We start from the raw sequence: 113,181 nt of genomic DNA, 5'->3' as shown, positions 1-113,181 counted from the left end.
CTTTTGTCAATCATAACTCTCAAGCGAAGTAAAAAGAGTAAGGCTGTTTAATAAGAAACAAGCTACTTACCCTTTTCACAATATAATAACTAAGCCTTATCTTTTGGCAAAATCAAATTTAACAAAATACCTGTCAAGGCACAGAGAGCTGTTCCAGATAAGGTCACAGGGCCTACTGACAAGACGGCACCACCAAGACCAAGAACGAGCATTGAACTCGCAATAATCAAGTTACGCACCTTTTTGAAATCAACTTTTTCTTCAATCAAGACTTTCAAACCATTACTTGCGATAACCCCATACAAGAGGATAGACATCCCACCAATAACAGCACTTGGAATCGTTGAGATAAGTGCTGTGAATTTACCAAAGAAGCTAAAGGCAATCGCAATGAAAGCAGCATTGCGGATAACAGAGACAGAAGCAATGCGCGTCATACCAATAACGCCAGTGTTTTCACCATAAGTTGTATTGGCAGGACCACCAATCAAGGCAGATACAGCAGTTGCCACACCATCACCAATCAAGGTACGGTGCAAGCCAGGTTGCTTCAAGAACTGACGCCCACAAATCTCTCCCAAAACAGTGTGGTCACCGATATGTTCTGCAATCGTTACAACTGCAATCGGAAGAATGGCCAACATCTCTGGTCCAAAGTATAATTGATAATCAGCAAAGACCCCTGTCTTAAACGGCAGATAAAAATGTGGTAATTCAAACCATGCTGCATCCACAACCGGTTTAAAATCAACCAATCCCAAAACCACTGCGACGATATAGCCACCAACAATAGCCACTAAGAATGGAATGATTTTCATAAAACCTTTAGCCTTAGTATTGACAAAAGCAGCAATCAAAAAGGTAATTGCAGCAGCCAGCATGTTTTTCCAATCACCATCAGCAACAAAACCAGCATTGTTAACAGCTACATTAGCAAGACCAAGACCGATAACAATAATCATCGGACCAATAACAATCGGAGGTAGGAGGTAATCAATCCATTTTGTACCGGCCATCTTGACTAAAGCTGATACGAAGACATAAATCAAACCAACAAAGAAAATCCCTGTCTGTCCTGCTGAAATATCACCACCCATGGCTTCTTTTGCCATCGCCATCGCAGAGATGTAAGCAAAAGACGACCCTAGATAAACCGGCACCTTAAAGCTAGTCGCTACTTGATAAATCAGTGTCCCAATCCCAGACGCAAATAAAGCTACTGATACAGGCATCCCTAAAATCAAAGGAACCAAGATTGTCGCACCAAACATGGCAAAAACGTGTTGGAAACTTAACAAGATACCCTTAGCTAGCGGTGGAGCTTGGTCAACATCCAAAATCAAATCAACCTTAGATACCTCTAAGTCCAACAAACCATGGTCATCGGAAACTTGTAACTCTAAATCCATATTACCTCACTTTTGGGCACACAAAAAGGCCCGAAATATAGTCATAGGCCTCACATTTTCCTTGATGTCTTTCCCACCTCACAGGATGGGTTTAAAGACCTACGCTTCTAGTATTCTATCATATCTCTTAACAAAATACCAGTCCTTTTTAAACTTTTTCTCTCAAGAAACAACCTTTTCTTCCTATCGGCGTTTCTCGGTCAAAATAACATTAAGCAATAACGCTGCTAGTGTACCTGTCGAAATCCCTGATGACAATACCATTTTGATAGGAAGAGGTAGATTAGACAGCAATTCCGGACGAACCGTCACCCCTATACCGAGGGCAAAGGCAACCGAAATAATCAGCAACTCCCTATCACCCAAATGAATTTGAGACAAGGTTTTCAATCCTTGTGCAGCAACAAGACCAAACATAATCACACCAACACCACCCAAAACAGGTTGAGGCATGATTGAAATCAAGGCACTGAGTTTCGGAAAAACACCGAGAACAGTCAAAATCAAACCTGCTACAATCATAACATGACGGCTAGCTACCTTCGTCAAGGTAATCAGACCAACGTTTTGCGAAAAGGCTGTATTAGGACCCGCACCAAACAAACCAGCGATGAAAGACCCTACACCATCTGCCAAAACACCATTAGCCGCTCGCTCACTTGACACCTTAGTTTGAGATGCTTCGCCAATCGCCATCATAATACCCACCGTTCCAATCAAGGAAACCACATAAGCAGGGATAAAAGATAAGATAGATGCCACATCAAAGCGAACACCATAGCGTAACAGAGATGGTAAGGCAAACCATGCCGCATCAGAGACAACCGATAAATCGACCTTGCCTAAGAAAATACATAAAACATAGCCGAAAATCATACCAATAAACACTGAAGCTGTCTTCCACATCCCTTTTCCATAATGGCTAAGAGCAAGCGTAAAAACCATAATTGCAAAGGCAATCGTAATGTTCTCAATAGAACCATAATCTGGAGAGCCAAAGCCACCAGCAGCCCAATCCATACTCACAGGTAATAATGTAATCCCAATCAAGGAAACCACAGTCCCAGTAATCAAGGGTGGAAAGAAAGCCATCAAGGGTTTCACAAAACGACTCAGTAAAATCTCAACCAAAGAACCAACCAAAGTCGCACCGACAATACCAGCAATGCCAAATTGCGCACCAACACTAATAGCAGGATTAGCAAAAGTAAAGTCTGTCCCCATCATCCCAGAAACACGTGACCCAACAGGACCGACACCCTTAGATTGAATAATAGTAGCCACACCTGCCACAAAAATCGTTGCACTAACCATCACCGTTGTATCTTCAACACTTAAACCGATAGCAGACGATACCACTAATGGTACAGCAATAATACCCGCAAATGCTGCTAAAATATGCTGAAGGGCTAAAACAATAGTAACAGCCATCGGCGGCTGATCCTCAATACCATATAGCATCTCATCTTTAATCATCTCTGTTTCTCTTGACATGATAACCCCTTTTATTTCGTTAATGATTTAAAATTAGAACTATATTCTATCAGTTTCACGATTGTTTTTCAAGTTAAATTCGATTATTTTTATCAAATAATATCTATTTGTCCGTTTTTTAATAAAAAATCTCTCAATAATATAATATTTTAGTTTCATTGAATAACTAAAAACAAACAAACGTATTTCATAGCCAGATAACTTTCCCTCGAACCTCATACTGATAACTGAGGAAAACACGACTCAAATCTTTATTTCAAATCTATTTTATGGTATAGTTAGTAGCATAAGAAAACATCATAATGAACAAATACCTAGCAGATTTTCTGCTCTTAGAAAAGGAGACACTATGTCTATCCAAGACCGTTTAATCAAGCCTAGTCATTTAATTGATATGAACGATATTATCCGAGAAGGTAACCCAACCTTACGTCAAAAAGCCGAGGCAGTTCCAACGCCACTCACCGACCAAGATATTCTACTAGGCGAGAAAATGATGCAGTTCCTCAAAAATTCTCAAGATCCAGTGATGGCTGAAAAATTAGGACTACGAGGCGGAGTTGGTCTAGCTGCCCCACAACTAGATATCTCAAAACGTATTATTGCCGTTTTGGTTCCTAACAGCGAAGATGCCGAGGGTAACCCACCCAAAGAAGCCTATAGCTTACAAGAAATCATGTATAACCCCAAAATTGTCTCTCATTCTGTTCAAAATGCCGCACTAGCAGATGGTGAAGGGTGCTTATCCGTTGACCGACCTGTAGAAGGCTACGTCATCAGACATGCTCGTATTACCGTTGATTACACTGATAAAAATGGACAAAATCAGCGTATCAAACTGAAAGGCTTTAACGCCATTGTCGTCCAGCACGAAATAGACCATATCAACGGCATCATGTTTTATGACCGTATCAACGAAAAAGAACCATTCAAAGCCGATGAAGACCTTTTACTTCTTGATTAGGAAACATATGACAAAAAGACTGAGCAAAATTGCCCAGTCTTTTTTCGATTAACGTGTTGGTTGGTAAACCAGCTGATCCCCATGACTTGCTAAGAAGTCTGTCAACTCTGCATCTGGAATTTGACGGAGGTAAAGGTTGGCACGAATCGTGTCATCATCTTCACGGCAAGTCGATAATACCAAATACTTGTCTTTTGCTGTAATCTTAACCTTAGTATTTTGTGTATGAGCCAGTTCACGTACCTCTGTCAATTGTTTCTCAAAATCTTGCTCACTCTCAAACTCTGTACGGTAGAAAGCAGTGTCTTCTGGCACAATGATCAGGAAGGCAGCTTCATAGTAATACTTACGTTCAGGTGTTTCAATAACCACATAAGGATGTGCATCAAAGAACGCTTGATCGTCATAGTAGTTGACATCGTTAAACATACGATGGTCAGGTACTTTACTACCACGAGCATGTCCAAACAACCACGTCAAACTATCTGAAAAACCTTTATCATTGTCCATATCCATAAAGACTGTTCCCATTTGAGGCTCAAAGCCACCATCAAATGTTTTATCAAGATAAGTTGCGTTATCAGTCGTTTGCACAACAGGTTCATCTAAGTTTGTCCCTGGGGCATAGACATAAGCTACCGTTTCAGCATTAGTCGCTGTTAAGCCTGAAAAACGATTAGCAAGATAAGCTTTTTCTTCCTCGCTGACCTGATAGGCTACTTCTTCAGTCTTAGTGACTTGCTCAGTTTTAGGCGCCTTATTTGTTTCCTTAGGACTAGCCTTTTGCCCACAGGCAATCAGCGTGAAGATAGTTACCATACTCAAAAGAGCCAATAACCATTTTTTGATACCTTTATTAGTCACAAAAATCTCCTTTTACAATATCGTAAGAAAAAAGTTGCCAATACAGGCAACCTTTTTATCAGATTAGCTCAGATTATTTAACTGCGCTTGTTTTTGGAAGAGCTTTAGCAGCTGTTTTAGTTGCTACTGCTGCTACTGTTTTAGAAGCTGGTTTAGCAGATTCTTTTTTCATTTCAGCTGGTTTAGCTGAATCTGCTGGTTTATCAGCTGCTTTGATTGTTGCTGCTGCACTAGCATCAAGTTTTGCTACTTCTGAAACTGTTGCTTCATATTCACCTTGTAACTTGCTAACTTCTGCTGCTGCATCTGCTTGAGCTTTTTTAGCTTCTACAACGTTCTTTTCTTCTGTAGCAACTGCTGCTTTAGCTGCTTCTACTGCACCAGTATTAGCTCTAGCTGCTTCTACTTTTACTTCAAGATCATTTAAAACGACATCATAGTCAGCATTGATTTTTGCAATTTTTGCTGTAACTTCTGCGTTACCAGCTTCTTCTGAAGTCACATGGTCACCAACTGCAACTGTTCCTGACTCAGCTTCCGCAAGTGCTGTAAGTTTTGCTGCCAAAGTGTCATCATACGCTTTTTGTGCTGCAGCAAGTGCTGTATTATAATTCATTTCAGCTGTTGCAAGATTTTGTTTTGCAACTTCAAGAGCACTCTCAAAGTAGATAACATCGTTGCTTGCTTTTACGTGACGCTCGTTAGCGAGGTTACGAAGAGCTTGTAATTCTGAAGCTTTTTTACCAAGTTGAGCAATTTTTGCTGTAACTTTAGTATCAACTGCTTTAAGTGCTGTATTATTATTAGCAAATACTGTAGCTGTTGGCACTGCTGCACCAAGAGCTGCAACTGCTAAAAGTGTAACTACTGATTTTTTCATGAAAAAATCTCCTTTTAATAAGATAGTATTTAAATACGTCCATTTCTATGAACATTATTATTATAGTAAATTAAATGACTCTTGTCAACTTTTTTTATCATTTTTATCTTTTTTTACTCTTAGGGGAGAGCGATATAACGACGATTGCCTGCAAAGCTCAAGTAACTTAGCCAGTTTTTGCCTTCTGATTGAACGATACGATCATAGTTAACTGTATCACCAATATTGTAATAAGCGAGATTGGCACTGCTCATCTTAGGCTCTGCCTTGATATCAGACCTCTGCGTGAAGCGGTAAGTACCTTTCGGAGGGAGATTATGCTGTGGGGCTGTCTTGATAGGTAGTGGAACTTTTTTGTCATTTGTTCCGACATGAACTTTCTGACTGGCTACCTTGATTTTCTGTCTGTCTTGAGTGACATATTGTAAATCCATCTGGTATTCACCTCGATAGTCATCGTGTTGAGCAATGTCTACAGTCACCTTATACTGACCATTACTTTGTTTTCGTGCTGTGTGCCAGACTATATCATCTTTACCATCTAAAGTACTCCAAACACCTAATTTCACCGTACGAATATTGGCATCTTGAGGTACCTGACTAATAATGACTTCCATTGTCCCCTCTTGATTATTCTTATTTTTAACAGTTAGTTTTCCAGATGGTTTAGGCGTTTCTGCTTTGAGAGGAGTGATTGGGATATAGCGACGATTCCCAGCATAACTCAAATAGCTAATCCACTGATAACCATCCGCCTCTAACACCTGATCATAGTTAACAGATTGTCCTGAAGCATAATGAGCCAAATCAGCACTAGACATTTTAGGTTCTGCTTTAATTCCCGACTGTTTCGTAAATGTATAACTACCACTAGGTGCTAATTGAGAAGATATTTTAGGGTTGCTAGCAGCCGGTTGGCTTGACGACATTGCCACGTCACCGACTAAGTCTTTGAAATGAATATAGCCTGAGACCTGATTTTTATGAATCACACGACGGTGATAAATATGGGTAGGAACTCCAAAGTTATACTCCTCAAGTTCCACTTGATCACCCATAATATTGGACACCCAAGCTACGTGCCCATAGCCAAACGCCCCATGCTGATTCGAATCAAACCATGCAACAGAACCAAGACCCGGTGTCATATCCACTCGATAACCTTCTTGTTGTGCACGATGTCCCCAGAGATTTGCATTTCCATAAGCTGGAGGCATCTCAAAACCATTAACAGTACTCAACCTAAAAGCCACAAAGGAAACACATTCTTTCACATATAAACGCCACTTATCAGCAGAAACACCGACTATACCATTTTTCCAAATCTGAGGATAATTATCTCCAATAGCAGTCGAATGATTCGCCGTCCTAAAAGCAAAACCAGTTTTCAGCATCTTAGCTGACTCTGGCTCTGACTTTAATAAGTCATTACTATCCTTAGTAGCAGCATCAGTTGATAAAGCCAGCGGCTTTAGATCGCTAGGCTTATCTAATACATCCTGATGACTAGGACTATCGCTATAAGGATTTTTATCCCCAGCAGTAGACATATCCATTACAACCACATCAGTATAAGAAACAGGAACAGGTAGGGAATCAGTTGTAGACAATACGTCTTCATCAATGATAGCCTCTATATTAGATTTTGTTCTTTTGACAGCCGGTTCTAACGAAGCCGACTTCGTATCCAACACTTCTCTCATAACTGCACTGTCATCAGAACTATCAGCAACATCCATAGCATCACTCAAAAAACTCTCGCTATTACTGATAGACATAGAATTTTCATCAACCATCACGGATGATAGCTCTATATCCACCTCATTTACCTCATCAGCAGAAACTGCCGAAGGATGTAAACAAGCTAACGTGCCTAACAAAACTGATGCTGCACCAAAAGAAAACTTACGAATTGAAAAACGTTGCGAATGACGCTGTTGATAAAACATCTTCATATAAACTCCTTAAATAATGACTTATTAAAGCAAGTATCACTTCGCTTCATTTAATTATTCGTAAAATTCTTATAAATTCAGGTATCATCCATCCAAGTCTGACAAAAACGCCTGCTTACGAAGTGTTTCTAATCTTAGAGACATTTCGTAAACAAGCGTTGCGTTTTTCAATATGATGAGTGTTACCACTGGGAAAAACCCAGTGGTAGACCAGAGCTAGACTAAAAATACCTATAAGATATTTCATCATCATAACACTCAACAAAATTGATGATTTTATACTAATTCAATGATTGCCATTGGAGCAGCATCACCACGACGTGGTTCTGTTTTCAAGATACGAGTGTATCCACCGTTACGTTCTGCATAACGAGGTGCAAGTTCTGAGAACAATTTTTGAAGTGCTGTAGTTGAAGTGTACTTATCAGTAGCTTCATCATAGTTTTCAGAAGCAATTTCGTTACGTACAAATGCTGCAGCTTGACGACGGGCATGAAGATCACCACGTTTACCAAGAGTAATCATTTTTTCAACTGTTTTGCGGATTTCTTTTGCACGAGCTTCAGTTGTAACGATTGATTCATTAATCAAAAGATCTGTAGTCAAATCGCGAAGCATAGCTTTACGTTGTGAGCTAGTGCGTCCTAGTTTACGGTAAGCCATTTTATCCTCCTATATTATTTATCGTTTTTTAATCCAAGACCAAGGTCTGCCAGTTTTACTTTTACTTCTTCAAGACTCTTACGGCCAAGGTTTCTAACTTTCATCATTTCAGGCTCAGACTTTTCTGTTAAATCAAATACAGTATTAATTCCTGCACGTTTTAAACAGTTATATGAGCGAACAGATAGATCTAGTTCTTCGATAGTACGATCAAGAACTTTATCATCAGAAACTTTCTCAGTTTCTTTCATCACATCAGTTACCATAGCTACTTCTGTCAAATTAGTAAAGAGGTTCAAATGTTCCATCAATACTTTTGCAGACAAGCCCAAAGCATCTTCTGGGATGATTGTTCCGTTTGTCATGATTTCAATAGTCAATTTATCAAAGCCATCATTACTTCCCACGCGGGCAGGTTCAACTTGATAATTAACTTTTTTAACTGGTGTATAGATTGAATCTATTGCCAGTGTACCTACTGGTGCATCATCTTTTTTATTTTCTTCTGCTGGAACATAACCACGGTTTGTGTTTACTGTTAACGTTGCTCTCATACGAGCTCCCTCAGCAATAGTAAAGAGATAATGATCAGGGTTTACAATCTCAATATCACTATCCGTTAGAAGATCTCCTGCAGTTACTTCTGCTGGTCCTTCAACATCAAGTTCAATCATTTTTTCGTTTTCGACATAAGATTTTACTGCAAGTCCTTTAAGGTTAAGGATGATTTGCATAACATCTTCGCGTACACCTGGGATTGTATCAAATTCGTGTAGTACCCCATCAATCTTAATTGATGTTACTGCTGCACCTGGTAGTGAAGACAAGAGTACACGACGAAGAGAATTACCTAGAGTTGTTCCGTATCCACGCTCAAGTGGTTCGATAACAAATCGTCCGTAATCTTTATTTTCATCAATTTTTGTTATTATTGGTTTTTCAAACTCAATCATCATGTTCCCCCTCGAAACGAATCTTGTGTACTATATGCAAGTATGATTATACACGACGACGTTTTGGAGGACGAGCACCATTATGTGGTACAGGAGTCACATCACGAATTGCTGTTACTTCAAGACCAGCTGCTGCAAGGGCACGAATAGCAGATTCACGACCTGAACCAGGACCTTTAACTGAAACTTCAACTGTTTTAAGACCATGTTCTTGAGCTGCTTTTGCTGCTGCTTCTGCTACCATTTGAGCTGCAAACGGTGTAGATTTACGAGGACCTCTAAATCCAAGTTGTCCACCTGATGACCATGCAATCGCATTACCTTGCACATCAGTAATCATAACAATAGTGTTATTGAATGTAGCGTGAATATGAGCGACACCTGATTCGATGCTCTTTTTCACACGACGTTTACGTGTTGGTTTAGCCACTTTTTTTACCTCCTATATTATTTATTATTTTTTCTTACCAGCAATCGCAACAGCTTTACCTTTACGAGTGCGAGCGTTGTTTTTTGTGTTTTGTCCACGGACAGGAAGTCCACGACGATGACGGATACCACGGTATGAACCGATCTCCATCAAACGTTTAATGTTCAAGTTCACTTCACGACGAAGGTCACCTTCAACTTTGATGGCATCAACTTCACGACGGATAGCATCTTCTTGATCTGATGTCAAATCTTTAACACGGATATCTTCTGATACACCAGCTGCTGCCAAGATTTTTTTAGATGTTTGAAGACCAATACCGTAAACGTAAGTCAATGAAATTACTACGCGTTTATCATTTGGAATATCAACTCCAGCAATACGTGCCATATTTTCTCCTTTCTATATTATCCTTGACGTTGTTTGTGTTTTGGATTTGTTGGACAAATTACCATAACACGGCCGTTACGACGAATAACTTTACAGTATTCGCAAATTGGTTTAACCGATGGTCTTACCTTCATGTTTTAATCCCTCCAATTATTTCGATTATTTAAAGCGGTATGTGATACGTCCACGTGTCAAATCATATGGACTCATTTCAACTGTAACACGATCTCCAACTAAAATACGGATATAATTCTTACGAATTTTTCCTGAAACCGTTGCTAAAATCTGGTGTCCATTTTCCAATTCAACAGTAAACATGGCATTTGGCATCGTTTCAACAACTTTACCTTCAATTTCAATCACATCTTCTTTTGCCACGCAAAAGTACCCCCTCTAAAATTCGATTTGATGTCCTCTGTATACAGAGGTAACAATTATAAGTCAGACTAAGCTATTATAGCATGTCCAAAGCATTTACGCAAGTATCTTATATTAAGAATTTAAAGATTTAATCGCTTCTGCTACGTCTTCAAAAACCTTATCAATGTCTTGATTTCCATGTATATCTTTCACAAGACCTTTAGCACGATAATGGGCGATAATTGGCTCACCTTGTGCAATATTGACATCTAAACGACGTTTAACGGTTTCTGGCTTATCATCTTCGCGTTGATAAAACTCTGAACCACCACAGGTATCACATTTGCCTTCCACAGATGTTGGATTAAAGACTTTGTGATAAGTTGCACCACAAGTCCGACAAATATAGCGACCACTCAAGCGCTCGATTAAACTAGCAGGATCAACATCAATATTGATAACTCCGTCAAGGGTAATACCTAATTCCTGTAAATTAGTATCTAGCGCTTCAGCTTGTTCAATCGTTCTTGGGTATCCATCTAATAGGAAACCTTTTTCTGCAATATCACTCTGCATCAAGCGTTCTTTCACAATACCATTTGTAACATCATCTGGTACTAACTCACCTTTATCGATGTAACTCTTAGCAAGAACTCCCATCTCTGTTTGGTTCGCCATTGCAGCACGGAACATATCACCTGTTGAAATATGAGCAACTCCAAAAGCTTCAACAATTTTCGCCGCCTGTGTTCCCTTACCTGCACCTGGTAGTCCCATAATTAAAAGATTCATGACAACCTCCTTATTTTATTTTTAACTAAACCAACCTAACAAGATTAGCTTAATTGAAAACAAAATAGAAGGAGTGGACATTACTTGATAAACAAGCAATATTTGCCCACCCCTATCATTGAGTATTAACCCTAAGGATATACCCAATATCTACTCTGTTGTATTCATAAATCCAACATACTTTCTCTTCAAGAGATAGCCTTCAAGTTGCTTCATACCTTCAATACCTGTTGATATCAAGATCAAAAGACTTGTTCCTCCTAATGCCAAGCGTGTTGATAAGCCAAAAATTTGTTGGGTTGCAATCGGACTAAGAGCAACAAAAGCTAAGAAAATGGCACCAACCGCAGCTAAGCGTTTCAAAAGTGAGGTCATAAATTCTTCCGTTTCACGACCTGGACGAACACCTACGATATAAGCTGAACTCTTTTGTAAATTTTCAGCCGTTTTTTCAGGATTAACCTGAACAAACGTATAGAAGAACGAAAATAAAATGATCAAGATTGAATAGATTCCTAAACCAATCGGCGATTGGAAACTAAAGGCATCTCTGACTGTTTCCAACCATGGAATACTTCTTCCACTATTTAAAATCAATGGAATAATTGAACCAGGTAATGTCAGGATAGAACTAGCAAAGATAACTGGAATAACCCCCGCAGGATTGACCTTTAAGGGAAGATATGAATTTGCTGGGGCACCTTGAGCACGTTTAGTATATTGAATAGGAATCTTGTACTCTGCCTGTTGAACATATGTTGTAAAGAAAATAATAAGCAAAATAGCCAATGTTAAAATACCTACAACAATGAACGAACGACTTAATTCACTCTGACGAATATTCACAAAATAATCTTCGTAGATTGAACTAATAGTATTTGGAATTGATGAGATGATACCTGAGAAGATAATCATGGAAACACCATTTCCAAAACCTCTATCCGTAATTTGTTCGCCTAACCAAGTGACAATAACACTTCCAGCAGTTAATATGCTACCTATAAGAATATAAGTTTGGATGTTTGGCGTTTTAATCAGAGAGACTGATGATAAAGCGTTGAAACCTGCCGTAATACCCACAGATTGGAAAAAGGCAATCACCAACGAAATGTAACGTGTCGCTTGATTAAGTTTACGACGCCCCACTTCACCTTGTTTGCCCCACTCTACAAATCTTGGAACAATATCCATTTGAAGAAGTTGGACAATGATAGACGCTGTAATATACGGACTAACCCCCATTGAAAAAACAGAGAAATTAGTCAGTGCATTACCACTTACAAGGTTAAGCATATTTAAAAACGGTAGATCACCTAATTGTTCAAGACTTTTAGCGTTGATTCCCGGAACTGTAATGTAAGTTCCCAAACGGAATACAAAGATGATAAAAATGGTGAAGAAAATTTTACTTCGGACATTTTTAAGCTTTAGGGCATCTTTTAAAAGTCTAAGGAACATTAGATCACCTCGATTGAACCACCTTTAGCAGTAATAGCTGCTTCAGCAGATTTTGAGAATTTAGCTGCTTTAACAGTCAATTTCTTAGTTAATTCGCCTTTACCAAGAATTTTAACACCTGATTTTTCAGCTTTAACGATACCAGCTTCAACAAGAACAACTGGTGTTACTTCTGTACCATCTTCGAACACGTTCAAAGCATCAAGGTTTACAAGTGCGTATTCTTTAGCATTGATGTTTGTAAAGCCACGTTTTGGAAGACGACGGAACAATGGTGTTTGTCCACCTTCAAAACCTGGGCGAACTCCGCCACCGCTACGTGCTTTTTGACCTTTTTGACCACGGCCAGATGTTTTACCGTTACCAGATGATGTACCACGACCAACACGGTTGCGGACTTTACGAGAACCTTCAGCAGGTTTTAATTCATGAAGTTTCATTTATTTTCTCCTTATTTTGTAAAATGCTAGCGCCTCTAACATGGGTAAGGACTCATGCTAGAAACTCGCCTATACGATGATTGCAAGATAGAGTTTGGAACAGTAACGTCCCAAACTCTGTTTCTTGTATTTGATTATTTAACGTCTTCGACAGTTACTAAATGAGAAACTGCGTTGACCATTCCAAGAATAGCTGGAGTTGCTTCTTTAACAACTGAGCTATGTAATTTACCAAGTCCAAGAGCAACAACTGTTTTACGTTGTGCTGGGATGCGTCCGATTGGAGACTTAGTCAAAGTAATTTTAATTTGAGCCATTATAATCTCCTTTCTTAAGCTAAGTCAGAAACTGAGATACCACGAAGGGCAGCTACTTCTTCTGCACGTTTTAATTGTTTCAAACCTTCAACAGTTGCACGAACGATGTTGATTGGTGTGTTTGAACCAAGTGATTTTGATGTAATATCAGCGATACCTGCCAATTCAATGACAGCACGAACTGAACCACCTGCAGCAACCCCAGAACCTTCTACGGCTGGTTTAAGCAATACGCGGGCACCACCAAATTCAGAATAAACTTCATGAGGAATAGTAGTTCCTACCATAGGTACTTCAATCAAGTTTTTCTTAGCATCATCAATCGCTTTACGGATTGCATCTGGAACTTCTTGAGCTTTACCAGTACCAAATCCTACACGACCATTACGATCACCAACAACTACAAGAGCAGCAAAGCGAAGACGACGTCCACCTTTTACAACTTTGGTAACGCGGTTAATCGCAACAACGCGTTCTTCAAGTTCTACTGCATTATCTTTAAATGCCATTATTAAGTGTCCTCCCTATTAGAATTTCAATCCGTTTTCACGAGCTGCTTCAGCCAAAGCTTTAACACGTCCGTGATAGAGATATCCACCGCGGTCAAACACCACTTCAGAAATACCTTTAGCTACTGCGCGTTCAGCAACGAGTTTACCGACAGCAACGGCTTGTTCAGTTTTAGTTCCTTTTGAAACTTCTTTGTCAAGTGTAGAAGCGCTTGCGAGCGTTACACCCGCTACGTCATCAATTACTTGAGCGTAGATGCCTGTATTAGAACGGAAAACGTTCAAACGTGGGCGATCAGCAGTTCCAGAGAGTTTTCCGCGAACGCGACGGTGGCGTTTTTGGCGGGTTTTGTTTTTATCTGGTTTCGAAATCACAATTTTCACCTCTTAATTTATAACAATTTGTCCATTGACAAGTGGACTAATTAGTATAGCTTTTAGTTGAACTAATAGGCTATATAATCGATTATTTACCTGTTTTACCTTCTTTACGGCGAACAAATTCACCAACGTAACGGATACCTTTACCTTTATATGGCTCTGGAGCACGAAGGCTACGGATGTAAGCTGCTGTTTGACCAACAACTTCTTTATTGATACCTGATACTGAGATTGAAGTTGGGTTAGCAAGCTCAAAAGTAATACCTGCAGGTGCTTCAACTTCATCTTGGTGTGATTTACCTAATGAAAGAACAAGTTTTGTACCTTGAAGTTGTGCACGGTAACCGACACCCTTCAACTCAAGGTCTTTTTTGAACCCTTCAGAAACACCAACAACCATGTTGTTCAAGTTCGCACGAGTTGTACCATGAATTGTTTTCATTTCTTTTGAGTCATTTGGACGGTGAAGAGTTACTTCTGTACCTTCAACACGAATTTCAATGTTCTTGTTGAATTCACGAGTTAATTCACCTTTAGGTCCTTTTACTGTAACTACGCCATCGTTGTTGAGGATTTCAACACCTGCTGGCAAGTTGATAACTTTATTACCAATACGTGACATTCTATTTTTCTCCTGTTAGATTATCAAGCCGATTCCGACTAGTTTTCACGGGGAACAGTATTTAAATGCTTTTGCAATTAAAACTGAGCTTATTACCAAACGTAAGCAAGTACTTCTCCACCAACGTTCTTTTGACGAGCTTCTTTATCTGTCAAAAGACCTTCTGATGTTGAAATGATTGCAATTCCAAGTCCGTTAAGAACTTTAGGAATATCATCACGTTTTGAATAAACACGAAGACCTGGTTTTGAAATACGTTTCAAGTTAGTGATAACACGCTCACCGTTTTGTCCGTATTTAAGGAACACACGGATGATACCCTGTTTGTCATCTTCGATAACTTCAACATTCTTCACGAAACCTTCGCGTTTAAGGATTTCAGCAATCCCTTTTTTGATGTTTGATGCAGGTACTTCAAGTACTTCGTGTTTTGCTTGGTTAGCGTTACGAATACGTGTTAAAAAGTCTGCAATTGGATCAGTCATTACCATTTTTATTTTCTCCTCTTACTAGTAGTTTGAATATTCACTTGCTAGTTAATGTCGTGGATTACCAAGAAGCCTTAGTAATACCAGGGATTTGACCTTTGTAAGCTAAATCACGGAAGCAAACACGGCAAAGTTTAAACTTACGGTAAACTGAGTGTGGACGTCCACAACGTTCACAACGAGTGTATGCTTGTGTAGAGAACTTCGCAGGACGTTTGTTCTTAGCGATCATTGATTTTTTAGCCATTAATAGTTACCTCCATATTATTTTGCAAAAGGCATACCAAGGCCTGTAAGCAATGCACGTGATTCTTCATCAGTGTTAGCAGTTGTAACGATAACGATATCAAGACCGCGAACTTTATCAACATCGTCGAAATTGATTTCAGGGAAGATTAATTGTTCTTTTACACCAAGTGTGTAGTTACCACGACCATCAAATGACTTTGTTGGTACTCCGTGGAAGTCACGTACACGTGGAAGTGATACTGAAACCAATTTGTCTAAGAATTCGTACATGCGTTCACCACGAAGGGTTACTTTCGCACCGATCGCTACACCTTCACGAAGACGGAAGCCGGCGATTGATTTCTTAGCTTTAGTAATAAGTGGTTTTTGTCCTGAAATAAGTGCTAATTCAGCAGCTGCTTTTTCAAGGTTTTTAGCATTTGATACTGCATCACCAACACCCATGTTAAGAACGATTTTCTCAACTTTAGGCACAGCCATAACAGATGAATAGTTGAATTGTTCTGTCAATGCAGGAACTACTTCTTTAAGATATTTTTCTTTTAAGCGATTTGCCATTATACTTCTCCTTTCCTTCGTGATTAATCAAGGATTTCGCCTGATTTTTTGTTGTAACGAACTTTCTTGCCGTCAACAAACTTATAACCAACACGACCAGCTACACCATTTTTGTCCAATACTTGAACGTTTGAAACGTGGATAGCTGCTTCTTTTTCAACGATAGCTCCTTGAGGGTTATCGCTGTTTGGACGTTGATGTTTTTTAACAAGGGCAACACCCTCAACAACAACTTTATTTACTTTTGGTAATGCTGTCAAAACAACTGCTTCTACGCCTTTGTCTTTACCAGCAATAACACGAACTTTATCGCCTTTTTTTACAAACATTTGAGTTTACTCCTATTTTTTCTTACGCCCTAAGGGCACCCTAGGAAAATCCTAGGGGACTGGTTTGTTTTTTTATTATAGTACTTCTGGGGCAAGTGAAACAATCTTCATGTAGCCACCCTCACGCAATTCGCGAGCAACTGGACCGAAGATACGAGTTCCACGAGGTGTTTTATCATCACGGATGATAACTGCCGCATTCTCGTCGAATTTGATGTATGAACCATCTGGACGACGAGCACCTGTTTTGGTACGAACGATAACAGCTTTAACAACGTCACCTTTCTTAACAGTACCACCAGGAGTAGCTTGTTTTACAGAAGCAACGATAACATCACCGATGTTAGCGAATTTACGTCCTGAACCACCAAGTACTTTGATAGTCAAGATTTCACGTGCACCACTGTTATCTGCAACTTTCAAACGAGACTCTTGTTGAATCATTTCAATTTTCTCCTTTCAGGTTTCTTAGATAATAACAGCTTCTTCAACCACTTCTACAAGACGGAAGCGTTTTGTAGCTGACAGTGGGCGAGTTTCCATGATACGAACGATGTCGCCTTCTTTAGCAACGTTGTTTTCGTCATGTGCCTTGTATTTTTTAGAATAGTTGATACGTTTACCATAGACTGGGTGGTTACGTTTTGTTTCAACTACAACAGTGATTGTTTTATCCATTTTGTCAGACACAACGCGTCCAACTAGAACTTTACGATTATTGCGTTCCATTGAAATTTCTCCTTTCCCAATCTATTATTTCAATTCAGATTGCACAGTTTTAACACGTGCAATTTGTTTTTTAACTTCGTTTAAACGAGCAGTTTGATCAAGTTGACCTGTTGCTGCTTGGAAACGAAGATCAAACAATTCTTTTTTGAGTTCGTTTTCTTTTTTAGCAAGCTCTTCTTGAGACAAGCCACGAAGCTCTTTAACAAAATCTTTAATTTCTTGTAGTTTCATGCCTTCTCCTTATTCTGCTTCACGTTTTACGAATTTGCATTTAACTGGTAATTTGTGACTTGCAAGACGAAGTGCTTCACGTGCGATTTCTTCTGAAACCCCAGCAACTTCAAACATCACTTTGCCACGTTTTACTGGTGCAACCCAACCTTCTGGAGCACCTTTACCAGATCCCATACGTACCCCGATAGCTTTAGCGGTGTATGATTTGTGTGGGAAAATCTTAATCCAAACTTTACCACCACGTTTCATGTAACGCGTCATAGCGATACGGGCAGCTTCGATTTGGCGGTTAGTGATCCATGAGCTAGTTGTAGCTTGAAGACCAAATTCTCCGAAGTCTACTTGTTTTCCACCTTTTGCTTCACCACGCATTTTTCCACGGAACTCACGGCGGTGTTTAACACGTTTAGGTACTAACATTTGTTATTTGCCTCCTTTAGTGTTTTTACGAGCTGGTAGAACTTCACCACGGTAGATCCAAACTTTAACACCTAGTTTACCGTAAGTTGTATCAGCTTCTTCCCAAGCATAGTCAATATCTGCACGCAAGGTATGAAGCGGAACAGTTCCTTCAGAGTAACCTTCAGCACGGGCAATATCTGCACCGTTCAAACGGCCTGAAACCTGAGTTTTGATTCCTTTAGCTCCTGCACGCATTGTACGTTGGATAGCTTGTTTTTGTGCACGACGGAAAGCAACACGTTGCTCAAGTTGGCGAGCAATTGTTTCACCCACAAGGTGAGCATCAAGATCTGGTTGTTTGATTTCAACGATGTTGATGTGTACTTGTTTTCCTGTCAACTTGTTAAGTTTAGCACGAAGAGTATCAACGTTTGCACCACCTTTACCGATAACCATACCAGGTTTTGCAGTGTGAAGTGAAACGATTACTTTATTTACTGCGCGCTCAATTTCAATTGTTGAAACTGAAGCATCAGCCAATTCTTTTTGAATAAATTTGCGGATAGCAAGATCTTCATGAAGGTAATCCGCGTATTCTTTTTCAGCATACCATTTTGAATCCCAGTCACGGATGATCCCGACACGCATACCAATTGGATGTACTTTTTGACCCACGTTTTTACCTCCTTATTTTTCTGAAACGACTACTGTGATATGAGTCGTACGTTTGTTAATTGGTGAAGCTGAACCTTTCGCACGTGGACGGAAACGTTTCATTGTTGGTCCTTCGTTAGCGAATGTTTCAGATACTACCAAGTTTGCTTTTTCCAAACCAAAGTTGTTTTCAGCGTTTGCGATTGCTGAGTTAAGAACTTTTTCAATCACTGTTGCAGCTTTGTTTGGTGTGAACTTTAAGATTGCGATAGCGTCAGCAACCTTTTTTCCACGGATAAGATCAAGTACAAGACGTGTTTTACGAGGTGAAACACGGACTGTACGAGCCATTGCTTTAGCTGAAGTAATTTCTGCCATAGTGTCCTCCTCTTATTATTTACGACGTGTTTTCTTATCGTCAGCTGCGTGACCTTTGTAAGTACGAGTTGGTGCAAATTCACCAAGTTTGTGACCTACCATGTCTTCTTGAATGTAAACAGGTACGTGTTTACGTCCATCATAAACTGCGATTGTATAACCGATGAAACTTGGGAAAATCGTTGAACGACGTGACCAAGTTTTGATAACTTTTTTCTTTTCGTCATTAGCTTGAGCTTCAACTTTTTTCATTAAATGCTCATCGACGAAAGGCCCTTTTTTAAGACTGCGTCCCATTTTTTAATTTCTCCTTTAAAATATGTACCACAACGGCTTGCGACGTTAAACGACGCTACCGAGCTGGCGGATATCTAACAATACTTATTATTTTTGGTTACGACGACGTACAATAAGTTTGTTTGATTTAGCTTTCTTATCACGAGTTTTAAGACCAAGTGCTGGTTTACCCCATGGTGTAGATGGTGCTTTACGACCAACTGGTGCTTTACCTTCACCACCACCGTGTGGGTGATCGTTAGGGTTCATTACAGAACCACGAACTGTTGGACGAATACCTCTCCAACGGCTGCGACCAGCTTTACCATAGTTAACAAGTGAATGTTCACCGTTACCAACTGTACCAACAGTTGCACGGCAAGTGCCAAGAATCATACGAACTTCGCCTGATTGAAGACGAACAAGTACGTACTTACCTTCTGAACCCAATACTTGAGCAGAAGTTCCAGCAGCACGAACAAGTTCTCCACCACGACCTGGTTTTAACTCAATGTTGTGGATAACTGTACCGACTGGGATGTTTGCTAGTGGCAATGCGTTACCAACTTTGATATCTGCTTCTGGACCTGAAACGATACGTTGACCAACTTCAAGACCTTTAGGAGCGATGATATATGCTTTAACACCATCTGTGTAGTGTACAAGAGCGATGTTAGCTGAACGGTTTGGATCGTATTCGATTGTCTTAACGATTGCTTCAACGTTGTCTTTGTTACGTTTGAAGTCAACTAAACGGTAATGACGTTTATGTCCACCACCTTGGTGACGAACAGTGATACGACCGTTGTTGTTACGACCAGCTTTGCTTTTAAGCGAAACAAGCAATGATTTCTCAGGTTTGCTTGTAGTGATTTCAGCAAAATCCAAAGAAGTCATATTACGACGGCCATTTGTCGTTGGTTTATAAACTTTAATACCCACGTTATTTCCTCCTTAGATTATTCAGCTTCAGCAGCAAACAACTCGATTGCTTTTGAATCAGCTGTCAATGTTACGATAGCTTTTTTAACTTTGCTTGTGTAACCAACGTAACGACCAACACGTTTTTGTTTTGGTTTTACTGTTACAGTGCTAACACTTGCAACTTTAACACCGTCAAATGCAGCTTCAACGGCTTGTTTAATCAATAATTTGTGTGCACGAGTATCAACTTCGAAAGTGTACTTGCCAGCTTCAAGGGCAACCATTGACTTTTCAGTGATAATTGGCTTTTTAATCACGTCATACAAATTCATTATGCAAGAACCTCCTCGATTTTAGAGATTGCTTCTTTTGTAACAAGAAGTTTGTCTGCGTTAACGATATCAAGAACACTTGCAGTTGTTGCTGTAGCAACTGTTACGTTTGGAAGGTTACGTGCTGACAATTCAGCGAATGTGTTTCCTTCTTCAACAAGGACAAGTACTTTTGTATCGATGCTAAGTGCCGCAAGAACTTTTGCAAATTCAGCAGTTTTTGGTGCTGCAAATGAAAGAGCATCTACAGCTACAAATTTTTCTTCAGCTACTTTTGCTGAGTAAACTGATTTCAACGCTAGGCGACGAACTTTTTGTGGAAGTTTGTAGCCGTATGAACGTGGAGTTGGTCCGAAGACAATTCCACCACCACGCCATTGAGGTGAACGGATAGAACCTTGACGAGCACGTCCAGTTCCTTTTTGACGCCATGGTTTGCGTCCGCCACCACTTACTGCAGAACGGTTTTTGACCGCATGCGTACCTTGGCGAAGGCTAGCGCGTTGACTAATTACAACATCAAATACTACTGATTCGTTTGGTTCGATACCGAAGATAGCGTCGTTAAGAACAACTTCGCTAAGTTCTTTACCAGTTTGGTCAAATAGTTTTACGTTTGCCATGTTAACTGATTTCCCCTTTCCTTATTATTTAGCAGCTTTAACTGCTGATTTGATAGTGATAAGAGACTTCTTAGCACCTGGTACGTTACCTTTGATAAGAATAACGTTTTTCTCTGGGATAACTTGTACAACTTCAAGGTTTTGAATTGTTACACGGTTACCGCCCATACGTCCTGCCAAGTTTTTACCTTTGAATACACGGTTTGGCGCAACAGGTCCCATTGAACCTGGACGACGGTGGTAACGTGAACCGTGAGCCATAGGACCACGTGATTGACCATGGCGTTTGATAACACCTTGGAAACCTTTACCTTTAGAAGTACCTGTGACGTCAACAACATCACCAGCTGCGAAAGTATCAACTGTAATTTCTTGTCCAACTTCCAAGCCTTCAATGTTTTTGAATTCACGAATGAAGCGCTTAGGAGCTGTGTTAGCTTTAGCTACATGGCCTTTGGCAGGTTTGTTGCTCAATACTTCACGTTTGTCATCAAAACCAACTTGAACTGCTGCATATCCATCAGTCTCAACAGTTTTAACTTGAAGAACAACGTTTGGAGTTGCTTCAATAACTGTCACAGGGATGAATTCACCAGATTCAGTGAAGATTTGAGTCATTCCCACTTTTTTCCCTAAGATTCCTTTTGTCATGAGAAAATATTTCCTTTACTTATTTTATTCAAAAAGTTTTTAATGAGCGTTTTTTATGCTCAAAAAAGTTTTTTACGAGCGTTTTTTATGCTCTTGAAATCAATTAAAGTTTGATTTCAACATTTACACCACTTGGTAAGTCAAGTTTCATCAAAGCGTCAACTGTTTTTTGAGTTGGGTTGATGATGTCGATCAAACGTTTGTGTGTACGCATTTCGAATTGCTCACGAGAGTCTTTATACTTGTGAGTCGCACGAATGATTGTGTAGAGGCTACGTTCAGTTGGAAGTGGAACTGGTCCAGCAACTGTCGCACCTGTGCGAGTAGCAGTTTCTACGATTTTTTCTGCCGCTGTGTCAAGTGTACGGTGCTCGTACGCTTTTAAACGGATACGGATTTTTTTGTTTGCCATCTTTTCTCCTTTTCGTCTATTTAACATAATAGGCTAGCTCCACAAGAAAACCAACACCTGTTGCGTGGCAATGCAACCGAGCGTGTCGCAACCTCTTGCATCAAAGCTAAGGCCGTTTTAAACGGCACTAGAATAGTTTAACAAATCTAGTGAAGTTATGCAAGGATTTTAACGCAATTTATTTAACTTTTTTTAAACCTTAATAAATTTGTGACAGTATCTAATCAAACCGATTATAATATTCGTTAGTGAATACTACTCCGATAAAACAGTTTGTGGCTTTATTTTTAACATCCAAAACGTATAAAGGGCATTACGGCGACTCAGCAATTTAGAAATTTACAATACTTACACTAGATTTTTTCGAAGTGCATTCAAAATGCTAGCTAGGATTCTTTTGAAGTTCTAGACAGCACTACACACATAAACAAACTTCTGAACAAATTATCCAATAGTGTGCTCAAATAAAGGGCAAAAATCCCCAATTGAAAACCGATAGCTAAAACAAAGCCTACACCTAGCCTGACCAACCACATCCCTATACTAGTTGCAAAAAAAGGTGTCTTTGTATCTCCTAGTCCTTGTGAATAAGCCGTCAGTGTTAAGGTGCCTGCTGTCATCGGAATGCCAAACAAAGACATTAACATGAGGAGCGATGATATATCATGAACCTCAACATCTTTAGTAAAAAGCCCTATCCATATACTCCTAGTGACAACAATGAAGAGTCCTACCACAAACATACAGAGTAACATTAGCGCATAAGATTCTTGTAACAATTTTTTCCGCTGCCCAAGATCCGTTTTCACTTGTGCTGTCAGTATCACAATCGCTGTTGAAACAGAGAAACCAAACATATAGTTAAACTGCATTATCGTCTCACCAATAGCATTACCAGCTAAAGCCTTCGTGCCAAATGTCGCTAATAACATGACCATAATCAAATCACCTACACGCATGGTTAAGCGTTCAAATGTTGCCGGCAAAGCTAAACGAACAAGACTAGGTGACCATTTGATCCCTAATGAATAATTGATACCATCCATTCCCAAACGTTTCAATAAAAAACACACTGCAATCAATCGAGACACAACCGTGGATACAGCAACACCCACTAAACCAAATTGCCAAACATAGATGGATAGTCCAGATAATAGAATGTTTAGCCCATTAGCGATTAAACTAACTTTTACTGGATAATTATAGTCCCCCTGTACACGTAAATAAGTTCCCAATGAAGTCATTAAGCCTAAAAATACGATAGAACCACCAACCAACTGCAAATAGCGACTACCTATACTAGCCACCGTTTGATCAACTCCTGTCACCAACATCAATGGCTTTGCACCTATCACCGAAAACACGCCAAAAACCAGACCTATGACAATAGTTAAACTCATAACTTCTGACAAAACTGAATTTTCACTAGCTTTGGCCTGTTTTGAGGAGATATGACTCACAATCGCTGAACTAAAGGCTAAAAAAATTGATTGATAAATCGTAATAACATGATTAGCAACCGAAACACCGGATAAATAACTCAACCCCAAATAAGCCAAAAAGTAATGATCAACACTTCCCATCAACATTTGTAAGAGTTGCTCTCCTAAAAGAGGCACAACCACCTGTTTTATCTTATTATAATACACCAATACTCCTTTTCAGTATTCTTTTTAAAGCATGAGACAAGTATAGCTCTGTCTCATCTCTTTTGTACTTGTTCTATCATATCATAATTTAGAGGTAAAACTTCGGTTTCTTTTGTGATATCAAAAAAGACCGAGACATTGTCTCGATCTGCAATGGAAGGCTTATTTCAAACGCCCTGGACGTTCTTTATAGCCATAGTAAGCATCTTCAATAATTTCTTTCATATGACTAACAAGAGCTAGACGTGGGTTCGCTGGTGTACATTGATCTTCATAAGCAAGATATGCCATTTCTTCAGCACGAGCCATGTATTCTGCCTCGTCCACACCTTGTGCACCGATGCTCATCTTAATACCGATACGTTCACCAAGTTCATACACTGCTTGTGCATATGATGCTACACCTTCTTCAGGTGTTGACGCTGGTAATCCAAGCATTTTAGCGATATCTTGATATTTCTCATCAGCTCTGTAATAGTTGTACTTAGGCCATGTTGCTGTCTTAGCTGGGCGTGTACCGTTATAACGGATAACATATGGCAAGAGAATGGCATTTGTACGACCGTGAACAGTGTGGAAAATACCACCAATCTTATGTGCCATTGAGTGAGAAATTCCCAAGAAGGCATTCGCAAAAGCCATACCAGCAATTGTTGACGCGTTATGCATTTTCTCACGTGAGTGGAAATCTGCATTCTTAACAGAGCTTTCAAGGTTTTCAAAGACAAGCTTGATAGCTTGAAGGGCTAAACCATCTGTAAAGTCGTTAGCAACTGTTGAAACATAAGCTTCTGTCGCATGTGTCAACACGTCCATACCTGTATCAGCTGTAACATGTGCTGGGACAGTCATAACAAGAGCTGGGTCAACGATAGCCACAGTTGGTGTTAATGAGTAGTCAGCGATAGGGTATTTACGGTTATTAGCTTTATCAGAAATAACCGCAAACGGTGTCACTTCTGAACCTGTACCTGATGTTGTTGGGATAGCAATAAACTTCGTTTTCTTACCTAGTTCTGGGAACTTGAAGGCACGTTTACGGATATCCATGAACTTCTGAACAAGATCTTTAAAGTCTGCTTCTGGTTGTTCATAGAAGAGCCACATTACTTTAGCAGCATCCATTGGAGAACCACCACCAAGTGCAATGATGGTATCTGGTTGGAACGTACGCATCATCTCAGTTCCTTTGTAAACTGTTGTGATATCTGGATCTGGTTCAACATCTGCAAAGATTTGGTAAACCACATTGTTACGACGAAGGTGGAGTTGCTCAAGGATACGATCCAAGAATCCTAATTCGACCATTGATGGGTCTGTAACAATCATAACACGTTCAACGTCACGACATTTTTGAAGGTATTGAATTGAATCACGTTCAAAGTATGTTTTTGAAGGAACTTTAAACCATTGCATATTATTTCTACGTCTTCCTACTTTTTTGATGTTCAAGAGATTTAGGGCGCTAACGTTATCTCCGATAGAGTTACGTCCATAAGAGCCACAACCAAGTGTCAACGATGGCAAGAATGAGTTGTAAACATCACCGATACCACCAAACGTAGAAGGAGAGTTCCAAATAACACGGATCGCACGAACTAATTTACCAAAGTCTTTAGCTAATTCAGTATCTTCTGTGTGGATGGCAGCAGAGTGTCCCAAGCCATCAAACTCAACCATTTGACGTGCTTTTTCTAAACCGTCTTCACGTGATTCTGATTTCAAAACTGCAATGATTGGAGATAATTTCTCACGTGTGAGAGGTTCACTGATACCAACTTCTGATACTTCAGCCGCAAGAATATTTGTTCCTTCTGGAACTGTAAAGCCTGCTTGCTCTGCAATCCAAGCCGCTGGGCGACCTACAATATCTGCATTTAACTTAGCATCTGCACAGTTCTTACTGTTTGCCTTAACACCGAAACAAAACTCTTCAAGCAAAGCTTTTTCTTTTTTGTTTAAGAAGTATGTATGATATGTCTTAAATTCTGTTACAAACTCATCATAGATTTCCTTATCGATGATAACAGCTTGCTCAGACGCACACACCATACCGTTGTCAAATGATTTAGACATAACAATATCATGAACTGCTTGACGGACGTTAGCTGATTTTTCAACATAAGCTGGTACGTTACCTGCACCTACACCTAGAGCTGGTTTACCACATGAATATGCGGCACGAACCATGGCATTACCACCTGTCGCCAAGATAGTCGCGATACCTTCGTGTTTCATAAGAGCTGAAGTTGCTTCCATTGACGGCTTAGTAATCCATTGGATACAGTCTTTTGGTGCCCCCGCTGCTACAGCTGCATCATAAACGATTTTCGCAGCATGGGCTGAACTTTCTTGAGCAGAAGGGTGGAAAGCAAAGACGATTGGGTTACGTGTTTTCAACGAAATCAACGCTTTGAAAATAGCTGTTGATGTTGGGTTCGTTGTCGGTGTGATACCACAGATAACACCAACAGGTTCAGCAATAAGCGTCAAACCAGTCACATCGTCTTCTTCAATAATACCTACTGTCTTTGTATGACGCATGTTATTCACAACATGCTCACAGGCAAAGAGGTTTTTAGTTGCCTTATCTTCAAAGACACCACGACCTGTTTCTTCGTAGGCATGCTTAGCCAATTCTCCATGCTGGTCCAAAGCAGCTACTGAAGCTTTTGCAACGATATAGTCAACTTGTTCTTGATTTAATTTACGGAACTCTTCAAGAGCTACCAATCCTTTTTGAACAAGACCATTAACATGAAGCTGAGCTTCTAGCACTTTATCTTCTACGCTTACTTTCTTTTCAGCCATATTTTCCTCCATTGCAACCTTTTTGTTAAAGGTTTCACAAATTTTTTACTCTTTTATTATAACCTACTTTTTTTCATTTGTAAATGATTTCACAATGTTTTTTTGAGAAAATTTTTCATTTCTCTGAAAAAGCCTATATATCAAGCGATAAGGTCGATTTTCATTTTTGATTTTTATGTCAATAATGTACATTTTACAGATTATTTCAAAGTTTAAAACGAATATTCACTTTTATTTGTAAGCGTTTTCTTTTTGTTTCTGATAAAATCAAACAAAGATATAGGGGACAGGAGCGTCTTTCAAAGACGCTCACAATCATAACACCCCCTATTTTTTGCTTGATTTTTCACCTTTTGCAGGCTGCTTAGAAGCCTTTTTGATGGCTTTTTGAATTGTCTCTGCATACAATCGCGCACCATCAGGTGTTGCTTCCGAGAAATGAACACCATCAGTCCCAGCCCAAATTTTTGGATTAGCTAAAGACGTTTTATACCAATCAGCAACCGTAATATAACTATATTTTTTTGCTAACTCAACTTCATAGTTTCGTAATTCTGGCACTCTCCCATCACCAGAATTATATGGCGTTACAATGACTAACCTAGCACCTTTCGGCAGGTCAGATATAAAATTCTCCAAATCTTTTTCGTAATTATAGACAGAATTAACACCAACTGCCAAAACTACTGTTTTTGATAAACTATCATTTTTTATGTCATTGTGAAAAATTTCGTAGGCTTTTATGAAATCACGGCTAACCTCAGCATCCAGTCGCGCTTCAGGTAACATTTCTTCAATAGCCGCAGAAGCTCTCAAGGTTACCGAATCACCAATAATCTGGACATCACTGACCGCTTTTGCATCGCCAGCCAAAAGAGTATGGGTCCTATCTAAACGATTGTCAGCTTGATTCAGCGAACTAACCAACAAATCCGTTTCAAACGCCCCCACTTTTGGGGCAGTCACTGTGATCCCTAAGGTAATCACCAACAACAAACCGAGACCACCTAAAGCCCACTTGTAATAATCCTTAAAATCAACCGTTACACCTAATAGATTCGGTGTCTTACCAGCAACAATTGGTTCAACGATATAGTAAGACAAGCCAGAAAAGACAATTGAAAAAATCAACGTCAAAACAACTGCCAAACTATTCGATGCTATCTGACCAAAAATAATATACAAAGGCCAATGGAATAGGTAAATACCATAACTCAAATCAGCAAGAACCGTTAATATAAATGGTTCTTCAATCTCTTGTGTCTGATCACTAAGTAGTCTAACAGCATATAGCAATACAGATGTGACAAGACTTGCTAGTAAAAAACCAAGTAAATACGTAAATAAATGTGTGAAATCAAGGAACTTTCCTAAAATCACCAAGAAAAGAGATGCCAGGGATATGCCTGCAAGTACTTTTTTAATATCAAATAGGACAACATGACGTCGAAAACGACCTGTCGTATCTTTTATACCTGATACTGTAGCCACAACACTTCCTAAAAAGAAAGCAAAGCTTCTGGTAAACGGAGAGAAATAAATCAAAGAAACATTGTCGACAAGAAAGGCTTGAACGAACATTGTCAAAAAACTCATCGTGAATAAAGCAGCCGAAACAACAAAAACAAAGCCTCTGAACTCATTAGATGTCGCTTTCTTCTTGGAAATAAGCCAGACCACCAAGCCCCAAACAATATAAAATTGCATTTCAACCGCTAAGCTCCATGTATGTAAAAACAAATGTGGCACAAATTGGCTCTCATAATTGCCACCTGTCATCATTTCATAGAAATTAGTTGTAAATCCAAGAGCTGATGTGATTTGTAGACCAATACCTGCAACAAAATCTCGCTTCACTAAAAAGGTGAATGGCATCACTATTAATATCATCAGAACCAAAGGCGGCAAAATACGATATAGTCGTTTTTGTCCAAAGCGAATCAAGTCTATACTTTCCTTTGTCGCATATTCGTCTAACCAATTAGCTGTGATTAAAAAACCTGATAAGGTAAATAAAATATCAACACCTATAAAACCACCTGTAAAGTGATTTTTGAAGAAATGGTAAGCCAATACCCAAAATAACCCCATCAAACGCACAATAGATAACCACTTAATTCTCATTTTTGATAAATCCCCTGCTTAAACTTACCTTCAAAAACTTTTTTATCCTTCGCAATCAATTTGCCTTGTCCATCTGGTTTGCCGTTTTTAAAGTCTCCCTCATAAGACCAACCTGTTGAGGCAATAAACAACCCCTTCCCGTTAAATGTACCGTTTTTAAAGTCTCCCTCATAGGTATCACCATTTGCAAAAACTAGTTTTCCTTTTCCGTTCATACGATGATTAACAACGTCACCGGTATAAACGATTTGTCCGTTATCATAAGTCAATGTGGCTTGCTGTTTTACAGAAACAAGAAAGACCATAGCCCCCAAAATGATGACTACAGCTACTGTAATAGCTTCAATCATAGAGCGTGACCACTTGATTTGATGTAATTTAATCATCTATCCACCCCTTCAATACGCGCTATCCAATCCTGACAAAACTTGGTCACTAAGGAATAGGTCTCTTCAAAATCGCCTGTATACCAAGGATCTGGCACACTTTTTTCACCAAATAAAAAAATCTTTTCTGTTTGTTCATCATTAGCTATCTGACGTAAATCATCTAAATTATGATTGTCCATAGCCAAAATATAATCAAAATCATCTAAATCTGCTTGACTAATCTGCTGAGAGGTCTTATCAGTACGATAAGGAATCTGATACTTTCTCAATATCGCTTGCGTCCCCTGGTGAATGGGATTCCCATGCTCCCAACGCGATGTTGCCCTACTCTCCACAATCCAATCTCTATCTTCTAGTAAGGATGACATGACAAATTCAGCCATAGGGCTACGGCAAATATTTCCCAAGCAGACAAAACAAATTTTTTTCATCGGCTAAAACCTCTCAAAAATTCTCTTATTAGTATTATACCAAATTTAAAGTTGTTGTGATATAATTGATGGCAAAATGATGGGAGACAAAGAGTATCATGGCACTAAGACTGGTTCATCCAACTGACTGTTCACAGTCGGATATCTTACAGTTTAAAAAAGCTTTCAAAGGAGAGTCAATCTATGGTGGCGCAAGACTTGATACTTACTCTCAATTATCTGATTGGCTCGAACATATCAAAACAATATCCTCTAGACAAACCGTTCCAGAAGGACGGTCACCGTCATCAACGTTTTTCACCCTATCAGAAACAAATGACCTCATCGGCATCGTGAATATTAGGCATGATATCAACCAAGATTTTTTGTATCAATTTTCAGGTCATATTGGATACTCGATTCACCCACAGTATCGAAAAAAAGGTTACGGTAAAGAACAACTTGCACTCGCCTTAAGCTATTGTAAACTATTAGGTATATCCAAAGTACTAATCACTTGTGATGACGACAATATAGCATCTGAACATACAATATTAGCTTTAGGAGGAAAACTTGAAGATATGCGATTTGAACCTAATCGCAACGTCTGGATTAAACGGTTTTGGATACGACTTATTTCGATACCATAGACTAAACAGAACCACTAAAAACGAAAAATGTTAACTATCTAAAATCATAACTGTAAGTTAGAATTTTTTAGAATAGCTTTTATACTATCTTAAGATGGTTGTATCCTTTTCAGTGACAAAAAAGATGGTTACCGTCAATAAAACTATCTCAATCTTACCAATATGGTTTGTCTTCAAATTTATTTATTGTCCATGAGACAATCTTTCTAACAAGATTTCAGATTATATATTAGCTCCTCAGAAAAAGCAACGGCATAAGAACTGTTGCTTTTTCTGAGGAGCTAATAAGGATTTATTCCATATATTTCAAGAAAAAGTCTTTTTTTAAATAGGTCAAGGTCTTATGCTTAAACTCCAAAACCCCTTCTTTTTTCAAATCTTTTAAAACATGGCTTACCGTTTCTCTTGTAGTACCACTCATTTTGGCAATATCAACACTGGTAATAGCAAAAGGGAGGACATCATCTTCACAAATATCAAATAAGAGAATGGCTAAGGCTTGTACCACACGTTCTGAAGCGCTAGATGTCACCATGTTACGCAACCTAATCTCGTGGATACGTAATAAACAAGATAGTTTTTCTGTTAAGTGTTTCAATTGACGATTATTATGAGTGAGATAAGTCTCATATAATTCCGTAGGGAAATAAAAGTACTCCACATCAGTCATTGCAATAGCTGAAAAATGGTACTTTTCATCAATAAACATCCCGCCATAAGGAAAAATAGTTTGATGTTTGACATAATCAGTGTATAGAAAAGATCCTGAAGCATCAAACTCCTCAATCTTGACATATCCCGATTTAATCAAAAATAACTTATCTCTTTTATCTCCTTCAAAAAAGATGATGTGGTCTTTGGGCACCTTTCTTAAATGAGTTGAGGCCATAAGACGATCAAAGCTATCTATGGGGAGATAACTAAAGTCAGCCATCTGGCGAATCATTAAATAATCTTCTCTACTAATCATGCTTACCTCAATCACCTTTCTGAAATAAGAAGTCCAATCACACCGTAAGCGACAGTTTAGGATTATCCTTACTGAGAATGGTTTTAAATGTTTTGGCCGAGAGATAATACTCAGACTTAGCCACAATCATATCAAGCGCATTTTCTAAATCAGTTTCACGACTGCTATCTAATAATTCAATGACCAAAAAAGCATTTCGGGTGGTATCTGTAATCATCGTCCGTTCACCATCTCGCCAATTCAAACAACGGCACACCGCTCCTTTATCATCCTTGTAGCAAACCTCTCCCGCCAAAGTCGGCTGGTTGCGATCATCTCCAATCAGATAAAAGTCATCACCACCATCTGTTACAGTTAGGTAAAGATCACCTTCAAAAGTGTCTCTGTCTTCTGCACCGACAGGTAGAGCATAACGCAAACTAACACCATTATAAATGTCAACCAAGGGATTGATGCTACCTACAGGCTTATCAGTGCTAACCCGTTTTAATAGTGCCTCTATGCTTGAACGAGCTCCCTTTTTGGTTTTGAATTGCTGATAAGCTTGTCTGTATGTTTTGACAACATCGTTATCACTAAATTGTTCTGCCACAAGATGTTTTTTAGCTAGCTCATTACTTTCAACTAAAAAGGCGTTGAGTTCATTCTGTAAGGTCATATCAACATGATAATCTTCCAAAAGAACAACACCAATCTTAGCATCCGGAAATAAGGTCCAAAAAGATTGGTCAACAATAAAATCTGACATTTTGATTTCCCCCTTATTACCATTATATCAATAATCCAAGGATATCTCCACTAATACCAAAAACGGATGAGCAAAGAGCATATATAATCTGGCTATAGACCTCTCTATCAGTGAAAATATGCTATAATGAAACTGCATTGATTATCAGTACAACTTAAATCACCAACTCTTAAGAAAGGTCACTGTGTATGAACAAAAAGGAAGCCCGACATCAGCTTATCCTCTCTTTAATCTCAGAAGCCAAGATAAGAACCCAGCAAGAACTTCAAGAATTGCTATCTAAAAATGGCGTTACAGTAACACAAGCTACACTATCTCGCGATATTAAGGACTTACATCTCATTAAAGTCTCTGGAGAAGATGCCTACTACGAAATTCATAGTATCACTCCCAGCCGTTGGGAACATCGCCTTCGATTTTATATGGATGATGCCTTAGTGATGCTTAGACCTGTACAACATCAAGTTATTCTAAAAACCTTACCTGGTCTCGCGCAATCATTCGGCTCAATCCTTGATTCGATGCACATCCCAGAAATTACAGCAACTGTCTGCGGTGACGACACCTGTCTCATCATTTGCGAAGATGCCACTAGCGCTCAACGATGCTTTGAACGACTTAGTCAATATGCGCCCCCCTTCTTTTTTAGTGATAAATAATACATTTTTAATAAAAATATGAATATTATATCATTTTTTTAAGGAACCCGTACCATATTTACTTGATTTATGTTAGAATAAGATGATTAAATACTTTTAAGGAGACCTCTATGAATCATAAAGCATTGATAGCTGACAGTATTGTCAAAGCAGCGCCTGAACTTGAACATGACACTGTGCTTCAGTTACTTGAAACACCAAAAAATTCTGATATGGGAGATATTGCTTTCCCAGTCTTTACTCTTGCCAAAACACTTCGCAAAGCACCGCAAGCTATTGCTACTGATATTGTTACAAAAATAGACCAATCAGGATTTGAAAAGGTCGTAGCTGTTGGTCCTTACATCAACTTTTTCTTGGATAAGGGAAGCATCTCTCAATCAATTTTAAATCAAGTTATCTCTGAAGGAGCTAACTATGCCAATCAAAACATCGGTGAAGGGCGTAATATCGTCATAGACATGTCAAGCCCAAACATCGCCAAACCGTTTTCTATCGGACACTTACGTTCAACAGTTATTGGAGATGCCCTCTCGAACCTCTTTAAAAAAGTCGGCTACAATACTATTAAAATAAACCATCTCGGTGACTGGGGCAAGCAATTCGGAATGCTTATCGTTGCCTATAAAAAATGGGGGGATGAGCAGGCTGTTATCGCTAATCCAATTGATGAGCTTCTCAAACTCTACGTTCGTATTAACGAAGAAGCTAAAGAACATCCTGAATTAGATGACGAAGCACGCGATTGGTTCTTGAGACTTGAAAACGGTGATAAAGAAGCCTTAGAGCTATGGCAATGGTTCCGTGACGAGAGTCTAGTTGAATTTAACCGTATCTATAAAGAATTAGAAGTTGACTTTGATAGTTACAACGGCGAAGCTTTTTACAATGATAAAATGGACGAAGTTGTTGCCATTCTAGAAGAAAAAGGCCTTCTTCAAGAATCAAAAGGTGCCTTGGTTGTTAACCTTGAAAAACACGGTATCGAACATCCAGCCCTTATCAAAAAATCAGATGGTGCAACACTTTACATCACACGTGACTTGGCAGCAGCTCTCTACCGTAAGCGTAACTATGATTTTGCCAAGGCTGTCTATGTCGTTGGGCAAGAACAGTCTGCTCATTTCAGACAATTAAAAGCTGTATTAAGCGAAATGGATTACGCTTGGAGCGATGATATGACACATGTGTCATTTGGTCTGGTTACAAAAAATCGTCAAAAATTATCAACGCGTAAGGGGAATATCATTCTTCTTGAGCCAACTATTGCTGAAGCAGTGAACCGTGCTCAAGCACAAATTGAAGCTAAAAACCCAAGCCTAGCCAATAAAGAAGAAGTAGCTCACGCTGTAGGTGTTGGTGCAATCAAGTTCTATGACCTAAAAACAGACCGTAACAACGGTTATGACTTTGACCTCGAGGCTATGGTTTCCTTCGAAGGCGAAACCGGTCCTTATGTACAATACGCTCATGCTCGTATTCAATCCATTTTGAAAAAAGCTGCTTTTGTACCAGATAAGGATGCTGAATACCGTTTAAATGATGCTGAAAGTTGGGAAATCATCAAACTTATTCAAGACTTCCCACGCGTGATTGTACGTAGTGCTGATAATTTTGAACCATCAATCATTGCTAAATTTGCCATCAACTTAGCTCAAAGTTTCAATAAATACTACGCTCATACACGTATCTTAGACGAAAATCCTGAACGTGAAAGCCGTCTCGCACTATGTTATGCAACAGCTACAGTGCTCAAAGAATCTCTAGCTCTATTAGGCGTTAAAGCTCCTAACGAAATGTAATCAATATAGCAGTCCAACAACAAATAGCACCCCTACCGTTTAGATGGAAAATCGAATAGGAGGGGTGTTTTTTGATAAGATTAGACTATCTAAGACGACCTCACAATCATTATAGTGGATTGAGTTAGGAATAAGATAACAATCCCTTTGAAAAATATTGTAGAATTCCAATGCTTTACAAAGTCTCTCTTGTCCTGATTTTGTTTCAATCAACTATAAAACAACTGAATAACACAAAAAACCTGGTCCATTAAGCGTTTTGAACCAGGTTTTCTATATTTCATTGATTACCGAATCTTTCGATAAACTGTCAAACTATTGTTTTAAAGCCATACGTTCTTTACGATCAAACACAAAATCAGGGCTAATAACCTCATCAACATTAATAACGGATACAAAAGCGCTAGGGTCAATATCTTCAATCATTATTTTGACATCACGAACATCTACCGGTGTTAAGGCAACATATAAAACTTTTTTAGATGTTCCAGAATAAGCTCCTTCACCTTGTAAATAAGTAACCCCTCTGTTAATATCTGTCATAATACGTTGAGCAATCTCTTGCGATCGATCTGTAATAATAATCATACCACGAATAGTGTAACCACCATTTTCAATAATAGCCACTATCTGACTATACACAAAGCTTGCAATAAGGGTATACATCACATGTTGCATACTAATGGTAAATAAAGAGGCTGTTAAAACCATTACATCCATAATCAACAGCACTTGCCCTAGTTGAAATCCAAATAATTTTTCGGTAATGCGAGCAATAATATCTGTACCTCCCGTTGTGCCACCATATCTAAAGACGATACCGCTACCAATACCAGCACAAACACCAGCCAATAAAGCTGCAATCAAGAGGTCGTTGTTAATATTAATCACTAGTGGAACACGTTGCCACAACCATATAAAAAAGGACATCGTAACCGTTCCATATAGACTTAATACTAAACTTTTACGTCCTAAAATTTTAGCTCCCATAATAAAAAGCGGGACATTTAATAATAAGGTTGCATAACCTGGATCAAATCCAGTCAAACGATTAATAATCAGAGTTATCCCTGCAACACCACCCTCAGCTAAATGGTTTGCCATATTAAAATACACAAAACCAAATGCATAAATAGCTGTGCCTAATGCAATCATCATCAAATCAAATAAATTGGCTCTTTTTCGTTGATTCATTCTCTTATTTGTCTCCTCTCAACTCCCTAACTGACCTGTCTATATTTACTACGCTTAATCACAAATTCCGGGCTAACAATCTCATCAACCGTTGAAATAGATATAAATGCCTTATCATCAATCGACATAACAAGTGATTTTGCCATCTTTATCTCACTCGGATTGAGAACCACATATAGTATTTTTTTGTCATTCCCAGAATACGCTCCACTACCTTGCAAATAAGTTACTCCGCGTCCTAGTTGTTGCATAATCTCTCTAGCAATTTCATCTGAATGATTCGTAATCACAAGTAATTCTCTTACGGAATACCCCCCTCGTTGAACCAATCCAACTACTTGACTATAGATAAAACTAGCAACAAGAGCATACATCATCTGCGGGATAGAGACATAAGTCAGAGATAGAAGCATAACAATAATATCAATCCCTAACAAACCCTGAACAAGAGGAATACTAAATTTTTCTTCAAACAGACGAGCAATAATATCTGAACCACCGATGGTACCTGAATTTCTAAAAACGATACCACCACCTATACCACCTGTCAATCCTGCTAGGATAGCAATGACAAAATAATCTCCTTGCAGATCAATCATTAATCCTGTCTGTTGAAAAACCCAAACAAAGAAATAGAGACTAAATGTACCAAAAATAGTATAAAGCATAGCCTTTCTTCCAAACATAAAGGCACCTAAAACAATTAAGGGAAAATTTATCAGATAACCTGCTATCGCTGGATTAACACCAAAAAGCGCATGTAAAATTAAGGTCACACCAGCCATACCACTTTCAGCAATATTATTAGGCAACTTAAACACTACAAAACCAAAAGCGTAAATCGCCGCACCCAAAGCAATTAAGATAAACTTCCTTAACTGTAAGTCATATGTCTCTGGCATGCAAATCCCTCATCTTTCTTGCTCAATCGTTAACGCTCATCGTCCACAAAACGCCCAATAATTTGTACATTTTCAGCAACAGATACAAAGGCCTTAGGATCCGTCTTTTGAATCCAATACTTAAAATCCGCAAATTCCGCCCTTGTAATAATGGTCATTAGAACAGCTTTTTTCTCATGTTGATATGTGCCCTCAGCTTCATTGATTTGAGTAACACCACGATGCAACTTATTATGAATCATGCGACTTACTTTATCAGGAATATCTGTCACAATCATCGCTTGCATTTTCTTTTGTTTGGTATAAACTGCATCAGTCACCCGACTGGAGACAAAAATTGTAATCATTGAGTACAATGCGTATTGCCAACCAAATAAAAAGCCCGCAAAGCACATAATAAATGCATTGACAATAAGGGAAATCTGCCCAACTTCTCTTCCTGTTTTACGACGAATTGTTAAACTAATGATATCTGTACCACCACTAGAGATATTAGACTTAAACCCAAAACCAACACCTAACCCCAAGACTAACCCTCCAAATAATGCATTGATGAGAGGATCGGTTGTCAAAGTGACCTTAGGCATAAACTGGATAAAAATCGTACTCATTGTTACGGTAATAAAAGTAAAGATGGTAAATTTACGTCCTAATGTGTACCAAGCTAAAATAAGCAATGGCGCATTAAGGGCATAAAAAACAGCAGCAATCGGTAGTTCAACGCCAAAACTACGTAAACTAATCGCAGAAATAACCTGTGCTAAGCCGGTAACCCCACTGGAATAAACATGACCCGGTTGAAAGAAAAAGTTGACAGCTATACTTGATAGCAGACCATACAAAAGAGAAGCCGAGATTTTCTCGGCATACTTCTCTCTAGAAATGCTTTGTAATGTTTGAAACAGACCAATTTTTTTGGCCCAACGGTTAAGGACAAATTTAACCTTCTTTTTAGTTGTTGTTTTCTTGACCATTTTTCTCAATATTAAGGGCTAGTTCAGCCAACTGTTTATCTGCAACCACACTTGGTGCCTGCGTCATAGGATCGGTTGCTTTATTGTTTTTAGGAAAAGCAATGACTTCACGAATATTATCCTTCCCAGCTAACAACATCACCAAACGATCAAGTCCAATTGCTAAACCACCATGTGGCGGGAATCCGTAGTCCATAGCTTCCAGTAAGAAACCAAATTGCTCATAGGCATCTTCTGTTGAAAAGCCAAGAGCTGTTAGCATTTGTTCTTGAAGCGCTTTTTGATTGATACGCAAACTGCCTCCACCAAGTTCGTAACCATTCAAGACGATATCATAAGCAATGGCTCTAACCTTGCTCAAATCACCTGTCAGATGCTCAACCGTGTCTGCTGTTGGTTGTGTGAACGGGTGATGAGCACTCATGTAACGACCTTCCTCTTCTGACCACTCAAACATTGGCCAATCAACAATCCAAAGGAAATTAAATTTACTTTGATCAATCAAGTCAAGATCCTTGGCAATACGTAAACGTAAAGCTCCAAGTGTATTATTGGCAACCTCTAAACTATCAGCTATAAAGAGAACTAAATCATTCTCAGACAATGCTAGTTTTGCTACCAAATCAGCTTCAATAGTTGTCAAGAATTTAGCCACAGGTCCTGTCAAGCTGTTGTCAACATACTTAATCCATGCTAACCCTTTGGCACCAAATTGTTTAGCTTGCTCAGTTAGTTTATCAATGTCTTTACGGGAATACTTATCTGCCTCACCCTTGACAACAATAGCCTTGACAACCTCTGCTTCCGAGAAAACTTTGAAGTCAACACCCTTGACAACGTCTGTCAAGTCTTGTAACAACATATCAAAACGCGTGTCAGGCTTATCTGACCCATAGACATTCATCGCATGATCATAAGCCATACGCGGGAATGGCAAAGTAACGTCAAATCCTTTAGTCGCTTTGACAACTTTAGCCAAAAGACCTTCCACAATATCTTGAATTTCCACTTCTGACAAGAATGACGTTTCCAAGTCAACTTGTGTAAACTCAGGTTGACGGTCACCACGTAAATCTTCATCACGGAAACATTTCACAATTTGATAATAGCGGTCAAAACCAGCATTCATCAACAATTGTTTTGTAATCTGTGGACTTTGTGGCAAGGCATAGAACTGACCTTGGTTGACACGGCTAGGTACTAGATAATCACGCGCCCCTTCAGGTGTTGACTTAGTCAACATCGGTGTCTCAACATCAATAAACTCCAAACCGTCAAGATAATTACGAATGGTATGCGTCACCTTAGCTCTCAATTTAAAATTATCAAGCATCTCTGGACGGCGTAAATCAAGATAACGGTAGCGTAAACGTGTGTCATCGTTAGCTTCAATACCATCTTTGATTTCAAATGGTGTTGTCTTAGCCGTATTTAAAACAGTCAAACTAGTTACTTGTAACTCGACTTCACCTGTTGGTAAATTTGGATTAACTTGTTCACGTGCTGCAACCAATCCTGTAACTTCTACAACATACTCTGTACGCAAACCTTCCGCAACAGCTACCACATCAGCTGAAACTGTCTCAGGGTTAATCACTAATTGCATCACACCTTCGCGGTCACGAAGGTCAATAAAAATCAATCCTCCTAAGTCACGACGGCGACCAACCCAACCTTTAAGAGTCACTTCTTGACCAATATGTTCTGCACGAACACGACCAGCATACATTGAACGTTTCATATCATTTTCCTCTATTATTTTTATGTATATGTATATCTACTCTATTCTATCAAAAAAACTGCCACTTTGGGCAGTTTTAAACTAATTTTTTCATGTTTTAAACCTTAATCAAGCGATGTTTGTCACAACTTTTTCAAAATCAGATTTGAGTTCCTCTAGGCTTACTGTGATTTCTGAACGTGTCTGATTATTTTTGACCGTCACTTGGTTACTTTCAACTTCACTTGTGCCCAAAGTGATTACAAAACGTGCGCCAAAGGCATCTGCTGACTTGAACTGAGCTTTAATCTTACGATTGAGGTAGTCACGTTCAACGGAGAAACCTTGCTGACGAATAGCTTGTACCAAACTAAGTGCCTCGATATTCACATCCTCTCCTAAAACAGCAATATAGACATCTAGGTCCTCTTGAACTGGAAGACTCACCCCTTGTTTGTCAAGCACTAAAAGCAAACGCTCAAAGCCCATACCAAAACCAAAGGCAGGTGTTTCTGGACCTCCAAAGTAAGACACAAGATTATCATAACGTCCACCCGCACAGATGGTTAACTCGTTGCCCTCAATTTCTGTGACAAACTCAAAAATCGTGTGGTTATAGTAGTCTAAACCACGTACCATGTTGGTGTTAATCACATAGTTAATACCTAGGCGCTCCAACATCTGACGAACTGCTGCAAAGTGTGCTTGACTGGCATCATCAAGATAATCTAAGATGGATGGTGCATTTTCGACAGCTATTTTATCTTCTTTTTCTTTACTATCAAGCACACGAAGAGGGTTTTCTTCCAAGCGACGCTGACTATCTTTTGATAACTGCTCCTTCATCGGTGTCAGATAATCAATCAAGGCCTGACGGTAAGCAGCACGACTCTCTGGACTTCCAAGACTGTTTAATTGCAAGGTCACATTGGTAATACCAATCTCTGTAAAGAAATGATTGGCCATGGCAATCGTTTCAACATCTACCGCTGGATTAGCGGAGCCAAAACACTCAACTCCTATCTGATGGAACTGACGTAAGCGTCCTGCCTGTGGACGCTCATAACGAAACATTGGTCCCATATAATAAAGTTTGACAGGCTTTTGCACTTCAGGTGCAAACAACTTATTTTCGACATAAGAACGCACCACAGGAGCTGTCCCTTCTGGACGAAGGGTGATATGGCGCTCTCCCTTGTCATAAAAATCATACATTTCCTTAGTCACAATATCTGTCGTATCACCGACCGAGCGACTAATCACTTCATAATGTTCAAACATGGGGGTTCTGATCTCATCATAACGGTAAGTTTTAAAAATCTCTCTAACTTGACGCTCTAAATACTGCCACTTCACAGAATCTTGTGGCAAAATATCCTGCGTTCCCTTAGGTTTTTGTAATTTCATACACTTATTCTCCTATCTTTTTATCTATTTTAACACAAAAAAAGCATAGAGGCATTAGGAGATACAATTAATAAATTAAAAAGGGAGTAGATAATATTGAACTGAACTCCAAAAGTTAGACAAAAAAATCTAACTTTGGGGTCAGTACATATCTACCCTCTCCCTGTTATTTATCAACATTCTCAAAAACTAAATCCTTAACCTCAATTTGAACATCTAATTCCTTTTCAGCCCCTAAATTGATGAGGTTTTCCAGGGATTCACCAGCAAATTTGGCTACTTTTTCTTGACGCTCTTCATCATTTAAAACGTGTTCTGACGTTTTATAAATAGCTTTTTTGCTTTCTTTAGCTAGAAACTCTTGTGACTTTTTACTAGCCGTAAACGCATCAACAACCTTATCAACTAAGCCACTTTTTGCAGACTTAATCTTAATCTCACCATCTGTTTGCGAATCCACATAAACTGTCAACGGCTTATTAAAAGTTAACACATTACCAGAAATGGTAATATCTTCTTCACCTAAACCTTCCAGTTCCAACTTAAACTCTGTTTTAATTGGCAATTCAACAGTAGATTCACGTCCTATAAGCACTTTTGTAATAGGCTTTGTCCAATTAGGCCAAGACTCAAGAGCCTTGTTTTCAAAGACAGGATTAGCTGTTGTTTCAACATCTGCACCAGCAACTACCAGTTGGCTTTCTTTTTCAAAACGCTTGATGACAAAGCTATATTGTTCTTTGGTTACACCATCAAATAAACCAAAAATACCATTTTTGAACCATAGGAACCCAATTGCCAAAGTAGCAATCACTAAGATAACAGTTATCACCTTGTCAAGCAATATTTTTCCGATTGTTTTCACGACTTTTCCTCCAAATATGATGAAATGACTATTATTCTAGTGTATATATATATATATATATAATTTGTCAAGTATTTTTTAAAAAAGTTTGTCAAGTAACTTTACTTTACAAAAAACTTGTGTTATCATAGTTGAGTTGATGAAAATCAAGACTTATATCATATTATCGGAGGAAAGAAAAAATGGCAGTTCCTGCACGTCACACGTCAAAAGCGAAGAAAAACAAACGTCGTACACACTACAAATTGACAGCTCCATCTGTACAATTTGACGAAACTACTGGTGATTACTCACGTTCACACCGTGTATCCCTAAAAGGTTACTACAAAGGACGTAAAATCGCTAAAGCTAACGAAGCTAAATAATAGAAGGGAGATACCATGCGCGTAAATATTACACTTGAGCACAAAGAATCTGGTGAACGCTTGTACCTTACTTCAAAAAACAAACGTAACACTCCAGACCGTCTTCAATTGAAAAAATACTCACCAAAATTACGTAAACACGTCATCTTTACTGAGGTTAAATAGGGTTTCAGTACACGTCAATAGACGTCAAAATATTGATTTTAAGCGATTTTTGATTTTTTGAAACTCATTATATCGCACTACAAATCAATAAAAACTCTACCTTTTTTAGATGAATATATCATTTGGATATTGAAGTTAAGCCCTGCTATCATTTCGATGGCAGGGCTTTTTATATTTGGTACACTAACTTCTTATCTATATTTTGGTGGAGCTGAAGTTGACATCTACAAAGTTTAATGTTAAAATACATTCAAAAATAGATTTGAATGAGGTTTTTTATGATTCAAAATGTTGTTACTTCAATAATCCTGTATTCTGGGACAGCCGTAGACTTACTTATTATCCTAATGTTATTTTTTGCCAAAAGAAAAAGCAAAAAAGACATCATTAACATCTATTTAGGACAATTTCTAGGCTCTGTTAGTCTAATATTGCTAAGTTTGCTTTTTGCATTTGTCTTAGATTATATTCCTAGTAAAGAGATTTTAGGTTTGCTCGGTTTGATTCCAATTCTCCTAGGCCTCAAAGTTTTGCTTTTAGGAGATTCTGATGGAGAAGCTATTGCCAAAGAAGGTTTGCGCAAAGATAATAAAAACCTGATTTTTCTAGTCGCTATGATTACTTTTGCAAGTTGTGGTGCTGACAATATTGGTGTCTTTGTCCCATATTTTACTACCTTAAATTTAGCGAATTTGATAGTGGCTTTACTTACCTTTCTAGTCATGATTTATCTCTTGGTTTTTTCTGCCCAAAAATTGGCAAAAGTCCCTTCTGTTGGAGAAACTTTAGAAAAATATAGCAGATGGTTTATTGCAGTTGTTTATTTAGGATTGGGGATATATATCCTGATTGAAAATAACAGTTTTGACATGCTATGGACTGTGTTAGGCTAGGAGAAAATATTTTGAAAAAAGATAGTATCTGCCAAGTGAATATTATAAATCAACAAAATGTTACAACCGCAACGAACTACCTTGAAAAGGAAAAAGTCCAAAAATCACTTCGCATTTTATCAAAGTTTACCGATAATAAACAGATAAATATCATCTTTTATCTCCTTGCTGTTGAAGAACTCTGTGTCTGCGATATAGCCTGTTTACTAAATCTCAGTGTGGCATCTGCCTCCCACCATCTTCGTAAACTATCCAATCAAAACATCTTGGACACTAGAAGAGAGGGGAAAATTATATATTATTTTATAAAAGATGAGGAAATCAGAGATTTTTTTAATCAACTAGGATAACAACTATTTTTACTACTTTTCCATGTTTATAGGGGCTTATCTATGAAATTTTTTGATGAAAATTACTCACAAGAAATACCTACTCGTATCAAATGTTTAAGAAAAAAGTATAATTTAAAGCAAAGTGACCTAGGTAACGCAGGTCAAGTTAGCCAAGTTGAAAAGGGAAAGCGACAAGTTACCGCTTCAATATTGCTTTATTGAATTCATTGATAATTCAATTGATGAAGCTAAAACTATGTTTATCAAGTTAACTCCAGATAATATCAAATACTTAAATGAAGCAACTATTAATACCGCAAATTACTTCGTCATTTCAAATAAACCATTTACTATACCACAGAACACTTACCTATATAATCGATTTAAAAATAAAAATTGGACATTCAGCAAGCCCCACTTTAATATTTAAAACTTAGAAAAGCCCTTGAAATCAAGATTTCAAAGGCTTTTTTTGGTTATACTACAATAACATTACTCTTGCTGATAAAGGGTTTTTACTCCGCCAACTGTTCAATTTTTTCTTTGATACGGTCAACATAGGAGCCAAACTTACAATCCCAATCGTCTCGTAAGACATCTAATACTTTTTGGTAGGCCTTGACGGCGTTTGCCTTGTCATTTAGACGTAGGTAACAGATGGCTATGGACTCGTGATAATCGGTAAATCGTGGTTTTTCTTGAGCTTTGTAAGCCTTCTCCCAAACCTCTATAGCCTCCTCGTAAGCACCATTTTGTGATAAGCTATTGGCAACTGAAAAGAGGGCTCGCCAATCATCGTCATGTTGTGCAGCGTAGGCTTGATATTCTGCCTTCACATGAGCAAACCCATAGCGATGGTCATCAATCAAAATCTGATAATAAGCATTTAGCACATCTGGGTTGTGCTCATAGGATTCTTGTAAAAAGGTTTCTGCCTCATCCAAGCGACCATCCGCAATCAAGTTGTCGAGAATGTAGAAATAAAGCCGTTTGTTCTCAGGAGCAATCTTAAGAGTTTTTTGAAAATAATCAATCAGTTCATGATGGTTTCGGGCATCCCAATCATAGAGAGCTCCGTCCGACCCGATACTAATGACGTTGATATCACCCTTGCTATTGGGGTTTAATTCCAAAGCCTTCTTGGCATGTTGAACAGCTTTTTTCTTGAGCTGCTCAGCAAATCTCAGATACAAAAATCCTAGCGTTGACTGGGCTCGATAATGATTCACATCAAGAGCAATTTCTGACAATAAAAAGCTTTCAAACTCAACAAATGTCTGGTATGTCATCGGATTGCCAAAAGACAAACTGCTATCAATGTGGTCAAACATTTTATCCTTGGTGTAGTCGAAAAGGTCATCAATACGAACACCAAACACCGTCGCAAGCTCTGGCAAGAGTGTGATGTCTGGTTGAGAAAAATTGGTCTCCCATTTTGATACAGCTTGACTACTAATCCCCAATTTGTCAGCTAATTGTGTCTGACTAAAACCTGCACTCAGACGTAAGGTCTTAATTTTATCACCAATGGTTTTCATCGTTTTCCTCCAATTAAAGTATTAAGAGCTCTTATCTCTAGTATAAGCTTTTTGAGCCAAATAACAATTGGAAAATAGTTGGATAATTTATCAAAATAGTTGAGTTAAGCCTTAAAATACGTCCGACTATACCAAAAACCAATACCTGATAAGAGCATAATGCCACAACCTATCACGGCAAAGGTCAAAAGATGGATGGTTACAGGAAATAAGGTCATCAAACTTGTCGCCAGAGGCATAAAGAGGACAGCAACAGTAAAAATAGAACTAAACACGCGCCCTAACAAGTGATGCGGTACCTTTTTTTGAACCATTGAGAAAAAGTGAATATTGAAAATCGTCAGAAAACATTCAAAAACAAGATTGCCTGAAACAATAATAGGCATTGGTAAGTGCCAGAGCGAAAGAGGAGTCATCAACGCCAAACCAAACCCGCATAAGCCCAAGGAGATGAGGATACTATCATAAGAATGTTTAAAGAGTTTATTGGCTAGAAATGCACCCAAGATTGCCCCAAAAGCCCCCATCGTCAACAGTGTGGCATAGCTTGATGAAGCGTGAAAGAGTTGATTTGTAAAGGGCACAAGGTAATTAAAGGCGGCTATGAAAAAATTGACCATAGCTGCAATGACTAACAAAAAGAAAATCTCGCGCTCGTGTCTGATAAACAGCATCCCTTCTTTGATATCTACCAAAATCGCTGAAATACTGGTTGGTTTATCATGAGTTGCTAAATGCTTTTCCTCATGCCGAATTGATAAGAGTAGAAAGAAAGATACAAAAAAGGTCAAACTATCGAGAAGCAAGGTTGGTCTAAGCCCAAACCTATCAACAAATAGAAAAGCCAGTAATGGCGAGGATACACTAACCAGTTGTGACATGACTTCCAAATGGGCATTAAAATCAACCAACCTTTCCTTATCCACCAAAGTCACCACATAAGATTTGAAAGATGTCCCTGAAAAAGCATGTGAGATAGCCAACAGTGCATTAACTGTAATCAGACCATAAAGCATCATCTGATTTGTTCCTACCATAGCTAAAATAGCACACATGGCACCACCTAGAAAATCGGTCACTAAAAGAATGTGACGCCGCCTAAAACGGTCAGCAACCGCTCCACCAATCGGATTCAAAAATAAGGAAATCAGGTGCTCTGCCAATTGATAATAACCCAGGTACTTAGGCCCAAGACCACCCAGTGCTGCTATCCAAGTGCTATTACCATAATCGTACATGACATTGCCAATCTTATTGACCGTTCGACTGCTAAGTAATTTCATTTCATTTGTTTGCATAACAAAACCTCCTTTATCAGCTATTATAGCTAAGAAAAAGGAGGTTTTTCTCTCTGTTGTATATTTGGGAATATTAGCCGACAAAGCGTTTGAAATCAGCCTTATAATTTTGTGCCATATTGGGACAGCCTACCCACTCAAACACCTGAATAGCCTGCCTCATGCGTTCAATCCCTTCTAAAACTTGCCCTGATTGATAATGGTGGAGGCCATCTAAAAAGAGATAAATAGTCTTTTCATACACCTTAGTCTCATTGCGAATAAGTTTTTCAGATTCTCGACGATAATAGTCAGCCACATCAAGTGCCTTACGGTGAAGACAAGTTTCCCAAATGTTTAGCATAGTAATAGTAACCAAATGCTTGTGTGTATGGATTTGGCGGTAATAATGACGCCGTTTGAGAATTTCTTGCCCCATCCGATGCAGCAAGGGAATGTCGATAAATAAATACAAGTTACCAATCAAAATCAACTCATAAATATTCCAATGCTCCGTTGTAAAGAGGTAATCAGTCACATCATCAATGTAGGACTGTGGAAAAGGAATGGTTGCATCACACTTACAAATAAAGCCTTGAAGCAGAATTTGATTGAGGTAATAACGATATACTTCTGGTTTTTGTCGATATTTGTCCTGTTCCTCAGCCAACAAGGCACGAAAACCAGCAACATCTCTCTTATACTCTAAATCAATCAAGGCACTCATAAACGCAATGTTTTCACTGTGTTGGTAATCATTCACCTCGTCCATAAATTCCTTAACTTCAACATGGATATGACCTAATATGGTTAAAAATTTACCCACAGACAAGTCAGACTCGCCACGTTCAAAGCGAGATAACTGAGATACAGACACTGTTTCACTAGCGACTTGTTTAAGGGTAATATGGCGATTTTGCCGTAATTTTCTAAACGTTTTGCCCAACTCTTGATAATGATACATCACAACTCCCCTCCTTATGTCCTAGTATAACACAATATAAATACTAACTTTTAAAATAGCATATATAATAATATTTTTGATATAATAACATTGATATATTTTTGAAAATAGGAGTTTTAATTATGGCAAATAATCAATTAGAACCTTTTGAAATTCTTACTCAAACCATCACAGCTGCTAGTCAATTACCTTTTGTTAAGGTTGACAGAGAGCAATTTTTACGCCAGGAATTTAAGAACGATAAATATATAGATGTTATACTTGAAAAAGGTCCCCAAGAAGTCTATAAACCAGATGTTTTAAAAAGAAAAGCTATAAAAATTATCAATGACACTACTAATAAGACAACCGTTTTAGCTTTTATGGCTGGACTTCCTGGTAATCCAATAGTTGCTGGAGTTGCAGCTACAGCAGATATTACACAATTTTTTGGATTTGCTCTTCATCTGTCTCAAAAAATCGCTTATTTGTACGGAGAAGATAATCTTTTCGATAATTCAAAACAGATTTCCGATGAAACAAAAATTCGTATCATTGCATATTTAGGGGTAATGTTTGGAGCAAGCGGGGCAAATACTCTCATTTTGAAAGTAGCAAAAAATGCTGGACCAAATATTGGTAAAAAAGTAGCTGCCAAAGCCTTAACCAAGACAACTTGGTATCCATTGGTCAAAAAAGTCGGCACAATTCTAGGAATAAAGATTAACAAAAAAATAATAGGAAATGTTATATCTAAAATGGTTCCTGTGATTGGGGGTGTCATTTCAGGAGGTATAACCTATACGACCTTTAAACCAATGGGGATAAAACTATCTAAAACATTCTACAGTCAGTTACTAAACTCAAATTCAAAAGCTACAGAAGAACTATTAAATCCCGAATTTCTAAATAAAATAAAACATGATGTTATTATTGATGCTGAGTTTAGAGAAACAGATGAAGCTTAAACATTAAAAGAGATTGAACATCTTGATTCAATCTCTTTTCTTATTGCTCTCTTAATCTAAATAAATCCTCAACAGATACACCAAATACCCTAGAAATTTTTAAAGCCATTTCTAAAGAGGGATTATACCGATTATTTTCCAAATGTAAAATCGTTTCTCGTCTAACTCCAATCTGGTTTGCTAAATCTTGTTGTGTCATCCCTTTTGTTTCTCTATACGCTTTTAAATTGGTTTCTATGAAAGACTGTTTAGGCATATTTATCTATTTTCTAAGGTGATAAAGATTATTGCAAAAGTCAGAACTAAAAAAGCAATAATCAATACTAGGAAGCCTAAGGTTATACTTGTAAAGACACCAAAAAAGAGAAAAAAAGTAATACTAAGTAACACAATTAAACTCACTAAAAAAGTTAAGGAAGAGGCTTTCATAAGATTAGCATAAAGACGCTCATCAAAAGGTTCATCGGCTTTTTTCTTTGCATAGTATGATAGAAAACCCAATTCAACGATAAGGATTCCGATAATACCACCATATTTAAGATAAACTGGGTCAGTATCTGGTGTGATTACTAAGATACCTAAACCATAAAGTATAGTTGATAGCAATATTAACAAGATATAAATCTTATAAGCAATAGGGATATCTCTTTTGTTATCTTTCATTTATAAGTCTCCTTTTGTTATAAATATATCACTTTTTAAAAGGGTAGTCAAATTTTTCACTTTCCAACACATAATCTCTTGACAAATTTTTCGAATAGGTATATATTTTATATATAAATTATTTATATATAAAAATTTTACACAATAACTTAAAAAGGAGGGCTAGGTATGTATTTTCCCGTATCATCTGCCATGATTGAGTTTATCATTCTATCAATCGTGAGTAAGCATGATTCCTACGGCTACGAGATTAGTCAGACAGTCAAGCTTGTCGCCAACATCAAGGAATCTACCCTATATCCGCTCTTGAAAAAATTGGAAAAAAGTGGCTTTATGACCACCTACAGCCAAGAACATCAAGGGAGAACACGAAAATATTACACCATCACGCCAGAGGGAGAGGCACAGCTCATTTTCCTCACGAGCCAGTGGCATATTTATAGCCAGACCATCACTGACATTGTAGAAGGAGGACGCCGTCATGACACGGACTGAATATCTCAACCAACTTGAAAAACACTTACGCGCCTTGCCAAAGGCAGATTATATCGAAGCTATGGATTACTTCACTGAATATTTTGATGAGGCAGGTGAAGATAATGAACAAGCTGTTATGCTTGAATTGGGGACACCTAGAGAAGCCGCTAACGAAATTATCACAAATATTCTCGATAAAAAATTAGCAACCGACAAAAAGGGGCCTCGTACCAGAGCACAAATTGTTTGGATCAGTCTCTTAGCCATCTTTGCAGCACCTCTCGGTATTCCAGTACTTCTATCTCTGCTAGCTTTTCTACTTGCTCTTATCATCTTAATCTGTTCTTTATTTATTGCAGCGATAGCCGTTGACTTCGTCCTCATCCTCGTTAGTGCGACAGTTTTATGGGAGAGTATAACGCTTATCCCAACAGCCCTTCCAGTTCTCTTGATGGGCTTTGGTACAGGACTGGCAGCACTTGGCGGGGCTATCTTATTAGGGCTACTGATTTGGCTCCTTCTCAAACTATCCTATCGTTTTATCTTATTCTTAATCCGTAAACTTATCCGTAGGGGGACTTCTTATGAAAACTAAACAACACCTTCTAACCCTTATTGGCTTTATCACCTTGATTAGTGGTATCATCTTGGCTACTATTGGTTTTTTGTCAAATGGTTTTGATGAACTCAGCAAACTCAGCGTTCCCGTCCATAAGGAAGCCTCTTTCGACAATATCACCTCGCTTGAACTCTCATTATTCAACTATAACATTGAGACTGAAGAATCTCCAGACAATAAAATCCATGTCAGCTATCAGTATTTTGAAGATGACAAGACTAATCGAATCCTCGTCAAAGAGGAAAAAGGTAAACTGCGTATCATCCAAACAGACTATTATGGTTCAGTCGTACAACTCCCTATCTCAGCCATCAGTCGTGAATTGAGCAAGCATAAAAATCAAACCTATATCTTAAAACTATCGCTCCCTAAAAACATGACCTTGGATGAATTAAGTGGTTCAGGAGTGTTGGGAGAATACTTACACCTGTCTGATATTCATATCAAAAACATTAACTACTCTGACTTTATCTACGGTGAAAATATCCAAATTGATGGTGGAACCATTTTTGAAGGAGATTTTATCAACAGCCAACTCAAAAATGTAAACGTTCAAAATTACTCATCTATGACCTTAACCAATTCAACCTTAGAAAATGCAACGGTGAACGACAGCTGGTTTAAGGTTAAGAAGTCACACATCAAAAATACAACAATTACAGGGAAATATGCCGATTTTGTTGCAACTGACCTCACCTTAGAAAACAGCGACTTCACTTTTGAACAAGCCGTAATAGATATCAAAAACCTGACAATCAAGGGTGAAAATACCATTACTAACGGCGACCATGATCGCTATGGCAGCGAATCACACATGACCATCAGTCTATCAGACAAGAGCCGTGACAGTAGCAATCTTAACCTAGAAGTCACACGCCCTTTTACCATCAACACAAAAGACATCAAAGACCTGACAATCAACGATAACAAGGCAAGCCGAACTGTCAAAGACAGCAAAGATAGCCTCACCATTATCAACAAACTAGGCAATATCAGCCTCGATTAAAGACATAAAGGAGACCCGTATGACCAAAGATGACTACCTCAAAACACTAGAGTCCTATCTCAATAACCTCTCTCCCAACGATAGAGAAGACACCCTGAGTCACTTCCGTGAATACTTCGAGGACTCTGGTTTAAGTGAAGCAACCATTATGCAAGAACTCGGAGACCCCAAAGAAGCCGCCGAAGAAGTCCTAAAAAATCTCTATCCCGAAACCAAGGTCGCTCTCAACCAACCCCTACCGATAAAAAATGAAAACAATAAACCTATTATCGGTCAAGAAAATATCAAGAGTGTTCACCTCACCCTTGACCAACTAGCTGTCGTCCTTCGTCCTTCTAAAGACGGACAAGTCATGATTGATTATGATAACCAAGACAGTCCCTACCATCCAACCCTCAAGATTGATAGTCATAGTGGCCATCTAACCATTACAGAAGCACCTGCCGAGTTAAAACATAAACCTGGTAAAACCAAGGGGTTTTGGGGAAATTTTGTCAAAATCATCATCCAAGATACACCAACTGCATATATTGATTTACCAGAAAACTTATCAGACTTGACTATCTCCAGTCATCTCGGAGATATTGATGTTAGTCAACTACAGTGCCAAACTTTAACCCTCAATAATAGATTAGCAGATATTACCGTAACGCAAGTCTCTACTCAAACAGTAGCTATAGTTGCCAAAAATGGTGACATCGTCATCAAAAACAGTCGTATGCTAAGTGGTAGTATCAAGAATGCTAATGGAGATATTGATAGCGATGCTAGTTACTACCAAGACACCAGTATTACCAATGATAATGGGGACATTGACCTAGAGAATAATCACTTCATCAATACCAACTTCATTTGTCGTAATGGGGATATTGATAGCCACACTGACCACATGCAACAAGCTAAGATAGAGGTCTCAAACGGTGATGTTGACGTCGATAAAACACTCTTTGCCGGAAACATTACCATGACCAATAGCAATGGTGATACCTTTGTCCGCCTCAATCAAGACCCAAGCCAGATGAACTTCTATTTAGAAACCAAAATGGGAGATATCGACCTAAATGATATCGTCAATAATGTTCAAGTCAGCTTGTTCAAGAAAATCTACAAACAAAGTAGAGAACATGCGAATACAACCCTATCAATCATCAGCCAAATGGGAGATATTGACGTCGTTTAAGATAAAAAAGACAGCCTATTCAACCGATAATCCGTTGAATGGACTGTCTTTTTAAAATGGTCTAACCTCTTTCTGACTGGCGTTTAAAAATCCCAGCACCCAAGGCAATAAATCCAACAAGGAAGAAGAGCAATACGCTCACTTCCTGGCCAATATGACCTGTCATTGAAATAGACTGACGAAGTCCTGATACAGTGTAACTCATTGGCAAGAAGGGATGAATGGCTTGGAAAAACGGACTCGTAAGAGGGAGAGGATAGGTTCCAGCACTCGAGCCTAATTGCAAGAGCAACAAGATAATGGAAGCAAAAGCACCGAGGCGTTCATGCCATGTGTAAAGTGCCGTTACCATTGCCATAAAGGTCGCACTCGCTAAAACAGTCATGACATAGGTCTTCCATTCATAATTGGCTGTCAACCCTATCCAATGCACTGCGGCATACAAGATACTAGCTGCAATAACTGAAATAACTCCATTGACAGCTAGTTTACGACTAATCCAATCCAACCGACTGTCTGGCTCTTTTCCTGATACTGTTTTGGTGAAAATCATGTTTGTTGATAGGGCTAAGACCATGAGAGCAACCGACATCATGTAAGGAGCCATACCAACACCATTTGTGTCAACCTTATCCAACTCTGTTTTACTTAGAGTTACAGGTTTGCTTAAGGCTTCGGCTTGTTTATCACCGACTGTTACTACTGATAATTTATCATTAGCTGTGCCCAATCCTGATGATAAGGCAGATACACCACTGTCTAAAGTTGACATACCAGTTGACAAGGTATGACCTCCATTGGCTAACTGTTTAGAGCCATCCGACAACTGCAAAGCACCTGTCAACAATTGATTTGTCCCAGTCAATAATGGTGCTGAATTTGCATTTAACGTATTTAAACCGTCATATAAAGCATTGGTTCCTTGACGAAGGGATTGGCTGTTCGCTGATAAGGTTTCTGCTCCAGTTGATAATTGGGCGACACCTGCTGTGTAACGGTTAACGCCGTCGCTGAGGGCATAGATACCATCGGATAATTGACCTTGTGCTGTTGACACGCCACCACTCAAGGACTGACTACCTGGTATCAATTGTGTCGTAAGAGCTTGATTGATTTCTGTTAGACCGCTTGTAAGAGTTGTCAATTGATTGGCTGCCGTTGGTAATAATTGATTAGAGGCAACTTGTAGTTGTCCTAAACCAGACTGATTAGAGCCAAGTTGAAGAGATTGTAATTTAGCCAATTCAGCCAAAATAGCTTGTACCTCTGCTTGACCATTCGTTGATCCAGAGAGTGCTGCTGTTAACTCCGCCTGTTCTTCTGGACGCAAGGCTTGATAGGCGCTAGTTGCCTGAAGACTAGCTATTTGACTATTGTTCGTCGCTTGTATCTCTTGTGTTAATTGTTCAGCATTGAGAGCGATTGTTGTCAAACTCTCTGACAATGCTCCTAAGTCTGCTGAAGCACTACCAATTGACTGGATAGAAGTATTCAATTGTTCTAATCCTTGAGTTAATTGATTGAGTAGGCTTAATTGATCTGGCGATAAGCTTGTTCTTTGTGCTAATTCCTGTAAACCTGCTGTCAACTGTTGACTACCATTGACCAAAACTTGCATCTTATCAGGTGCTTGTGACAACTCACTGACCCCAGCAAGTAATTGTTCAGAGCTGTGATTCAGCTGATTTGCTCCAGAAGTAAGGCGATCAACACCTTCTGTATAATCCTTTGTTCCTAAAGCTAGTTGAGCTGAACCTTCAAAAGCTTGAGAGACACCTGTGACATAGCGTGACAGACCCATGTCAAGTTTAGCAGTACCATCTGTAAATGTCAGACTGGCCTGTGCTAAACGCTCTAGCTGAGAAGAGAGTTGATTGGAACCGTCAGTCAATCGCTTCGAACCATCCTTGAGCGCATGACCTGCATCACTAGCCTTGTCCAACCCCTCAGATAATTGACTCAAATTCGTAAATAAGGCTTTAGTATAGCTTTCTGTCACTTGATGAGCAACACTTTCTTTCAAACTAGACATGGCTGAATCAGCCATCTTACCAGCTACAAAACTATGACCACTTGATGTTTGATAGGTTATTTCTAACGGTTTTGGTTCATCACTCAAGACACTAGTAGCAGCTTCAGATAAATCATTAGGAAGAGTCACGACAAGATAGTAACGTCCTTTTTCAAGACCTTCTTTAGCTTCTTTAGTCCCGACAAAATGATAATCCAGAGCCTTGGTTTCTTTCATATTGGTTACGATATCTTTACCAATCGTAAATGTCTTGCCTTGATAAGTAGCTGATTTATCTTGGTTAACAATCGCTACTGGTAAATTATCTACTTGACCATAAGGATCCCACATTGAACTTAAAAAGATAATATTGTACAAAGCTGGAATTAAGGCTAGACCAATCATGCTTATCCACAATATCGGCTTTTTAATAATGGCTTTCCATTCTTCTAACATTTTTAAACTCCTTTTTTAGACATTGTGTCCATAAATGTGATATGATTATATTATACTCGCTAGAATTCTAAAAACAAGTTTAAAGACCTGTTTTTAGACACGGTGTTTACATTTGTACAAAAGGAGTACACTCAATTGGAAGATAGTCGCAAAAAACGTTCACGAATCGCCTTGCAAGAAGCAATGGCTAGTTTATTGGCAGAATATAGTTTTGACGAAATCACGACGATTAAGTTAGCAGAAACAGCCCACATTAGCCGTTCAAGTTTTTATACCCATTATCGTGATAAGTATGACATGATTGAACAATATCAGAAACATATTTTTAGTCATTTGGAATATATTTTTGATAAGCATCCCTCTGATAAAGAAGCTACTATACGGGAAGTATTTGATTACCTGAACCGTGAAAACCTCTTTGCCGCTTTATTATCACCAAATGGCACTCGTGAAATCAAGACCTTTTTGAGACACAAACTACAACGCTTGCTTTCAGAAGATTTACAATATCGCTTTTCTAAACAAGAAAAAACAGATATTGAAAGTCTCTACAACAGTGTCTATCTCAGCCATGCCTTCTTCGGTGTCTGCCAAACATGGATTGCCCGTGGTAAAAAAGAAAGCCCTCAAGAAATGACAGAGCTGTTGATTAAGTTGTTAAGCAAATAAGATAAACAAAAAAGCCCGAATTAACGGGCTTTTCAAGAGTTCAACTTTAAAATTAAAGCATTTTGTTATCTTGCTATGCTTAGATATAGAAAAATAGGCGTAAGTCTCTTCAATATCTAACCTGATTTTTTTCAAAATGTTTTACACTTGAAAAAGTAAAGGAAACATAAAGGGTAACAAAAAAGGGATTTAAAATGATGAGTTCAGTAAGCAAGTAAATCGCACCCGTCAAGGGTGCTTTTTATTTAATTGTTTTGCCTTATCATAGTAAGGCTTGAGAAAGGTTATGAAACCTTGTTTATCGCTTGGGTCATGCTCCTCTAGGAACATCATCAATTCAACATCATTGAGAGCGTCAAACATTTCAGGACTTTCATTATCCCAAGCCTCAGCAAACTCCTCATCTTCTCCAAAGAGAGCGTTAAACTTAAAGGAAAAATCCCAAAAATTATCAATCTGACCACTGACTGCTTGATTAAGCATGTCTAATACTTGTTGACTGTATTTCATAATGCTAAACCTCTTTTTCTAAGTTCAGCTATTACTAATTCTTCCTCCTCAGGAGAAACCCAGGTAAACCGTAGTCTAGCCAGTTCTTCATTTGTCATCTTAGAGGGGACAATTTTTTCTGACTTCTTCAAATTCAAAGCGTCTATTTGAGCCATTGCCTCTGATAATTCCATAAATCCACCCATTCAATTTTAAAAAAGAGGCTTATAGCCTCAATGGAAATGGTGGGACGGACATTCCCACCTCTCAGATACCCTTTCGGGTGCGTGTGCGTCCGATATTTTTCTACTTCATTTCCTCGACATTATTTTCAAAAATTTACAAAAAAAGCACCGTTTAGGCGCTTTCCCATCTGAGTGTGACGTACTTAACATACGCTTAATTGCTTTAATCACAATTCAGATGTTTAAACAGTGTATAAATACCTGTAATCATATTTTATACCACGCGCACGCTTTTAGCAAGTAAAAACTACGGTAAATTCAAAAAAGTATGATTAGGTATCTCTCGTAGCTTACTTATCTGTTTTTCATAAGAGTTCCATATCCTATTAGCTAAAATATCAGCTGCCTGTATCAAGTAATCATTTTCAGATACACATGACTTGGTATGTACAATAAATTTCCCTTCTAGGATTGGTGGATAGAATGTACCATAGTTAAAATTCATAATCCCATACCTCAATTCTTCAAGTATGCCGTCACCTAGACCATATAATCCATTTGTTGCAAATCCTTGCTGATCAATATTAACAAAAAGCTCTATATCATCACTCTTATTTATAAGTCCCTGCTCTAACAGATTCTTAAATAAATTTTTTACCACTCTCTTTATTGCATAGTCCTTAAATCTCTGACGGGATTTTTTATCCTTCATAACATCTGCTTGAACTCTTGACAAATTAACTGATACAGAAAAACTAATCTCATCTTTGAGAACCTTAAAGAGGGCGCTTTTGTGCTTTCTCTCAATATTGGACGCTTTGAGTTCTCCCTCGAAAGCTTTCGTCTTTTTTATTTGTGTGTTTAGAGAGCGATAGCGTTTTTTAGCAGACAGTCTATCCTCCTCAGTAATAAAGCAAAAACCTGCATATACAAAATAATTATGATTGGAGTGAAATACTCCTGAATCATCTATAAATATTGAAATCTTTTTCAACTACTAGTCCTCTTCGCTTACATATAAGTCAATTATATCACATTAGCCCTTTTGGTCATAGCTCTAGCAATACTCTCTATACCATCTCTCTTTATTTTGTAAATAGTGGTTTTAGACCTATTCACTCTCTTCTCTATATCCCATATTTCTAAGCGGTTAACGTAAGCCATTCTCAAAACAGCCCTTTCTAGTGGATTGCTTGCTTTATCTATTAGTCTTGAACTCTCTAAACGCTCTGAAATAATTTCAGCCAGCCTTTCCTCTATATCTTGCTTTAGCTTAATAGCATAAACTACTTCGTTTTCAGCAGTGTTTACCCTACTAGTCTGTACCTTTGTTTGTGTAAGTGATGACTTCTTAAAAAGCCCCTGCTCAAGGTACTGTAATTCAAGCTGTAGCCCCCTCATTTCTTCATCTAACCACTTAATTCCCTCTAGCTTAATTCTAACTTCATCAACATTCATTCATAATGCCTCCTTTTTCATAGTTCCATAAGCCTCAATTTGTTGCTGTTTACGTGTGCCTAGACTGTCAATTTGTGTCTTAATTTGTTGTAGTGTCATGGTGATTACCTCTTTCTTTTTATTGCTTTGACTAAAACAAAAAGAGACATGACAAAGAGCGATAAAACTCTTATATCATGCCTCTAGTTTTCTAGTCAGCAGCTAAATTTTTTCTTTTTGCCTTGTTTCCATGAGAATAGGCTCACTGTCTTGTACAGTGATAATCAAACTACCAAACTCAGGTAACTTAGCTGACTTAATTATACCATTTTTAGAGAATAATACAAAACCTTTATCTAATAAATTTTTAAGTTGCTCAGCTTTTAGCGCCATGTTATTCTACCTCCTCTTCTTTAGGTACATAATAACTTGCAAAAGCTAAACAAATACGCTCTAGTGCCTCATCAAGTGACTTGTCCCCAACGTAATCTATTGTTAGAGTGCCGTTACCGTTGATAGTAGTTTCTGTCTTTCCTTTTTCTCCAGTTCCGATAAAATATCCAAGCTTACCAGGTTTTCCTGTGGTCATGTAAGCCTGTGCCAAAATAATAGTCTAGCTGTGTGTAATTTTCTTAGGGTGGTTTAGTTTTCCCTAATGCCGATACCAGAACCTAATACTTTTTCCCTCCAGTTTTAAGGGATAGCGCCCTCCGTCTGGTCACATATCACTATTTTTGTGATATAATTAAATAAATACCTAACTAAATCCCATACTTGCTTTTTGTGGTTTTAGTTGTTTGTGTGAAAAGCCTTGTGAGTTTGCCGACTGCTAAGGCTTTTTTGTTGCTCGGATCTCTTTAAGTGAAAGGTAGCAAGAAATCCTATAAATCTTCTACTAGCCAGCTCATTACTGCCTGATAGATACGCTTAGGGGCGTCATAGTCGCCTCGCTCAATCTTACTGAGCGTCGTTCTAGAAAGTTTAAGAGTTTCCGCAGTCTTGCTTTTTGTCAAATCCAGCTTACCACGTTTTGCCCTGACTTTTTCCGCTATGTCTTTTGTAATTAGCATTAAATGCCCTCCTTTAATTCTCAAACAAGACATTTTGTCTTGTTTTTAGATATATAATAACAGACATTTTGTCCTTTGTAAAGTACATAGTGCTGTTTTTTTGAAAAAATATAGACATTTTGTCCTTTTTTGTGTTAGAATGTCTTTTGAAAGGTAGTACATAAATGAATAGAATAAAAGAACTTAGAAAAAAGAAAAATCTGACTCAGTCTCATATTGCTGAATTGCTAGATGTCAGTGTAAAGACTGTCTCTCGGTGGGAAAACGAAGAATTTGAGATTAAAATCCCACAAGCCAAAATGTTATCTGATATTTTTGGGGTATCAATCCCATATCTAATGGGTTCTACAGTTGAAGTAACCAACCCTAGTGATTGGGGAAAAATATTATCTGTTTCCTCAAAAGAACCTAACTATGAAACTGTAAAGGCTGGAAAAGCAATTTTCCAAAATTTTACTCCTCCTAATAGTGATAAAATTCTAGAAAATGCTATATTTGAAAACTATAAAAATTTCTATAAAGATGGCAAAGAAAGGAACAAAGGCAATCTCTCAGAAGAGGATTTAGGAAATTTTTTTAACGACAACCATGTTATTAACTCTTCCTCAAAGAGGTTAAATAATTTTTATCAAGCCTTGCCGTTGTTAGATGTTGAAGAGGCCGCTATTCTTTCATTCTTCTCTCTTTTATCAAAAGAGAAAAAAGCTGCTATTTATGAAATATTAGCCGGTCTAATTTTCCCTGATGACAAATAACCCTCTAAAACGTCCTCTAAGCGATTTTACCGCTTGCCTATATAAAATACCGACTAACTTCAAACAAACGAAAATAGGGGCGTTCTCGTAACGCTCAGTACCATATAAACAATAATATTCATAAATACTTAACTAAATCCCATACTTGCTTACTGATGTTAGAAAGGTATGATCATGAATATTACAGAATATAAAAAGAAAAACGGGACTATTGTGTATCGTTCAAGCGTTTATTTAGGAGTTGATAAACTAACAGGAAAAAAGGCTAGAACTACAGTTACGGCCAACACTAAAAAGGGTGTTAAGGTCAAGGCTAGGCAAGTACAACTAGAGTTTGAGAAAAACGGTCATTGTGTTAAAGAAAAACCAACCATTACCACTTATAGGGAACTTGTAGGCCTTTGGTGGGATAGTTATAAGAACACCATTAAACCTAACTCTCAGCAATCTATGGAGGGTATCGTTAGACTTCATATTTTGCCTGTATTTGGCGATTACAAGCTAGATAAGCTAACTACCCCTATTATCCAGCAACAGGTCAATCAATGGGCTGACAGAGCCAATAGAGGCGAAAAAGGCGCTTACGCTAACTACAGCTTTCTAAACAATATCAACCGCCGTATTCTTCAGTATGGCGTGACTATGCAAGTAATCCAGCATAACCCTGCGCGTGATGTTATTATTCCACGCAAGCAGCAAAACAAAGAGCATAAGGTCAAATTCTTCAGCAATCAAGAACTAAAACAGTTTTTAGATTACCTTGACGGCTTAGACTTATCCAACTATGAAAACTTCTTTGACTACGTGCTATATAAGACTTTGCTAGCCGCTGGTTGCCGTATCGGTGAGGCTCTGGCACTAGAATGGTCTGATATTGACCTAGAAAACGGTACAATTAGCGTAACAAAAACGCTCAATCGATACCAGGAAACAAACACGCCTAAATCAAAAGCAGGCCTAAGAGATATTGAGATTGACAAGGCTACTGTTTTGCTACTCAAACAATACAAAAACCGTCAACAAGCCCAATCATGGCAACTAGGACGGTCTGAGGATATTGTCTTTACTCCTTTTACGACAAAATACGCATACGCCTGCTTGCTCAGAAAGAGACTACAAAAGCATTTTAAGGCTGCTAACGTTCCTGATATTAGTTTCCATGGTTTCCGCCATACTCACGCTACTATCATGCTATATGCTGGTATAGAGGCTAAAGACTTGCAATATAGGCTAGGTCACTCTAATATCTCCATGACTTTAAATACTTACGTTCACGCCACCAAAGAGGGAGCAAAAAAAGCCGTCTCAATCTTTGAGGCAGCTATCAGTAATTTATAACTAATAAGGGTGTCCCATTTGGGGGCTACCCTCTTACTATACCAAAAATAAGTTAGGGATAGCTAAAAGGGTAGTAAAATCAAAAAAAGCACTCTAGGATAGAGGCCTAAAGTGCTTAATTTCAAGGCTTTACAGCCTATCATATTCAATAAAATATTACAACATTTTGTTGTAGAATTCAACGACAAGAGCTTCGTTGATTTCTGGGTTAATCTCATCACGTTCTGGAAGACGAGTAAGTGAACCTTCAAGTTTTTCAGCATCAAATGATACATATGCTGGACGTCCAAGAGTTGCTTCAACAGCTTCAAGGATTGCTGGTACTTTAAGTGATTTTTCACGAACTGAAATCACTTGACCAACTTCAACGCGGTATGAAGGAATATCAACACGCTTGCCGTCAACAAGAATATGACCGTGGTTTACAAATTGACGTGCTTGACGACGAGTTGTTGCTAAACCAAGACGGTAAACAACGTTGTCAAGACGACGCTCAAGAAGAAGCATGAAGTTGAAACCAAGGATTCCACCTTTGATTTTTGTTGCTTGAACGAACAAGTTACGGAATTGTTTTTCGTTCATGCCGTAAGTGAAACGAAGTTTTTGTTTTTCAGCTAATTGCAAACCATATTCTGACAATTTGCTGCGGTTGTTTGGTCCGTGTTGTCCTGGTACGTAGTTACGACGAGCAAGCTCTTTACCTGTACCTGTAAGAGACAAACCAAGACGACGTGATTGTTTCCATGATGGTCCTGTATAACGTGACATTAAAATGTCCTCCTAAAAAATAATATTGAGGAAATAGTCACTTGAAAAATCCTGATTCGTGCAGTTGATTTTCGCCCAAACAGCAAAGGTTACTGTGAACATCTGTTCTGTCAATCAACTGTTGACGAGCTTCATATTTTTCTGCTGCTATTTCACACAAAGAATAGTTTACCATACTAAAGCTGATTTAGCAAGGTTTTTGACGTCTTTTACTCATTATTTCACTTAAATAGGGCACAATTTGCTCCCCTGATAATTCAGACAAGTCCTTAATCCATCGGAAAGCACTATGTTCCTCTGGGTCAAGCTTAATGCCTATGGTCTCATCTATGATAGAGGCCCGATAGACCAAGCGTGTAAAAACTGTTTTTTTCTCTTGGTCGTACTGGCTATCCTCATGTATCACATCCACCAAACGACTCTTTAATCCTGTTTCTTCCAAACATTCCCTAACAGCAGCATCTCTTGGAAGTTCCCCTTGTTCAACACTGCCTCCTGGAATATCCCAATACTCTGGATAAACATTGGGTTGACCTCGTTTCACAGCTGAGCGCTTAATAACCAGATATAAGCCGTCTTTCTGAACAAGACTATGCGCAATCAAACGAACATTCATTCTAAATCCTCCAAAAAGGTTTTCAAATCAGCCTTACTGATACGACCGAGATAAACCTTATCCACTGTCCCGTCACTATTGAATAAATAATGCGTAGGAAATGCCGAAATATTTAGAGAAGACATCGCCTTATCTTTAGTGTCAAAGAGAATAGGGTAAGTCACACCAGCTTTTTTAGCAGCTTTTAAAATCTCTTTTTTGCTCCCATCAGCAGGATTTCTATTGCCAAATACCTTATCATTTGGCGAAGTCAAGGAGAGAAAAGCATAATCTTCCTTGTCCTTGTAGGCTTGATAGACGTCTTCTAATTCTGGCATTTCCTGCTGACAAGGACCACACCAACTTGCCCAGATGTTCAAATATACCTTTTTGCCTTTAAAATCTGATAGTTTCAGTTGCTGACCATTTTCATCTATGACAACTGTCTCTAAATCAATATTAGTAACCTGTTCATCAGAAGATGATGACAGTCCAGATTGACGACCGCAAGCTGAAGAAGCTAGCAAAGTTAACAACAAGACAAGCAATAAACCTAGTTTTTTCATATTGACCTCCTCAGTAAATCAACCTTATTATGTTCTGGAAAAAGCCAGTTAAGATACTTAACCCAATAAATATTAACAGATAGCCTGAAATTACCTTAGACCTAGTTAGCCATTTTCCATTGGGTTTCAGTACTCCCATCATTTTGGATGAAAAAAGAGTTAATAGAACAAAAGGCAAAATAAACCCTAGACAATAAACCAAAATCAAGCCAATACTCCACAATCCTTGGTGACTACTCGCATAGAAGAAAACACTGGCTAAGATTGGACCAATACAAGGCGTCCAAGCAAAACTAAAAGTAAAGCCCATCAGTAAAGCTAATAAAGGTGTGACAGTCTTGCCGGGTTTATAAATTTTTGTTTTAGCCGACCATTCCTTATTCAAAACAGTTAGCTTGAGCCAGCCGATTTGGCTCATTCCCATAAAAATAATCAATAGTCCACTTATCAAGGTCAGTAACTGCCGATGTGCCGTCAAAAAATGACTAAGTAAACTAGAGGCGAAAGCCAGCAAGAAAAAAGTCAAAGCAATGCCAACTACAAAGCTCAACGTATTAACCAACAAACGTCTGGTATTCACTTGGCCTTCCTGAGCCTGTCCACCAAGTATGCCTAGATAAATCGGTAGAATAGGAAACACACAGGGTGATAAAAAAGATAGTACACCCTCAAAAAACAGGGGAAGCCATTTAAACCATTCCATTACCATTGCAGTCTCCTAATCATCTGTAACGTGCTAATAAGAATATAGCCAACAAATCTCTAATGAAACCTTAACCAAGTAGCAAAAAGAGGATATGATACCCTCCGTTTACTATTAATCAAAATACCTAATGAGTGTTTTTTCAGTCAAAATGTCAGAATAAGTATAAGATTCGACATAAGTATTCTCAACACCATCTTTTACATCTGTGTACTCTACAATAAACAAAGATGGATAAACCTCAATTAAACGTCCAATTTTATTTTTCTCTCGTTTACGGCCATTTTCAAGGGTCAATTCAACTTCTTGACCTTCATGATTTTTAATATCTTCTTTAATTTTCTTCATTTTTGCAACATCTGCAAATGCATCACTCATACTCTTCTTATCCCCTATCTTTCTTCATAATTAGCAATACTTGAGAATTTATTATATTCTTTTTGGAAAATGAGTTTAACGGTTCCACGCGCACCAGCACGGTTTTTCTCTAAAATCACCTCAACCACATTATCTTCAACAGCATCCTCTGCCTCCTCACCATCTTTACGATAGTAATCTTCACGATATAAAAAGGCAACAATATCGGCATCTTGTTCGATAGAGCCTGACTCTCGAATATCAGAGAGTATCGGGCGCTTATCTTGTCTTTGTTCAACACCACGTGATAACTGGCTAAGTGCAATAACTGGAACTTTCAATTCTTTAGCTAAAATTTTCAGCTGGCGTGAAATATCAGAGACTTCCTGTTGACGATTCTCAGGACGAGTACCTGTAATCAGCTGCAAATAGTCAATTACAATAAGGCCTAATCCACCATCTATCTCCTTGGAGAGTTTCCGAGATCTCGCCCTGATTTCAGTGATTTTTATCCCTGGTGTATCATCAATGTAAATCGGAGCCTCAGCAAGGTTTCCCATAGCCATTGTCAAACTTTGCCAGTCCTGTTCAGTCAATTGACCAGTTCTTAAGCGATGAGCATCAATCAGACCTTCTGCTGCAGCCATACGGTCGACAAGACTTTCAGCACCCATTTCTAGAGAGAAGATAGCTACGCCACGCCCATATTTTGTACCAACATTTTGAGCAATATTCAAAACGAAAGCAGTCTTACCAACAGCCGGACGCGCAGCTAAAATAATGAGTTGATCAGGGTGTAAACCTGTTGTAATCTTATCTAAATCTTTAAAACCAGTCGGTAAACCTGTGACATCCGTTGTCTGTTTAGAGCGAATTTCAATGTTCTCATAATTGATTTTAAGGACATCAGAGATTTTACGGAAACCACTTGTATGGCTACGCTCATTGATATCAACTAAAATTTTCTCAGCATCCGCCACAATATCATCAGCCGCCTTAGCTCCTTCATAAGCTGCATTGACAGTCTCTGTCAATCGACTGATGATATGGCGCAAAGTCGCCTTTTCAGCTACGATTTTAGCATAATACTCAGCATTCGCACTAGTTGGTACGCTATTGACCAATTCAGCAAGGTAAGATATACCTCCAATATTTTGTAAATCACCTTGACTATCTAAAATGTAACGAACTGTTGTGGCATCAATAGCATCATGACGCTCACTAAGCGTTACCATTGCTTTAAAAATGACCTTATGGGCATATTTATAAAAATCATCTGGTGTAAGGTATTCTTGTACCAAAATCAATTTATCAGGATTGATGAAAATCGCTCCCAAAACAGATTGTTCAGCTACAATATCTTGAGGTTGCATCCGCAATTCTTGTATCTCTGTCAACCCAGTCACCTCCAATGTTTACACTTGTGTCAATTAACGACTAGCCTTCTTGTATCTTCAAATTGATAACACCGTCAACATCTTTATGTAATTTAACAGGAACATCAATTAAGCCAATAGCTCTGATAGGATGATCCAATAGGATATGACGCTTATCAATTTTAAGACCAAATTGTTTTTGGAGTTCTTCAGCAATTTTCTTAGCTGTGATTGATCCAAAAGTACGGCCATCTGGACCAACCTTTTCAACAAATTGGACCAAAACAGACTCCTTTTCAAGTTCTGCCTTGAGCTCTTTTGCCTCAGCCAGCAATTCTGCTTTAGCTTTTTCTTCTGATTTTTGCTTACCTTTCAGCTCACCGATAGCTTGAGAAGTTGCTTCTTTGGCTAAGTTTTTCTTAATCAAAAAATTTTGGGCATAGCCTGTCGGTACTTCTTTGATTTCTCCTTTTTTCCCTTTACCTTTAACATCTGTTAAAAATACAACTTTCATATCTACGTCTCCTTTATATTATAATTTAAATCAATTATTTTCTTTCAGAGCTTCTTCCAGTTCTGAAACAATAAGTGTGTAGGCATCTTCCAATGACGAATTAGATAACTGACAAGCCGCCAAGTGGAAATGGCCTCCTCCACCCATCTTTTCCATAACACGCTGAACATTGATACTACCACGACTACGTGCTGAAACTGCTACATCAAACGTGATATTTCGAGTAATCACAAATGAGGCTTCAATACCTGCCATCGTCAACAAGGTATTAGCAGCTTTACTAGCAATAACATTAGTGTATGTCTCATCATCGTCACCAATAGCAATAATGATATTATCAAACACTCGCTGGCCTTTAAGAACTAGGGCGTTAACTTGACGATACTCTTCAAAGTCCGTTGCCAAAATAGTATTAATTTCATTGCTGTCACTTCCAAGAGAGCGTAAATAACTTGCCACATCAAACGTTCTATTCGTCACACGAGTACTAAATTTATTAGTATCAAGTATAATCCCGGACATAATGATACTAGCTTGAAGGCGACTGAGTTTAGGTTTTGCAGCTTGGAATTGGATTAACTCTGTGACTAACTCACACGCACTACTCGCCCCACTTTCTATAAAGCTAAGCATGGCGTTAGGTGGAAAATCATCATCTCGTCTATGATGATCAACAATAACAACTTCTCTAAAAAGCCTGTATAGCTCATCTGATAAAGTAAGTGCTAATTTAGAATGATCTACCATAATCAATAATGAACGGGGAGTGACCATTGTCAATGCCTTATCCACAGAAAGCAAAGTGGTATGGCCATCTTCTTCAAGTCTTGTAATGGCTTTCTCAATATCTGGACTCATTTGATTTGGTTCATAAACGGCATATGACTTATCAATCAACTGTGCTGCAAAATGTTGCATACCGACAGTCGCTCCTAAGGCATCCAAATCCAACTGACGATGACCGACTACAAAGACAGCATCTGCCATTTTAATTTTATCAGAAATAGCCGTCATCATAGCACGCGTCCGAGTTCTAGAACGTTTAACCGTAGAAGCACTACCACCACCGAAATACATGAAATCTTTATGCTCATCATTTTCCTTGACAACAACCTGGTCACCACCACGTACAAGGGCTAAATTTAAATTCTTCTGAGCTATCTGACCAATTTCATAATGGTTATGATCACCAAAAGCAATACCCATACTCAAAGTCAGTGGGAGTTCTTTATCTTTAGCCTCTGTTCTGAACTGCTCTAAAATCTCAAATTTGTTCGAAATAAGCTCACTGAGAATGGCGTAATCTGTAAAGAAATAAAATCTGTCCATATCTACGCGCCTATAAAAAATCTGATAGCGTTCAGCAAACTCAGCGATAAAATTAGCAACAAAGATATTGATTTGAGATGTTTCTGCATCTGTTAAATTAGCAGTGACATCATCATAGTTATCCAAGGAAATCGTTCCGATAACTGGGCTAAAATCACTCAACTCACCACTAATTTTAGGAAGGGACATTTGCTCATAGACATAACAAACAGAACGTTCAACATCAAGATGAACGATGAACTTTTTATCGCCTAACTCAAAACTAGGATTTGAGAGAGCTTCTTTTTTAGAAGTGACAAGATCTAAAACCACGGATTCATCGAACTCTCCATTATCTTTAGTGAAAATCAATTCAGCATAAGGATTGTACCAAACAATAGCATCTAGTTCAGGCGTTAGGCTGATGATACCTATAGGCATTTGATCCAATAGGGCATCCATAGGACTCATTTGATTATGATTTAGCTCTTGTTCGGATAACAACTCATAATGCCTTTTTTGTAAATAGAGTAAACAAACAAAAGCAAGGACAGCGATAATTAACATCACAATAACAACAAAATTAAGTTTTAAATACAGGCTCAAGAGAACCAAAATAATAAAACTTATTATACCAATCATTATGATATGATTGGTTGCCAATCGACATTTATTCATTATAAAAAACCTCTTAATAGTTTATTATAACACAAATAAGCCCTAAAATATAGGGCTTAATCTGAAGTTCATTGAAAACCTATTGGAGTTTCTTTTTAGAACGGCTACGCCCCTCTAAATAAACCATCAAGATGGAAATATCCGCTGGATTGACACCTGAAATACGACTGGCTTGACCGATGGTTTCAGGATTGATTTTCTTGAATTTTTGGCGAGCTTCGGTAGCGATAGAATCAATGTCATCCCAATCAATATTAGCTGGAATGCGTTTTTCTTCCATACGTTTCATTTTAGCAACTTGTTCCAAGGCCTTGTTAATATAACCTTCGTACTTGATTTCTGTTTCTATAAGCTCAATCAATTTGGCATCTAAGGGCTGTTCAGAAGGACCTACAAAGTTTAAAATAGCCTCATAATTCACATCTGGACGACGCATAAATTCTTTTGCTGTCATAGCGTCCGTCAACGGTTTGAAACCTAATGCTGTGACTTTCTCATTGGTTTCAGCAACTGGTTTTAATTTGATACCGTCCAAGCGAGCCATTTCAGTTTCAAATTGTTGCCTTTTTTGCTCAAATTGTTCCCAACGCTCATCATCAACTAACCCAACATCACGACCTAGAGCAGTCAATCGCATATCAGCATTATCGTGACGAAGAATCAAGCGGTACTCAGCACGACTGGTTAAGAGACGGTAAGGTTCAAGGGTGCCTTTGGTCACCAAATCATCAATCATAACACCGATATAACCGTCGCTTCTCTTTAAGATAAACTCAGGTTTGCCTTGAACTTTGAGGGCTGCGTTGATACCTGCAATCAAACCTTGACCTGCTGCTTCCTCATAACCTGAAGTACCATTTGTTTGACCTGCTGTAAACAAGCCTGAAATTACTTTTGTTTCCAATGTTGCACGAAGCTGATGTGGAAGAACAATATCATACTCAATAGCATAACCTGTTCGCATCATTTCAGCATTTTCAAGCCCTTTGATAGAATGCAATAGTTCTTTTTGCACATCCTCTGGTAAGCTAGTTGACAAGCCTTGGACATAAACTTCTTCCGTATCTCGTCCTTCTGGCTCTAAAAAGAGTTGGTGGCGTTCCTTGTCAGCAAAACGCACAATCTTGTCTTCGATAGATGGGCAATAACGAGGACCCACACCTTTGACAACACCTGAAAACATGGGTGCTCTATGGAGATTACTATTGATTATGTCGTGACTACTGATATTAGTATAAGTCAGCCAACAAGGGATTTGGTCTTGTAAGTAATCTTCATCTTTTGATAAAAACGAAAAGTGGTTTGGTGTCGTATCACCTGGTTGAATTTCGGTCACATCGTAGTTAATAGAACTCGCCTTGACACGTGGTGGGGTCCCCGTCTTAAAGCGAGCAATCTCAAGTCCCAAGTCACGTAGATTATCAGCCAAGGTCACAGAAGCCAAACTATTATTTGGTCCTGAAGAGTATTTTAAATCACCAAGGATAATCTCACCACGTAGGGCTGTACCAGTCGTTACAACAACTGCTTTAGCTGAAAAAGTCTGGTTTGTCGCAGTTCTCACGCCAATAACCTTGCCATCTTCGACCAGAATCTCATCAATCATGGACTGACGTAGGGTTAAGTTCTCTTGTTGTTCGACTGTCTGCTTCATTTTTTGAGCATAAAGAGCCTTATCAGCCTGAGCACGAAGGGCACGAACAGCTGGTCCTTTACCCGTATTTAACATCTTCATCTGGATATAAGATTTATCAATGTTTTTACCCATTTCACCACCAAGGGCATCAATCTCGCGAACGACAATCCCTTTAGCAGAACCACCAACGGATGGATTACATGGCATAAAAGCAATCATATCAAGGTTAATGGTTGCCAATAAGGTTTTGCACCCCATTCGACTAGCTGCTAAACTGGCTTCAACTCCCGCATGGCCACCACCAATAACAATAACATCATAATTTTCTGTAAACGTGTGTGTCATCTTTCTTCTCCATTTTTCGCAAAAAAGGTCAAACCCCAAAGTGCAAGCTAAAAAAGCCTGCAACCCATGAGCTTTGACCATCATTACGATTACTTACTGCTATTCTATCAAATTGATATAGAAAGTCAACTCATTTATATCCTGTCATCCGCTCAATCTTCTTAACAGATATGTTTGAGTTGTCCATCCCACTGAGGCAAAATATCTTTTAAAAACAGGGGTACAAGATTAATGTCAGATAAGCTATCTAATCCAACCCATTCACAAGTTTGTTGAATGTGTCCCTCTATCATTTCAAGGGGCGGCTCTTCTAAAGGCGTGACAACATAGTGAAATTCAATATTATGGAATTGGATGTCATCTTGAACAAATTGATTTTCAACCACAAAAGCCAATCTGTCAACCGTCACAGTAATCCCCAATTCTTCATAAACTTCCCTAACAACAGCATCATGAGTCGCCTCATTGACTGCAATTGCACCACCCATAGCATAGTAAAAACCTTGACTATCTTTTGTTAACAATATCTGATTATCTCTGATGATTAAAGCTGTTGCCCTAACACCAAAAACTTGATTATCAACTCTTGTTCTAAAATCTTGCATTTGCCACCCCTATCATTTCAAAGAAAACCACCTAAATATATTGGCAAATATCGCCATCCTTAAAGGCTAAATCAATAATGCCTCCCCCAAGACACTCCTCACCATCGTAAAAAACAACTGCTTGACCTGGTGTAATCGCGCGTTGAGGCTCTTCAAAGATCACCTCAGCCTTGTCTCCTTTAACCTTGACAGTTACTTTACTATCAGGTTGACGATAGCGAAACTTAGCCGTACATTCTAGTGTGAACTCTTCAGGCATATCTTTTGTGAAATGCACTTGACTAGCTGTCAAGCTAGTTGACATTAATGACTCATGATAGAAACCTTGACCAACGTATAAAATATTTTGCGACAAATCTTTACCTACGACAAACCACGGTTGATTATCGCCACCATGTTGTCCGCCAATACCTAGCCCACCACGTTGTCCGATAGTATAGTACATGAGACCAGCATGTTCGCCCATATCACGTCCATCCACAGTCATCATGCGTCCTTTTTGAGCAGGCAAATACTGGCTTAAAAAGGTTTTGAAATTTTTTTCACCGATAAAACAAATACCTGTCGAGTCTTTTTTCTTAGCCGTTGCCAAACCTGCTTTTTCAGCCAAAGCTCTCACTTCTGGCTTTTGAAGGTGACCAAGTGGAAACATTGTTTTTTGCAATTGGTCCTGTGATAACTGACTTAGAAAGTACGTTTGGTCCTTTCCGTTATCTGCCCCTCTAAGCATCCGTGTAGTGCCATCTGGATCATGACTGACTTGAGCATAATGCCCTGTTGCAACATAATCAGCTCCCAAACTCATGGCATAATCCATGAAGGCCTTAAATTTAATTTCCTTATTACACATGACGTCAGGATTAGGTGTACGTCCTGCTCGGTATTCCGCTAAAAAATACTCAAATACGCGATCCCAGTACTCTTTTTCAAAGTTTACAGAGTAGTAAGGAATGCCAATTTGATCAGCAACAGCCGCTACATCCTTATAGTCTTCAGTCGCTGTACAAACACCAAATTCATCGGTATCGTCCCAGTTCTTCATAAAGACACCAACAACATCATAACCCTGTTCTTTTAACAACAAGGCCGTTACAGAGGAATCCACTCCTCCACTCATCCCGACAACAACACGTGTTTTTGAGTTATCTGTCATTACATTCTCCCATCAATCTCATACGTTAAAACATCATTTTAACGTATGGTTATAGTCTTTTCAAAAAACGATTTGAAGGTCGATTTTGAAGCCTTAATAAAGTAAGGCAAGCCCTATTATAACATGATTTAGGGGGGTGTCAACATTCTAGAACCACATCATTTATTTTATACAATGTCATTGAAAATATTGTTGTGAAAAGTAACCGTTTTACTGCTGATTTTGATATAATGAAGAATATACAAAGGAGTTCTATTCTATGAAAACACTTCGCTTTCAATCTGTCTTTGACATCATAGGGCCTGTCATGATTGGCCCATCTAGTAGCCATACAGCAGGAGCAGTCCGTATTGGTAAAGTTGTCCATTCTATTTTCGGAGAAGAACCTGATCAGGTGACTTTTAGCCTCTACAATTCATTTGCTAAAACATATCAAGGTCACGGTACCGATAAAGCTCTGGTCGCTGGTATTTTAGGTATGGATACAGATGATCCAGATATCAAAAACTCGCTCGAAATCGCCCATCAAAAAGGGATTAAAATTTATTGGGAAATCTTAAAAGATAGCAATGCTCCTCATCCTAACACGGCAAAAATAACCGTCAAAAAAGGAGATAAAAGCATGAGTATTACAGGTATTTCCATCGGTGGAGGTAATATCGAAGTCACTGAGTTAAACGGTTTTTCAGTATCCCTAAATATGAACACACCAACCCTCATTGTCGTCCACCAAGATGTTCCTGGTATGATTGCAAGGGTAACGGACATTCTATCGGATTACAATATTAATATCGCCCAAATGACTGTCACCCGTGAAAAAGCTGGTGAAAAAGCTATCATGATTATCGAAGTTGATTCACGTGACTGTCAAGAAGCTGTTGAAAAAATTCAGCTCATACCACATTTACACAATGTCAACTTCTTTGATTAAAGGAGACTTATATGTTTTATACAATAAAAGAGCTTGTTGAACAAGCTGAATCAAATTTCAACGGTAATGTTGCTGAGTTAATGATTGCTACTGAAATTGAACTTACAGGACGCACCAGAGATGAAATCATTTCAATTATGGAAAAAAACTTAGCTGTTATGCTCTTATCTGTTGACAACGGATTAACAGATAGTAAATCTATCAGTGGGTTGACTGGTGGTGATGCTGTCAAAATGGACAAATACATGAAGACAGGCAAAACACTATCTGACAATACGATTTTAAGTGCTGTTCGTAATGCTATGGCAGTAAACGAGCTTAACGCTAAAATGGGATTAGTTTGTGCAACACCAACGGCTGGAAGTGCTGGATGCTTACCTTCCGTGTTAGCAACAGCAATTGATAAATTAAATTTAAGCCATCAAGAACAACTTGATTTCCTCTTTACAGCAGGTGCTTTTGGGCTTGTTATCGCAAATAATGCTTCCATCTCAGGCGCAGAGGGTGGGTGTCAAGCAGAGGTAGGATCGGCTTCTGCGATGAGTGCTGCCAGTCTAGTATTAGCAGCTGGTGGAACAGCCTATCAAGCTAGTCAAGCTATTGCTTTTGTGATTAAAAATATGCTAGGTCTCATTTGTGACCCTGTGGCTGGGCTTGTTGAAGTTCCTTGTGTGAAACGTAACGCCTTAGGTAGTTCATTTGCTATGATTGCAGCTGATATGGCTCTTGCTGGAATCAATTCACAAATTCCAGTTGACGAGGTGGTAGATGCCATGTATCAAGTCGGTTCAAGTATGCCAACAGCTTTTCGTGAGACAGCTGAAGGTGGCTTAGCTGCAACACCGACAGGAAGACGTTACAGCAAAGAAATTTTTGGTGAATAGATAGATGGTAACAACATTTTATTTTATCAGGCATGCTGAGCCAAATTATAATAATCATGATGGTGTCCACAGAGAGTTGACAGCTAAAGGTTTACAAGATAGTCAACGACTAATTGCCTTTTTTGAGCATACCAAGATAGATGGTGTTTTTTCAAGCCCGTACAAAAGAGCCATTCAGACGATTGCGCCACTAGCTAATCATAAACAACTTGACATTAAAATTATCGATGACTTCCGAGAGCGAAAAATTGATGATGTCTGGATTGAGGATTTCGACAGCTTTTCAAAACAACAATGGCAAGATAAAACTTATAAATTATCTAACGGAGAATCTTTACAAGACGTTCAAGAAAGACAAGTCAAGATAATCAATCAATTGTTATCAACGCATCATGGTAAAACAATAATTGTTGGTTCTCACGGGACTGCACTCTCTAGCCTTATCAACTATTACCAACCTCAGTTTAGCTATGAAAACTTTGAAGCTATTAAACACCTCTTCCCATTTGTTGCTCAGTTGACGTTCAATAGACAGACTTGTCAATCTATATCGATTGACAATATCTTTACAGGAGAACACTATGACATCTATTCTATTTGATCTTGATGGCACCTTAGTCGATTCAAGTGATGGCATTTTTAATGCCTTCAGATATGCCTTTAAACAAATGAATATTGAGTTACTGGATGATAGTGATATGCGCTCCTTTATCGGTCCTCCCTTAGAAGTTACTTTCCAACAGCTCTTTGACAAACAAGATGATATTGAGACTGCCATTAGTTACTTCAGAGATTACTATCAACGAAAAGGTGTCTATGAAGTAAACGTTTATTTAGGTATAGAAGAAAGCCTTCAAAGATTAGTTGACAGTGGTCATCGTCTCTTCGTGACAACTAGCAAACATGAACCTATGGCAAAACAGATGTTAGAAAAACTAAATTTGTCACTATATTTTACTAACATCTATGGTTCAACTGACAAGCGTTACCACAAAGAAGACGTCATCAAAGCATGTATAATGGACAATCAGCTACTTAAAGAAAATACCTACATCGTTGGTGATACGCTTTTTGATATGATCGGCGGACAAAAGATGGGTATTAAAACTATCGGTGTCACATGGGGGTTTGGAACAATTAACGAACTAATAAAAAATGGAGCAGATTATATTTACCATACCCCAAGTGAATTAAAAATGATTGACAACCTTTTGAGTAAAAATCACTAAGCCCCTAAGTTAGAATATTTAGAGTGACTGACAAAAGATACAAATTCTTTTAAAGAGTTGCAACAAAACTTCAAACCTACAAATACAAAAAAGCGAACACAACTAGTTTTCTGATTATCAGAACTTTGTTGTGTTCGCTCTTTATGTCTAATTCAGTAATCTAGAGATATAATGATAAAGAATATCAAGAATCAAACTATTTTTTCAAAATTCCTCTTTTAGTTAACTACATTCCCCAAGCTGCAAGCCCTTGATTATTGTAAGCATTCAAAGCTGCATTAACCTGATCTTGAACAGTTGCTGTTGAACCCCAACCTGGCATAGTCTGGAATAAACCTGATGCACCGGAAGCATTAGCGGCATAGGGATCTCCATTAGATTCACGTGCAATAATATATTCCCAAGTCGCTTGAGGTACCCCTGTCGCTGCAGCCATTTGTGCAGCCGCTTCACTACCAATTGCACCTGCAGTATTACCATTGGATAAAACAGTCGGATATGCTGTGTTAGCATTACTATAACTAACTGGAGTTACTTGTGGAGAAACTACAGGAACATATGTTGCTGTTTCAACAACCACGGCTGTTTGCTCAGTAGCTGTAGCGGGAGTAACCACTGTTTGTTCTATTTGAGCCTCAGTAACTATTCCTGATTCTTCCTTAACCTTTTCCTCTGCTAAAACTTTTGTATCTTTCAGTGGAAAATCAAGTGAAATCGGTTTTATATCAATTTTAGACTCAACTTCCCTAACCTCTGAAAGTGTTAAGAAAGAGGCTGTATTGACAGCTGAAGTGGCAACAAAACCTACTACTCCTGTTACAGCAACTAACATGCTATACTTAATCCATTGTGTTCTCTGACGACTACGCTTCACTCTACTATACATATCCATTATTTTCCTATATAACATATTTTCTCCTATTATATTAACTTTTTTATGTTACAAAAATATTAATTATCTGTGACTAAACCGTTGAAAATCATATGTTTTAGCGACATAATGTAACATTTAGGCGTTTCAATAAATTAAGGAATCTTGAAACAACCTCACTATAATAACCCTATTATGTTACATTTGTTTATAAAATAGATTAAAAGTGTTACGCTGACGTTGTTATTAGACTAAAAAAGCACTTAAAAATAAGTTTTTAAGTACTTTTTAATAAATATACTACCGTTCCAATAGCTAATAATAACACAATAGCTAGAGTGTCTCTCCATGCCCAACGTAGCATACGATATTTTGTTCGCCCCTCACCGCCTTGGTAGCCACGTGATTCCATAGCAATAGCTAAAGCATCTGCTCTTTTAAAACTAGACGCAAATAAAGGGATTAAAATAGGGATAATAGATTTTACTTTTTGAATAAGGCTACCTTCACCAAAATCCACACCACGCGCTCTCTGTGCGTTCATAATGCGTGTCGTATCATCCATCAATGTCGGTACAAACCGTAAACTCAACGATAACATCAAGCCAATCTCATGCACAGGAAATTTAAAAACGGCTAGAGGTTTTAAAAGTGACTCAATGGCATCTGATAAACTCAACGGTGTTGTTGTCAACGTCAACAAGGTTGAAAAGAAAATGATTAAAATAAAACGCATAAAAATCGTCGCAGCTTGCTGAAGACCATAATCAGTTACTGTCAAAAAACCAAATGTAACGATAGTATTACCAGCTTGAGTAAAGACCAACTGAAATAAGGTTGTAAATAAAATCAATCCAACCATAGGCTTTAAACCATTGATGAAAAACCGTAGTGGAATACCAGATAACAAAACTACCGATAAGGTTAAAACTGTCATGATGAGGTTGTTAATGATATTGTTAGCCCAAAAAACAATCACGATAAACAAAAACATGGCCAGTAGCTTACTACGTGGATCCAAGCGATGGATAACTGAATCTCCTGGAATGTATCGTCCTAAAATAAGCTTATCCATGACCAATCACCTCCACAAACTCTTCAATGGTTACCGGCAAATGTTCCAAATCAAAACCTCTTTTCACTAAACCTTGAGCAAATTTGGTGATTTTTGGCACACCTAGTTGTTTTTGTTCCAGCAAATCAACTTGCTGAAAAACTGCTTTAGGTGTCCCTGATAAGATTAATGAACCTTTTTCTAACACATGGACATGATCAGCATAATTAGCAACATCATCCATCAAATGAGTCACTAAAACAATCGTCATTCCCTCTTGATGAAGTTGTTTGAACAAAGTCATTAAGTCTCGTCTCCCCTTAGGATCAAGACCTGCCGTTGGTTCATCAAGGACTAAATAATCAGGTTCCATAGCTAAAATACCAGCAATCGCAACCCTTCTCATTTGCCCACCTGATAGTTCAAAAGGGTTTTTATCAAACAATTCTTCTGAAATACCCACCAATTGTAGTTTCTCACGAGCAATTTTTTCAGCATCTTCCTTTGAAATACCAAAGTTTTGTGGACCAAAAGCAACATCTTTTAAGATCGTTTCTTCAAATAACTGACTTTCTGGAAACTGAAAAACTAGACCAACTTTTTGTCGCAAAAACTTAATGGCCTTCGGTTTGGATGATGAGCTGAGAACCATACCATCCACATCAACCTGGCCTTCCGTAGGTAAATGCAAACCATTCAGAAGTTGCATAATAGTTGACTTACCACTACCAGTATGCCCTATAAAAGCGGTATAGCTTCCCGATTCAATCTTTAAACTAATATCTGAAAGAGCTCTCTGTTCAAATGGTGTTCCTAACTGATAGGTAAATCCGACCTTTTCAAGACTGATTGCCATATATAATCTTCTAATTCCTTTTCTGTCAAATATGTCGTTGGAAGAGAAATCCCTTTATCTTCCAAAGCTTTTAGAACGTGCATAGTAAAAGGACAGTCTAATCCTAATTGCAATAATTCGTCACCTTTAGCAAATAGTTCTCTCGGTGTGACGTCAGATACAACTTTGCCCTGTTTCATCACCAAAACCCGATCACTCAAGGCCACTTCATCTAAATCATGGGTAATAGAAATGACTGTCAAGCCAAACTCTTCTCTGACATCTTTAATAATACGTATCAATTCCAAACGACCTTCAGGATCCAACATGCTTGTCGCCTCATCCAAAATAATAATATCTGGTCGTAAGGCAATAGCACCCGCTATAGCAACACGTTGTTTCTGACCACCTGACAAACGAGCAGGCTCGCGCTTACTAAATTCTTGCATTCCGACACGTTTTAAGGATTCAGTCACCCTTATTGTCATTTCATCAAGAGGCACACCCTTATTTTCCAAGCCAAAAGCAACATCATCCTCTACTGTTGCACCGACAAACTGATTGTCTGGGTTTTGAAAAACCATGCCAATCTTTTGACGTAACGCCAAAACGTTATCTACTGTTAACTCTTGACCACAGATTGTGATGGTACCCGAACTAGGTTCCAATAAACCATCGATCAGTCGAACAGTCGTCGATTTTCCACTACCATTGTGTCCAATAATAGACAACCATTCACCTTGTTTCACGTGAAACGATACATCACTAAGTGTTTTTTTATCGTCATCGTCACTGTATGCAAAACTCAGGTGATTTACTTCAATTATATTTGTCATCTATTTAAATGTCCCCTTAAACAAGAAACCCGCTCCTTTAAAATAATCATAACCAGAATAAATTGTAAAAAAGAGAGAAACATAGAGCATCATTTGACCTACTACAGTAAAGTGACACAAGAGTAAGATAATCGCAAGCATCTGGGTAACTGTTTTAATTTTCCCAGGAAGAGCTGCCGCAAGGACTTCGCCACCTGTTTCAACAAGTAATAAACGAAGACCTGTCACTGCCAACTCACGACAGATAATAACAGCTGAAACCCAAGCTGGTGCCAAATCTAAACCAACTAGCATAATAAAGGCACTCATCACTAAAATCTTATCAGCCATAGGATCAGCAAATTTACCAAAATTGGTCACAACCTGCCACTTTCTAGCTAGGTACCCATCCAAAAAATCTGTGAAACTAGCAATAGCAAATACAAGAGCTGCTATCATATGCCAACCTGTACCACTAAATGATGTCAAAATCAAAAAAACAGGTATCATAGCAATACGAAGAAGCGTCAAAAAATTTGGAATATTCTCTTTTTTGGTTAGTATTTCGTTTAACATATCGTTCCTTTACTAATTCGTTGTGTTTGTCTTATCAATAATAAGGTTAACATAAGTAGGTGATGCCGTTTCAAATGGAGATAAATCTAACTTCACATCATTGATCTTGATAGAAAGACCATCCACAATCCCTAAAGTCATCCAAGTATTGCTTGTGTCATCATATAAGTCTGTTTTGTAGGTTTTAGTGACTTGATCAAGGAGGATTCCACCTTCACCCAAATTAGAGTTTGTGAGAGCAACCCAGCTACTCTCAGCACTTTCTAATTCAAATGATACACTAACAGGAGTGCTTTGCGTTTGCACTGTAGCTGTCAGAAAACCTTCTGATTGCTCAACAGTAATCATCGTAGAAGGTTCGGTAACAATATCTTCCTTTTTTTCGTCAACTTTTTTGTCAACCTTCTCTTCAACTTTTTTAGAGTCATTGACTTTCGGGGTAGAGTCGTTTTTACTTGCAATATCAATTGTGGGTAACTTCAAATAAGGATAAATAAACCATAGCATGCCCAAAAAAGTAAGAAAGACAAGTCCAATCAATATTGGTCGTTTAGACATTTTTTTAGAATGATGTTTCTGTATTCGTGATTGTCTAACTGATCCTGTAAATAAATTACTTTCTGCAATATCACAGTCATTTGAGTAATCATAATTAAAACTAGGTTTTTGGTTTTTCTGACTTTCGTAATCCATGATAATATCATTAGCTGCTAGACCAACAGTTTCGGAAAATGTGGTTAAATAAGATCGACAATCTTCATCTGATAATAAGGTAAATTGATCTAATTCCAGAACCAATATAAGGTGACTATCAATCCCAGTAAGCTGTTCAATATCCAAAATCTGTAAACCTTTACGAACACGTGCTTGCCGTAATTTGTCACCGACACTTTGTACTACCATTTTATCCCCCTTGATTTGCATTTTAAGCACAAAATAGAACGTTAAATCACATACAATTCTTCAATAGTTATCAGCCTACCAGTGTAATTACTTAGGAAAAATAGTGAATTCTGTGACGGAGGCTTGGTCGAAAAACTGTAAACCAATATGACAAATCTCATCAAGTGTCAACCTATTCAGTATTTTCGGCAAATCAAAATAAGTTTCATGACTTGACAGATAAGTAACAAACTGATGACTGATATCATCAATTGAATCTAAACTGCGAATAAATTCACCGTAAATCTCATTTTTTAACAAAAATAAATTTTCCTCTGTGAATTCATTACTGTCAAAAGCATTCTTTAACACCTTACGAATACGACTACTCATAGCAATAGGCTCGTCTGTATCCAATGTCAACATGACAAATTGATAGCGACTAGATACTTCAATATCAAAATCAAACGAATCGTCTATCTTATTACTATCATACCATTTTTGATAATGATTAGATGTCCAGCCAAACAACATATTCAAAAAAAGCCGTAGTGCGAGTTTTTGTTTGATTATAGAACCTCTACGAATAGGTTTGCCTCTAAAACCCAGTCCAAGTTTTGGTTTCACAACATCCATTGAAATTGATTTTTTAGGAATAACCGATTGTAAACTAATCTCCTTCTTTTTGTAAACTACGTTGTCAGTGTTTTCAAAAGCAGATTGAGATAGCAGTAACGCTTTATCTAACTTTTTATGGTCAAAGTCACCAACAATAACCAAAGTCATATTAGTGGGATGATAAAATAACTCGTAAGCTCTTTTCATATCATCATAACAAACTGCCTCTACGCTATCTTCACTACCAGCAACATCTTCTGCCATAAGACTATGTGGATAGAGATTAGCTAATATACCTTTATACAATTGAAAATCAGAATCATCTTGATACATGCTAATTTCTTGTTTTATGATTTCTTTTTCACGGGTAATTGACTCTTCTGTAAAGAATGGTTTACCAACTAACTCCTGAAGAAGTTGGACAGACTCGATTAGCGATTCTGTCGTTGAGAAAAAATAACTTGTCCTCTCAAATGTTGTATATGCGTTACTATCAGCACCTAATTTTGTAAAAAACAAAGAAATATCTTCTTGATCTTGGTCTAAAAATAATTGATGTTCCAAAAAATGAGCTATACCAACAGGTAAATACCTCGTCCTACGATTGAAAATATACTGACTATCTAAAGCTCCCATGCCTACAGTTAACATGGCTGTCATCTCTGTAAAGCCTTTTTTGGGAATGTAAAAAATATCTAAGCCATTAGGACAAGTTCTTTTATAAACAGTTTGGCCTGCCATCTGATATCTTTTATATCTAAGCCTCTCCATATCAAGCCTCCCCCTCTAAGAAGTAAACCACTTGTAACTTAATCAACGATGCAACTTTCATAATATCTTCTTTTGTCACCTGATTAAGTTCTGCTACCCAATGGTCCAATTCTAAAAAATCTTGAGGCATAACAAGACTATTATACTTTGTTTCAATTAGGTATTTAGGATTGTCCATTGATAGCATAATATTAGTCAAAATCATTTTCTTCGTTTCTCTTAATAATTGAACCGGGAAACGCCCCAACCTTAGTTGATTTAGCTCTCTATTGATTAACTGCATCGTTTTGACACGTTTATCACTGTCAATACCCGCGTAAACTTTAAGTAAACCTGTAAAGGTATCAAGATGACTACCTATTGAATAGGCTAACCCTTCATCCTCTCTTACTGTTGTAAATAAACGAGAATGAGAAAAAGCTCCTAACATACCATTTAGTAAAATCAATGAAAAATAATTTTTATCGTGATAAGACACTGGAACAGAGTAGGCTAACTGCAAGATAGACTGAGTAATATTCTTTTTCTCAGTTTTTTCACGGGTAATATTAGAGTATTTTTGATTGTAAACATATTGTAAATCAGGATTTCTATCACTGAAAGAAACTTGATGCATAATTTGAAGAGCTCTATATTCATCAAAATTACCAACAATAAAAATATCTATCTTATCTTCCCAAATCATCTTTTGAAATTCCTGAAATGCTGTAAAGGAATTTTCTAATGCAACTTGTTCTGGACTTGAGTATTTAGAATTTTGTAAGGCAGGATGGTCATAAAATAGTTTACGCATCTCTAAATCACTGTAATAAAAGTAATCTTCTTTGTCAACTTCAAGATAATGTAATAGATTTTTCTTTTCTACATTGAACGTTTTAGATTGGTATTGTTCTGCCGTTTTTAAAGGACGAGCTAAAATATCAAATAAAAAATGTAAAATATCTTCTAAAATACTACCTTCACTAACACCAAATGGATTGTCAACAAAAATAATATCTATGTCAACAATATGAACCATTCCTCTAGTTGATACAGAGGTTGTCAAACTAGCACCATACAGACTTGCTAGTTTTTTTCGAAATTGTTGACTGGTAGGATAAGCTTCACTTGCTGTTGCTAACATTTGAGCTACCAAAACACGCCGAGCCATCGTTTTGTCATCCATTTCACCTGAAAAGCGCATCGTCAGATGGGTCATTTTAAATTGCTGTGTTTTTATAAAGTGTAAATCAACACCTTGAGCCAGTTTCATTGTCATGTCTAGTTACCTATTCCATCTACATACTTACTTATCATTTAACTTTCATTATACCATTTTCAGAGCGTAAAATCATCTTGATATGTCTTAAAAAACCATTAAATATACTCACACCAAGTTTTATTATGTTATAATGAGACGGTATAGAAAGTTGAGGATAATATGGAATACAAATTATTTACAGAGTTCATAACACTACAAGCTCTTTTAAAAGAATGTGGGATTATTCAAAGCGGAGGGGCTATTAAAGCCTTTTTAGCCAATTATCCTGTATTATATAATGGGGAAACCGAAAATCGTCGTGGTAAGAAGATAAGAATTGGCGATGTTATAACCCTACCTAATCAGATGATTACAATTGTTGCACCAACTCAAGATGAAGTGGATCAATATATGGCTGATAAAGCTGAAAAAGAACGTATTGCAACACTTGTTAAGACTTTAAATAAAGCCAATAAAAAAGAACAGCAAAAGTCCAAATCATCTGTGGGCGTTTATAGAAAAACAAGAAACCAAAAATCATCCAATAAAAAAGCTGTTCGCTTTCCAGGAACTTAAGCATGTGGCTAGAATCAATCACCCTCAAACACTTTAGAAATTATGAGTTTATCAGTGCTGACTTTTCGCCCTCTCTCAATATTTTTATTGGTCATAATGCTCAAGGTAAAACCAACTTTTTAGAAGCAATTTATTTTTTAGCCTTAACAAGGAGTCATCGAACCCGATCTGATAAAGATTTGATACAATTTGACAACAAAAGCCTCTCTGTCAATGGCATCTTAAAACGTTATAGCGGACAAATGCCTCTTGATATTAGCTTGACAGATAAGGGGCGTATCACCAAAATCAATCATCTCAAACAATCTAAATTATCCGATTATGTAGGAACAATGACAGTTGTACTGTTTGCCCCCGAAGATTTACAACTTGTCAAGGGATCTCCGACTATCCGTCGTAAATTCATTGATATTGATTTAGGGCAAATCAAACCACTTTACTTGACAGAGTTATCAACTTACAATCATGTTTTGAAGCAACGTAATAATTATCTTAAATCCTCTGATACTATTGATAGTATTTTTCTATCTGTGTTGGATGAACAACTAGCTGATTATGGTAGCCGAGTTATTGAACATCGATTACAATTCATCAAAGAACTTTGTCAACATGCTGACAACCATCATTCTAATATATCCAATCAACTTGAACACATCCATATAGATTATATGTCCTCATTTGCCTTAACTGATGAGGTGCCTATAAAACAACAATTTTTAACCGAACTTGAAAAGCGTCGTTCCAAAGATATCTTTAAGCGTACAACAAGTATTGGACCACACAGAGATGATATCGCCTTTTTCATAAATCACTTAAACGCTTCATTCGGTAGTCAGGGACAACAAAGAAGTCTCATTCTATCTCTAAAACTTGCTGAGATTGATCTGTTTAAACAACATACAGGAGATTTTCCTATACTGTTATTAGATGATGTACTCAGCGAATTAGATGACATCAGACAAACTAAATTACTAGAAAGCATAACAGAAAATATCCAAACTTTTATTACAACAACAAGTCTAGAACATATCAATACAAGTCATCTACCTTCTTCGTTGAAACTATTTCACATCGAAAACGGCTATATCAAAAAAAAGCAAGAACAGGAATAAACCCGTCTTGCTTTTATGCTTTAATGAATCCTAGTAAACCTGCACCAATGACAAAGCAAATAATACCAATCCAAATCCAACGCATTTCTTTTTTGGTCTTAGTCTCACCCAAGAATATAATTCCTCCAAATATGGAAATAACGGCACCTAACTGAGAAAAGCTGAAGGCAATAGCAAGACCAGCACTAGCTGCTGCTAATAGCATGAAGATATTACCTACTCCCCAAAGAAAACCTACCATCATATTTTTGAGAACAACAGGTGCAAAATCAAGTTTAAATGACATAAACATCAACGCCCCTAATACCATACCTACAGACATTGGAAAAATCACCGACAAGGCATCAAATTTCATAATATTATTGAATAAAATAGCATAAGCCAGATAACCAAAAGTCGAGTAAGTTAATGCAAATAGACCTTTTTTGAAATCACCATGTTCTGCTTGAGATAATCCTTCACGACTATCTTTCTTACTGAGAAAATAAAAACCAAACAAGAGACTAACAAGAGCAATACTGCCCAACAAATATTGTGTCGTAGTTGTCCATTCATTAAAAACAAAGGCACCTATCAAACTTCCAATCAATAACTGACTTCCAGCTGACAGAGGATTTCCCACTGACACACCCATTGCTTTCATTGCATGAAATTGACCATTTTGCCCAATAGACCACAAGATACCACCTAAGATACCAAAGACCCATAATTTCATATCAAGTTCTGGTCTAACAATCATGTAAACACCTAATGCAAACACAAGTGCACCTAGTGTCATACCAAATGTTTGTTGATCTGGTCTCCCACCAATTTTATTACTCGCAAAACCAATACTTCCCCATGCAAACATAGGTACTAACGCATAAAGAATTCCCACTTTTTTCTCCTTTACAATTTGTTGATACTATTGTCAACTTTGTTTAATTCATTGTCAATTATATTGAAATCTGTTTTTTTAAGACATTCTATGTTATTCTATAGTATTTTAATCTTTATGTCAATATTCAACCACCAAATAAGGAGATGGACAATATAATCCATCTCCTATATTTAGGACTAGTGTAAAAGTCGCCGTCAACATTTACTAATAATAGTTATCTATAACTTTATTTCATTGAATAGTTTGGTGCTTCGTTAGTGATTTGAACATCGTGTGGATGACTTTCAATCAAGCCTGCTCCTGTCATTTCAATAAATTGTGCATTATCATGAAGGTCTTGAATGTTAGCTGCTCCTACATAACCCATACCTGAACGAAGTCCACCAAGCATTTGGAAAACGATGTCAGCTGCTGCACCCTTATAAGCGACACGTCCTTCAATACCTTCTGGAACGAGCTTATTAGCTTCATTAACAGAACCTTGGAAATAACGATCACTTGAGCCTTTTTTCATCGCTGCAATAGAGCCCATACCACGATATGTCTTAAACTTACGACCTTGGAAGATTTCTGTTTCACCAGGTGCCTCATCAGTACCTGCAAACATAGAGCCTAACATAACAGCATTGCCACCAGCAGCAAGTGCTTTGACGATATCTCCTGAATACTTGATACCACCATCAGCGATAATCGATTTACCATATTCACGCGCAACCGCAGCAGCATCATAGATAGCTGTCACCTGTGGTACACCGACACCCGCAACAACACGTGTTGTACAGATTGAACCAGGTCCGATACCCACTTTAACAACATCAACGCCAGCATCAAACAAAGCACGAGCTCCTTCTGCTGTAGCAATGTTACCAGCAATTAAGGTTCTATCTGGGAAATGTGCTCTAATTTCAGCAATCTTACGAAGAACACCTGCTGAGTGACCGTGAGCTGTATCGATAACAATAGCATCTGCTCCTGCTTCAAATAATGCCTCTGCACGTTCAAAGGTATCAGATGTTACACCTACCGCACCTGCAACAAGAAGACGACCAAATTGATCTTTCGCAGCATTAGGGAACTCGATAACTTTTTCGATATCCTTAATCGTGATAAGACCTGATAAACGTCCATTGTCATCAACTAAAGGTAATTTTTCAATACGATGTTCCTGAAGAATTTTTTCAGCTGTTGTCAAATCAGTTCCTACTGGAGCTGTTACAAGATTTTCACTTGTCATGTGTGCTGAAATTGGTTGATTGAAATCTGAAATGAAGCGTAAATCACGGTTGGTTAAAATACCAACTAATTTACGATTATCCAAAGTTTCAACAATCGGTACACCACTAATACGGTAACGCCCCATCAAAGCATCCGCTTCAGCAATTGTATGGTCTGGCGTTAAGAAGAATGGGTCAATAATAACACCATTTTCAGAGCGCTTAACCTTGCGTACCTCATCTGCCTGAGCTTCAATAGACATGTTTTTGTGGATAACACCTAAACCACCAGCACGTGCAATCGCAATCGCCATTTGGCTCTCTGTAACAGTATCCATCGCTGCAGTGATGATTGGAATATTTAATGTCAAATTCTCTGCCAGCTTCGTCTGTAAACTCACCTCATTCGGCAATACATGACTCTCTGCTGGAATTAGCAATACATCATCAAAAGTAAATCCTTTTTTCAAGAACTTAGTGTCCCAATTCGACATTGAAATAATCCTCTTTTCTATATATACTTCTCAAATGACAAAGCATTTGGAAAATTGATAGTTACTATAATAGCACTATCTAGTGATTTGTCAACTAATTCATCCATGTTTTTTGAAAACCATTTTAAGGGCACTGTTGAAGTAATCTTATTGGAAACTATTTAAACTATCATGGCAAATATCTATTAAAAATAGTTTATCCCCATAGCTGACTTAACTTCAGACAAGGTTTGACTTGCTTTTTCACGCGCTTTGATGCTGCCTTTTTCAAGCATACGGTAAACCTCACCCATATCCTTAGCGAACTCTAAGCGTCTCTCTCTAATAGGAGCTAACTCACGTTCCATAATCTCTAAAAGATAACGTTTTGTTTTGACATCACCAAGACCACCACGTTGATAATGTTCCTTCATGGCTTCAATCTCTGTCTGATCTTCCTCACGACCAAATACATCTAGATAATGGAAAACCATATTTCCTTCAATTTGGCCTGGATCTTCAACTCTGATATGATTCGGGTCAGTGTACATACTCATAACTTTCTGACGAACAGTATCCATATCATCTGCTAGATAAATACCATTATTGAGTGATTTAGACATCTTGGCATTACCATCAAGGCCAGGTAAACGACCAGCAGCCTCATTATTAGGAAAAATTCCTTCTGGCTCTACTAAAATATCTGTCTGATACGTATTATTAAAGCTACGAACAATCTCACGCGTTTGTTCAATCATTGGTTTTTGATCCGTACCAACAGGAACCAAGTTCGCTTTAAAGGCAGTAATATCTGCTGCTTGAGAAATCGGATACACTAAAAAACCTGTCGGGATAGATTCACCAAATCCTTTTTGGGCAATCTCTGTCTTAACCGTTGGATTGCGTTCTAAACGAGCTAATGAGACTAAGTTCATATAGTACATGGTCAATTCAGCCAACTCTGGAATTTGACTTTGGATAAAAATGGTCACTTCTTCAGGATCTAACCCCGCAGCCAAATAATCCAAAGCTACATTACCAATAGAATCAATAACCTTTTCCGGTGTCTTAGCATAATCTGTTAAGGCTTGCTGATCTGCTAAGAAAACAAACATATCATAGTTACCTTCCTCTTGTAACAGAACACGATTTTTCAAACTTCCTACATAATGACCTATATGTAGTTTTCCGGTTGGACGGTCTCCCGTCAAAATAATTGGTCTTGACATCACTTTCCTCCTTTTATTGACTAGAATAAAAAAACTCACGCAAAAAATTGCGTGAGGGCGTTAAACAGTATAACACGGTACCACCTCAATTAACAGTAAGCTTACTGCTATCTCATCATCCTCTAACAAGGATTTGCACGATAAGGAGTGCCTACCTGAAGATTATTGTTTTTCTTCACTTTCAATAATCAGCCCATTTCAATGGCCACCTTACTGACTCACAGCACCGTCAGCTCTCTTTAAAAAGGGGGTAACATTTACTCTTTCTGATTAGTTAATATCATACTCTAACCATTATTTATTGTCAATATAAATATACAAAAAATCTTGACTATCAAGCATTTATCAAGCATAATAGAGCTTATGAAATGAAAGAAAAGAGGTTGCAAGAAATGATGAAAGAAAGAGTCAGAGAATTTTTTCTAGTTACTCTAGGAGCTTCTATTAGTGCTATCGGCTTTAATACTATGTTTGTGCATAATGGTATTGTTTCAGGTGGTATTGGAGGATTAGCAGTTAGTTTTAAAGAATTATTTGGTTGGAATCCTGCCTATTTTACACTAGCTGTCAATGTTCCACTATTAGTTTTTTGTTTTATTTTTTTAGGAAAAGCTAACTTCATGAAGACCTTATATGGGTCATGGATTTATCCTATTCTCATAAAAATGACGGATTTTCTGCCTGCCCTCACCAGAGATCCTTTGCTCGCCGCCATTTTTGGTGGACTGATGGTAGGATTTGGACTTGGTTTGGTGTTCTTAGGAAATTCTTCAACTGGTGGTACAGGTATCATTACTCAAATCATTCACAAATATAGCCCACTCTCATTGGGAATGATTATGATTATTATAGATGGGATTGTTGTAGCTACAGGTTTGATTGCTTTTAGCTCTGACACTGTGATGTATTCCATCATCGCACTGGGATGTATTTCCTATGTCGTCAATACCGTTGTAACAGGTTTCAACACCTCTAAGAATGTTATGGTAATCTCTCAAAAACATGATATTATTAAACAACATATCACAAAAGTAACCGACCGTGGTGTAACAGAATTTCCAGTTTTAGGTGGGTTCACAGGTCATGAAAAACGGTTATTGATGACAGTTGTGACTAGCCAAGAGCTAGCTGAACTACAACGTGATTTAACAACTATTGATGAAACAGCTTTTGTTATTGTCATGCCTGCTGCTCAAGTTATCGGTAGAGGGTTCAGCATTACAAAAGACCACGCTATCAATGATGATGAATTAATCATCCCAATGTAATCATTGATAAATAGCCTATTTTTAGGTAAAATTAATCTGACTATATAAATGAAAATGAGGTAATCAAATTGCTTACAGTATCAGACGTATCCTTACGCTTTAGCGACAGAAAACTCTTTGATGACGTTAATATCAAATTTACAGCAGGAAATACTTATGGCCTAATCGGTGCCAACGGTGCTGGAAAATCAACTTTCCTTAAAATTTTAGCAGGGGATATTGAGCCAACAACAGGACATATCTCACTTGGACCAGATGAGCGTCTATCAGTTCTTCGTCAGAACCACTTTGACTACGAAGACGAAAGAGCTATAGACGTTGTTATCATGGGAAATGAGCAATTATATAGCATCATGAAAGAAAAAGATGCTATCTATATGAAAGAAGATTTCTCTGAAGAAGATGGTGTCCGTGCTGCTGAATTGGAAGGTGCTTTTGCTGAACTTGGAGGCTGGGAAGCAGAAAGCGAGGCTTCTCAACTCTTACAAAACTTAAACATACCCGAAGAGCTTCACTATCAAAATATGAGTGAACTGGCTAATGGCGATAAGGTGAAAGTCCTTCTTGCCAAAGCCCTATTTGGTAAACCAGATGTGTTACTTCTTGATGAGCCAACAAACGGTTTGGACATCCAATCAATCACTTGGTTAGAAGACTTCCTTATTGACTTTGAAAACACTGTTATCGTTGTATCCCATGACCGTCACTTCTTAAACAAAGTATGTACTCACATGGCTGACCTTGATTTTGGCAAAATCAAACTCTTTGTCGGAAACTATGATTTTTGGAAACAGTCATCTGAGCTAGCGGCACGTTTACAAGCTGACCGCAATGCTAAAGCAGAAGAAAAAATCAAAGAATTACAAGAATTCGTTGCTCGTTTCTCTGCCAACGCTTCTAAATCAAAACAAGCCACATCACGTAAGAAGATGTTAGATAAAATTCAACTTGAAGAAATCATTCCTTCAAGCCGTAAATATCCTTTTATCAATTTCAAAGCAGAACGTGAAATGGGGAATGACCTCCTCACCGTTGAAAATCTATCTGTCAAGATTGATGGTGAAACAGTTATTGATAACATCAGCTTTATCCTACGTCCAGGCGATAAAACAGCCATTATTGGTCAAAATGACATCCAAACAACAGCCCTTATGCGTGCCTTGATGGATGATATCGACTACGAAGGCACAATCAAATGGGGTGTGACAACTAGCCGTTCATATCTACCTAAAGATAACACGCGTGACTTTGCATCAGATGACAGTATTCTTGAGTGGTTACGTCAGTTTGCTGCTAAGGAAGAAGATGACAACACCTTCCTACGTGGTTTCTTAGGTCGTATGTTATTCTCTGGAGATGAAGTTAACAAACCTGTAAACGTCTTATCCGGTGGCGAAAAAGTGCGTGTCATGCTGTCTAAACTCATGCTATTGAAATCAAACGTCCTCATTCTTGATGACCCAACAAATCACTTGGATTTAGAGTCAATCTCAAGTCTTAACGATGGTCTTAAAGCCTTCAAAGAATCGATTATCTTTGCCAGCCACGACCATGAATTTATCCAAACACTTGCTAATCATATCGTTGTGATCTCGAAAAATGGGGTTATTGACCGTATTGATGAAACTTACGATGACTTCTTAGAAAACCAAGAAGTTCAAGCTAAAGTTAAGGCATTGTGGAACAATTAAGAAACACCAAAGGCATAGGAACTTTCATCCTATGCCTTTAGTGTTTTTCAAAATGATGCTACATAGTGATGAGAGCACTCATTATTAAACAGCTAAAACTTAATTATGACAAACAAAAAAACCTCTTATTTAAGAGGCTTGTCTTATCACTCCGGCAGCAGGACTCGAACCTGCGACATCATGATTAACAGTCATGCGCTACTACCAACTGAGCTATGCCGGAATAGCTACAAGGGCTAATATACTCCGTACGGGATTCGAACCCGTGTTACCGCCGTGAAAAGGCGGTGTCTTAACCCCTTGACCAACGGAGCAAATTGTTAAGAACTATTTCCTTAACACTCTTATTATTATATCAGAAATTTTAAGTTTGTCTACCCTTTTTTAAAAAAAAATAATTTTTTTTGAAAACTATCTGATGGCTAAATTTCAAGTTCAAGTTAGCCAGTCGGTAAATACTATTTCGAATATTTATCATCTAGGGCTTTCTTAAGATATATATTACAATTCTTTTAGTAATTATCTTAGTGATTAGATCACCAGCATCTGATAAATCCATTATGTCTTTTTCAACACTTCTTAATAAATTCTTATTTGATAACGATATAACATTTCATTTAAATTATTTTTTCAAAAATTGACATAATACTAATTTTTTAATATAATGATTTCAAAAAATATTATGAGGTCCTTTTATGCCTAAAAGTAAAAAAAGTTTTTTAAAAACAATATTTAGCTATAAAATCTACGCTTGGATTACAGCCTTAATTATATTACTATTTTTGTCCTCTTACCTTTATGGGTATTTCTCTGGAAAATCAAAACCAGTAGATAATGTTAGCATTGGTTCTACAGTTAAAAAGTTGGAAAAAGTTCAAGAAGTCACTTTTTTGAATATCGGTATACAAGAAGTTGTTTCTGATAGAAAGGTAACTAAAGTTTTAAAACAGACAATTGCTGAAAAAAAGGTGCTCATGGTTCTGAATTATAATCTCAAAGTAGGAATAACTTCACCTGTAAATATTAAAAAAATGGATGAAAAGCACTTTCAAATAGAAATTCCAAAATATGACATTATTGGTATGAGTATTCCTAATAAAAATAGTTATAAACTTTATGATAAAAGTGGAACATTATTAAGTTTTAATACTGAAGATATTGATACCGCAGAAGTTGCTGACAAAGCTAGATCTGATACTAAAAAACAAAAGAAATACATTAAAGAATATATTGATATCATCAATCAATCCGCCGAAAGTTACTACACCTCTATATTCAATGCTATTGATTCAGAAATTAAGTTAGACTTTGTTTTTCCATAATATAAGCTATTAACTTCTCTACTAAAATATCCTTCTACCATCTCTTGACATTTTTTGGCTTTTACGTTAGAATAAAACAGTCGAAGGGGTTCCATAGCTCAGCTGGATAGAGCATTCGCCTTCTAAGCGAACGGTCGCAGGTTCGAATCCTGCTGGAATCAAAAAAGTTGGGGTTTCCCAACTTTTTTTTGTTTTTAATGGTCTTGTTGTAAGATAACATAAAGCAGAATAAGTGGTAGCAACAGAAAATATAGACTATACTCATCAAAATTTTGAGATAAGATTGTCCCTAAAATAGCTCCAAAAATACAAGATAATAAGACAAGTAAAGTATAAAAAGAGTGTTTCAACAAGGTACTATCCTTTTCACACCACCCCTTTATGAAGTGATGTGCCATGTTTTTTACATTACCAGTCATCATAACACTAGCATAAGTCATATCTCTGACACGTTTAAAAGTATCCACCTTAATGGAAGCAAATAAGGCTAAACCTGCTAAAGTAAAGGAGGAGGGAAAATGTGGACTTAACGTAGCAATAATCAACATTAACACGATTAACACACCACTCACATAGATATGCCATCTATACCCCTTTGATTTAGCCCGTTGCCTCAAGGCATAACTAACAGCTTGACCAAGCATAAAAAATATTAAAGGGATTATATAAATTATAGACTTCTCAAACGCACCCTGTCCAATACTAATGGCTAATAATAATAAATTACCCGATTGAACGCCTGCAAAGCTCCCTTGTTGTGTAGTGTAAGTATAAGCATTCACGAAACCACTGATAAATGTTGCTATTGTAGCAACACGTAAACGCTCCATCATTTTATAAGATGGTTTCATCATCCCTCCTTATTGGTTTCACATGAAACATCCTTATTTATGATAAGGACTTCCTTGTTGAATCATAAACGAACGGTAAATCTGCTCAATCAATACCAATCTCATCAATTGGTGCGGAAGAGTTATTTTACCAAAACTTAGTAGCATATTAGACCTCTGTTTAACTGCCGGAGATAATCCTAAACTACCACCTATAATAAAGGTAATCTCTGAAAAACCTCTAATCGTCACATCAGCCATTGTTTGACTAAGTTCTTCTGATGACATCAGTTTCCCTTCAATAGCCAAAGCAATGACAAAGGAACGATCAGCAATCTTCTGTAAAATTTTCTGACCTTCTTTATCTAAGATAGCTTGATTCTCAGCTAAACTTGCAGAATCAGGTGTTTTTTCATCAGGTAATTCGACTATATCTAGTTTGGTAAAACGACTAAGCCGTTTTGTATATTCTAAAATCCCTTCTTTTAGGTATTTCTCTTTTAATTTCCCTACTGTGATAACTGTAATTTTCATATCAATATTATACCATAGTCAGAATAGAGTTACTTTTTTTCTTTTCCCCAGAGTTATCCACAGATGTGGATAACTTATTTAAAATACTGAAATTTTTAACTCCTTTTGTTATAATAGCTATAACAGTTAAGCTAAAATTAAGATTAATGAGCTAAACTAATATCACAAGGGAGGTAAACGATGAAAAAATTTCTCAAACTAATATCAATCTTTATAATCAGCATTCTGGGAGGTGCTATTGGTGCTATTAGTATTTTAAAATGGAATCTAATCAAACCTAATCAAGTGAGCACTGTACCTCAATCACACCTAACAGCAGTAGCAACAAACAATGAGACAAATACCACACATGCTGTCAAAGCTATTCAAAACGCTGTTGTTTCTGTTATCAATTATCAAAGGGTATCTAATACTAGTGAATTAGATAAATTTTATAGTCAGATATTTGGTGGAGAAGCAGCAACTATTTTTTCTGAATCCGATCAAGAAAATGAATTGGTGGTTGCAGGAGAAGGTTCTGGAGTCATTTATAAAAAAGAAAATGGTTCAGCATATCTGGTGACCAATAACCACGTTGTCGAAAACGCAGAAAAATTAGAAATTTTAATGGCTAATGGCAATAAGGTGGTTGGGGAACTCGTTGGTGCTGACGTTTACTCAGATTTAGCTGTCATTAAAATTCATGCAGATGGTATTGACACCGTAGGTCAATTTGCAGACTCATCTCACCTAAATATTGGCGAAGTAGCTATCGCAATCGGAAGCCCACTAGGATCAGAATATGCCAATTCTGTCACAGAAGGTATCGTATCAAGTTTGAGCCGAGTTGTTACATCAAAAAACGAAAGTGGACAAACGATTTCTACAAATGCCATCCAAACTGATGCAGCTATAAATCCTGGAAATTCTGGTGGTCCCCTCATTAATATTCAAGGTCAAATTATCGGTATCAATTCAAGTAAAATCACTATCACAAATGCTCCTGATAATAAGGTTGCTGTTGAAGGTATGGGATTTGCTATTCCATCAAATGATGTTGTTTCAATTATCAAACAATTAGAAGAAAAAGGAGCTGTTGAGAGACCAGCATTAGGCATATCTATGGCTAACCTCAATAAACTATCAACTGCTGCTTTAGAAGAACTACATTTACCAGCTGATATTATTAATGGTATTGTTATTCTATCCGTTGAAAAAGGCTTGCCAGCTGACGGTCAATTAGAAACCTACGATGTCATAACTGAAATTGATGATACCCGTATTGATGATTCCAGTGACTTACAAAGTATTCTTTATAAGCATCATATCGGTGATACAATCAAAGTAACCTTTTACAGAAATGGCCAAGAAAAAAGCGTTAATATCAAATTAACCAAAACAACTTTGGACTTAGCTTCAAACTAACACTAAAGCTCGTAGCATATTCAACATTAGGCAATAATACAACTAAGAGACAGGGACCTCGTCCCAGTCTCATTTTTTAGGAGGTCTTATGACTGAACAATTAGACTATATTAGGATTAAAGATATCGTTAAAAATCCTTATCAACCACGGCTTATCTTTAAACAAAATGAGTTGGAAGAATTAGCCCAATCCATCAAGGAAAACGGTTTGATTCAGCCTATTATCGTCAGAAAATCTGATATCATTGGTTATGAATTGATTGCTGGAGAAAGACGATTAAGAGCCAGTCAATTAGCTGGTTTGACCACAATTCCTGCTATTATTAAAAATATCAGTGCCGATGACAGTATGAAGCAAGCTATCATCGAAAACCTACAAAGACAAGATTTAAACCCCATTGAAGAAGCTAAAGCTTATCAGCAACTCATCATCAAAAAAGCAATGACACACGATGAAATTGCTAAAAGTATGGGGAAATCAAGACCTTATATCACTAATTCACTTCGCCTCCTTCAACTCCCTTCAGTCATCTTAGAAGGTATTGAAAAAGGAGATGTATCTCCTGGACACGCGCGCCTCTTGCTGAGTCTATCAGATGAACAAAAGCAAAAACAGTATTATCAGATGATTATCAGCGAAGGATTAAGCATCCGTCAACTCGAAAAAAAACTAACACCTAAACAAGCAAATCAAATCAAAAGAAATATCTTCGTAGAAGAATATGAGGAAAAAATAGCTCAGAGCTTAGGTTTAGAAGTCTCTATCACATCTAATAATCAAGGTAAAGGAAAAGTAACTATCTCTTTTGAGAACTTAGAAGATTTCAACAGAATTGTAGACAAATTATTATAGTCTTGTTGATATCTCATTTGTCATATTCACAGTTTTACACAGAAAAAATCTCTTTAAACAATAAGAGAGACACTATTTCAACAAGTTTTCCACAAATTGTGGAAAACTTGTTTTAACAATGTGGAATTCTTTTTTTGCTTGTGGAAAACTTTTGGTAATTATGATAAAATAAAGGGACTTAGACAACTAGTAGGAGGGAAAAATGGCTGAAAACATACAATTGTTCTGGCAAAGGGTTCTTGAATTAGCACAAGAAAAGCTAGCACAAACAGCTTATGATTTTTTTGTTGCTGATGCACAACTTATCAAAATTGAGGGACAAAAAGCCTATATCTTATTGGACAGTATGAAGATTAATTTCTGGAAAATGAACTTAACTGAAATTATCTTTGCAGCTGGCTGGGAATATCTCTCAACAACTATTGAAGCTGAATATCTCTCTGAGCTAGAACATTTCAACTCCGAAGCGACAGAATTGGTTAAACAAGAGCCTACTCTAAAAAAAGTTATACCAATCAATAGCAATTTAAATCCAAACTACCAATTTTCTAACTTCATACAAGGAGATGGGAATAAATGGGCTTTTTCAGCAGCACTAGCTGTAGCTGAGAGCCCAGGAATTGCTTATAACCCGCTGTTTATTTGGGGAGGTCCTGGACTTGGAAAGACACACCTTCTTAATGCCATCGGTAATAGCGTTCATAAAGAAAGGCCTGAAGCTAGAATAAAATACCTGACAGCTGAAGAATTTATAAATGAATTCGTCACACATATCAGATTAGGAACGATGAATGAACTTAAAGAAAAGTTTCGGACTTTAGACGTTCTTTTAATTGATGACGTTCAAATTTTGGCTAACAAGAACCTGTCGGTTACTCAGGTTGAATTTTTTAATACTTTTAATGAGCTACATGGAAATAGTAAGCAGATTGTTCTAACTAGTGATCGCCCACCAAAACAATTGAATGATTTAGAAGAAAGATTGGTATCACGATTTAGCTGGGGATTAACACAGGATATTACACCTCCAGATTATGAAACACGTATTGCGATTATTCAAGAAAAAATCCAACAGTATAGTTACACTTTCCCAATAGAAACTATTGAATACCTAGCAGGGCAATTTGATTCCAATGTCCGCGAATTAGAAGGAGCTTTAAAAAACATTAGCTTGATAGCCAATGTCAAAAAAGTAGATATTATAAGCGTTGACTTAGTCAATGAAGCTATCAGATCAATTAACTACACCAAATCAACTATATCGGTGATTTCAATCGAGTCAATCCAAGAAAATGTGGCTAAATTTTATGGTATAACAGTCAAGGAGATCCAAGGAACAAAACGTGTCCAAAATATTGCGTTAGCTCGACAAATCGCTGTCTTTCTATCACGTGAATTAACTGACTTTAGTTTACCCAAAATAGGAAAAGAATTTGGTGGGAGAGACCACTCAACTATCCTACATGCCTATAATAAAATAAAAGATATGATTACAACAGATGAAAATCTCAGAATCGAAATTGAGACCATCAAAAAGAAACTAAAATAGTAACCTGTGTATAAATCAACCTTTTTTCAAAAGTTATCCACAGGTTATAAACAAGCTTCACTTCTGATGAAATCTAAATGAAGAAGACTTTTCCACTATATCAACAAGACCTACTACTATTACTAATTATAATACTTATAAAATAAGGAGTATCCATGATCAAATTTTCAATTAATAAAACAGCTTTTATGCAAGCTTTAACGGCAACTAAAAGAGCTATTAGCAGTAAAAATGCCATTCCAATCTTATCTAGCCTCAAAATAGAAGTAACTTCCGAAGGTATCACTTTAACAGGGTCTAATGGACAAATTACAATTGAGAATACTATTCCAACAAATAACGTTAATGCTGGGTTATTAATCACTTCAACAGGAGCAATTTTGCTAGAAGCTAATTTCTTTATTAATGTTATCTCAAGCCTTCCTGATATTATTGTTGACTTTGAAGAAATTGCTCAACAACAAGTCGTTTTACGAAGTGGTAAATCAGAAATCACTTTAAAAGGTAAATCTGTTGAAAATTACCCTCACATACAAGAAGTATCAACAGACTCACCCTTAGTTTTAGAAACAAAATTATTAAAATCCATTATTAGTGAAACGGCATTTGCGGCTAGCTTACAAGAAAGTCGTCCTATCTTGACAGGTGTTCACCTTGTACTGAGTCAGCATAATCATTTCAAAGCTGTGGCAACAGATTCACATCGTATGAGTCAGCGTCAGTTGGTACTTGAAAAACCAACAGATAATTTCGATGTAGTTATTCCAAGTAAGTCACTTAAAGAATTTGTATCTGTTTTTTCAGATGATGTCAAAACAGTTGAAGTTTTTTTCTCATCTAGTCAAATGCTATTTAGAAGTGAGCATATTAGCTTCTATACTCGTTTGTTAGAGGGAACTTATCCTGATACTGATCGTTTGTTGACCAACCAATTTGAAACGGAAGTGACCTTTAATACAGCTAATTTAAGAAACGCTATGGAGAGAGCATTTTTGATTTCTAATGCAACCCAAAGTGGTACCGTCAAACTTGAAATAACAGGGGATACTGTAACAGCTCATGTTAATTCTCCAGAAGTCGGTAAGGTTAATGAAGAATTAGATGTTGAAATGGTATCAGGTTCAGAATTAACTATCAGCTTCAATCCTGTTTATCTAATTGATGCTCTCAAGGCGATAAAATATGAGAAAGTACTTATCCGTTTCATTTCACCAGTTCGCCCATTCACTCTAACACCAGTCTCAGAAAATCAGGATTTTGTGCAATTAATTACCCCTGTCAGAACAAACTAAAACTAAAGATAATGTCAGAAGCTTGAAAAGATTTTTTTGAGCTTCTTTTTGTTATAATATGCTTATGATATTATTTATTCTTGCAAATCCTTCCTCGGGTCATGGTCAGGCGAAAAAGGTAATTGAAAAGATAAAAAAAGATTATCCAGAGATTGCTGTCAGAGTTTTTATGACTAAATATGCAGGTGATGAACTAAATCAAGTTTCCCAAGTCTTGACAGAATATAATACTGGTGACCGTTTATTGATTTTAGGTGGCGATGGTAGCCTTTCTAAGTTATTAAAAGAACTGCCACCTCATATTCCCTTTGCTTATTATCCGACGGGCTCTGGGAATGATTTTGCACGGTCTATAGCTATTAAACGTATTGATGAGGTCATGGAGGCTCTGATTAGTGACGAGAAGCAGCCTATTACCCTTTTGACCTATAAAGATGGTGTTGTGGTTAATAGTCTTGATTTTGGTTTTGTTGCGCGTGTGATTGCTTATTCTGAAAATTCATGGTTAAAAAACCATTTAAAAAAACTTGGATTAGGGCAACTGTCTTACATTGTCTATGCTGTTAAAACATTATTTACCAACCAAGCTGTCCAGTTATTAGTGACTAATGAAACTAAAGCACTAACATTAAGTAACCTTTTCTTTATCACCTTTGCTAATAATAGGTACTTTGGTGGTGGGATTATGATTTGGCCAACATCCAGTATCTTTACAAGGGCCTTTGATGTGGTCTATATTGAGCGTAAAGGGCTATTGCACAATACCTTATCACTCTTAGATTTGCTTTTTAAAAGGCATTTATCCTCACCGCGTATCCAGCATTTTAGTGCTGAAAAACTCAAAATAAAAGTCATTAAGACTGATTTTTCGCAGGTGGATGGAGAAGTGATTAATCTAGAAGAAACCATTTTAGAAGGACAGGAACGCTATATGTATTTATCAAAGGAGTGATATATGATGTATGAATTGGGGTCTATGGTGGAGATGAAAAAACCACATGCCTGTATGATTAAGGAAACAGGTAAAAAGGCAAATAAATGGGAAATTGTCAGAATTGGTGCAGATATTAAGATACGCTGTACCAATTGTGATCATATTGTCATGATGGGGCGCTATGACTTTAATCGAAAACTCAAAAAAGTCATGACGTGACATGATGCAACTCTTAGTTGACAGATTTCGCGTGATTAGTGCTAGTGTTTATGGCTTAGATATCTTATAGTTATGGTAAACGATATTGGAGGACTATTATGATACAGTTAGGTGAGCAGATAAAAAAACTAAGACAACGTGATGGCCTCTCACAAGAGGAGCTATCTAATCGCTTGTTTATTTCCCTTCAAGCCATTTCTAAGTGGGAAAAAGGCGAAAGTATACCTGATCTAGACCATATTATCCAGTTGTCCGAAATTTTTGATGTGTCACTGGACTATCTTATTCTAGCCAAGGAAAACCTCAGAATCTCAAGAAGATGATGATTTCCTTGAATGTCATCACTCAACAACTGTTTGGGAGTTTTTGGAGAATAATTGGTGATTACTTCCAGCACTTATTCCTTGGTTAATGCTACTCAAAGATTTGTTTTAATGTTTATCTCTCATTGTTATGATGAGAGATTTTTTATCGCATAAAATTCTATGTTTTATAATTAGAGTTCTTTTATACTCCCATTTCGGAGTGTTTTTTGCTATAATAGTCATGATTGAATATTTTGAATGGAGATAATAACATATGGCTTTGACAGCTGGTATTGTTGGTTTGCCAAACGTTGGAAAATCAACCCTTTTTAATGCAATTACAAAAGCAGGAGCAGAAGCTGCGAACTATCCTTTTGCTACAATTGACCCTAATGTTGGTATGGTGGAAGTTCCAGATGAACGTTTACAGAAGTTGACAGAACTGATTACACCAAAGAAAACAGTTCCTACGACATTTGAGTTTACAGATATTGCTGGAATTGTCAAGGGCGCGTCAAGAGGTGAAGGTTTAGGGAATAAATTCTTGGCTAATATCCGTGAAGTTGACGCTATTGTCCATGTTGTACGTGCCTTTGATGATGAAAATGTCATGCGTGAACAAGGCCGTGAATCTGACTTCGTTGATCCTATTGCTGATATTGAAACAATCAATCTAGAACTTATCTTGGCTGACCTAGAGTCCATTAACAAACGCTATGCACGTGTTGAAAAAATGGCGCGTACTCAAAAGGATAAGGACTCGATTGCTGAGTTTGCAGTTCTCGAAAAAATCAAACCAGTTCTTGAAGATGGTTTATCAGCAAGAACGGTAGAGTTTACAGAAGAGGAACAACGTATTGTCAAGGGCTTGTTCTTATTGACAACAAAACCAGTGCTATACGTTGCTAATGTTGACGAAGATAAGGTAGCAGATCCTGATGCAATTGATTATGTTCAACAAATCCGAGAGTTTGCAGCGACTGAGAATGCTGAGGTTGTTGTGATTTCTGCGCGTGCTGAAGAAGAGATTTCAGAGTTAGACGATGACGATAAGGCAGAATTTTTGGAAGCTATCGGCTTGACAGAGTCAGGAGTTGACAAATTGACACGTGCAGCTTATCATTTGCTTGGTTTGGGAACTTACTTTACAGCAGGTGAAAAGGAAGTTCGTGCTTGGACATTTAAACGTGGTATCAAGGCTCCTCAAGCAGCGGGGATTATTCACTCAGATTTTGAAAAAGGATTTATTCGAGCAGTTACCATGTCCTATGATGATTTGATGCATTATGGCAGTGAAAAAGCTGTTAAGGAAGCTGGTCGTCTTAGAGAAGAAGGAAAAGAATACATCGTTCAAGATGGTGATATTATGGAATTCCGTTTTAATGTCTAGTAATTATAAAAAAAGATGATGTAGTAAGTACGATCAACATCTTAACTTATTTAGTAATAGCTGTTTATCGCAGTAGTTGACTAGATTTGTCAACCTTGCGGGGGTAGGATGATAAGATTGATTTCTGTGAAGTCAAGAGTATTAACCTACACCCCTTTTGGCGTTTACAGCAATATTTAGAAAGGAAGTTTTTGTATGGTTAAACTGATTGTGGGTTTAGGCAATGTCGGCAGTAAATATCATGAAACCAAGCATAATATTGGTTTTATGGCAGTTGATAAAATGGCAAAAGAACTGGACATTACGTTTACAGAAGATAAAACATTTAAGGCATTCATTGCCTCAACATTTTTAAACGGTGAGAAGGTTTACTTAGTTAAACCAACGACCTATATGAACAATAGTGGTATTGCAGTAAGAGCCTTACTTGCATTTTATAATATTGCTATTGAAGACTTGCTAGTGATTTATGATGACTTGGATATGGAAGTTGGTAAAATACGTTTCAGACAAAAAGGATCCTCAGGTGGTCATAATGGTATCAAATCAATTATTTCTCATATAGGGACTCAAGAATTTGATCGTTTGAAAATCGGAATAGGGCGTCCTAAACCCAATATGACGGTTATTAACCATGTCATGAGTCGCTTTGAAGGTGATGATTTGATAACAGTGTTGAATACTATTGATAAGGTTGACAAAGCTGTCAATTATCATCTTAGTGTCAATGATTTTGAAAAGACAATGAGAGCTTACAATGGCTAAACAAGACCTACTACACCTATTTGCAAAGAACAAGCAACTAACTAAATGGCTAGATAATCTCGATACAGGGAGACAACTTGTCATGGGGTTTTCTGGAGCCAGTAAAGCATTGGCTATTGCCAGTGCTTTTGCTACTTATGGTAACAAAATCGTTACTGTTACAGCTACCCATTCAGAAGCAGAACGTCTAGTATCTGATTTAACAGCATTATTAGATGAGGATAAGGTATTTCATTTCTTTACAGATGATATAGCAGCTACAGAATTTGTTTTCTCGTCTCTAGAGAGAGCTAGTACTCGTTTGGAAGCTATGAACTTTTTAAAAAATACATCTGAAACTGGTATTCTAGTGACAAGCATTGCTGGCATGCGGGTATTACTACCGAATCCTGAAATTTACCAATCTCTTAACATGAATTTACATATAGGTGATGAGATTGATGTTGTTGGATTGGATAAACAATTGACGAATATGGGCTATAAGAAAGTTAATCAAGTTATTAGTCCTGCTGAGTTTAGTAGACGGGGAGATATTCTAGATTTTTATAGTTTATCTCACCAATCTCCTGTTAGAATAGAATTTTTTGGTGATGAGATTGACAGTATTCGTTTCTTTGATAGTGAAACACAAACCTCCATTAAGTCATTGGAAAAAGTAGAACTTGGACCTGTAGATGATATTATCTTAACTTCTGAAGATTTTGAACGAGCCGTTATTGCTCTTGAAAAACATGTGTCAACCTCAGAAGGTCTTCAAAAAGATTATCTTGAAGAGGTATTAAGTGTGACAAAAGATGGTCACAAACATGCTAATATAAGGCGCTTCCTATCTCTTTTTTATGATAAGACATTTACACTGTTAGATTATATACCTGAAAAGACACCAATCTTTTTTGATGATTTCCCAAAAATCATTGATCGTAATAGTAAATTCGATTTAGATATCGCTCAATTATTGACAGATGATTTACAAAAGGGACAATCTATCGCCAGTTTGACTTACTTTGTAGATTCGTATCGCGCCTTACGTAACCATCTGCCTGCAACCATGTTTTCGAATTTTCATAAAGGGTTAGGTAATCTAAAATTTAGTGGCTTTTATCAATTTAACCAGTATCCAATGCAGGAGTTTTTCAATCAATTCCCTCTCCTCGTTGATGAAATCAATCGTTACCAAAAACAGAAGGCAACAGTTATTCTGCAGTGTGATTCTGAACAATCTTTAGAACGTTTACAGAAAAATTTACAAGACTATCAATTAGATTTACAAATTGTTGACAAAAATCATATTCAGTCTGGTCAAGCACAACTGGTTGTCTCTGAACTATCACAAGGCTTTTACTTTTCAGATGAGCGGCTTGTTCTGATTACTGAAAGAGAAATTTATCATAAGAAAATCAAACGTCGTATTCGTCGTCAAAACCTGACAAATGCTGAACGTTTAAAAGATTATAATGAGCTAGCTGTAGGTGATTACGTTGTTCATCACGTTCATGGTATTGGTAAGTTTTTAGGTATTGAAACTATTGAATTAAAAGGTATTCATCGGGATTACCTGACCATTCAATACGATAATTCAGATCGTATTTCCATCCCAGTTGAACAGATTGAGGTTTTGTCCAAATACATGGCTAGTGATGGAAAGGCTCCTAAAGTTAATAAACTTAATGACGGACGTTTCCAAAAGGCCAAACAAAAAGTAGTTAAACAGGTCGAGGACATAGCTGATGATTTGATTAAGCTTTATGCTGAACGCAGCCAACTTAAAGGGTTTGCATTTTCACCAGATGATACCAATCAAGAAGAATTTGATAATGATTTTGCCTATGCTGAAACAGATGATCAATTACGCTCTATTAACGAAATCAAGGCTGATATGGAGTCTGATAAACCAATGGACAGGTTATTGGTTGGTGATGTTGGTTTTGGTAAGACAGAAGTTGCTATGAGAGCTGCTTTTAAAGCTGTAAATGATGGTAAGCAAGTAGCAATTCTTGTTCCAACGACAGTTCTTGCTCAACAACACTATGATAATTTTAGGGCTAGGTTTGAAAATTTTGCAGTGACTGTCGATGTTTTAAGTCGTTTTAGAACAAAGGCTGAGCAAGCAAAGACTCTAGAAGACTTGAAAAAAGGAAGAGTTGACATCATTGTTGGAACCCATAGACTGCTATCCAAGGATGTTGTTTTTCAAGATTTAGGTTTAATTGTCATTGATGAAGAACAACGTTTCGGTGTCAAGCATAAGGAGACTCTAAAAGAATTGAAGAAAAAAGTTGATGTACTGACGTTGACAGCAACACCTATTCCAAGAACTCTCCATATGTCCATGTTGGGAATCAGAGATTTGTCAGTTATTGAAACACCTCCTATCAATCGTTTTCCAGTACAAACCTATGTTATAGAAACAAATCCTGGTCTTATTCGTGAAGCCATTAGTCGTGAGTTAGATAGGGGTGGTCAGGTATATTACATTTACAATAAAGTTGACACTATTGACAATAAAGTGGCAGAATTGAATGAGTTGGTTCCAGAGGCTCGCATTGGTTTTGTACATGGTCAGATGAGTGAAATCCAGTTAGAAAATACATTGTTTGACTTCATCAATGGTGAATATGATATTCTAGTTGCGACAACGATTATTGAAATTGGTGTTGATATAGCAAATGCAAACACCATGTTTATTGAAAATGCAGATCACATGGGATTGTCAACCTTATATCAACTTCGTGGTCGTGTAGGACGTAGTAATCGTATCGCTTATGCTTATCTTATGTATAAACCTGATAAGGTATTAACTGAGGTGTCAGAAAAACGTTTGAATGCTATAAAAGGGTTTACAGAATTGGGTAGCGGCTTTAAAATTGCAATGCAGGACTTATCAATCCGGGGTGCTGGTAATATTTTAGGTGCTTCTCAAAGTGGCTTTATTGATTCTGTTGGTTTTGAACTGTATTCTCAATTACTTGAACAGGCGATTGCAGAAAAACAAGGTAAATCACAAGCACGTCACAAAGGTAATGCAGAACTCCATCTTCAGATTGATGCTTATTTACCGTCTGATTATATTGCCGATGAACGTCAAAAAATTGCTATTTACAAACGTATTCGTGAATTAGAAAGTGTAGCTGATTATGAGGAACTTCAAGATGAACTGATTGATCGCTTTGGGGAATATCCTGATCAAGTAGCTTATCTGTTGGAAATAGGACTTGTCAAAGCTTTTATGGACAAGGCTTTTGTTGCTATGGTTGACAGAAAAAATGATAAGTTGACAGTATCATTTGAATCAGTATCTAGAAACTATTACTTGACACAGGACTATTTTGAAGCTCTATCAAAGACACAACTCAAGGCTAGCATTTCAGAAAATGATGGTAAAATTGATATTACATTTACCATAAAAGGATTAAAAGATTACCAGATTATTGAGGAATTACGCGTTTTTGGTGAAGCTCTTTCGTATATTCGGGATAGAAAGACTAATTCGTAAGGTTACAGTTTCAAGTCAAAACCTTCTTCAATATGATTTTTCATCCAAAACATGATAAAATAAGAGCATTGAGGTAAAGACAAAATGAGATTAGACAAGTATTTAAAGGTATCACGTATTATCAAGCGTCGTACTGTGGCTAAGGAAGTTGCAGATAAGGGACGTATTAAAGTGAATGGTGTTTTAGCTAAGTCATCAACAGTTCTAAAAATCAATGATGAAATTGACATTCAATTCGGTCATAAATTACTGACGGTTAAGGTCTTAGATATGTTAGATAGCACCAAAAAAGAAGATGCTGTTAAGATGTATGAGATTATCAGTGAAAAAAGGATAGAGTTAGATGAAAAAGCCTAGTGTTGTCCAATTGAATAATGATTATATCAAAAATGAAAACACAAAAAGACGCTATCAAGCTCAAGAAGTTAGAAAGAAAAATCGTTTTCTGGGTTGGATTTTGATTTTAGTCACGCTTTTCTTTATTTTACCAGCTTATAATTTGGTTTCAAGCTATGTTGCATTTGAAGAACAAAAAGCGCAGATTATGGAATTGAAAAAAGAATACCAATCTCTCAAAGAGGAAACTAAAGAGCAACAAGAGCTGGCAGAGAGACTTCAAGATCCTGAGTATATTGAAAAATATGCCAGAGCTAAATATTATTACTCACTCGAAGGGGAAGTTATCTATTCTTCACCTGAACTATTACCAAAATAATATGGACGATTTGATTAAAGTTATACAAACCTTTTTAAATTATTCTGATGAAAAGTTAGAAGAATTATCTGAAAAAAATAAGGCATTGAAACTATTGTCTAAACATGACATTAAACACATTGATGAAAGGAGGCGCTAAAAAATGAAAAAGCTATTGGCTATGCTATTAGTTCCCATTTTTTTGACGCCTACAACAATTATCAGCACTGAGTTGGAGCCTAATATTGAACCCGGTGATTTAAAGGAATTAACCCATACGGTTGCAGATCAGTTAAGCTATTATCATTACCTACCCAAAAATCCAGTGTTACTAAATGATGTGTTGGTCTTTAAAGATCCCGAATTACTTGAAGCAGGATCCATTCTAAAAAAAGAGTCGGATATTAAAATTAGTTCACTATTCTTGAATAATGAGGGTTATCCTGTTTTTAAATTAGCAAATGAGCAGTTTATCATAGCAAGTCGTGATCTCATTTACGATGACATTGTATTAGAGGAGTCATCAGTTGATCAATCTTATTTTGCGACTGACGGTGTTGTAACCTACCAAAGTCCTTATACCAAAGGGGCGAAACGTTCGAACAAACCTATTTCAGCATTTGAACAGATAAAAGTCACGAAAAAAGCACTCACTAAAGATGGGTATTATTATGAAATTGATGGGTATGGCTGGATCTCGGAGAGATTTTTAACGACCAGTGACATCAGAATGCAGAAAGTTCAAAAATTACTACTTGATAAGTATTCAAAAGATACTCTATCTGTTTATGTTAAATCGCTGACTACTCAAGAAGTAGCTGAAATAAATGCTGACAAGGTTGTTTATGCGGCTAGTGTGACGAAATTAGGGACTCTGTACTATGCTCAAAAACAATTGGATTTAGGTCGTTATCAATTATCTCAACCTTTGAAATATGTTGAAGCAGTATTGGATTATGAAGGTGCTTATGACACTCAAGGGAGTGGTAGCATGAGTAAGAGTCATGACGATAAAGATTATAGTGTGGAGCATATTTTAAAAGCTATTGCCAAAGAATCTGATAATGCAGCAAGTAACATTGCAGGCTACTATTTAGCTGATCAATTTGATAAAGCATTCTACAAGGAAATAGATAGTATTGTTGGTCAACGATGGGATATGGCAACTAGAGAAGCTTCAGCTAAAATGGCAGGTCGATTGATGGAAGCTATTTATGAGCAAGATGGAGACATCATCACTTATTTATCTGAAACACAGTTTGATGGTGAACGTATTTCAAAAGATATTCCAGTACAAGTTGCTCACAAAATTGGTGATGCCTATGATTTTAGACATGATGTAGCTATAATCTATACTGATGAACCTTTTATTTTATCGATTTTTACAGAAAATATGAGCTATGATGATATTACATCAATTGCTAATGATATTTATAATATTTTAAAATAATGTACCAAGATATTTTGAAGCATGTTATCCAAAAAGGATACTTTAATACTCACAAAAAAGTTTTAGTTGCTGTATCAGGTGGAGTAGATTCAATGAATTTACTGCACTTTTTACATTCTTATCAAGATAAACTAAAGATTGATATTGGTATTGTTCATATCAATCACAAACAACGTTTAGCTTCGGAGGAGGAAGAAAATTATTTAAAAAACTGGGCTTTAAGGCATAATCTCCCTTTCTTTGTTGATTATTTTCAGGGTGATTTTTCAGAAGAAAAGGCAAGGACATTTAGGTACAGTGTTTTTAGGAAAATCATGAAGGAAAAAGGCTATACAGCTTTAGTGACAGCACATCATGCTGATGACAATCACGAAACTATTTTGATGCGTTTAATCAGAGGTAGTCGCTTAAGACACCTTGTAGGTATTTCAGAAGTATCTACTCTTCCAGAGGGTGAACTTATCAGACCACTCTTATCGTTTAAAAAGGCTGACTTACCTACCCCTTTTCATTTCGAAGATGAAACCAATAGCGGACTGGATTATTTGAGAAACCGTATTAGACACCACTATATGCCACTATTAAAACAAGAGAATCCTCAATTTGCTACTCATTTGCAATATTTATCAGAAGAAGTTAGCATAATGATGGCTGCCCTGTCGGATTTGACAAAAGATCTGACTGTTGAGGATAGACGGTGTTTTTCAAATTTGTCACTACCCATTCAAACAGTATTATTACAGCAATATTTGCAACAATTTCCTGATTTACAATTATCAAAGTCACAATTTAATCAACTATTGAATGTCATGGTAACCAAAACCAATGCAGAATACTATATCAAAGCAGGTTATTGGCTTGTATTAACACCTCATCAAGTAGCGATTTCTAAAATCATTCCAAAGACCGATAGTAAGCCTACTAAAAAAGTGTTAGACTATGGTAGCAAAGTAGCCTTCAATGGTTTCAATTTTGCTTTTCAATCAGTCGATATTTTGAATTCAGGTATTCCAGTTTTTAACCTTTCACCTATAATATTACGTCATCGGCAGTCGGGAGATAAAATAAAATTAGGTCATCATACTAAGAAATTAAGACGTTTATTTATTGATGATAAGATCAGTCTTGAAGATCGTAGGAGTGCTATCGTTGGTGAGCAAGAGGGAGAGATTATTTTTGTGATCACAAGTGATAAAACTTATTTGAGAAAATCATCTAAAAATGTTACAATAAAGGCTAAATTGTATATTCAAAAAGAAATAGGGTGATATGATGTTAGAAAAAGATATTGAAAAAATCTTATACTCTGAAGAAGATATTGTTGCCAAGGCTAAAGAGTTAGGCGCACAACTAACTAAAGACTATGCCGATAAGAATCCTCTTTTAGTTGGTGTTTTAAAAGGATCTTTCCCATTTATGGCTGAGTTAATCAAATACATTGATGCACATATAGAATTGGATTTTATGGTAGTATCAAGTTATCATGGTGGAACCTCAAGCAGTGGAGAAGTTAAAATTTTAAAAGATGTTGATACCAAAATCGAAGGCCGACATATTCTTTTTATTGAGGATATTATTGATACAGGTCGTACCTTGAAATATCTTCGTGATATGTTTGAGTATCGCCAAGCAGCATCAATCAAAATTGCCACTTTATTTGACAAGCCAGAAGGTCGTGAAGTTGACATCAGTGCAGATTATGTTTGTTACAATGTTCCAAATGAATTTATCGTCGGCTTTGGCTTAGATTATGCAGAAAATTACCGAAATCTTCCTTACGTAGGTGTCCTGAAGGAAGAAATCTATAAAAAAAATTAGAAAGATTATTCCTAGTTTATGAAATATAATAAAAACAATGGGCTAATTAAAAACTCCTTTGTTTATATATTAATTATTGTATCAGTCATTATGGCTGTACAATTTTATATGAGTGGTTCTGGTAATCAGAGCCAAAAAATTAGCTATTCTTCATTAGTGACCCAGATTGAAGAAGGAAAAGTAAAATCTCTGACCTACCAACCTAGTGGTAGTATTATATCTGTTAAGGGTGAGTATGAAAAAGCCCAAAAAGTTAAATTGTCATCCGACTTCAGCTTTTTAGGGACCATTTCAACAGAGGTTACTGAATTTGAATCAACGCTTTTACCTAGTGATTCTTCTTTAAAAGTTTTAGAAGAGTTATCCAAAAAATCAGGCACTGAGATTAAAGTGATTCCTGAGAGCTCTAGCGGTGCTTGGTTCTCGGTTATCATGAGTATCTTACCATTAGGTATTATGATTTTCTTCTTTACGATGCTAATGAATCAAGGAGGAGGTCGTGGTGGTAACCCGATGACCTTTGGTCGTAACAAAGCTCGTACTGCTAAAAAAGGAGATGTCAAAGTACGTTTCTCTGATGTTGCAGGTGCTGAGGAAGAAAAACAAGAATTAGTAGAAGTTGTTGATTTCTTAAAAGATCCTAAAAAATATAAGGCACTTGGTGCCAGAATTCCTGCTGGTGTTTTATTAGAAGGGCCTCCAGGTACAGGTAAAACACTTCTTGCTAAAGCTGTAGCTGGTGAGGCAGGTGTACCTTTCTTCAGTATTTCAGGTTCAGATTTTGTTGAAATGTTTGTAGGTGTAGGTGCTAGCCGTGTTCGCTCCCTATTTGAAGATGCCAAAAAAGCAGAACGTGCAATCATCTTTATCGATGAAATTGATGCTGTTGGTCGTCGTCGTGGTGCTGGCATGGGCGGAGGTAATGATGAACGCGAACAAACCTTAAACCAATTATTGATTGAAATGGATGGTTTTGAAGGTAATGAGAGTATCATTGTTATTGCTGCTACTAACCGTAGTGATGTTCTTGATCCAGCTCTTCTTCGCCCAGGTCGCTTTGACCGTAAGGTATTAGTTGGTCGTCCTGATGTGAAAGGACGCGAGGCTATTTTACATGTACATGCTAAAAATAAACCTTTAGCAGATGATGTCGATTTAAAAGTTGTTGCTCAACAAACACCAGGTTTTGTTGGTGCTGACCTTGAGAATGTGCTAAATGAAGCTGCTTTAGTTGCAGCACGTCGCAATAAAACTAAGATTGATGCTAGCGATATTGATGAAGCAGAAGACCGTGTAATTGCAGGACCATCTAAAAAGGATAGAACTATTTCAGAACGCGAACGCCAACTTGTTGCTTATCATGAAGCAGGTCATACAATTGTAGGTCTTGTTCTTTCAAGTGCACGAGATGTCCACAAGGTAACAATTGTACCACGTGGACGAGCTGGTGGTTACATGATTTCTCTTCCAAAAGAAGACCAAATGTTGCTATCTAAAGATGAGCTTAAAGAACAGCTTGCAGGATTGATGGGTGGTCGTGTTGCAGAGGAAATTATTTTTAATGTGCAAACGACAGGTGCTTCAAATGACTTTGAACAAGCTAGTGCCATGGCGCGTGCTATGGTGACAGAATATGGAATGAGTGAAAAACTTGGTCCAGTCCAATACGCTGGTAATCATGCCATGATGCCTGGTCAGATTAGCCCAGAAAAATCTTATTCAGAAGAAACAGCTTTAATGATTGATGATGAAGTACGTCATTTATTAAATGAGGCACGAAATAAAGCTGCGGAAATTATTAATGAAAACCGTGACAAACATAAGTTAATTGCTGAAGCACTCTTGAAGTATGAAACACTTGATGCTGCCCAAATCAAATCTTTATATGAGACCGGTCAGATGCCTTCAGATACCTCAGATGATAATGAGCAGTCTTATGCTATGTCATATGATGAAATCAAAGAAAAAATGAGTCATTCATAAGTTAACAAATGGCCCCTGATAGTTTACTCTATCAGGGTTTTTGATATAAAAAATTACAGAAAAAATAAGTTGTAGTATATTTACAATAACTTTGACCTATGTTAGAATAGATTATTACTTTTTCTAAAAAACCAGGAAAGGTAGTATGATAAATACCTAATTAGTAGGGAGGGAAAATAATGTCTATTTTTCGAAGAAAAGAAATTGAGCAAGAAAAAACAGAAATGAAAAGGCATTTAGGTTTAATTGACTTAGTGTTCTTAGGGCTAGGCTCAATTATAGGGACTGGTATTTTCACCATAACTGGTATTGGTGCTGCTAAATACGCAGGTCCAGCTCTAGTTATTTCTATTATCTTAGCAGCTATTGCAGTGGGTATATCAGCTCTTATTTTTGCTGAATTTGCCTCACGAGTACCATCAAGTGGAGGAGCCTACAGCTATCTCTATACAACATTAGGAGAATTTCCAGCTTGGATGACAGGTTGGTACACTATTTTAGTATTCCTTATGGCAATTTCAAGTGTAGCATCTGGATGGTCAAGTTATTTAAAGGGTCTTCTGCTAAATTATGGCATATCTCTTCCGAAAGCATTAAATGGTACATTAAATGTATCAAATGGTACATATATTGACCTATTACCTGTATTAGTTCTTGTATCTGTAACGTCTATCGTCTTATTGAATTCAAAGTACGCTTTGAAATTTAATAGCAGTTTAGTTGTATTAAAATTTTCAGCTTTGATTTTATTTTTAGTGATAGGTGTTTTTAAAATTAATAGTGACAACTGGGTACCGTTTGCACCTTATGGATTTGGAAATGCCCTAGGGGGTCAAAATGGTATAATGGCGGGAGCATCTTTGATGTTATTTGCTTTTTTAGGCTATGAAGCTATTCCTACAGCAATTGAAGAAACTAAAAATCCTCAAAAAAACATACCAAGAGGTATTGTTTTGTCATTAGCTACTGCGACAATTTTTTACGTCGCTATAACCCTAGTATTAACTGGTTTAGTTCCATATACTGAATTAAATGTTCCAGACGCAGTTGCTTTTGCACTTAGACAAGTTGGTGCTACCTGGGCGGCTAATTACATTTCAATAGTGGCGATACTAACATTAATAACAGTATGTATCTCTATGACCTATGCCTTAGCAAGAACAATATACAGCATAAGTAGAGATGGTTTATTGCCAAAATCTTTAGGAACTGTATCAGCAAAAACAAAGGTTCCTAAAAATGCTACTCTATTTACCGGTTTCTTTGCTATGATTTTTGCCGGTTTAGTACCGTTGGAAACAATAGCAGAATTTGTTAACATCTCTACATTTAGTTATTTGATTTTATTAGCAATAGGACTTCTCAAACTTCGTAAAGATTTTGGTTTACCAGGAGAACAAGAATTCAGAGTTCCTCTAGTTCCAATCTTACCATTATTATCCATTTTTATTTGCATCATCATGATAAGTCAAAACAAACCATTCACATGGCTTATTTTTGGTATTGCTACAGTTATTGGTATTATTATCTACTTCGCATATGGTAAAAAAAATTCAGCTTTAGAAAAATAATCTAAATTGTCAAATTAAGCTAGACTTTTTCAAGTAACTCAGAAAAACTTGGTATGGTGTTTGATAATTCAAGGATTTTCTAGGAATTCTATTCCTTTTATCAGCTATAGCTGATAAAAACTGCTGAGAAATATCAGTAAAGTCCATCTGTTTCGGAAGTCCATTCTGCCGTAATAAGCCATTTGAATGCTCATTGAGACCTCGTTGACCAGGACAACCTGGTTCGGCAAAGAAAATATCAATGTCATGTGCATTCGAAATAGACTCCCAATTAGAAAATTGTTTCCCACAATCAAAGGTTATCGACTTAAAGAGATGATCTGGGAATTGAGACAGCCATGCTGGCTTATTCTAAGAATGATATTCGGAGAATCATTTACTTTCTGACCGAGGGAGTTGTTAAGAACAGGATGTTCTGTTCAGTCTGCTTTAGAATACTATTTTAAAACTAAATAATTATATTGTTACTTCAAGCTGAGTTAGGAATAACCTCTCAACGCCGTTTCTATAGAATCTGTCACCTTTTCTTTGGTGGAAACTTACTGGAGAGAAGTCGCTTTAATAGACGGACACGACAGCTTATTGGGGGGGGGCAACTCATTCATCAAGCGTTGAATAAGCCAATCTCATAAGATACCATTGTGATCATGGACAGTTTTCCTCTTCCTTTGTGCCAACCTATTCGCAATCACAAAGCGAAGGTTTTCAAAGGTTTAGCTGATATTGGCTACAATGCCTCTAAACACTTATGGTTCTATGGGTTTAAAGTTCATATGCTGGTCACATTATCGG

Annotated in this window: 128 protein-coding genes, 3 tRNA genes, 3 pseudogenes and 1 other annotated feature; of the genes and pseudogenes, 46 read left to right on the top strand and 88 right to left on the bottom strand. The window is 37.4% G+C overall.

Annotated elements, in window-relative coordinates:
• Positions 1-89: 89 nt before the first annotated feature.
• Entirely contained in the window at positions 90-1,409 is a 1,320-nt protein-coding gene (locus ACVRZH_RS00670) for a uracil-xanthine permease family protein (protein ID WP_447453402.1), read from the bottom strand.
• Positions 1,410-1,592: 183 nt separating this feature from the next.
• The gene (locus ACVRZH_RS00665; RefSeq protein ID WP_447453401.1) at positions 1,593-2,903 is read right to left on the bottom strand and encodes a nucleobase:cation symporter-2 family protein; all 1,311 of its coding nucleotides are present in this window, start codon (positions 2,901-2,903) and stop codon (positions 1,593-1,595) included.
• Positions 2,904-3,252: 349 nt separating this feature from the next.
• Here ACVRZH_RS00665 and def point away from each other — a divergent pair, with 349 nt between their 5' ends.
• Entirely contained in the window at positions 3,253-3,867 is a 615-nt protein-coding gene (def, locus tag ACVRZH_RS00660) for a peptide deformylase (RefSeq protein ID WP_447453400.1), read from the top strand.
• A gap of 48 nt (positions 3,868-3,915) precedes the next feature.
• Here the strand turns inward: def and srtB are convergent, their stop codons facing one another.
• The 37 genes from srtB to ACVRZH_RS00475 form a co-directional block, all read right to left on the bottom strand.
• Positions 3,916-4,731, bottom strand: a complete 816-nt coding sequence (gene srtB, locus ACVRZH_RS00655) for a class B sortase, LPKTxAVK-specific (RefSeq protein ID WP_447453399.1) — start codon at positions 4,729-4,731, stop codon at positions 3,916-3,918.
• A 73-nt stretch (positions 4,732-4,804) separates the two neighbouring features.
• On the bottom strand, positions 4,805-5,611 hold the full coding sequence (locus ACVRZH_RS00650; RefSeq protein WP_447453398.1) for a flagellin family protein: 807 nt from the start codon (positions 5,609-5,611) through the stop codon (positions 4,805-4,807).
• 119 nt (positions 5,612-5,730) lie between these two features.
• Positions 5,731-7,566: an SH3 domain-containing protein gene (locus tag ACVRZH_RS00645; RefSeq protein WP_447453397.1), complete on the bottom strand. Its 1,836-nt coding sequence runs from the start codon at positions 7,564-7,566 to the stop codon at positions 5,731-5,733.
• A gap of 276 nt (positions 7,567-7,842) precedes the next feature.
• Positions 7,843-8,229 (bottom strand): 50S ribosomal protein L17, encoded by a 387-nt coding sequence (gene rplQ / locus ACVRZH_RS00640; RefSeq protein ID WP_067087647.1) that lies wholly within the window; start codon positions 8,227-8,229, stop codon positions 7,843-7,845.
• A gap of 14 nt (positions 8,230-8,243) precedes the next feature.
• Positions 8,244-9,182, bottom strand: a complete 939-nt coding sequence (locus ACVRZH_RS00635) for a DNA-directed RNA polymerase subunit alpha (RefSeq protein WP_447453396.1) — start codon at positions 9,180-9,182, stop codon at positions 8,244-8,246.
• A 46-nt stretch (positions 9,183-9,228) separates the two neighbouring features.
• Complete coding sequence (gene rpsK, locus ACVRZH_RS00630) at positions 9,229-9,612, bottom strand: 30S ribosomal protein S11 (protein WP_447453395.1); 384 nt, start codon at positions 9,610-9,612, stop codon at positions 9,229-9,231.
• Positions 9,613-9,636: 24 nt separating this feature from the next.
• On the bottom strand, positions 9,637-10,002 hold the full coding sequence (gene rpsM / locus ACVRZH_RS00625) for a 30S ribosomal protein S13 (protein WP_447453394.1): 366 nt from the start codon (positions 10,000-10,002) through the stop codon (positions 9,637-9,639).
• A 17-nt stretch (positions 10,003-10,019) separates the two neighbouring features.
• Entirely contained in the window at positions 10,020-10,136 is a 117-nt protein-coding gene (gene rpmJ / locus ACVRZH_RS00620) for a 50S ribosomal protein L36 (RefSeq protein WP_000868345.1), read from the bottom strand.
• A 25-nt stretch (positions 10,137-10,161) separates the two neighbouring features.
• Positions 10,162-10,380: a translation initiation factor IF-1 gene (infA, locus tag ACVRZH_RS00615; RefSeq protein ID WP_001040189.1), complete on the bottom strand. Its 219-nt coding sequence runs from the start codon at positions 10,378-10,380 to the stop codon at positions 10,162-10,164.
• Positions 10,381-10,494: 114 nt separating this feature from the next.
• A complete protein-coding gene (locus ACVRZH_RS00610; RefSeq protein WP_447453393.1) occupies positions 10,495-11,154 on the bottom strand; it encodes an adenylate kinase in 660 nt (219 codons plus the stop codon).
• 150 nt (positions 11,155-11,304) lie between these two features.
• Complete coding sequence (gene secY, locus ACVRZH_RS00605) at positions 11,305-12,612, bottom strand: preprotein translocase subunit SecY (RefSeq protein WP_447453392.1); 1,308 nt, start codon at positions 12,610-12,612, stop codon at positions 11,305-11,307.
• On the bottom strand, positions 12,612-13,052 hold the full coding sequence (rplO, locus tag ACVRZH_RS00600) for a 50S ribosomal protein L15 (protein WP_447453391.1): 441 nt from the start codon (positions 13,050-13,052) through the stop codon (positions 12,612-12,614). Before rplO ends, secY begins: the two co-directional genes overlap by 1 nt.
• 134 nt (positions 13,053-13,186) lie before the next feature.
• Positions 13,187-13,369: a 50S ribosomal protein L30 gene (gene rpmD / locus ACVRZH_RS00595; RefSeq protein ID WP_447453390.1), complete on the bottom strand. Its 183-nt coding sequence runs from the start codon at positions 13,367-13,369 to the stop codon at positions 13,187-13,189.
• A 14-nt stretch (positions 13,370-13,383) separates the two neighbouring features.
• Complete coding sequence (gene rpsE, locus ACVRZH_RS00590; protein WP_447453389.1) at positions 13,384-13,878, bottom strand: 30S ribosomal protein S5; 495 nt, start codon at positions 13,876-13,878, stop codon at positions 13,384-13,386.
• 18 nt (positions 13,879-13,896) lie between these two features.
• The gene (gene rplR / locus ACVRZH_RS00585; RefSeq protein WP_447453388.1) at positions 13,897-14,253 is read right to left on the bottom strand and encodes a 50S ribosomal protein L18; all 357 of its coding nucleotides are present in this window, start codon (positions 14,251-14,253) and stop codon (positions 13,897-13,899) included.
• Positions 14,254-14,344: 91 nt separating this feature from the next.
• Entirely contained in the window at positions 14,345-14,881 is a 537-nt protein-coding gene (gene rplF / locus ACVRZH_RS00580; RefSeq protein WP_447453387.1) for a 50S ribosomal protein L6, read from the bottom strand.
• Between the two features lie 92 nt (positions 14,882-14,973).
• Positions 14,974-15,372, bottom strand: coding sequence for a 30S ribosomal protein S8 (gene rpsH / locus ACVRZH_RS00575; protein ID WP_447453386.1), 399 nt, complete (start codon positions 15,370-15,372; stop codon positions 14,974-14,976).
• A gap of 58 nt (positions 15,373-15,430) precedes the next feature.
• Complete coding sequence (locus ACVRZH_RS00570; protein WP_447453385.1) at positions 15,431-15,616, bottom strand: type Z 30S ribosomal protein S14; 186 nt, start codon at positions 15,614-15,616, stop codon at positions 15,431-15,433.
• 17 nt (positions 15,617-15,633) lie between these two features.
• Positions 15,634-16,176 (bottom strand): 50S ribosomal protein L5, encoded by a 543-nt coding sequence (rplE, locus tag ACVRZH_RS00565; RefSeq protein ID WP_447453384.1) that lies wholly within the window; start codon positions 16,174-16,176, stop codon positions 15,634-15,636.
• Between the two features lie 23 nt (positions 16,177-16,199).
• Positions 16,200-16,505: a 50S ribosomal protein L24 gene (rplX, locus tag ACVRZH_RS00560; RefSeq protein ID WP_447453383.1), complete on the bottom strand. Its 306-nt coding sequence runs from the start codon at positions 16,503-16,505 to the stop codon at positions 16,200-16,202.
• 75 nt (positions 16,506-16,580) lie between these two features.
• Positions 16,581-16,949 carry a 50S ribosomal protein L14 gene (gene rplN, locus ACVRZH_RS00555; RefSeq protein ID WP_447453382.1) on the bottom strand — a complete coding sequence of 123 codons (369 nt, stop codon included), beginning with the start codon at positions 16,947-16,949 and terminating at the stop codon, positions 16,581-16,583.
• Positions 16,950-16,973: 24 nt separating this feature from the next.
• Positions 16,974-17,234 (bottom strand): 30S ribosomal protein S17, encoded by a 261-nt coding sequence (rpsQ, locus tag ACVRZH_RS00550; protein ID WP_000440801.1) that lies wholly within the window; start codon positions 17,232-17,234, stop codon positions 16,974-16,976.
• 24 nt (positions 17,235-17,258) lie between these two features.
• Positions 17,259-17,465, bottom strand: coding sequence for a 50S ribosomal protein L29 (gene rpmC, locus ACVRZH_RS00545; RefSeq protein ID WP_447453381.1), 207 nt, complete (start codon positions 17,463-17,465; stop codon positions 17,259-17,261).
• 9 nt (positions 17,466-17,474) lie between these two features.
• Positions 17,475-17,888, bottom strand: coding sequence for a 50S ribosomal protein L16 (gene rplP / locus ACVRZH_RS00540; protein WP_146567747.1), 414 nt, complete (start codon positions 17,886-17,888; stop codon positions 17,475-17,477).
• A gap of 3 nt (positions 17,889-17,891) precedes the next feature.
• A complete protein-coding gene (rpsC, locus tag ACVRZH_RS00535) occupies positions 17,892-18,545 on the bottom strand; it encodes a 30S ribosomal protein S3 (RefSeq protein WP_447453380.1) in 654 nt (217 codons plus the stop codon).
• A gap of 12 nt (positions 18,546-18,557) precedes the next feature.
• The gene (gene rplV, locus ACVRZH_RS00530; RefSeq protein ID WP_447453379.1) at positions 18,558-18,902 is read right to left on the bottom strand and encodes a 50S ribosomal protein L22; all 345 of its coding nucleotides are present in this window, start codon (positions 18,900-18,902) and stop codon (positions 18,558-18,560) included.
• Positions 18,903-18,917: 15 nt separating this feature from the next.
• Positions 18,918-19,199 carry a 30S ribosomal protein S19 gene (gene rpsS, locus ACVRZH_RS00525; protein ID WP_000533766.1) on the bottom strand — a complete coding sequence of 94 codons (282 nt, stop codon included), beginning with the start codon at positions 19,197-19,199 and terminating at the stop codon, positions 18,918-18,920.
• A gap of 87 nt (positions 19,200-19,286) precedes the next feature.
• The gene (rplB, locus tag ACVRZH_RS00520; RefSeq protein WP_447453378.1) at positions 19,287-20,120 is read right to left on the bottom strand and encodes a 50S ribosomal protein L2; all 834 of its coding nucleotides are present in this window, start codon (positions 20,118-20,120) and stop codon (positions 19,287-19,289) included.
• Positions 20,121-20,137: 17 nt separating this feature from the next.
• Positions 20,138-20,434, bottom strand: coding sequence for a 50S ribosomal protein L23 (locus ACVRZH_RS00515; protein WP_447453377.1), 297 nt, complete (start codon positions 20,432-20,434; stop codon positions 20,138-20,140).
• Positions 20,434-21,057, bottom strand: a complete 624-nt coding sequence (rplD, locus tag ACVRZH_RS00510) for a 50S ribosomal protein L4 (protein ID WP_447453376.1) — start codon at positions 21,055-21,057, stop codon at positions 20,434-20,436. Before rplD ends, ACVRZH_RS00515 begins: the two co-directional genes overlap by 1 nt.
• A 24-nt stretch (positions 21,058-21,081) precedes the next feature.
• Positions 21,082-21,708: a 50S ribosomal protein L3 gene (gene rplC / locus ACVRZH_RS00505; protein WP_447453375.1), complete on the bottom strand. Its 627-nt coding sequence runs from the start codon at positions 21,706-21,708 to the stop codon at positions 21,082-21,084.
• Between the two features lie 103 nt (positions 21,709-21,811).
• A complete protein-coding gene (gene rpsJ, locus ACVRZH_RS00500) occupies positions 21,812-22,120 on the bottom strand; it encodes a 30S ribosomal protein S10 (protein WP_002885653.1) in 309 nt (102 codons plus the stop codon).
• Between the two features lie 386 nt (positions 22,121-22,506).
• The gene (locus ACVRZH_RS00495) at positions 22,507-23,769 is read right to left on the bottom strand and encodes an MATE family efflux transporter (RefSeq protein ID WP_447453374.1); all 1,263 of its coding nucleotides are present in this window, start codon (positions 23,767-23,769) and stop codon (positions 22,507-22,509) included.
• Between the two features lie 162 nt (positions 23,770-23,931).
• On the bottom strand, positions 23,932-26,580 hold the full coding sequence (gene adhE, locus ACVRZH_RS00490; protein WP_447453373.1) for a bifunctional acetaldehyde-CoA/alcohol dehydrogenase: 2,649 nt from the start codon (positions 26,578-26,580) through the stop codon (positions 23,932-23,934).
• Between the two features lie 327 nt (positions 26,581-26,907).
• Complete coding sequence (locus tag ACVRZH_RS00485) at positions 26,908-28,704, bottom strand: acyltransferase family protein (protein WP_447453372.1); 1,797 nt, start codon at positions 28,702-28,704, stop codon at positions 26,908-26,910.
• Positions 28,701-29,090: an MORN repeat-containing protein gene (locus ACVRZH_RS00480; RefSeq protein ID WP_447453371.1), complete on the bottom strand. Its 390-nt coding sequence runs from the start codon at positions 29,088-29,090 to the stop codon at positions 28,701-28,703. The genes ACVRZH_RS00485 and ACVRZH_RS00480 overlap by 4 nt, the downstream gene beginning before the upstream one ends.
• Positions 29,087-29,524, bottom strand: coding sequence for a low molecular weight protein-tyrosine-phosphatase (locus ACVRZH_RS00475; RefSeq protein WP_447453370.1), 438 nt, complete (start codon positions 29,522-29,524; stop codon positions 29,087-29,089). Before ACVRZH_RS00475 ends, ACVRZH_RS00480 begins: the two co-directional genes overlap by 4 nt.
• A 98-nt stretch (positions 29,525-29,622) precedes the next feature.
• Here ACVRZH_RS00475 and ACVRZH_RS00470 point away from each other — a divergent pair, with 98 nt between their 5' ends.
• Entirely contained in the window at positions 29,623-30,153 is a 531-nt protein-coding gene (locus ACVRZH_RS00470) for a GNAT family N-acetyltransferase (RefSeq protein WP_447453369.1), read from the top strand.
• 292 nt (positions 30,154-30,445) lie between these two features.
• On the opposite strand, the gene ACVRZH_RS00465 is transcribed toward ACVRZH_RS00470, so the two are convergent.
• On the bottom strand, positions 30,446-31,123 hold the full coding sequence (locus ACVRZH_RS00465) for a Crp/Fnr family transcriptional regulator (protein WP_447453368.1): 678 nt from the start codon (positions 31,121-31,123) through the stop codon (positions 30,446-30,448).
• Between the two features lie 37 nt (positions 31,124-31,160).
• Entirely contained in the window at positions 31,161-31,871 is a 711-nt protein-coding gene (locus tag ACVRZH_RS00460) for a B3/B4 domain-containing protein (RefSeq protein ID WP_447453367.1), read from the bottom strand.
• Between the two features lie 188 nt (positions 31,872-32,059).
• Here ACVRZH_RS00460 and ACVRZH_RS00455 point away from each other — a divergent pair, with 188 nt between their 5' ends.
• The gene (locus ACVRZH_RS00455; protein WP_447453366.1) at positions 32,060-32,530 is read left to right on the top strand and encodes an arginine repressor; all 471 of its coding nucleotides are present in this window, start codon (positions 32,060-32,062) and stop codon (positions 32,528-32,530) included.
• 110 nt (positions 32,531-32,640) lie between these two features.
• Complete coding sequence (gene argS, locus ACVRZH_RS00450; protein ID WP_447453365.1) at positions 32,641-34,332, top strand: arginine--tRNA ligase; 1,692 nt, start codon at positions 32,641-32,643, stop codon at positions 34,330-34,332.
• A 315-nt stretch (positions 34,333-34,647) separates the two neighbouring features.
• Here the strand turns inward: argS and ACVRZH_RS00445 are convergent, their stop codons facing one another.
• From ACVRZH_RS00445 to ACVRZH_RS00420, 6 genes are all read right to left on the bottom strand, one after another.
• A complete protein-coding gene (locus ACVRZH_RS00445; protein ID WP_447453364.1) occupies positions 34,648-35,526 on the bottom strand; it encodes a YitT family protein in 879 nt (292 codons plus the stop codon).
• A gap of 26 nt (positions 35,527-35,552) precedes the next feature.
• Positions 35,553-36,428, bottom strand: a complete 876-nt coding sequence (locus ACVRZH_RS00440) for a YitT family protein (RefSeq protein WP_447453363.1) — start codon at positions 36,426-36,428, stop codon at positions 35,553-35,555.
• A gap of 29 nt (positions 36,429-36,457) precedes the next feature.
• Entirely contained in the window at positions 36,458-37,402 is a 945-nt protein-coding gene (locus ACVRZH_RS00435) for a YitT family protein (RefSeq protein ID WP_447453362.1), read from the bottom strand.
• Positions 37,380-39,143 (bottom strand): aspartate--tRNA ligase, encoded by a 1,764-nt coding sequence (aspS, locus tag ACVRZH_RS00430; protein WP_447453361.1) that lies wholly within the window; start codon positions 39,141-39,143, stop codon positions 37,380-37,382. The genes ACVRZH_RS00435 and aspS overlap by 23 nt, the downstream gene beginning before the upstream one ends.
• A gap of 108 nt (positions 39,144-39,251) precedes the next feature.
• Complete coding sequence (hisS, locus tag ACVRZH_RS00425; RefSeq protein ID WP_447453360.1) at positions 39,252-40,529, bottom strand: histidine--tRNA ligase; 1,278 nt, start codon at positions 40,527-40,529, stop codon at positions 39,252-39,254.
• A 166-nt stretch (positions 40,530-40,695) separates the two neighbouring features.
• Positions 40,696-41,394, bottom strand: a complete 699-nt coding sequence (locus tag ACVRZH_RS00420) for a hypothetical protein (RefSeq protein ID WP_447453359.1) — start codon at positions 41,392-41,394, stop codon at positions 40,696-40,698.
• 182 nt (positions 41,395-41,576) lie between these two features.
• Here ACVRZH_RS00420 and rpmF point away from each other — a divergent pair, with 182 nt between their 5' ends.
• Both rpmF and rpmG read left to right on the top strand, forming a co-directional pair.
• Positions 41,577-41,759: a 50S ribosomal protein L32 gene (rpmF, locus tag ACVRZH_RS00415; protein ID WP_000290414.1), complete on the top strand. Its 183-nt coding sequence runs from the start codon at positions 41,577-41,579 to the stop codon at positions 41,757-41,759.
• A 15-nt stretch (positions 41,760-41,774) separates the two neighbouring features.
• Positions 41,775-41,924 carry a 50S ribosomal protein L33 gene (rpmG, locus tag ACVRZH_RS00410; RefSeq protein ID WP_002262412.1) on the top strand — a complete coding sequence of 50 codons (150 nt, stop codon included), beginning with the start codon at positions 41,775-41,777 and terminating at the stop codon, positions 41,922-41,924.
• A gap of 77 nt (positions 41,925-42,001) precedes the next feature.
• Here the strand turns inward: rpmG and ACVRZH_RS00405 are convergent.
• A pseudogene (locus ACVRZH_RS00405) lies at positions 42,002-42,174 on the bottom strand (FanG protein).
• Between the two features lie 28 nt (positions 42,175-42,202).
• On the opposite strand from ACVRZH_RS00405, the gene ACVRZH_RS00400 reads away from it, so the two are divergent.
• The 3 genes from ACVRZH_RS00400 to ACVRZH_RS00390 are packed head-to-tail and all read left to right on the top strand — an operon-like array spanning position 42,203 to position 43,371.
• Positions 42,203-42,817, top strand: coding sequence for a CadD family cadmium resistance transporter (locus ACVRZH_RS00400; protein ID WP_447453358.1), 615 nt, complete (start codon positions 42,203-42,205; stop codon positions 42,815-42,817).
• Between the two features lie 11 nt (positions 42,818-42,828).
• Positions 42,829-43,167: a Cd(II)/Zn(II)-sensing metalloregulatory transcriptional regulator CadX gene (gene cadX, locus ACVRZH_RS00395; RefSeq protein ID WP_447453357.1), complete on the top strand. Its 339-nt coding sequence runs from the start codon at positions 42,829-42,831 to the stop codon at positions 43,165-43,167.
• 42 nt (positions 43,168-43,209) lie between these two features.
• On the top strand, positions 43,210-43,371 hold the full coding sequence (locus tag ACVRZH_RS00390) for a hypothetical protein (RefSeq protein WP_447453434.1): 162 nt from the start codon (positions 43,210-43,212) through the stop codon (positions 43,369-43,371).
• Between the two features lie 293 nt (positions 43,372-43,664).
• On the opposite strand, the gene ACVRZH_RS00385 is transcribed toward ACVRZH_RS00390, so the two are convergent.
• From ACVRZH_RS00385 to ACVRZH_RS00375, 3 genes are all read right to left on the bottom strand, one after another.
• On the bottom strand, positions 43,665-44,687 hold the full coding sequence (locus ACVRZH_RS00385; protein ID WP_447453356.1) for a helix-turn-helix domain-containing protein: 1,023 nt from the start codon (positions 44,685-44,687) through the stop codon (positions 43,665-43,667).
• Between the two features lie 104 nt (positions 44,688-44,791).
• Positions 44,792-45,985 carry an MFS transporter gene (locus ACVRZH_RS00380; RefSeq protein WP_447453355.1) on the bottom strand — a complete coding sequence of 398 codons (1,194 nt, stop codon included), beginning with the start codon at positions 45,983-45,985 and terminating at the stop codon, positions 44,792-44,794.
• A 73-nt stretch (positions 45,986-46,058) separates the two neighbouring features.
• The gene (locus ACVRZH_RS00375) at positions 46,059-46,928 is read right to left on the bottom strand and encodes a helix-turn-helix domain-containing protein (protein WP_447453354.1); all 870 of its coding nucleotides are present in this window, start codon (positions 46,926-46,928) and stop codon (positions 46,059-46,061) included.
• Positions 46,929-47,050: 122 nt separating this feature from the next.
• Between ACVRZH_RS00375 and ACVRZH_RS00370 the strand changes: the two genes are divergently transcribed.
• On the top strand, positions 47,051-47,875 hold the full coding sequence (locus tag ACVRZH_RS00370) for an ABC transporter ATPase (RefSeq protein ID WP_447453353.1): 825 nt from the start codon (positions 47,051-47,053) through the stop codon (positions 47,873-47,875).
• A gap of 40 nt (positions 47,876-47,915) precedes the next feature.
• Here the strand turns inward: ACVRZH_RS00370 and ACVRZH_RS00365 are convergent, their stop codons facing one another.
• Both ACVRZH_RS00365 and ACVRZH_RS00360 read right to left on the bottom strand, forming a co-directional pair.
• Positions 47,916-48,131: a helix-turn-helix transcriptional regulator gene (locus ACVRZH_RS00365; protein WP_447453352.1), complete on the bottom strand. Its 216-nt coding sequence runs from the start codon at positions 48,129-48,131 to the stop codon at positions 47,916-47,918.
• 2 nt (positions 48,132-48,133) lie between these two features.
• Positions 48,134-48,538, bottom strand: coding sequence for a hypothetical protein (locus tag ACVRZH_RS00360; protein WP_447453351.1), 405 nt, complete (start codon positions 48,536-48,538; stop codon positions 48,134-48,136).
• Positions 48,539-48,706: 168 nt separating this feature from the next.
• Between ACVRZH_RS00360 and ACVRZH_RS00355 the strand changes: the two genes are divergently transcribed.
• From ACVRZH_RS00355 to ACVRZH_RS00340, 4 genes are read left to right on the top strand one after another with little or no spacing between them, the layout of a single operon-like run.
• Positions 48,707-49,033 carry a PadR family transcriptional regulator gene (locus tag ACVRZH_RS00355; protein ID WP_447453350.1) on the top strand — a complete coding sequence of 109 codons (327 nt, stop codon included), beginning with the start codon at positions 48,707-48,709 and terminating at the stop codon, positions 49,031-49,033.
• On the top strand, positions 49,020-49,610 hold the full coding sequence (locus ACVRZH_RS00350) for a DUF1700 domain-containing protein (RefSeq protein WP_447453349.1): 591 nt from the start codon (positions 49,020-49,022) through the stop codon (positions 49,608-49,610). Before ACVRZH_RS00355 ends, ACVRZH_RS00350 begins: the two co-directional genes overlap by 14 nt.
• A complete protein-coding gene (locus ACVRZH_RS00345) occupies positions 49,600-50,640 on the top strand; it encodes a DUF3737 family protein (protein WP_447453348.1) in 1,041 nt (346 codons plus the stop codon). Before ACVRZH_RS00350 ends, ACVRZH_RS00345 begins: the two co-directional genes overlap by 11 nt.
• A gap of 19 nt (positions 50,641-50,659) precedes the next feature.
• Positions 50,660-51,820, top strand: coding sequence for a DUF4097 family beta strand repeat-containing protein (locus ACVRZH_RS00340; protein WP_447453347.1), 1,161 nt, complete (start codon positions 50,660-50,662; stop codon positions 51,818-51,820).
• Between the two features lie 61 nt (positions 51,821-51,881).
• Here the strand turns inward: ACVRZH_RS00340 and ACVRZH_RS00335 are convergent, their stop codons facing one another.
• Positions 51,882-54,287, bottom strand: coding sequence for a YhgE/Pip family protein (locus ACVRZH_RS00335; protein WP_447453346.1), 2,406 nt, complete (start codon positions 54,285-54,287; stop codon positions 51,882-51,884).
• Positions 54,288-54,470: 183 nt separating this feature from the next.
• Between ACVRZH_RS00335 and ACVRZH_RS00330 the strand changes: the two genes are divergently transcribed.
• On the top strand, positions 54,471-54,956 hold the full coding sequence (locus tag ACVRZH_RS00330) for a TetR-like C-terminal domain-containing protein (RefSeq protein ID WP_447453430.1): 486 nt from the start codon (positions 54,471-54,473) through the stop codon (positions 54,954-54,956).
• Positions 54,957-55,184: 228 nt separating this feature from the next.
• On the opposite strand, the gene ACVRZH_RS00325 is transcribed toward ACVRZH_RS00330, so the two are convergent.
• From ACVRZH_RS00325 to ACVRZH_RS00295, 7 genes are all read right to left on the bottom strand, one after another.
• Entirely contained in the window at positions 55,185-55,466 is a 282-nt protein-coding gene (locus ACVRZH_RS00325) for a hypothetical protein (RefSeq protein WP_447453345.1), read from the bottom strand.
• Positions 55,463-55,639, bottom strand: coding sequence for a hypothetical protein (locus ACVRZH_RS00320; protein ID WP_447453344.1), 177 nt, complete (start codon positions 55,637-55,639; stop codon positions 55,463-55,465). Before ACVRZH_RS00320 ends, ACVRZH_RS00325 begins: the two co-directional genes overlap by 4 nt.
• 298 nt (positions 55,640-55,937) lie before the next feature.
• Positions 55,938-56,624 carry a DUF3800 domain-containing protein gene (locus tag ACVRZH_RS00315; protein ID WP_447453343.1) on the bottom strand — a complete coding sequence of 229 codons (687 nt, stop codon included), beginning with the start codon at positions 56,622-56,624 and terminating at the stop codon, positions 55,938-55,940.
• Positions 56,625-56,656: 32 nt separating this feature from the next.
• Positions 56,657-57,088 (bottom strand): DUF1492 domain-containing protein, encoded by a 432-nt coding sequence (locus ACVRZH_RS00310; protein ID WP_447453342.1) that lies wholly within the window; start codon positions 57,086-57,088, stop codon positions 56,657-56,659.
• A gap of 201 nt (positions 57,089-57,289) precedes the next feature.
• Complete coding sequence (locus ACVRZH_RS00305) at positions 57,290-57,460, bottom strand: hypothetical protein (RefSeq protein WP_447453341.1); 171 nt, start codon at positions 57,458-57,460, stop codon at positions 57,290-57,292.
• Between the two features lies 1 nt (position 57,461).
• Entirely contained in the window at positions 57,462-57,656 is a 195-nt protein-coding gene (locus tag ACVRZH_RS00300) for a hypothetical protein (protein WP_447453340.1), read from the bottom strand.
• Between the two features lie 292 nt (positions 57,657-57,948).
• Positions 57,949-58,137, bottom strand: a complete 189-nt coding sequence (locus tag ACVRZH_RS00295; RefSeq protein WP_018368041.1) for a helix-turn-helix domain-containing protein — start codon at positions 58,135-58,137, stop codon at positions 57,949-57,951.
• Between the two features lie 164 nt (positions 58,138-58,301).
• Here ACVRZH_RS00295 and ACVRZH_RS00290 point away from each other — a divergent pair, with 164 nt between their 5' ends.
• Positions 58,302-58,892: a helix-turn-helix transcriptional regulator gene (locus tag ACVRZH_RS00290; RefSeq protein ID WP_447453339.1), complete on the top strand. Its 591-nt coding sequence runs from the start codon at positions 58,302-58,304 to the stop codon at positions 58,890-58,892.
• Between the two features lie 174 nt (positions 58,893-59,066).
• Complete coding sequence (locus ACVRZH_RS00285; protein ID WP_447453338.1) at positions 59,067-60,230, top strand: tyrosine-type recombinase/integrase; 1,164 nt, start codon at positions 59,067-59,069, stop codon at positions 60,228-60,230.
• Positions 60,231-60,386: 156 nt separating this feature from the next.
• On the opposite strand, the gene rpsD is transcribed toward ACVRZH_RS00285, so the two are convergent.
• From rpsD to mnmA, 11 genes are all read right to left on the bottom strand, one after another.
• Positions 60,387-60,998: a 30S ribosomal protein S4 gene (gene rpsD / locus ACVRZH_RS00280; RefSeq protein ID WP_447453337.1), complete on the bottom strand. Its 612-nt coding sequence runs from the start codon at positions 60,996-60,998 to the stop codon at positions 60,387-60,389.
• A 187-nt stretch (positions 60,999-61,185) separates the two neighbouring features.
• The gene (locus tag ACVRZH_RS00275; RefSeq protein WP_447453336.1) at positions 61,186-61,614 is read right to left on the bottom strand and encodes an NUDIX hydrolase; all 429 of its coding nucleotides are present in this window, start codon (positions 61,612-61,614) and stop codon (positions 61,186-61,188) included.
• The gene (locus ACVRZH_RS00270) at positions 61,611-62,159 is read right to left on the bottom strand and encodes a TlpA family protein disulfide reductase (protein ID WP_447453335.1); all 549 of its coding nucleotides are present in this window, start codon (positions 62,157-62,159) and stop codon (positions 61,611-61,613) included. The genes ACVRZH_RS00275 and ACVRZH_RS00270 overlap by 4 nt, the downstream gene beginning before the upstream one ends.
• A gap of 10 nt (positions 62,160-62,169) precedes the next feature.
• A complete protein-coding gene (locus ACVRZH_RS00265; RefSeq protein ID WP_447453334.1) occupies positions 62,170-62,868 on the bottom strand; it encodes a cytochrome c biogenesis CcdA family protein in 699 nt (232 codons plus the stop codon).
• A gap of 108 nt (positions 62,869-62,976) precedes the next feature.
• Positions 62,977-63,240 (bottom strand): Veg family protein, encoded by a 264-nt coding sequence (locus tag ACVRZH_RS00260; RefSeq protein ID WP_447453333.1) that lies wholly within the window; start codon positions 63,238-63,240, stop codon positions 62,977-62,979.
• Between the two features lie 14 nt (positions 63,241-63,254).
• On the bottom strand, positions 63,255-64,616 hold the full coding sequence (gene dnaB, locus ACVRZH_RS00255; protein WP_447453332.1) for a replicative DNA helicase: 1,362 nt from the start codon (positions 64,614-64,616) through the stop codon (positions 63,255-63,257).
• Between the two features lie 40 nt (positions 64,617-64,656).
• On the bottom strand, positions 64,657-65,109 hold the full coding sequence (gene rplI, locus ACVRZH_RS00250) for a 50S ribosomal protein L9 (protein ID WP_447453331.1): 453 nt from the start codon (positions 65,107-65,109) through the stop codon (positions 64,657-64,659).
• A 30-nt stretch (positions 65,110-65,139) separates the two neighbouring features.
• On the bottom strand, positions 65,140-67,095 hold the full coding sequence (locus ACVRZH_RS00245; RefSeq protein WP_447453330.1) for a GGDEF domain-containing protein: 1,956 nt from the start codon (positions 67,093-67,095) through the stop codon (positions 65,140-65,142).
• 79 nt (positions 67,096-67,174) lie between these two features.
• Positions 67,175-69,076: a tRNA uridine-5-carboxymethylaminomethyl(34) synthesis enzyme MnmG gene (gene mnmG / locus ACVRZH_RS00240; protein WP_447453329.1), complete on the bottom strand. Its 1,902-nt coding sequence runs from the start codon at positions 69,074-69,076 to the stop codon at positions 67,175-67,177.
• A gap of 161 nt (positions 69,077-69,237) precedes the next feature.
• A complete protein-coding gene (locus ACVRZH_RS00235; RefSeq protein ID WP_447453328.1) occupies positions 69,238-69,681 on the bottom strand; it encodes an NUDIX hydrolase in 444 nt (147 codons plus the stop codon).
• Positions 69,682-69,712: 31 nt separating this feature from the next.
• Positions 69,713-70,834, bottom strand: coding sequence for a tRNA 2-thiouridine(34) synthase MnmA (gene mnmA / locus ACVRZH_RS00230; RefSeq protein ID WP_447453327.1), 1,122 nt, complete (start codon positions 70,832-70,834; stop codon positions 69,713-69,715).
• A 259-nt stretch (positions 70,835-71,093) separates the two neighbouring features.
• On the opposite strand from mnmA, the gene sdaAB reads away from it, so the two are divergent.
• Genes sdaAB through ACVRZH_RS00210 form a run of 4 tightly spaced genes read left to right on the top strand, consistent with a single transcriptional unit; the run spans position 71,094 to position 73,878 of the window.
• Entirely contained in the window at positions 71,094-71,765 is a 672-nt protein-coding gene (gene sdaAB, locus ACVRZH_RS00225) for an L-serine ammonia-lyase, iron-sulfur-dependent subunit beta (protein WP_447453326.1), read from the top strand.
• Between the two features lie 11 nt (positions 71,766-71,776).
• On the top strand, positions 71,777-72,649 hold the full coding sequence (gene sdaAA, locus ACVRZH_RS00220) for an L-serine ammonia-lyase, iron-sulfur-dependent, subunit alpha (RefSeq protein ID WP_447453325.1): 873 nt from the start codon (positions 71,777-71,779) through the stop codon (positions 72,647-72,649).
• Positions 72,650-72,653: 4 nt separating this feature from the next.
• Positions 72,654-73,250 carry a histidine phosphatase family protein gene (locus ACVRZH_RS00215; RefSeq protein WP_447453324.1) on the top strand — a complete coding sequence of 199 codons (597 nt, stop codon included), beginning with the start codon at positions 72,654-72,656 and terminating at the stop codon, positions 73,248-73,250.
• Positions 73,231-73,878 (top strand): HAD hydrolase-like protein, encoded by a 648-nt coding sequence (locus ACVRZH_RS00210; protein WP_447453323.1) that lies wholly within the window; start codon positions 73,231-73,233, stop codon positions 73,876-73,878. The genes ACVRZH_RS00215 and ACVRZH_RS00210 overlap by 20 nt, the downstream gene beginning before the upstream one ends.
• Before the next feature lie 226 nt (positions 73,879-74,104).
• Here the strand turns inward: ACVRZH_RS00210 and ACVRZH_RS00205 are convergent, their stop codons facing one another.
• From ACVRZH_RS00205 to yfmF, 8 genes are all read right to left on the bottom strand, one after another.
• Positions 74,105-74,788 (bottom strand): transglycosylase SLT domain-containing protein, encoded by a 684-nt coding sequence (locus tag ACVRZH_RS00205; RefSeq protein ID WP_447453322.1) that lies wholly within the window; start codon positions 74,786-74,788, stop codon positions 74,105-74,107.
• A gap of 238 nt (positions 74,789-75,026) precedes the next feature.
• Positions 75,027-75,824, bottom strand: a complete 798-nt coding sequence (locus ACVRZH_RS00200; protein ID WP_447453321.1) for an energy-coupling factor transporter transmembrane component T family protein — start codon at positions 75,822-75,824, stop codon at positions 75,027-75,029.
• On the bottom strand, positions 75,817-76,659 hold the full coding sequence (locus tag ACVRZH_RS00195) for an energy-coupling factor transporter ATPase (RefSeq protein WP_447453320.1): 843 nt from the start codon (positions 76,657-76,659) through the stop codon (positions 75,817-75,819). The genes ACVRZH_RS00200 and ACVRZH_RS00195 overlap by 8 nt, the downstream gene beginning before the upstream one ends.
• A complete protein-coding gene (locus tag ACVRZH_RS00190) occupies positions 76,617-77,474 on the bottom strand; it encodes an energy-coupling factor ABC transporter ATP-binding protein (protein WP_447453319.1) in 858 nt (285 codons plus the stop codon). The genes ACVRZH_RS00195 and ACVRZH_RS00190 overlap by 43 nt, the downstream gene beginning before the upstream one ends.
• Positions 77,475-78,029, bottom strand: coding sequence for a CDP-diacylglycerol--glycerol-3-phosphate 3-phosphatidyltransferase (pgsA, locus tag ACVRZH_RS00185; RefSeq protein ID WP_447453318.1), 555 nt, complete (start codon positions 78,027-78,029; stop codon positions 77,475-77,477).
• A gap of 12 nt (positions 78,030-78,041) precedes the next feature.
• The gene (locus tag ACVRZH_RS00180; protein WP_447453317.1) at positions 78,042-78,932 is read right to left on the bottom strand and encodes a helix-turn-helix domain-containing protein; all 891 of its coding nucleotides are present in this window, start codon (positions 78,930-78,932) and stop codon (positions 78,042-78,044) included.
• A gap of 87 nt (positions 78,933-79,019) precedes the next feature.
• A complete protein-coding gene (yfmH, locus tag ACVRZH_RS00175) occupies positions 79,020-80,300 on the bottom strand; it encodes an EF-P 5-aminopentanol modification-associated protein YfmH (protein ID WP_447453316.1) in 1,281 nt (426 codons plus the stop codon).
• Position 80,301: 1 nt separating this feature from the next.
• A complete protein-coding gene (gene yfmF, locus ACVRZH_RS00170) occupies positions 80,302-81,552 on the bottom strand; it encodes an EF-P 5-aminopentanol modification-associated protein YfmF (RefSeq protein ID WP_447453429.1) in 1,251 nt (416 codons plus the stop codon).
• 168 nt (positions 81,553-81,720) lie between these two features.
• Here yfmF and yaaA point away from each other — a divergent pair, with 168 nt between their 5' ends.
• Complete coding sequence (gene yaaA / locus ACVRZH_RS00165) at positions 81,721-82,116, top strand: S4 domain-containing protein YaaA (RefSeq protein WP_447453315.1); 396 nt, start codon at positions 81,721-81,723, stop codon at positions 82,114-82,116.
• Between the two features lie 2 nt (positions 82,117-82,118).
• A complete protein-coding gene (gene recF / locus ACVRZH_RS00160; protein ID WP_447453314.1) occupies positions 82,119-83,228 on the top strand; it encodes a DNA replication/repair protein RecF in 1,110 nt (369 codons plus the stop codon).
• Positions 83,229-83,241: 13 nt separating this feature from the next.
• On the opposite strand, the gene ACVRZH_RS00155 is transcribed toward recF, so the two are convergent.
• The 3 genes from ACVRZH_RS00155 to trpS form a co-directional block, all read right to left on the bottom strand.
• Complete coding sequence (locus ACVRZH_RS00155; protein WP_447453313.1) at positions 83,242-84,105, bottom strand: GRP family sugar transporter; 864 nt, start codon at positions 84,103-84,105, stop codon at positions 83,242-83,244.
• A gap of 229 nt (positions 84,106-84,334) precedes the next feature.
• Positions 84,335-85,816, bottom strand: a complete 1,482-nt coding sequence (gene guaB / locus ACVRZH_RS00150; RefSeq protein ID WP_447453312.1) for an IMP dehydrogenase — start codon at positions 85,814-85,816, stop codon at positions 84,335-84,337.
• Between the two features lie 185 nt (positions 85,817-86,001).
• On the bottom strand, positions 86,002-87,024 hold the full coding sequence (trpS, locus tag ACVRZH_RS00145; RefSeq protein WP_447453311.1) for a tryptophan--tRNA ligase: 1,023 nt from the start codon (positions 87,022-87,024) through the stop codon (positions 86,002-86,004).
• Between the two features lie 50 nt (positions 87,025-87,074).
• Positions 87,075-87,302, bottom strand: a binding site (T-box leader).
• Positions 87,303-87,419: 117 nt separating this feature from the next.
• Here trpS and ACVRZH_RS00140 point away from each other — a divergent pair.
• Together ACVRZH_RS00140 and ACVRZH_RS00135 are read left to right on the top strand one after the other, a co-directional pair.
• Positions 87,420-88,292 (top strand): YitT family protein, encoded by an 873-nt coding sequence (locus ACVRZH_RS00140; RefSeq protein ID WP_447453428.1) that lies wholly within the window; start codon positions 87,420-87,422, stop codon positions 88,290-88,292.
• Positions 88,293-88,360: 68 nt separating this feature from the next.
• Positions 88,361-89,983, top strand: a complete 1,623-nt coding sequence (locus ACVRZH_RS00135; RefSeq protein ID WP_447453310.1) for an ATP-binding cassette domain-containing protein — start codon at positions 88,361-88,363, stop codon at positions 89,981-89,983.
• Positions 89,984-90,132: 149 nt separating this feature from the next.
• Here the strand turns inward: ACVRZH_RS00135 and ACVRZH_RS00130 are convergent.
• Positions 90,133-90,206, bottom strand: a tRNA-Asn gene (locus ACVRZH_RS00130).
• A 19-nt stretch (positions 90,207-90,225) separates the two neighbouring features.
• Positions 90,226-90,297: transfer RNA gene (locus ACVRZH_RS00125), tRNA-Glu, on the bottom strand.
• Between the two features lie 381 nt (positions 90,298-90,678).
• On the opposite strand from ACVRZH_RS00125, the gene ACVRZH_RS00120 reads away from it, so the two are divergent.
• A complete protein-coding gene (locus ACVRZH_RS00120; RefSeq protein WP_447453309.1) occupies positions 90,679-91,305 on the top strand; it encodes a DUF4230 domain-containing protein in 627 nt (208 codons plus the stop codon).
• 87 nt (positions 91,306-91,392) lie between these two features.
• Positions 91,393-91,466 (top strand) — tRNA-Arg (locus tag ACVRZH_RS00115).
• Positions 91,467-91,499: 33 nt separating this feature from the next.
• Here the strand turns inward: ACVRZH_RS00115 and ACVRZH_RS00110 are convergent.
• A complete protein-coding gene (locus tag ACVRZH_RS00110) occupies positions 91,500-92,156 on the bottom strand; it encodes a YoaK family protein (protein WP_447453308.1) in 657 nt (218 codons plus the stop codon).
• A 33-nt stretch (positions 92,157-92,189) separates the two neighbouring features.
• Entirely contained in the window at positions 92,190-92,669 is a 480-nt protein-coding gene (gene rlmH, locus ACVRZH_RS00105; RefSeq protein WP_447453307.1) for a 23S rRNA (pseudouridine(1915)-N(3))-methyltransferase RlmH, read from the bottom strand.
• Positions 92,670-92,849: 180 nt separating this feature from the next.
• On the opposite strand from rlmH, the gene ACVRZH_RS00100 reads away from it, so the two are divergent.
• The 18 genes from ACVRZH_RS00100 (at position 92,850) to ACVRZH_RS00015 (ending at position 112,389) form a co-directional block, all read left to right on the top strand.
• Positions 92,850-94,073 (top strand): S1C family serine protease, encoded by a 1,224-nt coding sequence (locus ACVRZH_RS00100; RefSeq protein WP_447453306.1) that lies wholly within the window; start codon positions 92,850-92,852, stop codon positions 94,071-94,073.
• An 88-nt stretch (positions 94,074-94,161) separates the two neighbouring features.
• The gene (locus ACVRZH_RS00095; RefSeq protein WP_447453305.1) at positions 94,162-94,926 is read left to right on the top strand and encodes a ParB/RepB/Spo0J family partition protein; all 765 of its coding nucleotides are present in this window, start codon (positions 94,162-94,164) and stop codon (positions 94,924-94,926) included.
• A 202-nt stretch (positions 94,927-95,128) separates the two neighbouring features.
• Entirely contained in the window at positions 95,129-96,475 is a 1,347-nt protein-coding gene (gene dnaA / locus ACVRZH_RS00090; protein WP_447453304.1) for a chromosomal replication initiator protein DnaA, read from the top strand.
• Between the two features lie 155 nt (positions 96,476-96,630).
• Positions 96,631-97,767, top strand: coding sequence for a DNA polymerase III subunit beta (gene dnaN / locus ACVRZH_RS00085; protein ID WP_447453303.1), 1,137 nt, complete (start codon positions 96,631-96,633; stop codon positions 97,765-97,767).
• A 58-nt stretch (positions 97,768-97,825) separates the two neighbouring features.
• Positions 97,826-98,719, top strand: a complete 894-nt coding sequence (locus ACVRZH_RS00080) for a diacylglycerol/lipid kinase family protein (protein WP_447453302.1) — start codon at positions 97,826-97,828, stop codon at positions 98,717-98,719.
• A 6-nt stretch (positions 98,720-98,725) separates the two neighbouring features.
• Positions 98,726-98,920: a DUF951 domain-containing protein gene (locus ACVRZH_RS00075; RefSeq protein WP_447453427.1), complete on the top strand. Its 195-nt coding sequence runs from the start codon at positions 98,726-98,728 to the stop codon at positions 98,918-98,920.
• A gap of 98 nt (positions 98,921-99,018) precedes the next feature.
• Positions 99,019-99,243, top strand: a complete 225-nt coding sequence (locus tag ACVRZH_RS00070) for a helix-turn-helix domain-containing protein (protein ID WP_447453301.1) — start codon at positions 99,019-99,021, stop codon at positions 99,241-99,243.
• A gap of 256 nt (positions 99,244-99,499) precedes the next feature.
• Positions 99,500-100,615, top strand: a complete 1,116-nt coding sequence (gene ychF / locus ACVRZH_RS00065) for a redox-regulated ATPase YchF (RefSeq protein ID WP_447453300.1) — start codon at positions 99,500-99,502, stop codon at positions 100,613-100,615.
• A gap of 195 nt (positions 100,616-100,810) precedes the next feature.
• The gene (pth, locus tag ACVRZH_RS00060; protein ID WP_447453299.1) at positions 100,811-101,380 is read left to right on the top strand and encodes an aminoacyl-tRNA hydrolase; all 570 of its coding nucleotides are present in this window, start codon (positions 100,811-100,813) and stop codon (positions 101,378-101,380) included.
• Positions 101,373-104,873: a transcription-repair coupling factor gene (mfd, locus tag ACVRZH_RS00055; protein ID WP_447453298.1), complete on the top strand. Its 3,501-nt coding sequence runs from the start codon at positions 101,373-101,375 to the stop codon at positions 104,871-104,873. Before pth ends, mfd begins: the two co-directional genes overlap by 8 nt.
• 84 nt (positions 104,874-104,957) lie before the next feature.
• On the top strand, positions 104,958-105,230 hold the full coding sequence (locus ACVRZH_RS00050; protein ID WP_447453297.1) for an RNA-binding S4 domain-containing protein: 273 nt from the start codon (positions 104,958-104,960) through the stop codon (positions 105,228-105,230).
• Positions 105,217-105,588: an FtsB family cell division protein gene (locus ACVRZH_RS00045; RefSeq protein WP_447453296.1), complete on the top strand. Its 372-nt coding sequence runs from the start codon at positions 105,217-105,219 to the stop codon at positions 105,586-105,588. The genes ACVRZH_RS00050 and ACVRZH_RS00045 overlap by 14 nt, the downstream gene beginning before the upstream one ends.
• Position 105,589: 1 nt before the next feature.
• Positions 105,590-105,727, top strand: coding sequence for an SP_0009 family protein (locus tag ACVRZH_RS00040; protein WP_447453295.1), 138 nt, complete (start codon positions 105,590-105,592; stop codon positions 105,725-105,727).
• A 3-nt stretch (positions 105,728-105,730) separates the two neighbouring features.
• Positions 105,731-107,017 carry a serine hydrolase gene (locus tag ACVRZH_RS00035; RefSeq protein WP_447453294.1) on the top strand — a complete coding sequence of 429 codons (1,287 nt, stop codon included), beginning with the start codon at positions 105,731-105,733 and terminating at the stop codon, positions 107,015-107,017.
• Entirely contained in the window at positions 107,014-108,285 is a 1,272-nt protein-coding gene (gene tilS, locus ACVRZH_RS00030) for a tRNA lysidine(34) synthetase TilS (protein ID WP_447453426.1), read from the top strand. The genes ACVRZH_RS00035 and tilS overlap by 4 nt, the downstream gene beginning before the upstream one ends.
• Positions 108,286-108,289: 4 nt before the next feature.
• Complete coding sequence (gene hpt / locus ACVRZH_RS00025) at positions 108,290-108,835, top strand: hypoxanthine phosphoribosyltransferase (protein ID WP_447453293.1); 546 nt, start codon at positions 108,290-108,292, stop codon at positions 108,833-108,835.
• A gap of 18 nt (positions 108,836-108,853) precedes the next feature.
• Positions 108,854-110,818 carry an ATP-dependent zinc metalloprotease FtsH gene (ftsH, locus tag ACVRZH_RS00020; RefSeq protein WP_447453292.1) on the top strand — a complete coding sequence of 655 codons (1,965 nt, stop codon included), beginning with the start codon at positions 108,854-108,856 and terminating at the stop codon, positions 110,816-110,818.
• A 179-nt stretch (positions 110,819-110,997) separates the two neighbouring features.
• A complete protein-coding gene (locus ACVRZH_RS00015) occupies positions 110,998-112,389 on the top strand; it encodes an amino acid permease (protein WP_447453291.1) in 1,392 nt (463 codons plus the stop codon).
• A 9-nt stretch (positions 112,390-112,398) separates the two neighbouring features.
• On the opposite strand, the pseudogene ACVRZH_RS00010 reads toward ACVRZH_RS00015, so the two are convergent.
• Positions 112,399-112,728: pseudogene (locus tag ACVRZH_RS00010) on the bottom strand (IS30 family transposase); the annotation flags it as partial.
• 113 nt (positions 112,729-112,841) lie between these two features.
• On the opposite strand from ACVRZH_RS00010, the pseudogene ACVRZH_RS00005 reads away from it, so the two are divergent.
• Positions 112,842-113,181: pseudogene (locus ACVRZH_RS00005) on the top strand (transposase); the annotation flags it as partial.

This window comes from Streptococcus fryi (genome assembly GCF_053206505.1).
This window is presented reverse-complemented; position numbering and strand designations above follow the sequence as displayed.

What these genes read in the sequence shown, in the direction of transcription:
- ACVRZH_RS00475 (WP_447453370.1), bottom strand. Translation starts at nt 29,524, where the DNA reads ATGAAAAAAATTTGTTTTGTCTGCTTGGGAAATATTTGCCGTAGCCCT.
- ACVRZH_RS00070 (WP_447453301.1), top strand. Translation starts at nt 99,019, where the DNA reads ATGATACAGTTAGGTGAGCAGATAAAAAAACTAAGACAACGTGATGGC.
- rplE (WP_447453384.1), bottom strand. Translation starts at nt 16,176, where the DNA reads ATGGCAAATCGCTTAAAAGAAAAATATCTTAAAGAAGTAGTTCCTGCA.
- argS (WP_447453365.1), top strand. Translation starts at nt 32,641, where the DNA reads ATGAATCATAAAGCATTGATAGCTGACAGTATTGTCAAAGCAGCGCCT.
- rplF (WP_447453387.1), bottom strand. Translation starts at nt 14,881, where the DNA reads ATGTCACGTATTGGTAATAAAGTTATCAACTTGCCAGCAGGTGTTGAA.
- yfmH (WP_447453316.1), bottom strand. Translation starts at nt 80,300, where the DNA reads ATGGAGAGGCTTAGATATAAAAGATATCAGATGGCAGGCCAAACTGTT.
- ACVRZH_RS00455 (WP_447453366.1), top strand. Translation starts at nt 32,060, where the DNA reads ATGAACAAAAAGGAAGCCCGACATCAGCTTATCCTCTCTTTAATCTCA.
- rplC (WP_447453375.1), bottom strand. Translation starts at nt 21,708, where the DNA reads ATGACAAAAGGAATCTTAGGGAAAAAAGTGGGAATGACTCAAATCTTC.
- ACVRZH_RS00040 (WP_447453295.1), top strand. Translation starts at nt 105,590, where the DNA reads ATGGACGATTTGATTAAAGTTATACAAACCTTTTTAAATTATTCTGAT.
- ACVRZH_RS00295 (WP_018368041.1), bottom strand. Translation starts at nt 58,137, where the DNA reads ATGCTAATTACAAAAGACATAGCGGAAAAAGTCAGGGCAAAACGTGGT.
- rplO (WP_447453391.1), bottom strand. Translation starts at nt 13,052, where the DNA reads ATGAAACTTCATGAATTAAAACCTGCTGAAGGTTCTCGTAAAGTCCGC.
- ACVRZH_RS00080 (WP_447453302.1), top strand. Translation starts at nt 97,826, where the DNA reads ATGCTTATGATATTATTTATTCTTGCAAATCCTTCCTCGGGTCATGGT.
- rplN (WP_447453382.1), bottom strand. Translation starts at nt 16,949, where the DNA reads ATGATTCAACAAGAGTCTCGTTTGAAAGTTGCAGATAACAGTGGTGCA.
- ACVRZH_RS00035 (WP_447453294.1), top strand. Translation starts at nt 105,731, where the DNA reads ATGAAAAAGCTATTGGCTATGCTATTAGTTCCCATTTTTTTGACGCCT.
- ACVRZH_RS00670 (WP_447453402.1), bottom strand. Translation starts at nt 1,409, where the DNA reads ATGGATTTAGAGTTACAAGTTTCCGATGACCATGGTTTGTTGGACTTA.
- rpsJ (WP_002885653.1), bottom strand. Translation starts at nt 22,120, where the DNA reads ATGGCAAACAAAAAAATCCGTATCCGTTTAAAAGCGTACGAGCACCGT.
- ACVRZH_RS00235 (WP_447453328.1), bottom strand. Translation starts at nt 69,681, where the DNA reads ATGCAAGATTTTAGAACAAGAGTTGATAATCAAGTTTTTGGTGTTAGG.
- ACVRZH_RS00480 (WP_447453371.1), bottom strand. Translation starts at nt 29,090, where the DNA reads ATGATTAAATTACATCAAATCAAGTGGTCACGCTCTATGATTGAAGCT.
- ACVRZH_RS00460 (WP_447453367.1), bottom strand. Translation starts at nt 31,871, where the DNA reads ATGTCAGATTTTATTGTTGACCAATCTTTTTGGACCTTATTTCCGGAT.
- ACVRZH_RS00385 (WP_447453356.1), bottom strand. Translation starts at nt 44,687, where the DNA reads ATGAAAACCATTGGTGATAAAATTAAGACCTTACGTCTGAGTGCAGGT.
- ACVRZH_RS00340 (WP_447453347.1), top strand. Translation starts at nt 50,660, where the DNA reads ATGACCAAAGATGACTACCTCAAAACACTAGAGTCCTATCTCAATAAC.
- ACVRZH_RS00360 (WP_447453351.1), bottom strand. Translation starts at nt 48,538, where the DNA reads ATGAAAGATAACAAAAGAGATATCCCTATTGCTTATAAGATTTATATC.
- recF (WP_447453314.1), top strand. Translation starts at nt 82,119, where the DNA reads ATGTGGCTAGAATCAATCACCCTCAAACACTTTAGAAATTATGAGTTT.
- def (WP_447453400.1), top strand. Translation starts at nt 3,253, where the DNA reads ATGTCTATCCAAGACCGTTTAATCAAGCCTAGTCATTTAATTGATATG.
- secY (WP_447453392.1), bottom strand. Translation starts at nt 12,612, where the DNA reads ATGTTCCTTAGACTTTTAAAAGATGCCCTAAAGCTTAAAAATGTCCGA.
- rpmG (WP_002262412.1), top strand. Translation starts at nt 41,775, where the DNA reads ATGCGCGTAAATATTACACTTGAGCACAAAGAATCTGGTGAACGCTTG.
- ACVRZH_RS00635 (WP_447453396.1), bottom strand. Translation starts at nt 9,182, where the DNA reads ATGATTGAGTTTGAAAAACCAATAATAACAAAAATTGATGAAAATAAA.
- ACVRZH_RS00275 (WP_447453336.1), bottom strand. Translation starts at nt 61,614, where the DNA reads ATGAATGTTCGTTTGATTGCGCATAGTCTTGTTCAGAAAGACGGCTTA.
- adhE (WP_447453373.1), bottom strand. Translation starts at nt 26,580, where the DNA reads ATGGCTGAAAAGAAAGTAAGCGTAGAAGATAAAGTGCTAGAAGCTCAG.
- aspS (WP_447453361.1), bottom strand. Translation starts at nt 39,143, where the DNA reads ATGAAACGTTCAATGTATGCTGGTCGTGTTCGTGCAGAACATATTGGT.
- rpmD (WP_447453390.1), bottom strand. Translation starts at nt 13,369, where the DNA reads ATGGCTCAAATTAAAATTACTTTGACTAAGTCTCCAATCGGACGCATC.
- ACVRZH_RS00120 (WP_447453309.1), top strand. Translation starts at nt 90,679, where the DNA reads ATGCCTAAAAGTAAAAAAAGTTTTTTAAAAACAATATTTAGCTATAAA.
- dnaA (WP_447453304.1), top strand. Translation starts at nt 95,129, where the DNA reads ATGGCTGAAAACATACAATTGTTCTGGCAAAGGGTTCTTGAATTAGCA.
- rpsM (WP_447453394.1), bottom strand. Translation starts at nt 10,002, where the DNA reads ATGGCACGTATTGCTGGAGTTGATATTCCAAATGATAAACGCGTAGTA.
- rplD (WP_447453376.1), bottom strand. Translation starts at nt 21,057, where the DNA reads ATGGCAAACGTAAAACTATTTGACCAAACTGGTAAAGAACTTAGCGAA.
- rpsS (WP_000533766.1), bottom strand. Translation starts at nt 19,199, where the DNA reads ATGGGACGCAGTCTTAAAAAAGGGCCTTTCGTCGATGAGCATTTAATG.
- ACVRZH_RS00190 (WP_447453319.1), bottom strand. Translation starts at nt 77,474, where the DNA reads ATGACAAATATAATTGAAGTAAATCACCTGAGTTTTGCATACAGTGAC.
- ACVRZH_RS00570 (WP_447453385.1), bottom strand. Translation starts at nt 15,616, where the DNA reads ATGGCTAAAAAATCAATGATCGCTAAGAACAAACGTCCTGCGAAGTTC.
- ACVRZH_RS00350 (WP_447453349.1), top strand. Translation starts at nt 49,020, where the DNA reads ATGACACGGACTGAATATCTCAACCAACTTGAAAAACACTTACGCGCC.
- trpS (WP_447453311.1), bottom strand. Translation starts at nt 87,024, where the DNA reads ATGTCAAGACCAATTATTTTGACGGGAGACCGTCCAACCGGAAAACTA.
- ACVRZH_RS00485 (WP_447453372.1), bottom strand. Translation starts at nt 28,704, where the DNA reads ATGAGAATTAAGTGGTTATCTATTGTGCGTTTGATGGGGTTATTTTGG.
- mnmG (WP_447453329.1), bottom strand. Translation starts at nt 69,076, where the DNA reads ATGACACACACGTTTACAGAAAATTATGATGTTATTGTTATTGGTGGT.
- ACVRZH_RS00325 (WP_447453345.1), bottom strand. Translation starts at nt 55,466, where the DNA reads ATGAAATACAGTCAACAAGTATTAGACATGCTTAATCAAGCAGTCAGT.
- ACVRZH_RS00195 (WP_447453320.1), bottom strand. Translation starts at nt 76,659, where the DNA reads ATGGCAATCAGTCTTGAAAAGGTCGGATTTACCTATCAGTTAGGAACA.
- ACVRZH_RS00100 (WP_447453306.1), top strand. Translation starts at nt 92,850, where the DNA reads ATGAAAAAATTTCTCAAACTAATATCAATCTTTATAATCAGCATTCTG.
- dnaN (WP_447453303.1), top strand. Translation starts at nt 96,631, where the DNA reads ATGATCAAATTTTCAATTAATAAAACAGCTTTTATGCAAGCTTTAACG.
- ACVRZH_RS00440 (WP_447453363.1), bottom strand. Translation starts at nt 36,428, where the DNA reads ATGCCAGAGACATATGACTTACAGTTAAGGAAGTTTATCTTAATTGCT.
- pgsA (WP_447453318.1), bottom strand. Translation starts at nt 78,029, where the DNA reads ATGTTAAACGAAATACTAACCAAAAAAGAGAATATTCCAAATTTTTTG.
- ACVRZH_RS00245 (WP_447453330.1), bottom strand. Translation starts at nt 67,095, where the DNA reads ATGAATAAATGTCGATTGGCAACCAATCATATCATAATGATTGGTATA.
- ACVRZH_RS00290 (WP_447453339.1), top strand. Translation starts at nt 58,302, where the DNA reads ATGAATAGAATAAAAGAACTTAGAAAAAAGAAAAATCTGACTCAGTCT.
- ACVRZH_RS00375 (WP_447453354.1), bottom strand. Translation starts at nt 46,928, where the DNA reads ATGTATCATTATCAAGAGTTGGGCAAAACGTTTAGAAAATTACGGCAA.
- ACVRZH_RS00400 (WP_447453358.1), top strand. Translation starts at nt 42,203, where the DNA reads ATGATTCAAAATGTTGTTACTTCAATAATCCTGTATTCTGGGACAGCC.
- ACVRZH_RS00515 (WP_447453377.1), bottom strand. Translation starts at nt 20,434, where the DNA reads ATGAATTTGTATGACGTGATTAAAAAGCCAATTATCACTGAAAAGTCA.
- ACVRZH_RS00075 (WP_447453427.1), top strand. Translation starts at nt 98,726, where the DNA reads ATGTATGAATTGGGGTCTATGGTGGAGATGAAAAAACCACATGCCTGT.
- rpsE (WP_447453389.1), bottom strand. Translation starts at nt 13,878, where the DNA reads ATGGCATTTAAAGATAATGCAGTAGAACTTGAAGAACGCGTTGTTGCG.
- ACVRZH_RS00335 (WP_447453346.1), bottom strand. Translation starts at nt 54,287, where the DNA reads ATGTTAGAAGAATGGAAAGCCATTATTAAAAAGCCGATATTGTGGATA.
- ACVRZH_RS00300 (WP_447453340.1), bottom strand. Translation starts at nt 57,656, where the DNA reads ATGACCACAGGAAAACCTGGTAAGCTTGGATATTTTATCGGAACTGGA.
- ACVRZH_RS00610 (WP_447453393.1), bottom strand. Translation starts at nt 11,154, where the DNA reads ATGAATCTTTTAATTATGGGACTACCAGGTGCAGGTAAGGGAACACAG.
- hisS (WP_447453360.1), bottom strand. Translation starts at nt 40,529, where the DNA reads ATGAAATTACAAAAACCTAAGGGAACGCAGGATATTTTGCCACAAGAT.
- ACVRZH_RS00215 (WP_447453324.1), top strand. Translation starts at nt 72,654, where the DNA reads ATGGTAACAACATTTTATTTTATCAGGCATGCTGAGCCAAATTATAAT.
- ACVRZH_RS00265 (WP_447453334.1), bottom strand. Translation starts at nt 62,868, where the DNA reads ATGGTAATGGAATGGTTTAAATGGCTTCCCCTGTTTTTTGAGGGTGTA.
- ACVRZH_RS00370 (WP_447453353.1), top strand. Translation starts at nt 47,051, where the DNA reads ATGGCAAATAATCAATTAGAACCTTTTGAAATTCTTACTCAAACCATC.
- sdaAA (WP_447453325.1), top strand. Translation starts at nt 71,777, where the DNA reads ATGTTTTATACAATAAAAGAGCTTGTTGAACAAGCTGAATCAAATTTC.
- ACVRZH_RS00365 (WP_447453352.1), bottom strand. Translation starts at nt 48,131, where the DNA reads ATGCCTAAACAGTCTTTCATAGAAACCAATTTAAAAGCGTATAGAGAA.
- mfd (WP_447453298.1), top strand. Translation starts at nt 101,373, where the DNA reads ATGGCTAAACAAGACCTACTACACCTATTTGCAAAGAACAAGCAACTA.
- ACVRZH_RS00665 (WP_447453401.1), bottom strand. Translation starts at nt 2,903, where the DNA reads ATGTCAAGAGAAACAGAGATGATTAAAGATGAGATGCTATATGGTATT.
- ACVRZH_RS00140 (WP_447453428.1), top strand. Translation starts at nt 87,420, where the DNA reads ATGAAAGAAAGAGTCAGAGAATTTTTTCTAGTTACTCTAGGAGCTTCT.
- ACVRZH_RS00355 (WP_447453350.1), top strand. Translation starts at nt 48,707, where the DNA reads ATGTATTTTCCCGTATCATCTGCCATGATTGAGTTTATCATTCTATCA.
- rpmC (WP_447453381.1), bottom strand. Translation starts at nt 17,465, where the DNA reads ATGAAACTACAAGAAATTAAAGATTTTGTTAAAGAGCTTCGTGGCTTG.
- ftsH (WP_447453292.1), top strand. Translation starts at nt 108,854, where the DNA reads ATGAAATATAATAAAAACAATGGGCTAATTAAAAACTCCTTTGTTTAT.
- ACVRZH_RS00465 (WP_447453368.1), bottom strand. Translation starts at nt 31,123, where the DNA reads ATGATTAGTAGAGAAGATTATTTAATGATTCGCCAGATGGCTGACTTT.
- ACVRZH_RS00205 (WP_447453322.1), bottom strand. Translation starts at nt 74,788, where the DNA reads ATGTTATATAGGAAAATAATGGATATGTATAGTAGAGTGAAGCGTAGT.
- guaB (WP_447453312.1), bottom strand. Translation starts at nt 85,816, where the DNA reads ATGTCGAATTGGGACACTAAGTTCTTGAAAAAAGGATTTACTTTTGAT.
- ACVRZH_RS00650 (WP_447453398.1), bottom strand. Translation starts at nt 5,611, where the DNA reads ATGAAAAAATCAGTAGTTACACTTTTAGCAGTTGCAGCTCTTGGTGCA.
- mnmA (WP_447453327.1), bottom strand. Translation starts at nt 70,834, where the DNA reads ATGACAGATAACTCAAAAACACGTGTTGTTGTCGGGATGAGTGGAGGA.
- ACVRZH_RS00330 (WP_447453430.1), top strand. Translation starts at nt 54,471, where the DNA reads ATGGCTAGTTTATTGGCAGAATATAGTTTTGACGAAATCACGACGATT.
- ACVRZH_RS00320 (WP_447453344.1), bottom strand. Translation starts at nt 55,639, where the DNA reads ATGGAATTATCAGAGGCAATGGCTCAAATAGACGCTTTGAATTTGAAG.
- yaaA (WP_447453315.1), top strand. Translation starts at nt 81,721, where the DNA reads ATGGAATACAAATTATTTACAGAGTTCATAACACTACAAGCTCTTTTA.
- rplI (WP_447453331.1), bottom strand. Translation starts at nt 65,109, where the DNA reads ATGAAAGTTGTATTTTTAACAGATGTTAAAGGTAAAGGGAAAAAAGGA.
- ACVRZH_RS00095 (WP_447453305.1), top strand. Translation starts at nt 94,162, where the DNA reads ATGACTGAACAATTAGACTATATTAGGATTAAAGATATCGTTAAAAAT.
- ACVRZH_RS00260 (WP_447453333.1), bottom strand. Translation starts at nt 63,240, where the DNA reads ATGAGTGATGCATTTGCAGATGTTGCAAAAATGAAGAAAATTAAAGAA.
- hpt (WP_447453293.1), top strand. Translation starts at nt 108,290, where the DNA reads ATGTTAGAAAAAGATATTGAAAAAATCTTATACTCTGAAGAAGATATT.
- rplP (WP_146567747.1), bottom strand. Translation starts at nt 17,888, where the DNA reads ATGTTAGTACCTAAACGTGTTAAACACCGCCGTGAGTTCCGTGGAAAA.
- pth (WP_447453299.1), top strand. Translation starts at nt 100,811, where the DNA reads ATGGTTAAACTGATTGTGGGTTTAGGCAATGTCGGCAGTAAATATCAT.
- yfmF (WP_447453429.1), bottom strand. Translation starts at nt 81,552, where the DNA reads ATGAAACTGGCTCAAGGTGTTGATTTACACTTTATAAAAACACAGCAA.
- rpsD (WP_447453337.1), bottom strand. Translation starts at nt 60,998, where the DNA reads ATGTCACGTTATACAGGACCATCATGGAAACAATCACGTCGTCTTGGT.
- rpmF (WP_000290414.1), top strand. Translation starts at nt 41,577, where the DNA reads ATGGCAGTTCCTGCACGTCACACGTCAAAAGCGAAGAAAAACAAACGT.
- ACVRZH_RS00050 (WP_447453297.1), top strand. Translation starts at nt 104,958, where the DNA reads ATGAGATTAGACAAGTATTTAAAGGTATCACGTATTATCAAGCGTCGT.
- ACVRZH_RS00445 (WP_447453364.1), bottom strand. Translation starts at nt 35,526, where the DNA reads ATGAATCAACGAAAAAGAGCCAATTTATTTGATTTGATGATGATTGCA.
- rpsH (WP_447453386.1), bottom strand. Translation starts at nt 15,372, where the DNA reads ATGGTAATGACTGATCCAATTGCAGACTTTTTAACACGTATTCGTAAC.
- ACVRZH_RS00310 (WP_447453342.1), bottom strand. Translation starts at nt 57,088, where the DNA reads ATGAATGTTGATGAAGTTAGAATTAAGCTAGAGGGAATTAAGTGGTTA.
- ACVRZH_RS00285 (WP_447453338.1), top strand. Translation starts at nt 59,067, where the DNA reads ATGAATATTACAGAATATAAAAAGAAAAACGGGACTATTGTGTATCGT.
- ACVRZH_RS00470 (WP_447453369.1), top strand. Translation starts at nt 29,623, where the DNA reads ATGGCACTAAGACTGGTTCATCCAACTGACTGTTCACAGTCGGATATC.
- rlmH (WP_447453307.1), bottom strand. Translation starts at nt 92,669, where the DNA reads ATGAAAATTACAGTTATCACAGTAGGGAAATTAAAAGAGAAATACCTA.
- ACVRZH_RS00435 (WP_447453362.1), bottom strand. Translation starts at nt 37,402, where the DNA reads ATGGTCAAGAAAACAACAACTAAAAAGAAGGTTAAATTTGTCCTTAAC.
- ACVRZH_RS00200 (WP_447453321.1), bottom strand. Translation starts at nt 75,824, where the DNA reads ATGGATAAGCTTATTTTAGGACGATACATTCCAGGAGATTCAGTTATC.
- ACVRZH_RS00110 (WP_447453308.1), bottom strand. Translation starts at nt 92,156, where the DNA reads ATGAAACCATCTTATAAAATGATGGAGCGTTTACGTGTTGCTACAATA.
- rpsQ (WP_000440801.1), bottom strand. Translation starts at nt 17,234, where the DNA reads ATGGAACGCAATAATCGTAAAGTTCTAGTTGGACGCGTTGTGTCTGAC.
- rpmJ (WP_000868345.1), bottom strand. Translation starts at nt 10,136, where the DNA reads ATGAAGGTAAGACCATCGGTTAAACCAATTTGCGAATACTGTAAAGTT.
- ACVRZH_RS00180 (WP_447453317.1), bottom strand. Translation starts at nt 78,932, where the DNA reads ATGGTAGTACAAAGTGTCGGTGACAAATTACGGCAAGCACGTGTTCGT.
- ACVRZH_RS00380 (WP_447453355.1), bottom strand. Translation starts at nt 45,985, where the DNA reads ATGCAAACAAATGAAATGAAATTACTTAGCAGTCGAACGGTCAATAAG.
- ACVRZH_RS00015 (WP_447453291.1), top strand. Translation starts at nt 110,998, where the DNA reads ATGTCTATTTTTCGAAGAAAAGAAATTGAGCAAGAAAAAACAGAAATG.
- ACVRZH_RS00305 (WP_447453341.1), bottom strand. Translation starts at nt 57,460, where the DNA reads ATGGCGCTAAAAGCTGAGCAACTTAAAAATTTATTAGATAAAGGTTTT.
- rplQ (WP_067087647.1), bottom strand. Translation starts at nt 8,229, where the DNA reads ATGGCTTACCGTAAACTAGGACGCACTAGCTCACAACGTAAAGCTATG.
- ACVRZH_RS00390 (WP_447453434.1), top strand. Translation starts at nt 43,210, where the DNA reads ATGAAATTTTTTGATGAAAATTACTCACAAGAAATACCTACTCGTATC.
- sdaAB (WP_447453326.1), top strand. Translation starts at nt 71,094, where the DNA reads ATGAAAACACTTCGCTTTCAATCTGTCTTTGACATCATAGGGCCTGTC.
- ACVRZH_RS00645 (WP_447453397.1), bottom strand. Translation starts at nt 7,566, where the DNA reads ATGAAGATGTTTTATCAACAGCGTCATTCGCAACGTTTTTCAATTCGT.
- ychF (WP_447453300.1), top strand. Translation starts at nt 99,500, where the DNA reads ATGGCTTTGACAGCTGGTATTGTTGGTTTGCCAAACGTTGGAAAATCA.
- rplV (WP_447453379.1), bottom strand. Translation starts at nt 18,902, where the DNA reads ATGGCAGAAATTACTTCAGCTAAAGCAATGGCTCGTACAGTCCGTGTT.
- ACVRZH_RS00045 (WP_447453296.1), top strand. Translation starts at nt 105,217, where the DNA reads ATGAAAAAGCCTAGTGTTGTCCAATTGAATAATGATTATATCAAAAAT.
- rplX (WP_447453383.1), bottom strand. Translation starts at nt 16,505, where the DNA reads ATGTTTGTAAAAAAAGGCGATAAAGTTCGTGTTATTGCTGGTAAAGAC.
- ACVRZH_RS00210 (WP_447453323.1), top strand. Translation starts at nt 73,231, where the DNA reads ATGACATCTATTCTATTTGATCTTGATGGCACCTTAGTCGATTCAAGT.
- ACVRZH_RS00270 (WP_447453335.1), bottom strand. Translation starts at nt 62,159, where the DNA reads ATGAAAAAACTAGGTTTATTGCTTGTCTTGTTGTTAACTTTGCTAGCT.
- ACVRZH_RS00345 (WP_447453348.1), top strand. Translation starts at nt 49,600, where the DNA reads ATGAAAACTAAACAACACCTTCTAACCCTTATTGGCTTTATCACCTTG.